Origin of the sequence: Paraburkholderia sp. BCC1885, from assembly GCF_900996235.1 — a bacterium.
Taxonomy (GTDB): domain Bacteria; phylum Pseudomonadota; class Gammaproteobacteria; order Burkholderiales; family Burkholderiaceae; genus Paraburkholderia.
Genome location: NZ_CAAJGM010000208.1, coordinates 229,846 through 344,648 on the forward strand (window position 1 = coordinate 229,846; position 114,803 = coordinate 344,648).

114 protein-coding genes (2 of these 114 only partly in view) are annotated in these 114,803 nt (G+C 61.1%); 41 read left to right on the forward strand and 73 right to left on the reverse strand.

What is annotated here, in order from left to right; genetic code table 11:
• From argA to proP, 3 genes are all read left to right on the forward strand, one after another.
• A protein-coding gene (argA, locus tag FQ755_RS19435) for an amino-acid N-acetyltransferase (RefSeq protein ID WP_144156433.1) crosses the window boundary here: on the forward strand, window positions 1-1,130 show its 3' portion. 259 nt of this gene lie to the left of the window's left edge; only the last 1,130 of its 1,389 coding nucleotides appear in the window; the start codon falls outside the window, past its left edge; the stop codon is at window positions 1,128-1,130.
• Between the two features lie 78 nt (window positions 1,131-1,208).
• On the forward strand, window positions 1,209-1,484 hold the full coding sequence (locus FQ755_RS19440) for an oxidative damage protection protein (protein ID WP_144156434.1): 276 nt from the start codon (window positions 1,209-1,211) through the stop codon (window positions 1,482-1,484).
• Window positions 1,485-2,226: 742 nt separating this feature from the next.
• A complete protein-coding gene (proP, locus tag FQ755_RS19445) occupies window positions 2,227-3,729 on the forward strand; it encodes a glycine betaine/L-proline transporter ProP (RefSeq protein WP_260858708.1) in 1,503 nt (500 codons plus the stop codon).
• A gap of 132 nt (window positions 3,730-3,861) precedes the next feature.
• Here proP and FQ755_RS19450 read toward each other — a convergent pair whose 3' ends face one another.
• The 5 genes from FQ755_RS19450 to FQ755_RS19470 form a co-directional block, all read right to left on the reverse strand.
• Window positions 3,862-4,341, reverse strand: a complete 480-nt coding sequence (locus FQ755_RS19450; protein ID WP_144156435.1) for a metallophosphoesterase family protein — start codon at window positions 4,339-4,341, stop codon at window positions 3,862-3,864.
• Window positions 4,342-4,349: 8 nt separating this feature from the next.
• On the reverse strand, window positions 4,350-5,744 hold the full coding sequence (locus FQ755_RS19455; protein WP_144156436.1) for an FAD-containing oxidoreductase: 1,395 nt from the start codon (window positions 5,742-5,744) through the stop codon (window positions 4,350-4,352).
• 189 nt (window positions 5,745-5,933) lie between these two features.
• Window positions 5,934-6,122: a hypothetical protein gene (locus FQ755_RS19460; RefSeq protein WP_144156437.1), complete on the reverse strand. Its 189-nt coding sequence runs from the start codon at window positions 6,120-6,122 to the stop codon at window positions 5,934-5,936.
• A gap of 311 nt (window positions 6,123-6,433) precedes the next feature.
• On the reverse strand, window positions 6,434-8,740 hold the full coding sequence (locus tag FQ755_RS19465; protein WP_144156438.1) for a putative bifunctional diguanylate cyclase/phosphodiesterase: 2,307 nt from the start codon (window positions 8,738-8,740) through the stop codon (window positions 6,434-6,436).
• A 175-nt stretch (window positions 8,741-8,915) separates the two neighbouring features.
• Window positions 8,916-9,668 carry an SH3 domain-containing protein gene (locus FQ755_RS19470; protein WP_144156439.1) on the reverse strand — a complete coding sequence of 251 codons (753 nt, stop codon included), beginning with the start codon at window positions 9,666-9,668 and terminating at the stop codon, window positions 8,916-8,918.
• A 275-nt stretch (window positions 9,669-9,943) separates the two neighbouring features.
• On the opposite strand from FQ755_RS19470, the gene FQ755_RS19475 reads away from it, so the two are divergent.
• Window positions 9,944-10,579, forward strand: coding sequence for a lysozyme inhibitor LprI family protein (locus tag FQ755_RS19475; RefSeq protein WP_144156440.1), 636 nt, complete (start codon window positions 9,944-9,946; stop codon window positions 10,577-10,579).
• 125 nt (window positions 10,580-10,704) lie between these two features.
• Here FQ755_RS19475 and FQ755_RS19480 read toward each other — a convergent pair whose 3' ends face one another.
• The 10 genes from FQ755_RS19480 to FQ755_RS19525 all read right to left on the reverse strand — a co-directional run bounded on the left by FQ755_RS19480 (window position 10,705) and on the right by FQ755_RS19525 (window position 22,730).
• Window positions 10,705-12,258: a chemotaxis protein CheW gene (locus tag FQ755_RS19480; protein WP_186308594.1), complete on the reverse strand. Its 1,554-nt coding sequence runs from the start codon at window positions 12,256-12,258 to the stop codon at window positions 10,705-10,707.
• A 14-nt stretch (window positions 12,259-12,272) separates the two neighbouring features.
• Window positions 12,273-12,752, reverse strand: a complete 480-nt coding sequence (locus FQ755_RS19485; RefSeq protein WP_260858709.1) for a chemotaxis protein CheD — start codon at window positions 12,750-12,752, stop codon at window positions 12,273-12,275.
• Window positions 12,749-13,576, reverse strand: coding sequence for a CheR family methyltransferase (locus FQ755_RS19490; RefSeq protein WP_144156442.1), 828 nt, complete (start codon window positions 13,574-13,576; stop codon window positions 12,749-12,751). Before FQ755_RS19490 ends, FQ755_RS19485 begins: the two co-directional genes overlap by 4 nt.
• A gap of 13 nt (window positions 13,577-13,589) precedes the next feature.
• Window positions 13,590-15,254, reverse strand: coding sequence for a methyl-accepting chemotaxis protein (locus FQ755_RS19495; RefSeq protein ID WP_222105762.1), 1,665 nt, complete (start codon window positions 15,252-15,254; stop codon window positions 13,590-13,592).
• A gap of 397 nt (window positions 15,255-15,651) precedes the next feature.
• Entirely contained in the window at window positions 15,652-16,752 is a 1,101-nt protein-coding gene (locus FQ755_RS19500; RefSeq protein WP_144156444.1) for an aminotransferase class I/II-fold pyridoxal phosphate-dependent enzyme, read from the reverse strand.
• A 97-nt stretch (window positions 16,753-16,849) separates the two neighbouring features.
• Complete coding sequence (locus FQ755_RS19505) at window positions 16,850-17,614, reverse strand: helix-turn-helix transcriptional regulator (protein WP_144156445.1); 765 nt, start codon at window positions 17,612-17,614, stop codon at window positions 16,850-16,852.
• Window positions 17,615-17,671: 57 nt separating this feature from the next.
• Window positions 17,672-19,204, reverse strand: a complete 1,533-nt coding sequence (locus tag FQ755_RS19510) for a serine hydrolase domain-containing protein (RefSeq protein ID WP_144156446.1) — start codon at window positions 19,202-19,204, stop codon at window positions 17,672-17,674.
• Between the two features lie 144 nt (window positions 19,205-19,348).
• Entirely contained in the window at window positions 19,349-20,449 is a 1,101-nt protein-coding gene (locus FQ755_RS19515; protein ID WP_144156447.1) for an ornithine cyclodeaminase, read from the reverse strand.
• Window positions 20,450-20,482: 33 nt separating this feature from the next.
• Window positions 20,483-21,601 carry a succinylglutamate desuccinylase/aspartoacylase family protein gene (locus FQ755_RS19520; protein WP_144156448.1) on the reverse strand — a complete coding sequence of 373 codons (1,119 nt, stop codon included), beginning with the start codon at window positions 21,599-21,601 and terminating at the stop codon, window positions 20,483-20,485.
• Window positions 21,602-21,806: 205 nt separating this feature from the next.
• Entirely contained in the window at window positions 21,807-22,730 is a 924-nt protein-coding gene (locus tag FQ755_RS19525; RefSeq protein ID WP_144156449.1) for a LysR family transcriptional regulator, read from the reverse strand.
• A gap of 228 nt (window positions 22,731-22,958) precedes the next feature.
• On the opposite strand from FQ755_RS19525, the gene FQ755_RS19530 reads away from it, so the two are divergent.
• Entirely contained in the window at window positions 22,959-24,158 is a 1,200-nt protein-coding gene (locus FQ755_RS19530; RefSeq protein WP_144156450.1) for a porin, read from the forward strand.
• Between the two features lie 160 nt (window positions 24,159-24,318).
• Here FQ755_RS19530 and FQ755_RS19535 read toward each other — a convergent pair whose 3' ends face one another.
• The 7 genes from FQ755_RS19535 to acnA form a co-directional block, all read right to left on the reverse strand.
• Complete coding sequence (locus FQ755_RS19535) at window positions 24,319-26,217, reverse strand: ABC transporter ATP-binding protein (protein ID WP_144157043.1); 1,899 nt, start codon at window positions 26,215-26,217, stop codon at window positions 24,319-24,321.
• Window positions 26,217-27,047: an ABC transporter permease gene (locus FQ755_RS19540; RefSeq protein WP_144156451.1), complete on the reverse strand. Its 831-nt coding sequence runs from the start codon at window positions 27,045-27,047 to the stop codon at window positions 26,217-26,219. Before FQ755_RS19540 ends, FQ755_RS19535 begins: the two co-directional genes overlap by 1 nt.
• Complete coding sequence (locus tag FQ755_RS19545) at window positions 27,048-27,989, reverse strand: ABC transporter permease (RefSeq protein WP_144156452.1); 942 nt, start codon at window positions 27,987-27,989, stop codon at window positions 27,048-27,050.
• 8 nt (window positions 27,990-27,997) lie between these two features.
• Window positions 27,998-29,536, reverse strand: coding sequence for an ABC transporter substrate-binding protein (locus FQ755_RS19550; RefSeq protein WP_186308595.1), 1,539 nt, complete (start codon window positions 29,534-29,536; stop codon window positions 27,998-28,000).
• Between the two features lie 395 nt (window positions 29,537-29,931).
• Window positions 29,932-30,666: an ABC transporter substrate-binding protein gene (locus FQ755_RS19555; protein ID WP_144156454.1), complete on the reverse strand. Its 735-nt coding sequence runs from the start codon at window positions 30,664-30,666 to the stop codon at window positions 29,932-29,934.
• Window positions 30,667-30,718: 52 nt separating this feature from the next.
• Window positions 30,719-31,615, reverse strand: a complete 897-nt coding sequence (locus tag FQ755_RS19560) for a GntR family transcriptional regulator (protein ID WP_144156455.1) — start codon at window positions 31,613-31,615, stop codon at window positions 30,719-30,721.
• Between the two features lie 27 nt (window positions 31,616-31,642).
• Entirely contained in the window at window positions 31,643-34,279 is a 2,637-nt protein-coding gene (gene acnA / locus FQ755_RS19565) for an aconitate hydratase AcnA (protein WP_144156456.1), read from the reverse strand.
• A gap of 311 nt (window positions 34,280-34,590) precedes the next feature.
• Between acnA and FQ755_RS19570 the strand changes: the two genes are divergently transcribed.
• The 6 genes from FQ755_RS19570 (at window position 34,591) to FQ755_RS19595 (ending at window position 45,239) form a co-directional block, all read left to right on the forward strand.
• The gene (locus FQ755_RS19570; protein WP_144156457.1) at window positions 34,591-35,565 is read left to right on the forward strand and encodes a LysR family transcriptional regulator; all 975 of its coding nucleotides are present in this window, start codon (window positions 34,591-34,593) and stop codon (window positions 35,563-35,565) included.
• Between the two features lie 276 nt (window positions 35,566-35,841).
• Window positions 35,842-36,987: a porin gene (locus tag FQ755_RS19575; protein WP_144156458.1), complete on the forward strand. Its 1,146-nt coding sequence runs from the start codon at window positions 35,842-35,844 to the stop codon at window positions 36,985-36,987.
• 428 nt (window positions 36,988-37,415) lie between these two features.
• Window positions 37,416-40,607: an efflux RND transporter permease subunit gene (locus FQ755_RS19580; protein ID WP_144156459.1), complete on the forward strand. Its 3,192-nt coding sequence runs from the start codon at window positions 37,416-37,418 to the stop codon at window positions 40,605-40,607.
• The gene (locus FQ755_RS19585; RefSeq protein WP_144156460.1) at window positions 40,597-41,784 is read left to right on the forward strand and encodes an efflux RND transporter periplasmic adaptor subunit; all 1,188 of its coding nucleotides are present in this window, start codon (window positions 40,597-40,599) and stop codon (window positions 41,782-41,784) included. Before FQ755_RS19580 ends, FQ755_RS19585 begins: the two co-directional genes overlap by 11 nt.
• Window positions 41,777-43,246, forward strand: a complete 1,470-nt coding sequence (locus tag FQ755_RS19590) for an efflux transporter outer membrane subunit (protein ID WP_144156461.1) — start codon at window positions 41,777-41,779, stop codon at window positions 43,244-43,246. Before FQ755_RS19585 ends, FQ755_RS19590 begins: the two co-directional genes overlap by 8 nt.
• Before the next feature lie 196 nt (window positions 43,247-43,442).
• Window positions 43,443-45,239 (forward strand): thiamine pyrophosphate-requiring protein, encoded by a 1,797-nt coding sequence (locus FQ755_RS19595; protein ID WP_144156462.1) that lies wholly within the window; start codon window positions 43,443-43,445, stop codon window positions 45,237-45,239.
• Between the two features lie 28 nt (window positions 45,240-45,267).
• Here FQ755_RS19595 and FQ755_RS19600 read toward each other — a convergent pair whose 3' ends face one another.
• On the reverse strand, window positions 45,268-46,542 hold the full coding sequence (locus FQ755_RS19600; protein WP_144157045.1) for a PQQ-dependent sugar dehydrogenase: 1,275 nt from the start codon (window positions 46,540-46,542) through the stop codon (window positions 45,268-45,270).
• Between the two features lie 37 nt (window positions 46,543-46,579).
• The gene (locus tag FQ755_RS19605) at window positions 46,580-47,023 is read right to left on the reverse strand and encodes a DUF2231 domain-containing protein (RefSeq protein ID WP_144156463.1); all 444 of its coding nucleotides are present in this window, start codon (window positions 47,021-47,023) and stop codon (window positions 46,580-46,582) included.
• A 262-nt stretch (window positions 47,024-47,285) separates the two neighbouring features.
• Here FQ755_RS19605 and FQ755_RS19610 point away from each other — a divergent pair, with 262 nt between their 5' ends.
• Window positions 47,286-49,688, forward strand: a complete 2,403-nt coding sequence (locus tag FQ755_RS19610; protein ID WP_144156464.1) for a glucose/quinate/shikimate family membrane-bound PQQ-dependent dehydrogenase — start codon at window positions 47,286-47,288, stop codon at window positions 49,686-49,688.
• Between the two features lie 5 nt (window positions 49,689-49,693).
• Window positions 49,694-50,713: a porin gene (locus FQ755_RS19615; protein ID WP_409937529.1), complete on the forward strand. Its 1,020-nt coding sequence runs from the start codon at window positions 49,694-49,696 to the stop codon at window positions 50,711-50,713.
• A gap of 101 nt (window positions 50,714-50,814) precedes the next feature.
• Here FQ755_RS19615 and FQ755_RS19620 read toward each other — a convergent pair whose 3' ends face one another.
• Both FQ755_RS19620 and FQ755_RS19625 read right to left on the reverse strand, forming a co-directional pair.
• Window positions 50,815-51,927, reverse strand: a complete 1,113-nt coding sequence (locus tag FQ755_RS19620) for an alpha/beta hydrolase family esterase (protein ID WP_144156466.1) — start codon at window positions 51,925-51,927, stop codon at window positions 50,815-50,817.
• A gap of 76 nt (window positions 51,928-52,003) precedes the next feature.
• A complete protein-coding gene (locus tag FQ755_RS19625) occupies window positions 52,004-52,429 on the reverse strand; it encodes a CopG family transcriptional regulator (RefSeq protein ID WP_144156467.1) in 426 nt (141 codons plus the stop codon).
• A gap of 197 nt (window positions 52,430-52,626) precedes the next feature.
• Here FQ755_RS19625 and FQ755_RS19630 point away from each other — a divergent pair, with 197 nt between their 5' ends.
• The gene (locus tag FQ755_RS19630) at window positions 52,627-53,706 is read left to right on the forward strand and encodes a catalase family protein (protein WP_144156468.1); all 1,080 of its coding nucleotides are present in this window, start codon (window positions 52,627-52,629) and stop codon (window positions 53,704-53,706) included.
• A 50-nt stretch (window positions 53,707-53,756) separates the two neighbouring features.
• Here the strand turns inward: FQ755_RS19630 and FQ755_RS19635 are convergent, their stop codons facing one another.
• Window positions 53,757-54,233 (reverse strand): hypothetical protein, encoded by a 477-nt coding sequence (locus FQ755_RS19635; protein WP_144156469.1) that lies wholly within the window; start codon window positions 54,231-54,233, stop codon window positions 53,757-53,759.
• Window positions 54,234-54,521: 288 nt separating this feature from the next.
• Between FQ755_RS19635 and FQ755_RS19640 the strand changes: the two genes are divergently transcribed.
• Together FQ755_RS19640 and FQ755_RS19645 are read left to right on the forward strand one after the other, a co-directional pair.
• Window positions 54,522-54,953, forward strand: coding sequence for a YybH family protein (locus FQ755_RS19640; RefSeq protein ID WP_144156470.1), 432 nt, complete (start codon window positions 54,522-54,524; stop codon window positions 54,951-54,953).
• A gap of 326 nt (window positions 54,954-55,279) precedes the next feature.
• Entirely contained in the window at window positions 55,280-58,432 is a 3,153-nt protein-coding gene (locus FQ755_RS19645; protein ID WP_186308596.1) for an EAL domain-containing protein, read from the forward strand.
• Between the two features lie 50 nt (window positions 58,433-58,482).
• Here the strand turns inward: FQ755_RS19645 and FQ755_RS19650 are convergent, their stop codons facing one another.
• A complete protein-coding gene (locus FQ755_RS19650) occupies window positions 58,483-60,552 on the reverse strand; it encodes an FUSC family protein (protein WP_144156472.1) in 2,070 nt (689 codons plus the stop codon).
• Between the two features lie 221 nt (window positions 60,553-60,773).
• On the opposite strand from FQ755_RS19650, the gene FQ755_RS19655 reads away from it, so the two are divergent.
• On the forward strand, window positions 60,774-61,505 hold the full coding sequence (locus FQ755_RS19655) for a YoaK family protein (protein ID WP_144156473.1): 732 nt from the start codon (window positions 60,774-60,776) through the stop codon (window positions 61,503-61,505).
• A 74-nt stretch (window positions 61,506-61,579) separates the two neighbouring features.
• Here the strand turns inward: FQ755_RS19655 and FQ755_RS19660 are convergent, their stop codons facing one another.
• On the reverse strand, window positions 61,580-62,218 hold the full coding sequence (locus FQ755_RS19660; protein ID WP_144156474.1) for a 2OG-Fe(II) oxygenase: 639 nt from the start codon (window positions 62,216-62,218) through the stop codon (window positions 61,580-61,582).
• A 944-nt stretch (window positions 62,219-63,162) separates the two neighbouring features.
• On the opposite strand from FQ755_RS19660, the gene FQ755_RS19665 reads away from it, so the two are divergent.
• Window positions 63,163-66,060 (forward strand): autotransporter outer membrane beta-barrel domain-containing protein, encoded by a 2,898-nt coding sequence (locus tag FQ755_RS19665; RefSeq protein WP_260858712.1) that lies wholly within the window; start codon window positions 63,163-63,165, stop codon window positions 66,058-66,060.
• A 684-nt stretch (window positions 66,061-66,744) separates the two neighbouring features.
• On the opposite strand, the gene FQ755_RS19670 is transcribed toward FQ755_RS19665, so the two are convergent.
• The 3 genes from FQ755_RS19670 to FQ755_RS19685 all read right to left on the reverse strand — a co-directional run bounded on the left by FQ755_RS19670 (window position 66,745) and on the right by FQ755_RS19685 (window position 71,659).
• Window positions 66,745-67,989, reverse strand: coding sequence for an outer membrane beta-barrel protein (locus FQ755_RS19670; protein WP_260858713.1), 1,245 nt, complete (start codon window positions 67,987-67,989; stop codon window positions 66,745-66,747).
• Between the two features lie 7 nt (window positions 67,990-67,996).
• Entirely contained in the window at window positions 67,997-69,967 is a 1,971-nt protein-coding gene (locus FQ755_RS19675; protein WP_144156475.1) for an ice-binding family protein, read from the reverse strand.
• A gap of 1,137 nt (window positions 69,968-71,104) precedes the next feature.
• Window positions 71,105-71,659, reverse strand: coding sequence for a peroxidase-related enzyme (locus tag FQ755_RS19685; RefSeq protein ID WP_144157051.1), 555 nt, complete (start codon window positions 71,657-71,659; stop codon window positions 71,105-71,107).
• A gap of 116 nt (window positions 71,660-71,775) precedes the next feature.
• Here FQ755_RS19685 and FQ755_RS19690 point away from each other — a divergent pair, with 116 nt between their 5' ends.
• Entirely contained in the window at window positions 71,776-72,675 is a 900-nt protein-coding gene (locus tag FQ755_RS19690; RefSeq protein WP_222105758.1) for a LysR family transcriptional regulator, read from the forward strand.
• Between the two features lie 251 nt (window positions 72,676-72,926).
• Here the strand turns inward: FQ755_RS19690 and FQ755_RS19695 are convergent, their stop codons facing one another.
• Entirely contained in the window at window positions 72,927-73,541 is a 615-nt protein-coding gene (locus FQ755_RS19695) for a TetR/AcrR family transcriptional regulator (RefSeq protein ID WP_144156476.1), read from the reverse strand.
• 402 nt (window positions 73,542-73,943) lie between these two features.
• Here FQ755_RS19695 and FQ755_RS19705 point away from each other — a divergent pair, with 402 nt between their 5' ends.
• Both FQ755_RS19705 and FQ755_RS19710 read left to right on the forward strand, forming a co-directional pair.
• Window positions 73,944-74,768, forward strand: coding sequence for an MBL fold metallo-hydrolase (locus FQ755_RS19705; protein WP_222105759.1), 825 nt, complete (start codon window positions 73,944-73,946; stop codon window positions 74,766-74,768).
• 54 nt (window positions 74,769-74,822) lie between these two features.
• Complete coding sequence (locus tag FQ755_RS19710) at window positions 74,823-75,353, forward strand: hypothetical protein (protein WP_144156478.1); 531 nt, start codon at window positions 74,823-74,825, stop codon at window positions 75,351-75,353.
• A gap of 67 nt (window positions 75,354-75,420) precedes the next feature.
• Here FQ755_RS19710 and FQ755_RS19715 read toward each other — a convergent pair whose 3' ends face one another.
• From FQ755_RS19715 to FQ755_RS19725, 3 genes are all read right to left on the reverse strand, one after another.
• Window positions 75,421-76,860, reverse strand: coding sequence for a S10 family peptidase (locus tag FQ755_RS19715; RefSeq protein WP_144156479.1), 1,440 nt, complete (start codon window positions 76,858-76,860; stop codon window positions 75,421-75,423).
• A 98-nt stretch (window positions 76,861-76,958) separates the two neighbouring features.
• Window positions 76,959-77,663 carry an SDR family oxidoreductase gene (locus FQ755_RS19720; RefSeq protein WP_144156480.1) on the reverse strand — a complete coding sequence of 235 codons (705 nt, stop codon included), beginning with the start codon at window positions 77,661-77,663 and terminating at the stop codon, window positions 76,959-76,961.
• A gap of 118 nt (window positions 77,664-77,781) precedes the next feature.
• Window positions 77,782-78,366 (reverse strand): TetR/AcrR family transcriptional regulator, encoded by a 585-nt coding sequence (locus FQ755_RS19725; protein WP_144156481.1) that lies wholly within the window; start codon window positions 78,364-78,366, stop codon window positions 77,782-77,784.
• Between the two features lie 323 nt (window positions 78,367-78,689).
• Here FQ755_RS19725 and FQ755_RS19730 point away from each other — a divergent pair, with 323 nt between their 5' ends.
• A complete protein-coding gene (locus tag FQ755_RS19730) occupies window positions 78,690-79,928 on the forward strand; it encodes a phthiocerol/phthiodiolone dimycocerosyl transferase family protein (RefSeq protein ID WP_144156482.1) in 1,239 nt (412 codons plus the stop codon).
• A 104-nt stretch (window positions 79,929-80,032) separates the two neighbouring features.
• Here the strand turns inward: FQ755_RS19730 and FQ755_RS19735 are convergent, their stop codons facing one another.
• The 5 genes from FQ755_RS19735 to FQ755_RS19755 form a co-directional block, all read right to left on the reverse strand.
• Window positions 80,033-81,070, reverse strand: coding sequence for a hypothetical protein (locus FQ755_RS19735; RefSeq protein WP_144156483.1), 1,038 nt, complete (start codon window positions 81,068-81,070; stop codon window positions 80,033-80,035).
• 34 nt (window positions 81,071-81,104) lie between these two features.
• A complete protein-coding gene (locus FQ755_RS19740; protein ID WP_144156484.1) occupies window positions 81,105-81,776 on the reverse strand; it encodes a TetR/AcrR family transcriptional regulator in 672 nt (223 codons plus the stop codon).
• Window positions 81,777-81,872: 96 nt separating this feature from the next.
• Window positions 81,873-82,364: a DUF302 domain-containing protein gene (locus tag FQ755_RS19745; protein WP_144156485.1), complete on the reverse strand. Its 492-nt coding sequence runs from the start codon at window positions 82,362-82,364 to the stop codon at window positions 81,873-81,875.
• A gap of 43 nt (window positions 82,365-82,407) precedes the next feature.
• On the reverse strand, window positions 82,408-83,871 hold the full coding sequence (locus FQ755_RS19750) for an amidase family protein (RefSeq protein WP_144156486.1): 1,464 nt from the start codon (window positions 83,869-83,871) through the stop codon (window positions 82,408-82,410).
• A gap of 116 nt (window positions 83,872-83,987) precedes the next feature.
• Window positions 83,988-84,347: a hypothetical protein gene (locus FQ755_RS19755; RefSeq protein WP_186308623.1), complete on the reverse strand. Its 360-nt coding sequence runs from the start codon at window positions 84,345-84,347 to the stop codon at window positions 83,988-83,990.
• A 27-nt stretch (window positions 84,348-84,374) separates the two neighbouring features.
• On the opposite strand from FQ755_RS19755, the gene FQ755_RS38235 reads away from it, so the two are divergent.
• On the forward strand, window positions 84,375-84,533 hold the full coding sequence (locus FQ755_RS38235) for a helix-turn-helix transcriptional regulator (RefSeq protein ID WP_260858715.1): 159 nt from the start codon (window positions 84,375-84,377) through the stop codon (window positions 84,531-84,533).
• Window positions 84,534-85,423: 890 nt separating this feature from the next.
• Here the strand turns inward: FQ755_RS38235 and FQ755_RS19770 are convergent.
• The 29 genes from FQ755_RS19770 to FQ755_RS19905 form a co-directional block, all read right to left on the reverse strand.
• Window positions 85,424-86,152 (reverse strand): DUF3800 domain-containing protein, encoded by a 729-nt coding sequence (locus tag FQ755_RS19770; RefSeq protein ID WP_222105760.1) that lies wholly within the window; start codon window positions 86,150-86,152, stop codon window positions 85,424-85,426.
• A gap of 32 nt (window positions 86,153-86,184) precedes the next feature.
• Window positions 86,185-87,375: an integrase family protein gene (locus FQ755_RS19775; protein ID WP_260858716.1), complete on the reverse strand. Its 1,191-nt coding sequence runs from the start codon at window positions 87,373-87,375 to the stop codon at window positions 86,185-86,187.
• Window positions 87,376-87,606: 231 nt separating this feature from the next.
• On the reverse strand, window positions 87,607-87,825 hold the full coding sequence (locus tag FQ755_RS19780) for a helix-turn-helix domain-containing protein (RefSeq protein WP_144156489.1): 219 nt from the start codon (window positions 87,823-87,825) through the stop codon (window positions 87,607-87,609).
• On the reverse strand, window positions 87,825-88,292 hold the full coding sequence (locus FQ755_RS19785; RefSeq protein ID WP_144156490.1) for a DUF4224 domain-containing protein: 468 nt from the start codon (window positions 88,290-88,292) through the stop codon (window positions 87,825-87,827). Before FQ755_RS19785 ends, FQ755_RS19780 begins: the two co-directional genes overlap by 1 nt.
• Window positions 88,293-88,364: 72 nt before the next feature.
• A complete protein-coding gene (locus FQ755_RS19790) occupies window positions 88,365-88,610 on the reverse strand; it encodes a hypothetical protein (RefSeq protein ID WP_090685803.1) in 246 nt (81 codons plus the stop codon).
• A gap of 9 nt (window positions 88,611-88,619) precedes the next feature.
• A complete protein-coding gene (locus tag FQ755_RS19795; RefSeq protein ID WP_144156491.1) occupies window positions 88,620-89,804 on the reverse strand; it encodes an RtcB family protein in 1,185 nt (394 codons plus the stop codon).
• A gap of 160 nt (window positions 89,805-89,964) precedes the next feature.
• Window positions 89,965-90,102 carry a hypothetical protein gene (locus FQ755_RS37505; protein ID WP_186308597.1) on the reverse strand — a complete coding sequence of 46 codons (138 nt, stop codon included), beginning with the start codon at window positions 90,100-90,102 and terminating at the stop codon, window positions 89,965-89,967.
• Between the two features lie 100 nt (window positions 90,103-90,202).
• The gene (locus FQ755_RS19800) at window positions 90,203-90,514 is read right to left on the reverse strand and encodes a hypothetical protein (RefSeq protein ID WP_144156492.1); all 312 of its coding nucleotides are present in this window, start codon (window positions 90,512-90,514) and stop codon (window positions 90,203-90,205) included.
• Window positions 90,501-90,716, reverse strand: a complete 216-nt coding sequence (locus FQ755_RS19805) for a helix-turn-helix domain-containing protein (RefSeq protein ID WP_186308598.1) — start codon at window positions 90,714-90,716, stop codon at window positions 90,501-90,503. The genes FQ755_RS19800 and FQ755_RS19805 overlap by 14 nt, the downstream gene beginning before the upstream one ends.
• Before the next feature lies 1 nt (window position 90,717).
• Entirely contained in the window at window positions 90,718-92,178 is a 1,461-nt protein-coding gene (locus tag FQ755_RS19810; RefSeq protein WP_144156494.1) for a hypothetical protein, read from the reverse strand.
• A 29-nt stretch (window positions 92,179-92,207) separates the two neighbouring features.
• Window positions 92,208-92,372 carry a hypothetical protein gene (locus FQ755_RS37510; RefSeq protein ID WP_186308599.1) on the reverse strand — a complete coding sequence of 55 codons (165 nt, stop codon included), beginning with the start codon at window positions 92,370-92,372 and terminating at the stop codon, window positions 92,208-92,210.
• Window positions 92,373-92,488: 116 nt separating this feature from the next.
• Window positions 92,489-93,193 carry a hypothetical protein gene (locus FQ755_RS19815; RefSeq protein WP_186308600.1) on the reverse strand — a complete coding sequence of 235 codons (705 nt, stop codon included), beginning with the start codon at window positions 93,191-93,193 and terminating at the stop codon, window positions 92,489-92,491.
• Between the two features lie 158 nt (window positions 93,194-93,351).
• Window positions 93,352-94,116, reverse strand: coding sequence for a hypothetical protein (locus FQ755_RS19820; protein ID WP_144156496.1), 765 nt, complete (start codon window positions 94,114-94,116; stop codon window positions 93,352-93,354).
• 10 nt (window positions 94,117-94,126) lie between these two features.
• Entirely contained in the window at window positions 94,127-94,795 is a 669-nt protein-coding gene (locus FQ755_RS19825) for a hypothetical protein (RefSeq protein ID WP_144156497.1), read from the reverse strand.
• A gap of 12 nt (window positions 94,796-94,807) precedes the next feature.
• Window positions 94,808-95,470 (reverse strand): AAA family ATPase, encoded by a 663-nt coding sequence (locus FQ755_RS19830; RefSeq protein WP_144156498.1) that lies wholly within the window; start codon window positions 95,468-95,470, stop codon window positions 94,808-94,810.
• A gap of 87 nt (window positions 95,471-95,557) precedes the next feature.
• Window positions 95,558-97,009 carry a hypothetical protein gene (locus tag FQ755_RS19835; protein WP_144156499.1) on the reverse strand — a complete coding sequence of 484 codons (1,452 nt, stop codon included), beginning with the start codon at window positions 97,007-97,009 and terminating at the stop codon, window positions 95,558-95,560.
• Window positions 97,002-97,223 carry a hypothetical protein gene (locus tag FQ755_RS19840; protein ID WP_144156500.1) on the reverse strand — a complete coding sequence of 74 codons (222 nt, stop codon included), beginning with the start codon at window positions 97,221-97,223 and terminating at the stop codon, window positions 97,002-97,004. Before FQ755_RS19840 ends, FQ755_RS19835 begins: the two co-directional genes overlap by 8 nt.
• Window positions 97,220-97,444, reverse strand: coding sequence for a hypothetical protein (locus tag FQ755_RS19845; RefSeq protein ID WP_144156501.1), 225 nt, complete (start codon window positions 97,442-97,444; stop codon window positions 97,220-97,222). Before FQ755_RS19845 ends, FQ755_RS19840 begins: the two co-directional genes overlap by 4 nt.
• Window positions 97,441-97,626: a hypothetical protein gene (locus FQ755_RS19850; protein WP_144156502.1), complete on the reverse strand. Its 186-nt coding sequence runs from the start codon at window positions 97,624-97,626 to the stop codon at window positions 97,441-97,443. The genes FQ755_RS19845 and FQ755_RS19850 overlap by 4 nt, the downstream gene beginning before the upstream one ends.
• A gap of 677 nt (window positions 97,627-98,303) precedes the next feature.
• Window positions 98,304-98,528 carry a hypothetical protein gene (locus FQ755_RS19860; protein ID WP_144156504.1) on the reverse strand — a complete coding sequence of 75 codons (225 nt, stop codon included), beginning with the start codon at window positions 98,526-98,528 and terminating at the stop codon, window positions 98,304-98,306.
• 9 nt (window positions 98,529-98,537) lie between these two features.
• Entirely contained in the window at window positions 98,538-98,852 is a 315-nt protein-coding gene (locus FQ755_RS19865; RefSeq protein ID WP_144156505.1) for a hypothetical protein, read from the reverse strand.
• 528 nt (window positions 98,853-99,380) lie between these two features.
• Window positions 99,381-99,569, reverse strand: coding sequence for a hypothetical protein (locus FQ755_RS19875; protein ID WP_144156507.1), 189 nt, complete (start codon window positions 99,567-99,569; stop codon window positions 99,381-99,383).
• A 674-nt stretch (window positions 99,570-100,243) separates the two neighbouring features.
• Window positions 100,244-100,477: an acyl carrier protein gene (locus FQ755_RS19880; RefSeq protein ID WP_144156508.1), complete on the reverse strand. Its 234-nt coding sequence runs from the start codon at window positions 100,475-100,477 to the stop codon at window positions 100,244-100,246.
• A gap of 118 nt (window positions 100,478-100,595) precedes the next feature.
• The gene (locus FQ755_RS19885; RefSeq protein ID WP_144156509.1) at window positions 100,596-100,820 is read right to left on the reverse strand and encodes a hypothetical protein; all 225 of its coding nucleotides are present in this window, start codon (window positions 100,818-100,820) and stop codon (window positions 100,596-100,598) included.
• A 2-nt stretch (window positions 100,821-100,822) separates the two neighbouring features.
• Window positions 100,823-100,966: a hypothetical protein gene (locus FQ755_RS37515; protein ID WP_186308601.1), complete on the reverse strand. Its 144-nt coding sequence runs from the start codon at window positions 100,964-100,966 to the stop codon at window positions 100,823-100,825.
• Between the two features lie 149 nt (window positions 100,967-101,115).
• Window positions 101,116-101,499 carry a hypothetical protein gene (locus tag FQ755_RS19890; RefSeq protein WP_144156510.1) on the reverse strand — a complete coding sequence of 128 codons (384 nt, stop codon included), beginning with the start codon at window positions 101,497-101,499 and terminating at the stop codon, window positions 101,116-101,118.
• A gap of 398 nt (window positions 101,500-101,897) precedes the next feature.
• A complete protein-coding gene (locus FQ755_RS19895; protein WP_144156511.1) occupies window positions 101,898-102,197 on the reverse strand; it encodes a hypothetical protein in 300 nt (99 codons plus the stop codon).
• 858 nt (window positions 102,198-103,055) lie between these two features.
• Window positions 103,056-103,268, reverse strand: a complete 213-nt coding sequence (locus FQ755_RS19900) for a hypothetical protein (RefSeq protein WP_144156512.1) — start codon at window positions 103,266-103,268, stop codon at window positions 103,056-103,058.
• 12 nt (window positions 103,269-103,280) lie between these two features.
• A complete protein-coding gene (locus FQ755_RS19905; protein ID WP_144156513.1) occupies window positions 103,281-103,586 on the reverse strand; it encodes a hypothetical protein in 306 nt (101 codons plus the stop codon).
• A gap of 159 nt (window positions 103,587-103,745) precedes the next feature.
• On the opposite strand from FQ755_RS19905, the gene FQ755_RS19910 reads away from it, so the two are divergent.
• Entirely contained in the window at window positions 103,746-103,943 is a 198-nt protein-coding gene (locus FQ755_RS19910) for a hypothetical protein (RefSeq protein ID WP_144156514.1), read from the forward strand.
• Between the two features lie 43 nt (window positions 103,944-103,986).
• On the opposite strand, the gene FQ755_RS19915 is transcribed toward FQ755_RS19910, so the two are convergent.
• The 3 genes from FQ755_RS19915 to FQ755_RS19925 all read right to left on the reverse strand — a co-directional run bounded on the left by FQ755_RS19915 (window position 103,987) and on the right by FQ755_RS19925 (window position 105,751).
• A complete protein-coding gene (locus tag FQ755_RS19915) occupies window positions 103,987-104,394 on the reverse strand; it encodes an aspartyl protease family protein (RefSeq protein ID WP_186308602.1) in 408 nt (135 codons plus the stop codon).
• A 26-nt stretch (window positions 104,395-104,420) separates the two neighbouring features.
• The gene (locus tag FQ755_RS19920; protein WP_144156516.1) at window positions 104,421-104,663 is read right to left on the reverse strand and encodes a hypothetical protein; all 243 of its coding nucleotides are present in this window, start codon (window positions 104,661-104,663) and stop codon (window positions 104,421-104,423) included.
• A 269-nt stretch (window positions 104,664-104,932) separates the two neighbouring features.
• The gene (locus FQ755_RS19925; protein ID WP_144156517.1) at window positions 104,933-105,751 is read right to left on the reverse strand and encodes a helix-turn-helix transcriptional regulator; all 819 of its coding nucleotides are present in this window, start codon (window positions 105,749-105,751) and stop codon (window positions 104,933-104,935) included.
• Window positions 105,752-105,843: 92 nt separating this feature from the next.
• On the opposite strand from FQ755_RS19925, the gene FQ755_RS19930 reads away from it, so the two are divergent.
• From FQ755_RS19930 to FQ755_RS20005, 17 genes are all read left to right on the forward strand, one after another.
• A complete protein-coding gene (locus FQ755_RS19930) occupies window positions 105,844-106,170 on the forward strand; it encodes a transcriptional regulator (protein ID WP_186308603.1) in 327 nt (108 codons plus the stop codon).
• On the forward strand, window positions 106,171-106,419 hold the full coding sequence (locus tag FQ755_RS19935; RefSeq protein WP_144156519.1) for a hypothetical protein: 249 nt from the start codon (window positions 106,171-106,173) through the stop codon (window positions 106,417-106,419). It abuts the gene before it with no gap.
• A gap of 123 nt (window positions 106,420-106,542) precedes the next feature.
• A complete protein-coding gene (locus tag FQ755_RS19940; RefSeq protein ID WP_144156520.1) occupies window positions 106,543-106,908 on the forward strand; it encodes a hypothetical protein in 366 nt (121 codons plus the stop codon).
• Entirely contained in the window at window positions 106,905-107,525 is a 621-nt protein-coding gene (locus tag FQ755_RS19945) for a hypothetical protein (protein WP_144156521.1), read from the forward strand. The genes FQ755_RS19940 and FQ755_RS19945 overlap by 4 nt, the downstream gene beginning before the upstream one ends.
• Window positions 107,522-107,704 carry a hypothetical protein gene (locus tag FQ755_RS19950; RefSeq protein ID WP_144156522.1) on the forward strand — a complete coding sequence of 61 codons (183 nt, stop codon included), beginning with the start codon at window positions 107,522-107,524 and terminating at the stop codon, window positions 107,702-107,704. Before FQ755_RS19945 ends, FQ755_RS19950 begins: the two co-directional genes overlap by 4 nt.
• Complete coding sequence (locus FQ755_RS19955; protein ID WP_144156523.1) at window positions 107,701-107,904, forward strand: hypothetical protein; 204 nt, start codon at window positions 107,701-107,703, stop codon at window positions 107,902-107,904. The genes FQ755_RS19950 and FQ755_RS19955 overlap by 4 nt, the downstream gene beginning before the upstream one ends.
• 360 nt (window positions 107,905-108,264) lie before the next feature.
• Window positions 108,265-108,552: a hypothetical protein gene (locus FQ755_RS19960; protein WP_144156524.1), complete on the forward strand. Its 288-nt coding sequence runs from the start codon at window positions 108,265-108,267 to the stop codon at window positions 108,550-108,552.
• Complete coding sequence (locus FQ755_RS37520) at window positions 108,549-108,716, forward strand: hypothetical protein (protein ID WP_186308604.1); 168 nt, start codon at window positions 108,549-108,551, stop codon at window positions 108,714-108,716. The genes FQ755_RS19960 and FQ755_RS37520 overlap by 4 nt, the downstream gene beginning before the upstream one ends.
• Complete coding sequence (locus FQ755_RS19965) at window positions 108,713-108,934, forward strand: hypothetical protein (protein WP_144156525.1); 222 nt, start codon at window positions 108,713-108,715, stop codon at window positions 108,932-108,934. Before FQ755_RS37520 ends, FQ755_RS19965 begins: the two co-directional genes overlap by 4 nt.
• Window positions 108,935-109,369 (forward strand): GIY-YIG nuclease family protein, encoded by a 435-nt coding sequence (locus FQ755_RS19970; protein WP_144156526.1) that lies wholly within the window; start codon window positions 108,935-108,937, stop codon window positions 109,367-109,369.
• 9 nt (window positions 109,370-109,378) lie between these two features.
• Window positions 109,379-110,428: a replication protein gene (locus FQ755_RS19975; RefSeq protein ID WP_144156527.1), complete on the forward strand. Its 1,050-nt coding sequence runs from the start codon at window positions 109,379-109,381 to the stop codon at window positions 110,426-110,428.
• Window positions 110,425-111,822, forward strand: coding sequence for a replicative DNA helicase (gene dnaB, locus FQ755_RS19980; RefSeq protein WP_144156528.1), 1,398 nt, complete (start codon window positions 110,425-110,427; stop codon window positions 111,820-111,822). The genes FQ755_RS19975 and dnaB overlap by 4 nt, the downstream gene beginning before the upstream one ends.
• Before the next feature lie 65 nt (window positions 111,823-111,887).
• Complete coding sequence (locus FQ755_RS19985; protein WP_144156529.1) at window positions 111,888-112,343, forward strand: hypothetical protein; 456 nt, start codon at window positions 111,888-111,890, stop codon at window positions 112,341-112,343.
• 31 nt (window positions 112,344-112,374) lie between these two features.
• Window positions 112,375-113,133, forward strand: a complete 759-nt coding sequence (locus FQ755_RS19990) for a DNA-methyltransferase (RefSeq protein WP_260858717.1) — start codon at window positions 112,375-112,377, stop codon at window positions 113,131-113,133.
• 180 nt (window positions 113,134-113,313) lie between these two features.
• Window positions 113,314-114,252, forward strand: coding sequence for a DNA cytosine methyltransferase (locus tag FQ755_RS19995; protein ID WP_144156530.1), 939 nt, complete (start codon window positions 113,314-113,316; stop codon window positions 114,250-114,252).
• Window positions 114,253-114,261: 9 nt separating this feature from the next.
• Window positions 114,262-114,456 (forward strand): hypothetical protein, encoded by a 195-nt coding sequence (locus tag FQ755_RS20000; protein WP_144156531.1) that lies wholly within the window; start codon window positions 114,262-114,264, stop codon window positions 114,454-114,456.
• Window positions 114,453-114,803, forward strand: partial view of a phosphoadenosine phosphosulfate reductase family protein gene (locus FQ755_RS20005; protein WP_144156532.1) — the 5' portion only. The gene runs 492 nt beyond the window's last position; only the first 351 of its 843 coding nucleotides appear in the window; the start codon lies at window positions 114,453-114,455; the stop codon falls past the right edge of the window. The genes FQ755_RS20000 and FQ755_RS20005 overlap by 4 nt, the downstream gene beginning before the upstream one ends.

Below are 114,803 nucleotides of genomic sequence, written 5' to 3' on the forward strand. Positions count from 1 at the left end.
GGCCGCAGGTCGAAGAGCAGATGAGCCTGCACGGCGTGGAGTCCGAGTTTTCGCACGGCATGCGCATCACCGACGCGCGCGCGTTGGAGTCCGCGAAAGAAGCGGCCGGCGAAGTGCGTCTGGACATCGAGGCGGCCATCAGCCAGGGCTTGCCGAACACGCCCATGGCGCACGCGCACATCAGCGTGGTGTCCGGCAACTTCGTGACGGCGCGGCCGGTCGGCATTCTGGACGGGGTCGACTTCGCCCATACCGGCGTGGTGCGCAAGATCGACGCGGATTCGATCCGCCATTCGCTCGCGAGCCGCAAGCTCGTGCTGCTGTCGCCGCTCGGCTTCTCGCCCACCGGCGAAGCGTTCAATCTGGCCATGGAAGACGTCGCCTCGGCGGCGGCTATCGCGCTGCGCGCCGACAAGATCGTGTTCCTCACCGAAACGCCGGGCCTGATGGAAAACGGCGAAGACGGTCCCGAGCTGATGCGCGAACTGTCGCTCGACGACGCCTACAAGCTGCATGAAAGCGGCGAAGTCACCGGCGACGCCGGTTTCTATCTGAAGCACTCGATTCGTGCCTGCCGCGGCGGCGTGGCGCGGGCGCACATCATCCCCTACGCGCTCGACGGCAGCCTGCTGCTCGAACTGTTCCTGCACGACGGCGTAGGCACGATGATCTCTTACGAGAACCTCGAAAGCCTGCGCGAAGCGACGCCGGACGACGTCGGCGGCATTCTGGCGCTGATCGAGCCGCTGGAATCCGACGGCACGCTAGTCCGGCGCGGCCGCCACCAGATCGAACGCGACATCGACCATTTCTCGGTGATCGAGCACGATGGCGTGCTGTTCGGCTGCGCGGCGCTGTATCCGTACACCCAGGAACGCATCGGCGAAATGGCGTGCCTGACGGTCGCGCCGGAAGCGCAAGGCACCGGCGACGGCGAGCGGCTTCTGAAGCGCATCGAGCAGCGCGCCCGCGCCCGCGGCCTCACGCGCATTTTCGTGCTGACGACGCGCACCGAACACTGGTTCCTCAAACGCGGCTTTGTGAAGGCAACGGTCGACGACCTGCCGGAAGATCGCCGCCGCCTCTATAACTGGCAGCGCAAGTCGCTCGTGCTGATGAAACAGCTCTGAGCGGCCCCATATAAAGCGACTGCCCAATAACGTAACAGCGCGCAATAGCGCCCCCACCGATTAAAGGAGAAGCACAGCATGGCTCGTATGGTTCAATGCGCGAAGCTCGGCAAGGAAGCCGAAGGCCTCGATTTTCCGCCGCTGCCGGGCGAACTCGGCAAGCGGATCTACGAAAGCATTTCGAAGGAAGCCTGGCAGGCATGGCTCAAGCAGCAGACCATGCTGATCAACGAAAACCGCCTGAACATGGCCGATCCGCGCGCACGCCAATATCTGATGAAGCAGACTGAGAAGTTCTTCTTCGGCGAAGGCGCGGACCAGGCAACGGGCTACGTGCCGCCGTCGCAAGGTTGAGGCGACGCCGTGAAGCGATAACGACGTAGCGGCCACGAGGGCCGATACGGCGGATACCGCAACATGCCGACGGCTGCCGTCGGACACCCGCGTCGACGGCGCATCTGCCGAAGAATCCGCGCCGTGTGCGCGGATTTTTTTCGCTCATTCCACGTGATTCAGACTGCTTGGGCAAGCACCTGCCGCCCCATTCCCAGCCCGCTTTTAAACCTTCGTTTCAAATTCTCACATTCTCCCCAATCCCCCGCCCCGCAAGGGATTCCAGCGCCCCGACGGGCCTCCCGCGGGCTGCCCGGTTTGCACGATCCTCTGTCATCGTGCTACTATGTGCCTCGTTCCAACAGCAATCCACCATCATTCGCGTTCAATCCACCGTGCGTAGCCATGCGCGGCGCACACCGGGTTGAGCAGTTTTTATACAAGAAGGCTTGTCGGTCACGTCGCGAGATTGTCGCGCTCATCACCGGCCTTTTTCGTGCCAAGCCTTTCAGTGGCGCACCGGCGGTTTCGAACCGTTGCCGCGTCCTCATGCATCTGCCCCCCTTCCACGGCCACGCAGGTGCAAACAATCAGCAGTACCTAGACCAGTGCAATTCCGCGACATGCGCGTTGAGCATGCGGGCACGGCGTTTCCTGTCTGCTTCGCCCTGCCCGGCCGTCACGGCCTTGCCACCCGCTCGCGCCCGTTTCGCGAAACTGCACTTTCCCCAGCACCCGTGGCGGAACGTTCATGCGCGTTTTCATGAGTTTCGTCGCAGTCATTGGAGTTTTCACCTTGACCGCTTCCAGCAACGGCTTCTGGCGACATAAAGAACAAGAACAACGCCTCACCCTCGACGACATCACGGTTGTCGACAAATCCCTCCTCAAACGCGCGGTCGGCGCGATGGCGCTCGGCAACGCGATGGAATGGTTCGACTTCGGCGTGTACAGCTACATCGCCGTCACGCTCGGCAAGGTGTTTTTCCCGTCGAGCAATCCGTCCGCGCAATTGATCGCCACCTTCGGCACCTTCGCCGCGGCCTTCCTCGTGCGGCCGATCGGCGGCATGGTGTTCGGGCCGCTGGGCGACCGCATCGGCCGGCAGCGCGTGCTCGCCATGACGATGATCATGATGGCGGCCGGCACCTTCGCCATTGGCCTGATTCCGAGCTACGGCTCGATCGGCATTCTGGCGCCGGTATTGCTGCTGGTCGCGCGTCTGGTGCAGGGCTTTTCCACTGGCGGCGAATACGGCGGCGCGGCGACCTTCATCGCCGAATTCTCCACCGACAAGCGGCGCGGCTTCATGGGCAGCTTCCTCGAGTTCGGCACGCTGATCGGCTACGTGCTCGGCGCCGGCACCGTCGCGGTGCTAACGGCCACGCTGTCGCACGACGCGCTGCTGTCGTGGGGCTGGCGTGTGCCGTTTCTGATCGCCGGGCCGCTGGGTCTGGTGGGCCTGTACATCCGGATGAAGCTCGAAGAAACGCCCGCGTTCAAAAAGCAGGCCGAAGCGCGCGAAGCGCAAGACAAGGCATTGCCGAAGCACGCGCTGCGCGAGCTGCTCGTAAAGCAATGGAAGCCGCTGCTGCTGTGCGTCGGCCTCGTGCTGATCTTCAATGTGACCGACTACATGGCGCTGTCGTATCTGCCGAGCTATCTGTCGTCGACGCTGCATTTCGACGAGACTCACGGCCTCTTCCTGGTGCTGCTCGTGATGGTGCTGATGATGCCGATGACGCTCGCCGCCGGCCGCCTGTCCGACACGATCGGCCGCAAGCCGGTGATGCTGGCCGGCTGCGTCGGCCTGTTCGCGCTGTCGATTCCAGCCCTGTTGCTGATCCGCACGGGCGCGATGCTGCCGGTGTTCAGCGGCCTGCTGATTCTCGGCGTGCTGCTGTCGTGCTTCACCGGCGTGATGCCCTCGGCGCTGCCGGCGCTGTTCCCCACACGCATCCGTTATGGCGCGCTGGCGATCGGCTTCAATATTTCGGTGTCGCTATTCGGCGGCACGACGCCGCTCGCCGCCGCGTGGCTGGTCGACCGTACCGGCAATCTGATGATGCCCGCGTACTATCTGATGGCCGCATCGCTGATCGGGATCGTCTCGGTGCTGGCCTTGCGCGAAACCGCGCGCAAGCCGCTGCTCGGCTCGGGGCCGTGCGTCGCCACGCGGGCTGAAGCACACGCCGTGCTGCGCGGCGAACGCGAAGCCGAGGAAATGGACGAACGTTACGCGGCCGGAGCAACGGCGCGGGCGTAAGCAGGCTTTCGGACTGGCGGCCTGCGAGGCGGCATGACGCGCCGCCTGCCAGGCTGCACGAGGCATAAATAACAAGGGCATCCGCAGCGGGCCGCACACATGAAGAACATCTTCATCTGTGCGGCCCGTTTTCTATTCCAGCAAGGAATGCCACGTGGCCGTCGCGCGCGCGCCCTCCACGCTCAGCAGACCCGCCGACACCGGCAGCCTGAAGCGTCGCGGACCGGCACTGCCCGGATTGACGAACAGCACGCCGTCGCGCTCGTCGATCAGCGGCTTGTGCGAATGTCCGGTGACGACGACGTGTATCCCCTGGCCATGCAGGTCGTCGTAGACCTCGGCAATGTCGTGCACCACCAGAATCCTCACCTGCTGCACCGTCAACACCGCGTGCGTGGGCAATGCGCGCGCCCACGCGCCCGTGTCGTTATTGCCGCGCACGGCGGTCACCGGCGCGATCTGCGTCAGCGCATCCAGCACGGCCTGCTCGCAGATATCGCCCGCATGAATGATGGCGTCGCAGCCCTGGAGATGTTGCAGCGCCTCCGGCCGCACCAGATTGTGGGTATCGGAAATCAGGCCGATGCGGGTGACGCCAGAGTGGACGGTCATGGCTTCGATCACTTCAGCGGCGCCAGACGGTCCAGCAGCGTGGGCACCAGCTCGCTGATGGTCGGATGGATATGCATGGCGTACTGCAGTGTCGGATACGGCGCGCCGGCCGTCATGATGTCGATGAAGGTATGAATCGCCTCGTCGCCCTCGATGCCGAGAATCGCCGCGCCGAGGATCTGTTTGGTCTGCGCGTCGGCCAGCACCTTCATGAAGCCGTCGGTTTCGCCGCGCTCGCGCGCGCGGCCGACCCGCGACATCGGCATGGTCGCGATCAGCGCGGCGCGGCCGGAGGCGCGTACCTCGGCCTCCGATAGACCGACCCGCGCCAGCGGCGGATCGACGAACACGGCATACGCCATGATGCGCGTGTCGGCGCTGCGCTGGCCGCCGTCGAAGAGATTCGCCGCGACGATCTGGTAGTCGTCGTAGGACGTATGTGTGAAGGCGCCGCGGCCGTTGACGTCGCCGATCGCCCAGATGCCCGGCACGCGGGTACGCAGCTCGCCGTCGACCGGAATCATGCCGTGCCCGTTCACCGCGAGGCCGGCGTGATCGAGGCCGAGGTCGTCGGTATTCGGTTTGCGGCCGGTGGCGAACAGCAGATGCGACGCATCGACGGCCGGCTCATCACCGCCGAAAGCAATCCGCACGCGCTCGCCGTCGAGCGGCTCGACATGCTGCGGCTGCGCGCCAAAGCGAAACTCGATGCCTTCGCGCGCCAGCACCTTTTGCACCGCCAGCGCGAAGTCAGCGTCCTCGCGGGCGAGCACGCGCTCACCACGCACGATCACCGTCACGCGGCTGCCGAAACGGCGAAAGATCTGCGCGAATTCGAGCGCGATATAGCTGCCGCCGACAATTGCCAGATGCTCCGGCAAGTCGGTCAGTTCAAGCAAGGTGGAATTGGTGTAGTAACGAATCCGTTCGAGGCCGTCGAGCGGCGGCACCACGGCACGTGTGCCGGTATTGATGAAAATTTCGCTGGCTTCGAGCTCATCGACGATCTGGCCATCCGGCCCGCTGATGCTCAGCGCATGCGCTCCGGTAAACCGCGCATGCCCCTGAAAAACCGTCAGATTCTCCGTGCCGCGCAGCCACTTTTCGACACCGCTGCGCGACTCGCCGATGATGCGGTCCTTGCGCGCCTTCACCTGCGCCAGGTCGACGCTCACCTCGCCCGCCACCTGCACGCCGTAAGCGGCCGCGTGACGCGCGACGTGCGCGACACGGGCGCTCGCGACGTAGCTTTTGGTGGGCGTGCAACCGACGTTCACACAGGTGCCGCCGAATGCACCGCGTTCGATCACGGCCGTCTTGCGGCCGCTCGTGGCAAGACGCGCGGCGAGTGGCGATCCGCCTTGTCCGGTACCGATCACGACTGCATCGAAGTGCTGTGGCATGACTTGTCTCCTGCGGGCTGGTGGCAACGTGGTGCCATCTTACGCCAGGGCTCGCGCAGGGATGCCGGTGATGTCTGAGGGGTGCTGATGGACCCGGGGGGTCGCGCTTCGGTCTGTATTACGTCCGATGAATCTGCTGCATTTCAACGATCCGTTGGGTTCCGGCCGCAGCAGCCGTGGCAACCTGGCTCAGACGTGGCAATGCCCGGCGCAGATCAACTCGCGCGAACGTTGCAAGGCCCGCTGGGCGCCTTTGGTCGCCACCATGAAACCCACCTGGCTCAGGTTGAAGTCCTGCGCCACCATCATTTGCATTAAGGCCACCATCGGCAGGACTACCGATGGATGGTAAAGCTGTCTTTCGATCAAGGCTCGCATTTCCGCTCCAACGCATCACGCCGCTTCGGCGAGACGCTACTTTCGTTTCGATGGTGGCATTCTAGGCATCCGTGCAGCGCGGATAAATAGCCCGAAAGCGAAGGGACTTGTCAAAGAAAGCGAACAATCCGCCGCGGCCCGCCGGACGGGGCGTAGCGCGGGAAGCGAGGTCCCGGGAGGGACACAAAGGCAGCGTGCCGGGAGAGCGGGCGCGCTTCGCAGACGCGTGAAATCGGCAAACGCGTGAAATCAATCGACGCGATAGCGTGGTTGCATCGAATCCAGATTCGGGCTCAAGTTCAAGCTCAGGCTCAAGCGCCCGCGCCATCCGCGAGCCGGCCCGGCGCCAGCAGATTGCGCGCATAGGCGCCGGCCGCCACCGGACGGCTGAACAGGTAGCCCTGCTGCTTGTCGCATTCGATCGAGCGCAGGAACGAGGCCTGTTCCGCGGTCTCCACTCCTTCGGCCGTAACGTTCATGCCGAGCGAATGCGCCATCGCCACCACGGCCTGAGTGATCGCAATGGAATCGCGATGGTCCGGCAAACCGGCGACGAACGAGCGGTCGATCTTCAGGTTATGCAACGGAAAACGCTTCAGATACGATAGCGACGAATAGCCGGTGCCGAAGTCGTCGACGGAAATTCGCACGCCCATGTTGCTCAGCGCGCTCAGAATCGGCAGCACGGTGTCGCTGTCGCTCATCAGCAGGCGCTCGGTGATCTCCAGTTCGAGCGCGTCGGGTCCGAGCCCGCAACGCGCGAGACACTGCTCGATCAACTCGACGAGCCCCTCGCTCACCTGGCGCGGCGAGAGATTCACCGCAATCACCAGATCCGGCGCGAGGGTGCGGCGCCATTCGGCCAGTTGCTCGCAGGCGCGCTCCAGCACCCAGGTGCCGATGGCGACGATCAGGCCCGTATCTTCCGCGACCGGAATGAACTCCACCGGCGACACGTCGCCCAGTTCGCTGCTGTACCAGCGCAAGAGCGCCTCCGCACCGACCGTGCGGCCGCGCCGGCTATCGACGATCGGCTGGTACACCAGACTCAGTTCGCCCGCCGTCAGCGCGCGGCGCAGCAACTGCTCGATGGCGAAGCGCCGTTGCAGGTGCTGGTTCAGTTCCGGCGTGAAAAACTGGAAGTTGTTGCGGCCGCGCTGCTTGGCCGAATACATCGCCGAATCGGCATTGCGCATCAAGGTCGGCACATCCTGGCCGTCCTCGGGAAACAGGCTGATGCCGATCGACGCCCCCAGGTAATACTCGTTGCCGGCCACCGCGAACGGCACGCCGACGGTTTCGAGAATCTGCCGCGCCAGCGCAATCAGGTCGCCCGTGTCGTCGTAGCCGCTCACGACGATCACGAATTCGTCGCCGCCCACCCGCGCGAGCGTGTCCTCCATCTGCACGCACGACGCGAGCCGGCGCGCCACGCTACAGAGCAGCGCGTCGCCCGCCTCGTGGCCGGCGGTATCGTTGACCTTCTTGAAGCCGTCCAGATCGACGAACAGCACGGCGACGCGCATCAGTTCGTCGTCAAGACCCGAGGGCTCGAACAGACCGCGCATCCGTTCAGTCAGATAAGCGCGGTTATAGAGGCCGGTGAGCGAATCGCGGGTGGCGAGATATTTGAGTTGCTGCTGGGCCTGGCGCACCGGGCCGATATCGGCGAACGAGACCAGCACCGAACCGGGCTCGCGCTCGCCGGGTTTGTGAATCGGCACTGCGTTGACGGTGATCCAGATGATCTCGCCATCCGTCAGCTCGACGCCGATGGTCACGCCAAGCAGCGGCTTGCCGCTGGCGATCGCGCGCACGGTGGGGCGCTCGGCTGGGGCGATCGGCGTGCCGTCTTCATGAAACGAACGCACGATCGCCGTCATGATGTCCTGGCCGATCAGATCCTCACGCGCATGCAGCATGCGCAGCGCGCTCGGATTGCACGCCAGCACCACGCCGTCGCGCGACTGCACGACGATGCCTTCGTTCAGATGATCGACGACCAGACGGTGGTGTTCCTCGCTCTGGGCGAGGCGTTGCGCAATGGCGTCCTGATGCACCGCGAGACCGACGCTGCGGCCGATGTTGCGCAGCATCGCCTCTTCGTCGAGACCGGGGCGGCGGCACGTGCGATGGTAGACCGCGAACGCGCCGAGCACTCGGCCCTCGTCGTTCTCGAACGGCACCGACCAGCACGCGCGCAGGCCGATCGGCAAGGCGAGCTGACGATAGTCCACCCACAGCGGATCGGTTTCGATGTCTTCGACCACCACCATGCGCCGCAGGTACATGGCCGTGCCGCACGAGCCGACTCGCGGCCCGATGACGGCGCCGTCGAGCGCGTCCGTGTACGACTTCGGCAACGACGGCGCACCGCCCGCGCGCACATGAATGCCATCGGGATCGAGCAGCAGGATCGAGCAACTCGCGCCTTCGCCGAGCAGGGCCTCGGCATAGCGGCACACCTCGTCGAGCAACTCCGGCAGCGGTGTATTGCGCGTGATCAGCCGCAGTACGCTGCGCTCGGAGGCCAGCAATTGCTCGGCCAGCCCCGACGGATAGCGGGCGCTATCAGACGCTGTTCCAACCGGGTCATCTGGTGTCACCTGGCAAGTCATAGCTGAGCCCCCCATCCCGACATCGGCAGGTTTGCACCCGCAGCGCACTGGGGTTTACGCCTGGACGCAGTAATTGATGCATCAGGCATGACATTACCCCAAGCCGGCAGCCTGGTTGTGCGTGCAAATCCGGATTTAGTTGCTCTCGGTTTCCCTCGGTTTCCCTTGGTTTCCCTCAGTTTCCCTTAGGCGGCCGGCCCTGGTTGCCTCCGCCCCCACCGCCTCCGCCGCCTCCGCCGCCACCTCCCGGCCGGCCGCCTCCCGGGGGGCGGCCGCCCGAACCGCCACCCGAGCCGCCGGGCCGCTGCCCGCCCGCACCCGGTCGCTGACCGCCGGGCGGACGTCCACCCGCGCCCGGTCCCGACCCACCGGGCGGCCGGCCACCCGCCCCCGGTCCCGGTCCGCCTGGCGGCCTGCCGCCTCCATTACCCGGAGGACGCCCACCTGGCGGTCTGCCGCCAGGTCCACCCGGACCACCGCCGTGCGGCGGTCCAGGCGGGCGTCCCGCGCCCGGACGATGCGGCGGCCGATGCGCCCAGCGCGACTGATCGCGATACCACGGCCGCCCACGGTAATAGTTGCCCCAGTAAGTGCCAATCGAGAAGGTGACGACAGGCAAGCCGATGGTCGCGCCATAGTTCAGCACCGGCACGGGATTGCCTTGATAAGGGTAGCTGATACGCCCGGCATAAACCCAACCGCGCAGATTCGGCAGCGCGACGTCGCGCCAGCTATAGCCGGCCACACAGCCCATCACCGTGACCGGCGCGCCGCCCGGCAATTGCGACACCACCGGATAGTCTCGTGCAGGACCCGCGCGCAAGTTCACCGGACCATTGGTGACGGCCGCTGTCTGCGCGAAGGCGGCGGGCACAAGCAACAGACTGGTCAACCCTGCATAACAGCACTGCACGAACTGTCTTCGCATTGCGGCCTCCTGGGGCGGGCGTTTTTTATCGCTGCTGGCTGATTTGTTAGTCGATTTGCTGCCTGATTCGTCGGGCTTTCTCGGCGGGCTTTAGCCCGGTGGCCTAGCGTACCGCATCCCGATGAACGCCGCAGGTCAAGCGCCGTCGCGTCGGGAACCTCAAGGCAACATTTGGTAAACAGGTCGCGAACTCGTCCCCTGTTTGAGGTCTGGACGATTGCAACTCCGACGATCATTCATCGCACACCCCGAACCCCTGTTTCGCCGGTACCGCCATGAAGATATCCCGCACCGCCCTGCTCGCGAGTCTGCTGCTCACCCATCTGCCGGCTCACGCCACCAGCTTCGATTGCAGCAAGGGGCGCTCGCGCCCGGAGCAGTTGATCTGCCATCAGCCCGACCTTTCCCGTCTCGACGACCAGCTCGGCAAGCTGTACTGGCAGGCGCGCCGCAGCGTCGCCGACCCGAAAGCCTTCCGTACCGACAGCGACAGCAAATGGGCCTGGCGCGAAGCGAACTGCACCGACGAAGCCTGCCTGAAGACCTGGTATAGCGGGCGAATCGCCGAATTGCAGCGATTGCTGGCCGGTCTGCCGCAGAGCGCGCCAGCCAGGCAAAGCAATCCCGATGACGCGCCGCCGCGCCCGCGCGAAATCACCCGCGATCCACAGCGGCGCGCCCTCGCGCGCGCCGCGCTGCAAAATGCCGACGACGCCGACGCCGCTGCAAACGTCAGCGCCACGGCGACGCTGCAATGCACCGCCGCCGAGCCGGGCATCGTCCTGCACGAGCAATGTGCAACGGTTCTGAAAGAGGACGCGCGCTGGCAATATCCAGCCCGTAACGGCGACTGGTTCTGCGGGCTGGCAAATCTGCCGCAAGCGCCGGCGGAACCCATCGCGCAGCAGTAGCCAAGGCAGGAACAGCCGGCGAGGCAGCGCCGGTACGCGCTACCTGCCCGCCGCCATGCCCGCCGGATAACCCCGCAGCGCCTCTACGACACCGAGTTCTATTCGAGCGCCGCTTGCGTCCCTCCTCAAACCACGGATTCCGCCGCGACCCGCTCGCACAGCGCGGTCAGGTCGATCAGCATGAGGGTGCCGCGTCCCGGCAATTCGACCGCCTCGGTCATGCCGTTGCCCCAGCCGTTGCCGAGCTGGCGCGTCAGCATGGCCGGGACCGGAATCCGGCTGCCGGAATCGATGGTGACGATGTTGTCCACCGCGTCGACCACCAGTCCGTATTTCTCGCCGTGGTGCTCGACAATCAGGATCTTCGCGTGCGTCGCGTCCTCGTAGGGAGGCATGCCGTACATCGCGCGCACGTCGATCACCGTCAGCAATTCGCGGCGCAGATGCAGCACGCCGCGCACAAAGCCGGGCGCGCCGGGCGTCACGACGATCTCGTCCGAGTAGTCGATCACCTCGCGTAACTGGCCGATCCGCACGCCCAGCAGATGGCCGAGCCGGAAGGTCACGTAGGTCTCGCGCGTGCCGCCGCCGCGTTTGTGCGCAACGGCGGTCTCGACCCGGTTGCGGTACAGCTCGCGGTGGCCCTGCGCGACGGCGGTAATCTGCGGATGCGTGCAGAGCGCTTCGGGGCTAAGCAGGATGATGCTGTCGCGCCCGTCGTTGCCGAGACAACCGGCGAACAGCGCGACGTGGCGGCGGCTATACGCGGGCATCACCATCAGTTCGTCGTCGCGATAGGCGACGATGCTGCGCACCTCGTCCACCATCAGGCCGACGTGCACGTCCTGCTGGTTGAGCACGACGATGCGCCGTTCGTCGGCGGTTGTCTCGCGGCCCGTTGTCTTGCGGCCCGTTGTCTCGCGGCCCGCCGTCTGTTGGCCGGATGCCGCCGTGTCCTCCCGTGCGAGTCCCATGAAGCGCGCGAAGTCGATCACCGGAACCGTCGTGCCGCGCAGGTTCAGCATGCCGATGCAGACCTCGTCCGCCAGCGGCGACGGATGCATGGCGGGCACGCGGATGATCTCCTGGATCGCGGCCATCGGCAGGGCGAGATGGGCCGCCGCGACCCGAAACGACACGGTCTGGCGGCGCTGCGCCAGTTGCGCGCGCCGCTCCGTCCCCGCAGCACGATGATGCATCTGCGGCACCTCCGGCAGCCCAAGCAGCGCCGCCGCCGAGAGAATCTGCAGGATCCGCTCGCCGCCATCGAGCTTGAGCGCGCCGCAGATGACAGGCGGCGCGCCGTCGGTGCGCTCGAAGGTGATCTTCTGCGCGGCCGGCACGCGCAGGATTTCGCCGGTGGTGTCGAATTGCAGTCCCACCCGCACGTCGCCCAGTTCGACAATCGCGATCTTGCTGGCGGCGCGCGCGGCGTCTTGCGGCAGATGCAGCAACTGCCGCAGGTCGACAATCGGAATCAGCGTGCCGCGCAGGTTGAAAAGCCCCAGCAGATGCGCGGGCGCGAGCGGCACCGGCGTAACGGCCGCGGGATAGTTGACCACCTCCTGCAAGGCCGCGACCGGCAGCGCGAGTTCCGTCTCACCGAGATGAAACGAGCCGAACAGTTCGACCGCGCGTTCAGCGGCGGCACTGCCGGTGGACGTGGCGTTGTTATCCATGCTTAGGACCCCGATCAAAGAGTGCGGGTAAACTTTCTCACCGCGAAAGCGTGCTCGTGACAATCGATCAGCAATTGCCTGCCGCATTCGCCGCCCACATCCACGTGCACGACCCGCACGCCGAGCGCTTCGAGCAACTGCTGCGCGGTACGGACATTCTGTTCGCCGATCGGCGCATGAGCCGGCCGACGCGCGTAATGGACCATATTCGCGCCGCCCGCCAGCACCGCCTCCAGGGCATCGTGCGAGGCGCGCTGCACCTGCATCAGGCTCAGCAGCGACGGAATCGCCTGCGTGACGTACTTGGCGCCGATGCCCTCGGGCCGGTTGGGCGCGTCGGGCAGCAGACAATGCGCGAGTCCGTAGATGGCGCGCTCGCGCCACAGCAGCCCGATGCCCACGCACGAGCCGAGCGTCGCGCGCAACACGTCATGTCCCTTGCCAATCCCGATCGCACACATATGCACCTGAATCTCGCGGGCGTCGTCGGTCACGGACGGCCCTCGTTGCGGTAGATCAGCGGCTGCTCGAACACGAAACCCATGTCGAAACGGCTCAACGATTCGGACTCCCCAACGATCAGCACGCCGTCCGGCGCCATCGCGCGGCGCACGTTTTCGAGCACGGCCTGCTGCCCTTGCGTGTCGAAATAGATCAGCACGTTGCGTAGCAGCGTGACGTCCATCGGGCCGATATCGCGCGGCAGTTCGTGCAGATTGTGCTTGCGAAAGCTCAGGTTGGCGCGCAGCGCCGGGCCGGCGCTAAAGCCGTCGTCCGCGGCGCTGAAATACTTCGCCAGCCAGTCGGGATGGGTCTGCTTCAGGCCCTCGATGCTGCGGCCCTGGTAGTGCGCGGCCGCCGCCTTGCGCAGGATCGCGTCGCCGATGTCGGTGGCGAGAATCCGGTAGCGAAACGCCGGATGCCGGCTGCGAAACTCCTCGCACAGCATCGCCACCGAATACGCCTCCTCGCCGCTCGACGCCGCCGCCGACCACACCCGCAAAGGCATGTCGCCATGCCGCTCGAACCAGCGCGGCAGAAACTGCAGGGCGAAGTAATCCCAGATGCGCGGCGTGCGAAAGAACGAGGTTTCGTTGGTGGTCACCAGATCGATGAAATCACGCACCTCGTCGGGCTTCGCTTCCAGCACATGCAGATAGTCCCGATAGCCGGACAGCGCCAGTTCGCGCAGCCGGCGTCGCAGACGCCCCTCCAGCAGGGTCCACTTGCGCTCGCTCATGGCAATGCCGGTATGCCGCCGCACCTGGTCGAAAAACGCCCGGCGGGTGGCCTGGTCGACCTCACGCTCCGTATCCACGGCGCCTCCTGGCCTAGACGACAAAACGCGCGACGGTCTGATCGAGCGTTTCCGCGCCCTGCATCAGGGTGGCGCTGGCGCGCGCAATCGTGTCGCAGGCGCCGGCGGATTTTTCGGTTTCCTCAGCAACCTGCTGGATCGCCGCGCTGACCTCGCGCGCCGCGATGAGCTGCTCGTCGGCGCCGCAGGAAATCTCCGAAATCGCATGCGTGGTGCGGCTCACGCCGCTCACGATCTTGTCGAACGCCTCGCCTGCCTGCTTCGAGATTTCACTGCCCTGGGTCACCCGTTTGACCGATTCGTTGATCAGCTTGGAGATTTCCTTGGTCGCCTGCGAGGACCGCTCGGCGAGCTTGCGCACCTCGTCGGCCACCACCGAGAAGCCGAGCCCGTGCTCGCCTGCCCGCGCCGCCTCGATAGCCGCGTTGAAGGCCAGCAGATTGGTCTGGCTGGCAATCTCGCCAATCACCTTGATGATCTCGCTGATGTCCTCGGAGGACTTGTTGATCAGCTCCATCGACTCGATCGAGCGCGCAATCGCCTTGGCGCCGCGTTCGGCTTCCTGCTGGGTGTCTTTGGCGAGGTTGTCGGCGCTGCGCGAATTGTCGGCAATCGAATTGATCGAGGCGGTCAGTTCCTCGATCGACGCGTTCATTTCTTCGACCGTGGCGCCGAGCAGTTGCGCGCCGCTCGCCACCGTGTTGGCGCGCCCGGCGATATCCTGCGACGAAGCGGTAAAACCACCCGCCGATTCGACCACCTTGCCGATCACGCTGCGCAGATCGTCCATCATGCGCTTGATGCCGGCGGCGAGCTGGTCGATGGGCTCGTTGCCGGAAACCTGCACCGAGCCCGTCAGGTCGCCCGCGGCGGCCTTGCTGACCACGGTGAGCAGCGCCGCCACCTTGCGCTGATCGTCGTCCGCGCGGCGCCGCACACGCTCTTCCAGTTCCACCTGGGCGGTGACGTCGGTGGCGAACTTGATGACCTTGTGGAGCTTGCCGCTGCCGTCGAAGATCGGGTTGTAGGTGGCCTGAATCCACACCACGCGGCCGCCTTTGGCAATGCGCTTGTAACGCCCGGCGTCGAACTCGCCGCGGTTGAGCTTGGCCCAGAAGTCGCGGTAATCGGCGCTCGCCGTGTAGGCGTCGTCGCAGAACATGCGGTGATGCTTGCCCTGGATCTCCTCGAGCCGGTAGCCGAGCGTGTCGAGGAAGTTCTGGTTGGCGAACAGCACGACGCCGGCCAGATCGAACTCGATCACGGCCTGGGCGCGGTCGAGCGCGCGCACCTTGCCTTCGTATTCGGCATTCTTCTGGCGCGCCGCGGTGATGTCGGTGGCGAACTTGATGACCTTGTACGGCTTACCCGCGGCATCCAGCACCGGGTTGTACGAGGCGTTGATCCAGACCTCCCGGCCGCCGCGCCCCACCCGCTGGTACTCGCCGTGATCGAATTCGCCGCGTGCGAGCTTTTCCCAGAACTGCCTGTACGCGACGCTCTCGGCGTAAGCGGGCTCGCAAAACATTCTGTGATGCTGGCCGCGCACTTCGTCGAGGGTATAACCGAGGGCCGCCAGAAAATTGTCGTTGGCGTGCAGGATAATGCCGTGCAGATCGAATTCGATGACTGCCTGAACACGATTTAGCGCCGCGCTCACCGCGCTAAGCTCGTTCATTTCCAGGTGCCGCGCGGGCGTTGAATGCTCCACTTCGTTCTCCTCGTTGAACGCACGTGAAAAACCAAAGCAAGCCGGCGCGCCGCTCTCGGCGAGGCGCCCGGTCATGCCTTCTCTCGGTTATGTAGTTGTTTGCCGTGCCCGGGAAGCGCCTCCCCGCAGACGATCTTCGGGTCGTCGGCCTTTGCGCTTCACTGGCACTGCATCCGGTATATCGGCTGCGAAACATGCAATCTTTATATCGGATTAACCCTGAATTTTTGCAGTCGCCATTTTTGCCTGATTCTCAACAATCGCCTGCGAGCGTTCATTCGTGGACGATTAATCTGTTGGCGATTAACTAGCCGAGTATTTATTCGAGCAGGATGGCTTTAAAAGTGGCGATCTGTTAAAGGCTTTAACCCCGCAGCGCCAGAGAGATTCGCTTTAATCCTGCCTCCAGTTCGGCACGCGTCGGCCAGCCATAGCCAAGCCTGAAATAAGCGTCTGACATCTCAAACCAGTGACCTGGGCCGACATACGTGCCCTGCGCATCGATTAGCCGCCGATAAAACGCCTCGGTGCCACCGGCAGGCTCCACGCGCATGCGCGGAAAGCAAACCACACCGCCCGAGGGCGCCACCCATTCGAGGTATTCCTCACGGGCAATCCACTCCGTGACGAGAGCCAGACGTGTGCGCATTTCCGCGAGCGTCGGCTCCAGAATGGCCGCGCGCCGGGCCAATATCTGCTCGCCCACCCATTCGTCGATCACGCTGCCGCAGATGCTGACCTGTTCTTTTGCCGCAAGAAAAAGCTGCTGCAGGCGCGCATCCTTCGTCACGATCCATCCCAGCCGGATGCCCGGGACGCCGTATGCCTTCGACAATGAGGACACGCTGATCACATGCGGGCCAAGCGATGCCGCCAGCGGCAATCTGTGCCCGAATGAAAGATCGCGATACGTTTCGTCCACCAGCAGATAGCAGCCGTGCCGGCGAGCGAGTTCCACCAGCCGCTGCAACTCGGCCTCGGAATACATCACGCCGGTGGGATTATGCGGACAGGTGACGCTAATGACTTTCGTGGACGGCGTGATCGCGGCGGCGAGTTTGTCGAAGTCGATCGCGAAGCCTTCCTCGAACAGCAGATCGACACACGTAACCCGGCAACCGATGGCTTTGGGCGTTTCCAGATTGGTCGCATAGTTCGGGCGCACGACGACCAGATGATCATACGAACCCAGCAGCGACGTCGCGATGATAAAGAGCGCCCCTGCGGCGCCGGTTGTGATCAGCACGTCGTCGACGCCTAGGCCCGTATTGTCGCCGGCAATCAAGGCGCGCAATGACGCCGCGCCGCGGTGTTCGCCGTACAGCAGTTTGAGGTCGGGAATCTGCAGATTCAGGCCTGCAAGCGTCTGGTCGGCAACCGAGCTTTCCGACAGGTTGTAGTGAATGCGCCCATAGCCGTACTCCTCGGGCGATTCTGTTTCGATGGGCATGCGGACGTATTTCATAAGTCTCTCCATAAAGATGAAGGGCTTATCGTGCCTGCACGTGAGGGTTGCCACCATCCCTCTCAAGAGGGGGGATATAAAGACGCGCCCGATCGCGTCAGTCGCGCTCGCGGTACAGCGCAAACAACTCGGCAAGCGTGCCAACGCCGAGCTTGCGGAATATCTGTTTGCGATGATCCTTGACGGTATGGCAACTGATGCCGAGACGCAGCGCGATGGCTTCGGAACCGCAACCGCTCAGAAGCAGTCCGGTTACTTCATGTTCACGGCGTGATAATTGCGGCTTTGGCTCCGCCCTGCTGCGCTGGGGCAAACGACCGAAGAGAGTCCATTGGCGCTCGAAAGCGGCCGCGATTGGCGCGCGCAGGACTTCCAGTTCATGAAGCCGGTTCGCGGACAACCCTCGTGCGCCACGTTCACGGTACACACCCAATTCCACCACACCGTGACAGGCCTCGAAATACAGGCCGATTTCTTCGAGCCTTTGCGGCCATCCGACGGTACGGTAGCCGAGTTCCTCGTCCGGGTTCTCAATCAGATACCGTCGCAAACCCGCGCCAATGCCTTGGCCGCCAATCCGAAAGTCTCGTGCGCGAAACACGCCTGGCCGATTGAAGAACTGCAGAACAGGATTCAGGCAATGAGTGACGCTCACGTAGTTCCGAACGCCCTGCGTTCCACCGGCCGAGTCGAAATTGTCGAACATCAAGGCAGGTTTTGCGTCCCGACGGTGCACGACAACCGTCGCCAGATCGAAGTCCAGCCAATCGAGCACTGAGCGCGCCGTAACCGCGGCAAAATCCGCTTCACCGATTGCACCGATCACGTGCCCGAGGACCGCTCCCTGAGTGTGCCGTGACATATGAATACGGCCTCCTAAGTGCCTTGATCTACGCGCCCGGCACAAGCGGTGCGCACGTTATGCCTGCAGCGTTCCGATTGCGTCGTCGTGGCGCAGCGCCCCGCTGTTGATGTTGACTTCCCGCCTGAAGACAACCTGCCGCTCATTGAACTCGCAAACGACTGTGTCGCGAAAGGCCGTTTCAGCGTATATCCACGTCATCTGCAGTCTTGATGAATCGAGCCAGCACGCTCGTGCGACCACGGGACTGCCGCGCAGATGATAGCCGTGGTGCAGGTCGCGGCCTGGCATCTCGTTTGCACGCTCAATCCAGCGGTCTAAGCCTGCCACGATTGCGTGCTGGCCTTCGGCATCGCTCAGGCGCAGTGCGCATTCATGCCCGGCAAACTCAAACTGCAATTCCTGAATGCCCTGCGCGTTCGGCTGCATGACAAATCGCCGTGTGCCCACGTTATGATGCACGCCACTGTTTTTTTCAGGGCGCTGGGCCGCGCGGAGGTAAGGCTCTTTCCACGCAACCGGCGCAGCTTCTTTTTGCCATTCGGCAATCCGGCCACTGAGTCGCGCGTCGGCAGCATCGGCGGCCGCGCCATCCGTTATCAGCGCATCGAAGGCCGCAGGAAAATACTGATCGATAAACGGCCAAAGTTTCGCACTGCCCTTGATCGCACCGGTCACGGCCAGCGTCGCACCGTGCTCGGGAAACACCACCGCCATCTGCACAAACTTGCCAATCGCGGCATACGTGCCATGAGCACGCGTCCACCAGTGGTATCCGTACCGGCCCGACTCGACATGCGCCCGGGTTGCGTCGGCCACCCACGTCTGCGGCAGCAACCGCTTGCCCTCCCACATGCCGTTCTGCGCGTGCAGAATGCCGAGTTTTAGCATGTCCGCCGTCTTCGCGATCAGTCCGTTGCCGCCAGGATTGATGCCATCGGGACCGATGTCCCACGTCTCGTGCGTAATGCCTAACGGTTCCAGCAGTCGCGGCTTCAGGTACGCGTGCAGCGTCTCGCCCGTGACGCGACTCAGGATCGCCGACAACATATAGCTAGCCGCGCTCGTGTACAGAAACGCGCCCCCTGGCTGATCGACGACAGGAATCCTGAAGAAGGCCTCAGTCCAGCTTGTGCCCAATGCTCGCCATTGTGCCCCCGAGGTCTCGCCCGCGTGGCCGAGGCGCATCGTCAGGAGATCCTCGATCGTCATCGCCGCGAGCGATTCGCTCACCTCTTGCGGCAGCGCCTCGGGGAAGAACGACACGACCTTGTCGTCCAGACGAAACAGCCCTTCTTCCAGTGCGAGACCCATCGCGCACGCAGTAAAGCTTTTCGCCACCGAATGCAGATTGCGCGGGCGGTCGGCGCGGTACGGCCAGCGCCAGGCCTCCGCTATCACATGGCCATTGCGATGGATCATCAGTGCGTGCAAGTCGAGATCCGCGGCTTCGACGGCGTCCAGAAAGCCGACGATGGCTTCGGCGTCCACACCCATGGATGATGGCGTGGCACGCGCCAAGCCATCCAGCTCAGTGCCGCTGAGGTGAGCTATCGGTTTCGCCTGGTGGTCGAGAGAAGAGTCTGACATGGTGTCTGAAGATCGAATGACGTTGGACAGCAGGCTAACATCCTAACCCGCCGTGCTTCACCTGCGCGGCGTTCGACGGGTTACCTCAATGTTCCTGTCAGGAAGCATTGTCGCGCAAGCAGACACACGCAGCGCCGATCAATCTCACCACGCCGACAGCGCAACCGGCCGCCCGGCAGCAGATGTCGACGTGGACGTAACGGCCGGTGTGACAGTCGCAGTGGCCGCAGCCGGCGCCACGAACTGATATAGATCCTTCGGATCCAACGGCGCGGGAATCAGTTCGATATGCTCACCAATATTGCGTGCATCCGTCACATCGCGCAAATAGCGCAGCGCCGAAAAATCCTCCAGGGCAAAGCCGACCGAGTCGAACACCGTCACCTGTGCCGCATCCTGGCGGCCCGCGACCTCGCCCGACAACACACGCCACAACTCCACCACCGGGAAATCCGCCGGAAGCTGCTGGATATCGCCCTCAATACGCGTTTGCGGTTCGAACTCCACAATCACGCGGGCGCCCTTCAATATGTCCGCGTGCAGTTCGGTCTTGCCGGGGCAATCGCCGCCTACTGCATTGATATGCATGCCGGGTTCGATCATCTCGGGAGTCAGGATCGTTGCATTGGTCTTGTCGGCGGTCGCTGTCGTGACGATATCCGCGCCGCGCACGGCCTCGGCCGCACTCGCGGCACGCACGATCTTAAGGTCCTTGAAGCCGGACATGTTGCGGATCAGCTTGTCGGTTGCCGCGGGATCGATATCGAACACGCGCACTTCGTTGATGCCGAGCATCGCCTTGAACGCGAGAATCTGGAATTCGCTTTGCGCGCCGTTGCCGATCAGCGCCATCGAACGTGCATCCGGGCGCGCCAGCACTTTTGCAACCAGCGCCGAAGTCGCCGCGGTACGCAGCGCGGTCATAATGGTGAATTCGCTAAACAGCACAGGAAAACCCGATTCCACTTCCGCCAGTACGCCGAACGCCATCACGGTCAGCATATTCACGTGGGTGTTCTTGGGATGACCGTTCACGTACTTGAAGCCATACAGCGTGCTATCCGAAGTGGGCATGAGTTCGATCACGCCACCGGGCACGTGATTGGCCACCCGCGCCGACTTTTCGAATTCGTTCCAGCGCAGATAGTCCGCGCGGATGTAGTCCGCCATCGTCGTGATGAACGTTTCCGCGCCAATCGACGTCACCAGTTTGCGGACATCGCTTACGTCAATATATCTCGTCATTTTGTGCTCAACCTTGTCAACATTCGAAGAATTTCACGCGCTGAGCAGATTGCCCGAGCGGATAACTTCGTGGCCCGACACCCGCCCAAGCGGATCGCCCTGCCGTACATATCTCACGTCTCTGCGCATATAGAAGAACCCTTCCGTGCGCGAGTGAATGGCGGTGCGCGTGCCGTCCGTCGTATCGACGATCACGAACATCTGTTGCCCGACCGTCACGTGTGCGCCTGGATTCACACCATGCAGCAGGATGCCCGCGCACGGAGCGTAAAACTGCTCGCTGCCGCCCAGCGGCGTGGCCGCACAAGTTAGCGGCGGCAACGGCGTGACCGGTGCGTCGATCGCGCCGCAATAGGTCAGATAATCGATGATCGCCGTTGCATCCTGTTGTGCCAGTTCATCGCTGACGTCGCGTTGTCCACGATGCTCGACCGTGACCGCGGCGCTGCCGTGCGGAATCGGAAAACGTTCGCCAAAGTGCTGCCGCAGTTGCCACCACGTCAGGCTATGCGCTTCGTCGAACGACTGGGCGCCTGAATCGAACGCGAGCAGGGAAGCGCGAGCGCCCAGATAGCGCGCGAGCGGTTCCACCTCCGGCCAGATAGCTTCACCGGTATACAAATGCACCGCCGCTTCGCGCGAGCAATGCAGATCGAGGATGATGTCCGCGTCGAGCGAGAGCAGCATCAAGGTGCGCTGCAGATCGTCGAACGCCTGGCGAGGCGGTTGCGCGAGCAACAAATCACGCCACGCCTCGTGGATGATCGCGCGGTTCGCGTCCGCGTTAGCACCCAGCTTGCCTTCCACCGCCTCGGCGATTTGCGGCGCAAGCAGCGCAAAGCCGCGATTGAAGTTTCGGCCGCTCGCCAGTTCGAAACGTCCGATCGCATAGCCGAGCACGTACTGGCTCAAGCCAATCGGATTCGCCGAATTGACCAGCACCACCTCGCAACGCAAGCGTCCCTGTTGCTCCAACTGTTGCAGCTTGTCCGCCACCGTCAGCGCGACCAGCATGCCGGGGATTTCGTCCGCGTGCAGGCCGGCCTGAATATAGATCTTCTTGCCGTGACCCTCGCCGCCAAAATGATGCGAGATCAACTGATGCGCAGTGCCATCGGAAGAGGCAAGCAGGCGGTGTTTAACGCTGTGCATGAAAAGAATGGGTCCTGTGGTTCGTCGGCTGGCCGCGACGGTTGTGGAACGCCAGAAACGTCGAAGCACAGGTGGGATGCTAAGCGCCCTGATAAACGGGCGGAAGCGTGCTCCGGGTTATCGTGATCGGCAATTTAGATCACCCGCACAGGACCGCGGTTGCGCGCATGCCTGCGCGCCCAATTGCTCAATCAGTCGCGCAGCCTCAGACGCTGCGGGTCACGCCGTGTTTCAGGCGTGCATAGGACACCAGCATGCTCGACAGTTCCTGCGCAATCGATGTCAGCGGTGAATTGGCGCGCCGGATCAGGCAGATATCGCGCGGCTGGAAGGTCTCACGAATCGGCACCCGCACGAGCGAGCCCGAAAACAGTTTGAAGTCGGCGAGCACGCCAGGATCCATCGTCAGGTAGTCGGTTTCGCAGACGAGAAACAGCGACTCCAATAGCGTCTCCGCGGTAATCACGATCTTCGGCATGCCTAACCCATTGGCGGCAAACATGCCCACCAGGCGGTTCGCCGCGATGCCGACCACACCCTCGCGCTTGAACCCCACCCATTCGGAATCCGCCAGTTCGGTAATGGAAGTGGCATGCGCCTTGGGGTGGCCGGCGCGCGCGAGGATGGCGGGAGCGGAGCGATAGAGCCGGTCGATGTGCAGGTCGACGTCGTCCAGTTCCGGCGCGAGCGGGCACAGTGCGAAATCGAGGCGGCCGTCACGAATCCGTTCAATCAGCATTTGCGCCGAGCCGTTCGACAGATGCACCAGCACGCGTGGGAACGCCTCGATAAAGCGCTTCAGCACCGGCACCAGCAATTCGGCCATCGGCTCGGAGGTGAGACCCAGCGCGATGCGTCCGGTCGGCTCCCCTTCCAGTTCACGCATGTCCTGATCGATACGCTCGCAATCCTTGAGGATCGACGAAGCCCGCGCGAGCAGCTTTTCGCCGAATGGCGTGAGGCTGATGCCCAGATGCGAGCGCGTCAGCAACGGCACCGCCAGTTCGGCTTCAAGACTCTGGATAGCGTGCGTCAACGCACTTTGCGCGATGTCGAGCGAGCGCGAGGCCGCACGAAAACTGCCCTGTTCGACAACGGCGCAAAACACTCTCAGCTGGCTCAACGTCATGTGATCACCTTAAGCGATTCCGGTTCCTAACATTTCTTTAACGCGCTGCAAATGCGGGTCTCTATTGTGATCTGCCGATTAGATCGCGATGCCAAGGATCGGTCTTCCGACCAAAAAAGTAGCCACATAGGATTTGACGCAACCCGTGCCTATCGCGCAGGTCCTGCCTCACCGCAGCTCGCTTCACTTCATATCACTTGCATCCGGCACATGCCGAGGATAAATACGATGAAAAAGACCATACCCATGCTCGCCGCGCTCCTCGCATTCTCGAGCGTCGCGCATGCACAGAGCAGCGTGACGCTCTACGGCCTTCTCGATACGGGTTTCGCGTTCAATTCGAACTCCAAAGGTGGCCGGCAGTACTCGATTGCTTCGGGCAACCTGCAGGGTGACCGCTGGGGCTTTCGCGGTATCGAGGACCTGGGCGGCGGCCTCAGCGCAATCTTCCGCCTCGAAGGCGGCTTCGCCATCAACAACGGCACGCTGGGCCAGGGCGGCGACCTGTTCGGACGCAAGGCCTACGTCGGCCTCGCGAGTCCCTATGGTACCGTCACGCTCGGCCGCCAGTACGACCCGCTCGGCGACTACGTCGGCAGCTTCGAATCCGGCAATGCCGAAGAGCTCGTGAAAGCCACGGAATGGGGCAGTATCTACGGCTCTCACCCGGGCGACATGGACAACCTCGACAACTCCGACCGCATCAACAACTCCATCAAATACGCGAGCCAGAACTACGGCGGCTTCACGTTCGGCGGCATGTACAGCCTCGGCGGCAAGGCCGGCGATTTCACCGAAGACCAGTTGTACGGCGTGGGCGCCGGTTATCACAACGGCACGTTGAGCCTCGGACTTGTATACGAAAAGGCCAAGGACCCGAACTACTCCGTGTTCGGCACCAACCCGAACGCCAACAGCTCGACCTCGACCAGCTCGCTCAACATGTCGAGCCCGGTGTACAGCGGTTTCGCTTCCGCCGGTGCATGGCAGGTGATCTCGGCAGGCGCGGCTTACCGGATCGGCAATGCGACGATCGGTGGCGTCTACAGCAATGTGGCGTTCCAGAATCTCGGCACCGAAGCCGGCGCCGGCCTGAACCCGAAACATCTGACCGGTACGGCGTCCTTTAACATCGGCGAACTGAACTTTGCGTATCTGGTCACGCCTGCGCTGCAACTCGGCGTGGCTTATACCTACACGCGTGGCGATTCGGTGGGCAGCATCTCCGGTGCGACGTACAGCCAGGTCAACCTCGCCGCCAATTACTTCCTGTCGAAACGCACCGACCTGTATCTGGTCGGCATCTACGAACACGCGAGCGGCGAGGACTCGACCGGCAAGCCGGCCGTGGCGGCGATTGCCAATCTGTCGAATTCGTCGACCGACGTGCAGACTGCGGTAGTGGTCGGGATCCGGCATCGGTTCTAACGGTTCCTTTATCCGGACGAAGTCGAAAAGGTGCCACGTGGCACCTTTTTTGTTGCTGCTGTTTCTGCTACCTCGGTTCTGCTACCTCGTTTCTGCCGCGTCGCGCAAGTGCCGGGCACAACGGCCCGGCTCGAGCCTTAATAAAGCACCACGTCCACTTTCAGGCGGCCGCCTGCAACGCAACGCGATGCCCTGCCGCACCTTGAGCAATCTCGGTCAGACGCGGCGCAATGGCGTGCCCAATTTGCCCGGTGCCCTGCTGCGCACTCTCTGGATCGAAATACGCGGCGTCGTCCAGACGTTGCGCAGGCACTTCACGCGACAGCACCTTGAAGCCGTCAGCACGATTACCCCGTAACTCCGGAACGGCCTGCAGCAAGCGACGTGTGTAGGGATGGCACGGGTCGTCGAAAACCGCATCACGGCTGCCCTCCTCGACAATGTGTCCGCGCAACATCACCAGCACGCGGTCGGCAATCTGTTCGACCACACCGAGGTCGTGCGAGATCAGCAGGCACGCAAAGCCGTAGCGCGCCTGCAACGACACCAGCATGTCGAGCACCTGTTTCTGCACCGTTACGTCGAGCGCGGAAACCGGTTCGTCGGCGATGATCACGGCCGGGCGGCTCGCCAGCGCGCGGGCAATCGCCACACGCTGGCGCTGACCGCCGGACAGCTCGTGGACGAAGCGCCGTGCGTGATCGGCGAGGCTCACATCGGCCAGCGCGGTGCTCACCCGCTCGCGTCGCTGCGCAGCCGTAAGACGCTTGTCGGCGCGCAGCCCCTCGGCCACTAGCGCACCAACGCGCATGCGCGGGTCGAGCGAGGAATACGGATCCTGAAAGACGATCTGGATTGCACGGCGCGCGGCTTGCAACTGCTTCGCGCCGGTGCCCAGAAAACGCTCGCCGCTCAGCAGCACGTCGCCCTCTGCCGGCTCGACCAGACCGAGCACGACCTTGGTCAAACTCGTCTTGCCGCTGCCCGATTCGCCGACAATCGCCAGCGTCTCACCGGCCCGCAGGCTGAACGACGTGCGATGCACCGCACGCACGCTGCGCTTGCCGCCAAACCAGGCGGCCATGCCGCTGCGTGCGGCCTGATAGTCGATCACCACATCACGCACTTCGAGAACGGGCGGCTGAAGCGGCATAGCGGATTTACCCGACACATCGGGCGATTCGACATCGGCCGAAACCGCGGGCAAACGTCGCGGCAACGCATCGAGCAACGCCAGGGTGTAATCATGCGACGGCTTCGACAGCACTCGCACCGCCGGCCCTGTCTCCACCGCAACGCCCGCGCGCATCACCAGCACCTGCTCGGTATACGCGGCCACCAGCGCAAGGTTATGACTGATGAAAATCAGCGCCGTACCCTCTTCGCGAGTGAGTTCCGTCATCAGATCGAGCACTTCCTTCTGGACGACGCAGTCGAGCGCGGTTGTCGGCTCGTCGGCAATCAGCAATCGCGGACGCAGCAGCATCACCGCGGCGAGCATGATGCGCTGACGCATGCCCCCCGAAAATTCATGTGGAAAACGCTTCATGCAGCCTTGGGGATCACGCACGCGCACCCGTTCGAGCATCGCGACGGCCTGCCCCCAGGCCTGCGCGCGCGGCACCCCACGGCGACGCACCAGCGCTTCGGTCAACTGCTCGCCAATCCGGAACGCCGGATTCAGCGACACCATTGGTTCCTGAAACACCATGCCAATACCGACGCCGCGCGTGGTGCGCCACTGGGCCGGCGTCTGTTCAAGCAAGGGCTGGCCCGCGAAGCTCACGCTGCCGCCCATGATGTGCGCCGCATCCGGCAACAAACCGAGCAGCGTTTTACCAATCAGGGTTTTGCCGCTGCCGGATTCGCCGACTACCGCCAGCGACTGTCCCGCATCCAGATCGAAGCTGACACGTTGCACCACCGGCTTCGTGCTACCGCCGGACGCGCGAAATCCGAGTGTCAGGTCGCGCACGCTCAGGAGCGGTGGTTCAGGTTGACCACGCACATCGGCAAGTACAGATGCAACCGGGGTCACGATCGCAGCGTCACGCGTCATCATTTGGCTCCTCCGTTCATGCGCGGATCGAGCAGATCGCGCACCGCGTCGCCGAGCATATTGATACCGAGCAGCGCGAGTGAGATCGACATACCGGGGAAAAGCGCCAACCAGATGGCGCGGTCGATGGCATTGCGGCTATCGGCGAGCATGCCGCCCCAGGTCGGCGCAGGCGGCGGCACGCCCAGCCCGAGAAAACTCAGCGCACTTTCGGCGAGCAACGCCGAACCGAACAGCGACGTCGCAAAAATCAACAGGGGGGCCACACTATTCGGCAGCACGTGACGGCACAGCGTCCACACGCCACCATTGCCCATCGCCTGCGAAGCGACCACGAAATCGCGGCCGCGTAGCGCCAGCGTGCCGCCGCGCGCGAGCCGCGTCACCGAGGGCGTATACGCCAGCCCCAATGCCAGCACGACGGACCATTTCGACGGCCCGAGCACGGTCATGATGCCAAGCGCGAGCAACAGGCCCGGAAAGGCCATCAGCGCATCGACCAGCACGAGCACCACCCGGTCGAGCCATCCGCCGATATAACCGGACACCGTACCCATCAGCGTACCGAGTGTGAGTGCAAACAGCACCGAACCGATGCTCACGGTCAGGCTGACCGACGCACCCGCCATGATGCGCGACAGCACGTCGCGGCCGAACTCGTCAGTACCGAGCCAATGATGGATGCCCGGCGCCGCATAGCGCGTCACCAGATCGACGCCGGTCGGGTCATAAGGCGTGTACACGAGCCCGACGAGCGCTGTCGCCACGAGCAGCCCGACCAGCACGATCCCGATCTTCAGATTGAGGCGTTTGAAGGAAAGCAGTTTCATTTATAGCTTCATACGGGGATCGAAGACCGGATACAGCAGATCGACGACGAGATTGACGAGGACATAGAGCAGCGCAATCACCAGCAGACAGGCCTGCACCACTGGATAGTCGCGGGCATAGATGCTTTCCACCAGCAGGCGTCCCATGCCGGGCAGCGTAAATACCGTTTCGATGACAGCGCCCCCCGCCAGCAAGTGCCCAAGGATCAGGCCAACCACTGTCAGCGCCGGGCCAAATGCGTTCGGCAATGCGTGGCGCAGCAATACGCGCCGTTCCGAAAGCCCCTTCGCGCGCGCGTGCGAAATGTATTCGAGCCGCAGCACTTCCAGACTGCTCGCGCGCATCATGCGCGTGAGCACCGCAATTTCACCCAGCGCGACCGCGAGCACCGGCAGCACCAGATAGCGCACCGTGCCCCATCCCGCTTCACTGAAGGTTTCGAAGCCGAAGGTGGGCAACCATTGCAGCTTGACGCCAAACAGCCACATCAGCAGGATGCCAACCCAGAAACTCGGCAACGAGACCAGCAGAATGCTGGTGAATACAATCGCCGGATCGGCGCGGCGATTCTGCGCCCACGCCGCAAAAAGGCCCGCGGGAATCGCTATCAGGCTCGCGAACAAGGTCGCGGACAGCACGATTTCGGCGGTCACCGGGAACGTGGTGCGGATCAGTTCCGCCACCGGCTGATGACGCACGATCGACATGCCGAGGTCGCCATGCGCCAGATGCGTCACCCATAGCATGAACTGTTCGGCAACCGAACGATCGAGCCCGAACTGATGGCGCAGTTGCGCCAGCAACGCCGGATCGTTGACGTCGCCGAGCATCAGCGAAGCCGGGTCGCCCGGAATCGCGCGCATCATGCCGAAGACGAGCAGGGTCACGATCAGCACGGTGGGCACCGCCATCGCGATGCGTTTGATCATGTAGGAAAGCATCGCGTTCTCTAGTCCTTGCTCACGTTAAACAGGCGCAGGCGCCGCATCGGCCACGTCGTGAGACCGTGCAGGCGGCTGCTGACCAGAATCAGGTCGGGCGTGTTGTACATGCCGAGCAGCGGCACGTCGGCGATCATCATCTGATGCAGGCGCTCGAAGGTTTGCTTGCGCGTGGTTTCGTCCGTCACGCCTTGCAAGCTGTGCAGCAGGTCGAGGGCAGCCGGGTTTTCCCACTGCGCCATCGGCGTTTTCGATTTGTCGCCAAGCACGTCGCCGAACATCAGCGCAGGGTCGATACGCGCCGAGTAGCCGAACGACATCATCTGGAAATGCCCCGAGCGAAAGTCGCTCACCTGCTTGCCCCATTCGACGATATCCAGTTCGGTGCGAATCCCGGCCGTGGTCAGGAGCGATTGCACATACACCGCCAGTGTGTACATATGCTCGAAGCGGCGGCTGGTTTCCAGCTTCAGCGTCTGACCGTGGTAGCCCGCTTGCGCGAGCAGCGTCTTTACCTCGGCCAGGTTCTTCGTATAGCCGGTGGCGTCGATCGGCGAGAACAGCTTGTTGGCAACGGGCACGAGCGAGGGGTTGTAATGCGCATGGCCGTCCGTCACCGCGTTGACGATGCCGGGCAGATCGAGCGCAAGGGCAATCGCGCGGCGCATCCGCACGTCCGCGAGCAAGGGGTCGCGATTCTGCATCAGCAGCACGGCAGGATCGGCGCTCGGGCCTTCGACGAGATGCCAGCGCGGATCGGGCGGCAGCAGGCTGTTTTCGCTGATCGCCATGGCGTCGATCTGGCCGGCCGCCAGCGCGGATTTCTGCGCGGCTTCGTCGGGAATCACCACGAAACGCACGTCCGCGTAGGCCACCTTGGCGCCGGCGAGACCGCTCGACGCCTCGGCGCGCGGGCGATATTGCGGGAACGGTTTGAGCAGCACGTACTGGCCGCGCTTCCAGTCCGCGAACACATATGGGCCGGTCGCGACCGGCTTCAGCCAGTTGCCGTCACTGTCCACGCTGGACGGATGCAGCACGGCCAGCGGACAGCGCGGGTCGACCATCTGCTTCAGAAACAGCGCGTAAGGCCGGTCGAGTTCGAACACGACCGTGTACGGATCGGGCGTGCGCACGGCCAGCACCTTCACGCCGCGACTGCCGTCGAACACGCTGCGGCACTCGAAGCCCGTACTGCGCTTCATCAGGAACTGGAAGCTCCATTTGACCTCGGCCGAGGTCACCGGCGCGCCGTTGTGAAACAGCACGCCATGGCGCAGATGAAACGTGTAGGTCTTGCCGTCCGGCGCGATGTCCCAGCTATCCGCGAGCATCGGCCCGACGCTCAGATCGGCACGCAGCGCGACCAGCGATTCGACGACATTGCCGAGAATGTTGTCGGTAGCGGTATTGCGCGCTACGTTGCCGGGAATCGAGGTGGGCGTGTCGTCGCCTTCGGCCACGCGGATTTCGTGAGCAGCCGGTTGGGTCAGCGTCGGGTTTGCAAGCTGGCCCGAGGCGGGGCCGGCGGCCGAAGACGTCGCCAAGGCGACTGCAGCCGTGCCATATGCCGCCAACAGGACGGCCGTCTGGAGCAAACCTCGGCAGAAACGCATTCCGCGACCGGTCACAAACGGCACTCCGCGAAGATCATCGGCCCGGCGCTGGCGGGCAGAAAGTCGAGGCTTGGTGGCACATTCAGGGCGCACGCTCGCGGCAAAGGGCTGGGGTTCGGCGGGAACATCGGGTCTCCGTGCTGTGGGTGTCGATCGGGTGGAGTCTGGGAATATCGACCACTCGGAGCGATCCTAAGCACGCCGCGCCCGTCCAGGAAGTCATGCCAAAATATCGTGATCTATCTTTTAGATCGCCCCTGCGGCACCGCGGCCGGCCGCGCGCCGCAAGAGCCGCCCCGGCTCGCCGGACGGAGGCCTGGGTCGGCTCAACCGGCAGGCGCCACCTGAGCCCCCTCGATGCCGTGACGAGCCAGCGCCGCCGCGACGAACCCGGACGCTTTCATTTCCTCGACAAACGCATGCAAGTATTGCGCGGCGGCCTCGCCCCGGCTGCTGGGCGTCCCCATGGCCTGCTGGATGACCATGAAACGCTCATCGAGCAGGCGCAGTCCGGGCTTGTGCGCGGCGTCCGACTCGAGTTGCTGCTTTACACCCGCCGCCACTTCGAGCCCCTCAGCGAGGAAAGTCTGAACCACGGCAGGCGAACTCGGCGCGCGGACGATTTGCGCGTGGCGCAGTTCGCGGGTGAGGAACAGGTCGTAGGCACTGCCCTTGCCCACCGCGACGCGATTGGCCGCGGTGTCCACCTCGGCGTTGCGGCGAATCGCAGATTCGTCGCGCACCAGGTAGAAGCCTTCAATCAGCACATAGGGCGCGGTGAACGCAATGCTCGCGCCGCGGGCAGGGTCGATGGCAAAGAAGCCGATATCGGCCCGCTCGTCCGTGACTGCCTCGACCGACTTGCCTGCGGTGCCGAACACGACCTGTTCGATCTCGACGCCCAGGCGCCGGGCGAATTCATTGGCGAGATCGATGGAGACGCCGAATGGCTGCCCCGTGGCGGCGTCCTTGTTGGCGAGAATCGGATTGCCGAGATTAAGCGATGCCCTGAGCTTGCCGGTGGGCGTAAAGGCGGCGCGGATGGAAGGCGTGAGGGTCATCGTCAGATCTCCTGGCAGCGCGCTGCGACGCGCCGCCTCGATGGTTCAATGGCTAGGGTTTAAGAATGCCGGCGATCCGCGACAGCGCATCCAGCGTATGTTTCAGGTGGGCGCGCAAGGCGTCTGCCGCCTCTTCATTGCGCTCTCTTTCAAGCAGGTTAAGGACCTGCAGATGCTGCTTGCAATGCTTCGCGTAGCGTTGCCGGTCCTGCATCGAGCGGTACGAAAGCAGGCGGCGAACCCGGTTCACGCGCTTGATCGTGTCGATGAAAAAAGGATTGCCCGACGCCTCCACCAGCGACTCGTGAAAACGCACGCCGCGCTCGTGCAGTTGATCGGCGGTATCCGTCTGGATGCCGCCATCGAGCAGATGCTGTTCTGCGGCGCGGCAGCGCGCGAGCACACCGGGCACGAGGCGAAAGCCTGGTTCGAGCAAAGCCGCCGGCTCCAGCGCCAGCCGCAAGCGATACGACTGCAGCAGGCTATCCGGCGTCGTCAGCATGGTGGAGAACGCCCAGCCATAGCCCGGCTTCTTTTCGGCCCACCCTTCCTGGGCGATGCGGCCGAGCACGGCGTTCAGTTGCGCGTTGGTCAGGCCGTAACGCGTGCGGATCATCTGCTCCGAAAAAGTCTGCGGCAGCGTCCCTTTGAGCAGGTCGTCGGCAATGCGGAAGTAGACGCTCGTCACCGCGTCGGCCTCGGCGAGCCCCAGGGCGTCGACGACATCGGAAAGCGGCGCTTCGACAGGCCTCGCCAGAAAGAAGCCGCGGTTGCGCTCGCGCGACAGCACGCCTTTCTCATGCAGCAGCGCAAGCGCCTCGTTGACCGGTGAGCGCGACACGCGCAGCCGGTCGGCCAGCATTTGCGCCGGCAGATGAGTCCCCACCTCCATGCCGTCGGTCTGGATCAGTTCGACGATCTTGCTCGCAATGGATCTATCGTTATTCATGTGTGTCAGGTTGACGATCGACCCGCATCAATGCGCGTGCGCCGCGAGGGTTTTACGCAGGATCGAAGGAATCACGCCGCCGGAGCGCAGCAGTTGCACCTCCAGTTGCGTTTCGACGGCCGCGGTGGCTTCGAATGCTTCAATTCTGCCATTTCCCTTTACCCGGTTGATGCGAACCGGCACCGCGCAGCGCGGCGCGAGCTTATCCGCTGGCGCATCGACTTCAACCGTATCACCCGGCTGGATGTTCAGCGTCGCGGGATTGACGCCCGGCGGCAGACGCAGCGGCAGAATCCCCATGCCGATCAGGTTGGAGCGATGAATGCGTTCGAAGCTCACGGCCAGCACCGCGCGGATGCCCAGCAGCCGCTGCCCTTTGGCCGCCCAATCGCGTGAGGAACCCGTGCCGTAGCGTTCGCCCGCGATCAGCACGACCGGCTCGCCTTGCCGGCGGTAGCGCTCGGCCGCTTCGAAGATCGGCAGCACGTCGCCGCTTGGGATGTGGAGCGTGTGGGCGATCGGCGCGTCGCGCCTGAGCAGGTTGACCAGCGTCTTGCTGTAGAACGCCGCGCGCACCATCACTTCCCAGTTGCCGCGCCGGGACGCAAACACGTTCAGGTCATTGCGGTCGTCGCCACGCTCGACCAGATAATCGGCCACCATGCTGTCGCGCGGAATCGCGCTTGCGGGTGAGATGTGGTCAGTGGTGATGTCGTCACCGAGCACGAGCAGCGGATAAGCCCGATAGCAGCCAAACTGGCTCGCTTCAGTGAGGGCGGCAAACGGCGGCCGACGCAAGGCGGTTGATTTCGGGTCCCATGGAAAGCGCTGGCTAGCCGGCGCGCTCAGGCCACGCCAGACCGGATTTTGACTCGCGATAGCGAACGCACGGGGAAAGTCTTGCGGCGCGGCGGCAATGGCGAGCTGCGCCGCGATTTCTTCGCGCGTCGGCCACAGGTCCTGTAAATAGACCGGCGTGCCATCAGCGGCGACCTGCACGGGTTCGTGGCTCAGATCCACTTCAGCATTGCCGGCGAGCGCGAACGCGATCACCAGAGGCGGCGACATGATGAAGCCAAGATCGAGCTCGGGATGAATGCGGCCCGCGAAATTGCGGTTGCCGGACAACACGGCCACCGGATGAATCGACTGGTCGGCTAGCGCCTTTTGGACAGGAACAGTCAACGGACCCGAGTTGCCAATGCAGGTCGTGCAACCGTAGCCGACAATGTCGAAGCCGACCGCCGACAAATCCTCGATCAGCCCCGCCCGCTTCAGATAATCGGCGGCCGCGGGCGAGCCTGGCGCCAGCGAGGTTTTGACCCATGCAGGCGTTTTCAATCCGATGCGGTGCGCCTTGCGCGCGACGAGCCCTGCAGCGATCAGAAGCGCAGGGTCGGACGTGTTGGTGCAACTCGTAATGGCCGCGATGACGACCGGGTGCTTCGGCATGCCGGTCTCGCCAGGCGCGTGCGCCGGCGTGAACCTCAACGCCGCCAGTGTCTTCGCCGTATCGGCATAGCTCAGCAGGTCCTGCGGACGGCGCGGGCCGGCCACGTGCATGCCGATTACGCCCAGCTCGAGGTCGAGCACGCGTGTGTAACGCGGCTCGGCGTTCGGGTCGAACCATAGGCCGGTGTGTTTCGTGTATGCCTCGACCAGACGGACCGCATTTTCCTCGCGATGGGTCGAGCGAAGATAGGCCAACGTGTGGTCGTCCACCGCAAAGTAGCCGGTCGTCGCGCCGTATTCCGGCGCCATATTGGCCACCACGGCGCGCTCGCCCGCACTTAAGGTGGCGACGCCCGGTCCGAAGAACTCGACGAACTCCCCCGAGACGCCGATCTGACGCAGACGTTGCGTCACCGTCAAAGCCAGATCCGTGGCCCAGGTGCCTGGCGGCAGAGTGCCGGTCAAGCGCACGCCTATGACGTCCGGAATCCGCTGCATGACAGGCAAGCCGAACATCACCGTCTGCGCTTCCAGCCCGCCCACACCCCAGCCAAGCACGCCAATCCCGTTGATCATCGGCGTATGGCTGTCCGTGCCGATCAGCGTATCGGGGACCGCCCAGGTTTCGCCGTCGCGGCTTTCCGTCGACACGACGCTCGCGAGCTGTTCGAGGTTGATCGTATGCATGATGCCCGTGCCGGGCGGATGAATCCGCACGCCCCTCAGCGCCCCGGATGCCCAGCGTAAAAAGCGGTAGCGCTCCTGATTGCGGCGCAGTTCGAGCTGCAGGTTATCCGCTGCCGCGTCCGGGCGCGCGAAGTATTCGACGGCTAGCGAATGGTCGACCGACACGTCCACCGGCAACCCAGGATTTAGCACGGCTGGATCGATGCCCTGTTCCGCCAGCGCGTCACGCATGGCGGCGATATCGACGAGCGCCGGAGTGCTGGTGGTGTCGTGCATCAGCACCCGGCCGGGATGAAACGCGATTTCCGCCTCGCTCGTACCGTGTTCGAGCCACGCAAAAATGGCGCGCACCGCGCTATCCCGTTCGCTCCCGCTGGCATTGCGGATCACGTTCTCCAGCAGCAGGCGCAAGACTACCGGCAGCGATTGCAATTGCGCGCCGAAGAGCGCAGGCAGATCGACGAAACGGTAGGAGGCGTTGCCGACACTCAAGCGGCGTGGAGAAGAAAGCGAGAGATTTTCCATGTTTCGAGTTTTTGCACTTTCAATCGTCAAAATGCAATATACACGAAAACCGCATCATGGCGCCCTGCCTGAACCACGCCGGCACACCCGTATCGGATGTCTACGATACGCAGCGTTCAAACCGAACGCCGCACACGCCGCAATAAGTCATGACGGCCTCGCACTGCGGATTTGCAAAATGTGGCGGCGTTGCCATTTGAACGTCAGAGTGCGGCCAGTGATGCTCTCCTACAATCTGCCGCGTCTCAAGGACTATCGTGCCCGCACGCGGCACAGGTCTCACGCGGAACAGCAGCAGCAGGAGTAGTACCGTGGATCATCTGGATTCAATGCGCGTCTTCGTCAAGGTGGTGGACCTGGGCGGTTTCGCGCGCGCCGCCAGCGCGCTGCGAATCTCCAACGCCGTGGCGACGCGTCACGTCGCCGATCTCGAAGGACATCTGGGTACGCGATTGCTCAATCGCACCACCCGCAGTCTGTCGCCCACGGAATCCGGTCAGGTGTATCTGAAGCACGTGCGGCAGATTCTCGAGGAGCTGGACGACGTCGAGCAGATGGTGACCTCGCGCAACCAGGAGCCGGCCGGCACCTTGCGCATGGTTGCGCCCGTGGTATTTGGCCTGCACAAGCTCGCGCCCGTCCTGCAGCGCTATGCCGCGCGCTATCCGCGGGTCGTGCCCGACATCACGCTGGTGGACCGCCAGGTGGATCTGGTCGAAGAGGGATTCGACGTCGGCATCGTGATCGAGCGGAACACGCGCCACGCCGGTGTCGTGACACGTCCATTGACGACAGCCGCCGTGACCGTGTGCGCGACGCCCGATTATCTGCACCGGCACGGCACGCCGACGCACCCCGAACAACTGGTCGACTATCCGTGTCTGTTCCTCTCTTCGAGCCCTTGGGGCGAGGGGTGGATCTTCACCGGCCGCAGCGGCGAAACACGGGTGAGCCCGACCAACAAGATCGCCGCCAACAATATGGAAATGCTGCGGCAGTTTGCGCTGCTCGGCATGGGCATCGCGGTGCTGCCCAGCTATCTGATCGAACAGGACATCCAGCGCGGCGCGCTTGTGCCGCTGCTCGCCGGCTATCGTCTGCCGCAGATCGAGATCAACATCGTGTACCCGAGCCGCCGTTATTTTCCGGCCAAGCTGCGCACGTTTATCCATCATCTGTTCGGGCATTTCAATCCGACGCCGCAGGGCGCGACAGACGTTCAAGCAGATGCTGAAGTCGCAGCCGCCCAGCCTCGCACATCACGCTTGCGGACCTCGCAAACATGACTTCGCGTTGTATTTGCGCATCATTCGATGCCAAAAATTTGCTGGGGGCAACGGCCCCAGGACCCCATGCGCGCGCCTTCAGGAACGCTGCGCGCACCGCCGAATCGCTTTTGGCATCAGGGTCTTGCGATTTATTCCAGCAGCATCGTTGCAGACAAAAAAATCAGTATTGCTAAAAATCGTGGATTCACCGCGCATGAGCCTCACTAAACTGCACCTGCCCTAAACCAAGGGTCAACAGATAAGCAAACTCAGCAAGACCACGGAGCGAAAGACATGAAAAAGACCGTAATGTTAGCTGCCCTGACGGGCGCTTTTGCGACTGCCGCTCACGCGCAGAGCAGCGTTACGCTGTACGGCATTATCGACACGGGCATCACCTACACCAGCAACCAGTCGGGCCACAGCAACTGGCAAGTCACCGACGGTGCGATCAATACGAGCCGTTGGGGTCTGCGTGGTAACGAAGACCTCGGTGGCGGTCTGAAGGCGATCTTCCAGTTGGAAAACGGCTTTAACGTCGACACCGGCGGCCTGCGCCAGAACAGTCGTCTGTTTGGCCGTCAGGCCTTCGTCGGGCTGGCTGACGATCAGTACGGCGGCGTCACGCTGGGTCGCCAGTACGACAGCGTGGTCGACTACGTCGGCCCGCTCGCGCTGACCGGCACGCAATACGGCGGCACGTACTTCGCCCACCCGTTCGACAACGACAACCTCGACAACGATTTCCGCGTCGACAACTCGATCAAGTTCCAGAGCGCCAACTACAGCGGCTTCAAGTTCGGCGCCTTGTACGGCTTCTCGAACCAGGCGGGCGAGTTCGCGAACAACCGCGCGTACAGCTTCGGCGCGTCGTATAACTACGCCGGCCTGACGGTCGCAGCGGGCTACCTGCAACTGAATAACGACGTCACCTCGGCGGCCATTACGAACACCAATGGCGCACTCGACGGCGACGACACCTTCTTCGCAGGCCGCCAGCGCACCTGGGGTGCGGGCGCCAAATACGCGTTCGGCCCGGCTGTGGCAGGCTTCGTGTTTACGCAGACGCTCCTGAACCAGGCGTTCGGCATTTCGGCGAGCCAATCGGGCGTGACCGGCGGTGTGGCGCTCAATGGCGGCAGCGCGCGCTTTAACAACTATGAAGTGAACGGCCGTTACGCGATCACGCCGGCTATCAGCCTGGCGGGCGCCTATACGTATACCGACGGCAGCCTGAACGGCGCCGATCCGAAGTGGAACCAGGTGAACATTCAGGCCGCTTATCTGCTGTCCAAGCGCACTGAGCTGTACCTGCAAGGCGAATATCAGCACGTGATCGAAGACGGCCTGAACATCGGCGCAATGATCAATGGTCTGTCGAATGCATCGGCCACCAACAACCAGGTTGCCGTGACGGCAGGTATCCGTCATACGTTCTAAGCGGATCGCGGCGCTCTAACGGCCGCTGCAACAGAGTTACCGCTGTAATCGGGGAAATGCCGTCCGGCCACGAGCCGGACGGCATTTTCATGCGTGCCTTGGGCGAGGCGCGCGGCGCTTTGAATATCCACTTTGGACATCCGGATAGTGGGCACGCTGCGCAGGCCGATCCGCTTTCGCGGCGCATCGGGCCGAAGTGCAGTCCTGCTGTTTTTTGCACAACTGTATTGTGCGAAATGTCCCTTTTAAATCGGTTTACCGCCCGGTACGCTGCGTCGCCTTGACGCTGCGGCAACAAACAGGACTTTTTTTCCTGTCAGCAGCAATTCCGGGCTTTGTGTACATTCTGGCTTGGTTCGGGCTACGGAGTCGCTGATTGCCTGCACCGAGCGCAACAACGACGTCTTTTCCCAAGCCCTGGAATCCTCATGCTCGCCCTAGTCCGAATAGCCCTCCGGCGACCCTACACCTTCGTCGTTCTGGCGATCTTCATCCTGATCATCGGCCCCTTGTCGGCGCTTAAAACGCCCACCGACATCTTCCCCGACATCCGGATTCCGGTCATCAGCGTGGTGTGGCAGTACACGGGCCTGCCGCCGGACCAGATGGTCGGCCGCATCACCTCGCCTTTCGAACGCACCCTGACGACCACCGTCAACGACGTCGAGCACATCGAAGCCGAGTCGGTGGCGGGCTTCGGCATCATCAAGATTTTCTTCCAGCCCGGCGTCAACATCAGTACCGCCAACGCGCAGGTGACCGCCGTCGCGCAGACCCAGTTGCGGCAGTTGCCGCCCGGCACCACGCCGCCGCTGATCCTGAACTACAACGCCTCGACGGTGCCGATCATCCAGCTCGCATTGTCGGGTAAAGGGCTGACCGAGCAGAACCTCGGCGACCTGGGCCTGAATGCGGTGCGTCCGGTTCTGACGACCGTCGCCGGCGCGGCGATTCCGTATCCGTTCGGCGGCAAGACCCGTCAGGTGCAGATCGACGTCGACCCGGTCGCCATGCAGGCACGCGGCTTGTCCGCGCAGGACGTGGCCAACGCGCTCGCGACCCAGAACCTGATCACGCCGGTCGGCACGGAAAAGATCGGCGACTACGAATACACGCTGCAACTGAACGACGCGCCCTCGCAGATCAAGGCGCTCGGCGACCTGCCGATCAAGGCGGCCAACGGCACCACGGTGTATATCCGCGACATCGCCAACGTGCGCGACGGCAGCCCGCCGCAGACCAACATCGTGCACGTGAACGGCAAGCGTTCGGTGCTGATGTCGGTGCTGAAGAACGGTTCGGTGTCCACGCTCGGCATCATCTCCGGCATCAAGGCTCAGATCGCCGCCGCGAAGGCCTCGTGGCCCGACAATCTGCAGATCGATCCGATCGGCGACCAGTCGCTGTTCGTGCGCGCGGCCATCACCGGCGTGGCGCGCGAAGGCGTGATCGCCGCCGTGCTCACCAGCCTGATGATTCTGCTGTTCCTCGGCAGCTGGCGCTCCACCATCATCATCGCCACCTCGATTCCGCTGGCGATTCTCGGCTCCATTGCGACGCTGTCCGCGCTCGGCGAGACGCTGAACATCATGACGCTCGGCGGCCTCGCCCTGGCGGTGGGAATTCTGGTCGACGATGCGACGGTGACCATCGAAAACATCAACTGGCACCTCGAACACGGCAAAGAGGTGGAGACGGCGATTCTCGACGGCGCCGCGCAGATCGTGACGCCCGCGTTCGTTTCGCTGCTGTGTATCTGTATCGTGTTCGTGCCGATGTTCTTCCTGAACGGCGTGGCGCGCTTCCTGTTCGTGCCGATGGCCGAGGCGGTGATCTTCGCGATGATCTCCTCGTTCATCCTCTCGCGCACGCTGGTGCCGACCATGGCCAAGTATCTGCTGAAGCAACACGTGCAGCACGAGGAAGGCCACGAACCCAAGCGGCCCGGTCCGCTCGGGCGTTTTCAGCGCGGCTTCGAGGCGCGCTTCGAGAAAGTGCGCGCCGGTTATCACGGCCTGCTCGAACTGGCGCTGACGCATCGCGGCCCGTTCGTGATCGGCTTTCTCAGCTTCGTGCTGATTTCGTTCGCCCTCGTGCCGTTCCTTGGCCGCAACTTCTTCCCGGCCGTCGACGCCGGCCAGATCCTGATGCACGTGCGGGCGCCGGTTGGCGTGCGCGTCGAGAAGACCGCGCAGATCTTCGCCAATGTGGAAGGCGCGATCCGCGAGATCATTCCGCCGGCCGATCTGGGCACCGTGGTCGACAACATGGGCCTGCCGGTGAGCGGCATCAACACCGCGTACAACAACACCGGCACGGTGGGCTCGCAGGACGGCGACATCCAGATTGCGCTGAACGAAGGGCATGCGCCGACCGCCGAATATGTGCGCACCATGCGCGAGAAACTGCCGCGCGAATTCCCCGGCGTCACCTTCTCGTTCCCGCCTGCGGACATCATCAGCCAGATTCTGAACTTCGGCTCGCCCGCGCCGATCGATCTGCAGATTCGCGGCAATAACCTGGCGGCGAACTTCACCTACGCGGATCGCATTCTTGGCCAGATCCGCGACGTGCCGGGCGTGGTGGATGCACGGATCGCGCAGTCGCAAGGCAATCCCACTTTCAACGTGGACGTCGACCGGACCCGCGCGCAACTGGTGGGCATCACCGAACGCGACGTGACCAACAGCATGGTGGTGAACCTCGCGGGTTCGAGCCAGGTGGCGCCGACCTTCTGGCTGAATAATGCCAACGGCGTGTCGTATCCGATCGTGATGCAGACGCCGCAATACAGCCTCGATTCGCTCTCGGCCCTGCAAAATCTGCCGATCACCGCGAGCGGCGGCGGCGCCTCGCAGATTCTCGGCGGCCTCGCCACGGTCCAGCGCACCAGCAGCAACGAAGTGGTGAGCCAGTACAACATCCAGCCGATGGTCGAAATCTTCGCGACCACCCAGGACCGCGACCTTGGCGCAGTGGCCTCCGATATCCAGCGCATCGTGCAGCAAAACGCCCACGCCTTGCCGAAGGGGACCACGGTCGCCCTGCTCGGCCAGGTGCAAACCATGAACAGTGCCTTCTCGGGCATGCTGTTCGGCCTGCTGGGCGCGGTGGTGCTGATCTATCTGCTGATCGTGGTGAACTTCCAGTCGTGGGCGGATCCGTTCGTGATCGTGACCGCGTTGCCGGCCGCACTGGCAGGCATCGTGTGGATGCTGTTCGCCACCCACACCACCCTCTCCGTACCCGCGCTGACCGGCGCCATCATGTGTATGGGGGTGGCCACGGCCAACTCGATTCTGGTGGTCAGCTTCTGCCGCGAGCGGCTCGCCGAACACGGCGATCCCTTCAAGGCCGCGCTCGAAGCAGGCTTCACGCGTTTCCGTCCGGTGCTGATGACCGCGCTGTCGATGATCATCGGCATGGCGCCGATGGCCCTCGCGCTCGGCGAAGGCGGCGAGCAGAACGCGCCGCTTGGCCGCGCCGTGATCGGCGGCCTGCTGTTCGCCACGACCGCATCGCTGTTCCTCGTCCCCGTCATTTTCTGTATCGTCCACGCGCGCCCCGGGCGCGCGGCTACCCCGGCAGCCGCTTCGGGAGGTCCTGCACATGTCGTCTGAATCCGCTTTCCCCGCTAATCCGCCGTCGCGCCGTCCGCTCAAGGTTGCGGCCATTGTCGGCGTGCTGGTCGTGCTCGGCATCGTCGCCGCGGGCCTCGCGCTGCGCGCCGTCGACGCACGCAAGCTCAAGACCTGGACCGACGCCCAGTCCGTGCAGACCGTCAACCTGATCACGCCGATCAAGGACGCCAACGGGCCGTCGCTGCAACTACCCGGCCGGCTCGAAGCCTATACGCGGGCGCCGATCTTCGCCCAGGTCAGCGGTTATCTGAAGTCGTGGAATGCCGATATCGGCACACACGTCAAGGCCGGCCAGGTGCTGGCTGAAATCGACACGCCGGAGCTCGACCAGCAATTGATCCAGGCGCGCGCCGATCTGCAGAGCGCGCAGGCCAATGCGCTGGTGGCCGGCACCACGGCCAAGCGCTGGGAAGCATTGCGCGGCACCGATTCGGTCGCCCAGCAGGACGTCGACCAGCGCACCGCCGACTACACCGCACGCAACGCCATCGCCGCAGCGGCCAAGGCCAACGTCGACCGGCTGGTCGCCACCAAGGCGTTCGCGCGCGTGGTGGCGCCGTTCGACGGCGTGGTGACGGCGCGCGATACCGACGTCGGCGCGCTGGTGAATGCGGGCAGCGGCGGCGTCGGCCAGGCGCTCTTCGATGTGTCCGAGGTCAAGCAGTTGCGCGTCTACGTGCAGGTGCCGCAGAACTTCTCGCCGGCCATCCATGACGGCACCACCGCATCGCTGACCGTGCCCGAGTATCCGGACCAGCAGTTCACCGCGCGCGTCATCGCGGCGGCGGATTCGGTCAATTCGAGTTCCGGCACGACGCTCGTGCAGCTGCTGGTGGACAACACCAACGGCAAGCTGCTGCCAGGCGGTTTCGCCAGCCTCAAGTTCACGCTGCCGGTCGCCGCGGACGCGGTGCGCGTGCCGGCCAGCGCGCTGGTGTTCGACAGCCGCGGCGTGATGGTCGCTACCTTGGGCGCGAACGACCAGGTGCAGTTCAAGCACGTGAAGATCGACCGCGACCTGGGCGACTCGGTGGAGATCGGCGCAGGCCTCGCCGCCAGCGACCGCGTGATCGATACGCCGCCGGACGGCCTCGTCGACGGCGACCACGTGCAGATCGCCACGGCGGCTGACAAGAAGGCGGCGGCACATGGTTAAGTATGGACTTCCGGTGCTGCTCTCAGGCGCCGTCGCCCTCTCCGCCTGTTCGCTCGCGCCGGATTATCACGTCCCGCCCACGCCGGTCGCCGCGCAATACAAAACCATCGGCCCGTGGACTAGCGCGCAGCCGGCCGACCAGATCGACCGCAACGGCTGGTGGAAGATCTACGGCGACAGCCAGCTCGACGATCTCGAAACCCGCCTGCTCGCCCACAACACCGACCTGCGCGCGGCCTACGCGCACTATCAGCAGGCTCAGGCGTTCGTCGCCCAGGTGGAGTCGGGACTCTATCCGACCGTCAGCGTGAACGCCGCGCCGCTGCGCGAGCGTCAATCCGACACCGCGCCGTTGCGCGGCAATGGCCCGGCCGATTACAACTCCGTCACGCTCGGCGCCTCGGTCAAATACGACCTCGACCTGTGGGGCCGCGTGCGCGACTCCGTGCTGGCCGGCAAGGACGAAGCCCAGGCGACCAAGGCCGATCTCGCTTCGGTGCAGCTCAGCCTGCAGGTGGAACTGGCCGACAGCTACATCCAGCTACGCGGACTCGATCAGCAGACCGAACTATTGACGCAGACCGAGGCGGCCTTCGCCAAGGCGCTGCAACTCACGCAAACGCTGCATGGCAGCGGCATCGTGTCCGGCCTCGACGTGTCGCGTGCGCAGACGCAGCTTTCCTCGGCGCAGTCGCAGCTCTCGCAGAATCTCGCCCAGCGCGCGCTGCTTGAACATGCGATTGCGGTGTTGGTAGGCGCGTCGGCGTCGGAGTTCAGTCTGCCGCAGCAAACGGCGGCCATCGCGTTGCCGGTGATTCCCACCGGCCTGCCTTCGACGCTGCTGCAGCGCCGCCCTGATGTCGCCGCGGCGGAGCGCCGCGTGGCGGAGGCCAATGCGCAGATCGGCGTGGCGCGCGCGGCGTATTTCCCGGACATCACGCTCGGCCTGCAAGGCGGCGTGCAGAGCGCGGCCTATGCCGGGCTGGTGAGCGCGCCGAACGCCTTCTGGGCGATCGGACCGCAACTCGTGCAGTACGTCTTCGACGGCGGCTTCCGTCGCGCGAAACTCGACGCGGCCAAGGCGGCCACCGAAGAAGCCGGCGAGCGCTATCGCGGCGTGGTGCTGTCCGCGTTCCAGCAGGTTGAAGATAACCTCTCGCTGCTGTCGTATCTCGGCACCGCGCTGGCTCAACAACGCGATGCGGCCGCTTACGCGCAAACCACCGTCGACCTCGCGACGCGTCAGTACAAGCAAGGCACGGTGGGCTATCTGGATGTGGTGCAGGCGCAGACCGTGGCACTCGATGCAGAGCGCAGCGTGCTCGATATCCAGACGCGGCAATTGAGCGCCAACGTGCAGTTGCTGCACGCGCTGGGCGGCGGCTGGTCCAGCGACGAGCTGGCCCTCGTGGCCGCCACGCCCGCGCTGGTGGCGGCGAACGGCGAGCATGCAACCAATTGACGCCTGGCGGGGCTGAGCGTGTCGCTTCGCTAGCGACATGCTCAGCCCCGCCCGGTCGCCGACGGACAGCCGGCGCACAATCCCACTCGACGAAACCGGTTCAGACCAGGAACAGTCGTTGCTCGAAGCAGCATGAATATGCTGCGGCGCGCGATGTACCCACGCCGTCCTCGTCATCTGTTTCGTGGAGATTGCAATGAGCCAAACCGTCGGTGATTTCATCGTCGAGCGACTGCATGCGTGGGGCGTTCGTCGTATCTACGGCTACCCGGGAGACGGCATCAACGGCGTGTTCGGCGCGCTTAACCGGGCGGATGGAAAAATCGAGTTCGTTCAGGTCCGTCATGAAGAAATGGCGGCTTTCATGGCCTCGGCGCATGCGAAATTCACCGGCGAACTGGGCGTATGCATCGCCACCTCGGGGCCAGGCGCATCGCATCTGATTACCGGCCTCTACGATGCCCGCATGGATCACATGCCGGTGCTGGCGATTGCCGGGCAGCAGGCGCGCGCCGCGCTCGGCGGCCACTATCAGCAGGAACTGGATCTGGTTTCCCTGTTCAAGGACGTGGCCGGCGCGTTCGTCGAACAGGCCAGTGTGCCTTCGCAGGTGCGGCATCTGGTGGATCGCGCCGTGCGCACCGCGTTGGCGGAACGCAAGGTGACCGCCATCGTGCTGCCTAACGATCTGCAGGACCTGGCTTACGAAGCCCCTGGCCGCAAGCACGGCACGCTGCACTCGGGCGTAGGTTACCGTGCGCCTCGCCTCGTACCCTATCCCGACCATCTGCAACAGGCTGCGGACGTCCTTAACGCCGGCAAAAAAGTCGCCATCCTGGTCGGGGCCGGCGCGCTCGATGCCACTGACGAAGTCATCGCCGTCGCCGAAAAACTGGGTGCGGGTGTCGCCAAGGCGCTGCTGGGTAAAGCCGTCCTGCCGGACGATCTGCCGTGGGTGACCGGCTCGATCGGGCTGCTCGGCACCAAGCCCAGCTACGACCTGATGACCGAATGCGACACCTTGCTGATGATCGGCTCCGGCTTCCCCTACGCGGAATTCCTGCCCAAGGAAGGCGCCGCGCGCGGCGTGCAGATCGATCTCAAAGCCGACATGCTGAGCCTGCGCTACCCGATGGAAGTGAATCTGGTCGGCGATAGCGCGGAAACCTTGCGCGCCCTGCTCCCTCTGCTGGAGCAAAAGCCGGATACCGCATGGCGTAAAAAAATCGAACGCTGGACCGCGGACTGGTGGAAAACGCTCGACAAGCGCGCCCACGAGAACGGCAAGGACGGCGTCAATCCGCAACGCACGGTGTACGAACTGTCGCCGCGTGTGCCGGCCAATGCCATCGTCACCAGCGACTCGGGTTCCTGCGCGAACTGGTATGCGCGCGACCTGAAGGTACAGCGCGGCATGATGTGTTCGCTCTCCGGCGGTCTCGCTTCGATGGGCGCGGCCGTCCCTTACGCCATTGCCGCCAAGTTCGCGTTTCCCGAGCGTCCGGTGATCGCGCTGGTCGGTGACGGCGCGATGCAGATGAACAACATGGCAGAACTCATTACCGTGGCGAAGTACTGGAAACAGTGGGCCAATCCGCGCTGGATCTGCATGGTGCTGAACAATAGCGACCTGAATCAGGTCACGTGGGAACAGCGTGCCATGGAAGGCGACCCAAAATTCGCCGCGTCGCAAGACATTCCGTCCGTGCCGTATCACCGCTTTGCGGAATTGATCGGTTTGAAAGGCATTTACGTGGACGATGCCGAACGCATGGGCGCGGCCTGGGACGAAGCGCTCGCCTCGGACCGGCCGGTGGTGCTCGAAGTGAAGGCCGATCCGAATATCGCGCCGTTGCCGCCGCACATCACGCTCGCGCAGGCCAAGGCGTTTGCCTCGACGCTGCTCAAGGGCGATCCGGACGAAGGCAATGTGATCGTCGAAACCGCCAAGCAGGTGCTCGACGCGGTGATTCCGGGACATCGCGACAAATAACACTGCAAGGCGGCTGAAAACGCGTGGTTCAGCCGCCGGCCTTGCTCACGCGCCAAACGGTATTGCCGACGTCGTCCGCGATCACCAGCGCGCCATCCTTGTCCTGCGTGAGTCCAACCGGTGCGCCATACAACTGCTTTTCGTCGTCCGAAGCAAATCCGGTGACGACCGGTTTCGGCGCCCCCACCGGCTTACCGTTTTCAAAAGCCACGTACACGACCGCGTAACCGCTCAGCGGCGAACGGTCCCAACTGCCGTGCTCGCCGATAAAAGCGCCGCCTTGATACTGCGCCGGCAGGTTGCCGCCGCCCGCGAACAGCAGTCCGAGCGGTGCGACGTGCGAGCCAATCGAATAGTCCGGGCTGATCGCCTTCGCCACCAGGTCGGGACGCTGCGGCTGGGCACGCGGGTCCACGTGCTGGCCCCAGTAGCTGTACGGCCAGCCGTAGAACGCCCCTTGCTGCACCGAGGTCAGATAATCGGGGACCAGATCCGCGCCGATCTCGTCGCGTTCGTTGGCGACCGCCCACAGCCGTCCGGTTTTCGGCTCCCATTGCAGCCCGGTGGGATTGCGTATGCCGGCTGCATAGATACGGGTGCCGCCCGTCGCGATGTCCACTTCCAGCACGTTGGCGCGGCGATACTCGACCTCCGGCCCGTTCTCGGTGACGTTGCTGTTCGATCCCACCCCGACGAACAGCTTCTTGCCGTCGGGACTGGCGAGCAGCGCCTTGGTCCAGTGATGGTTGACGGTATCGGGAAGATCGGTCAGTTCGACGCCGGGGGTCGAAATGCTGGTTTCGCCCGCCTGATAGGGAAACGCCAGGATGGCATCCGTATCGGCGACATAGAGCGTGCTGCCGACGAGCTGCATGCCGAACGGCGAATGCAGGTGGTCGATAAAGGTGTATTTGTCCCATTGCCCGCTGCCGTCAGCACGTTTGCGCAGCAGCGTAATGCGATTGGCGCCTTTGGCTTTCTTGCCCGAGCGTCCTGTAACCAGCCCGGCAATCAGTTGCTTCGGCGTGGTCACGGCCTCTTTGTCCGGACTGTTCGATTCGGCCACGAGGATGTCGCCATTGGGGAGTGCATAGACCTGGCGCGGGTGTTTCAGACCCGAGGCGATGGCCTCGATCTGCAAGCCGTCTGCCACCTTAGGCTTGGCGCCGTTTTGCCAACCGACGAACTTCGGCACCTGCATGGGCGGTGTGAAAAAATTGCGCGCGCCTGGTAAAGGAGGGTTAGCGCCGGCCTGATTTTGCGGATCGTACTGTGCGCGCTCATTGCATCCGCTCAGCAGCATGACGATCGTGAGCGCGGTCGCGCTATTCAAAATGGATCTATTCACGAGCGGCTCCTTCGAAATCGAACCTGGCGAATGCAAGCGCGAATTGCCCGATGCTGAGCAACGCCACGGTAATCAGCGACAGGATCACATTCTCGGGGACCATCGCATAGGCGTCCCGGCTGTGGACAAAGGCGTTGAGAATCGCCGCGACGATGCCCAGCAGGTTCAACCAGAAGTCGACCCGTTCTATTCGTGCCGCCCGCCTGCGCGAGAAAAGCCATACGTGGCCGAGATTGATCAGGCGCGGAATAATGGCGAAAAAGAGCCCCGTGGTAACGAGCCACGCTGCGCCTTTGCCCCAGAACACATTGCCGGTGGCGGCGTAGGTGATGTCGAAAATCAGCGTCCCGACAAAGAGGCCATACGGGATCGGGTTGAGCAGATCGAAAATCGCGCGGGCGAATCTCGATCGATAGGTGGCGGTGGTCGGAGTCATCGGCAATCCCTCGTGCACGGCACTTTCATGCCTGTCGCGCAGCTTGCCCCAGGCGAATGCGGGAAAATGGGAGCGCCACGCGGACTCCCGTCCACTATTAGCAGGCTGCATACCTGATACGAAATGACCGGTTAAATGACCTATTGTTAGTACAGGCACTTTTTTTGCGTCTCGATGCGGTTGCCCTTTCGCCGCTGCAGGTTCGCTCTGCGTTCCGCTGCAGGTTCCGCTTCACGCTCTAATAGAAATCCAAGAGGTCATCATGCAGAAGACTGCATCATCAGGCATAGCCCGTCTCCTCAGCGTGCTGTTCGCGGCGCTTGCCGGCCTGTTTCTGCTGATTGGCGGAGCCTGGCTGCTCGCGATTGGCGGCTCGCCCTACTACGTCGTCGCCGGCCTGGTCATGCTGGTCACGGCTGCCCTGCTTTACCGAGGTAAAGCGAGCGCCCTCGGGCTCTACGCGCTATTTCTGCTCTGCACCGTCGTGTGGGCGGTGTGGGAAGTGGGCTTCGACTTCTGGGCGCTGACGCCGCGACTCGACGTGCTGGTGATCTTCGGCATCTGGCTGTTGCTGCCGTTCGTCTACCGTACCCTCGATGCGCCCGGCAAGCACATGGGGCCGGCGCTGGGCGGCATCCTGATACTCAGCGGCCTCGTGCTCGCGTATGCGGCCTTTAACGATCCGCAGGAAATCAACGGGACCGTGAGCGCCAATGCAGCAGCAGCGGCCTCGCCGGCAGAGGCCGAAACGGCAGCCGACTGGCCCGCCTACGGCCGCACGCAGCAAGGCACGCGCTACTCGCCGCTGAAGCAGATCACCGCGGACAACGTGAAAAACCTGCAGGTGGCGTGGACCTTCCGCACCGGCGACATGAAGCGCCCAAGCGACCCGGTCGAAACCACCAACGAAGTCACGCCAATCAAGGTGGGCAACATGCTCTATCTGTGCTCGCCGCACCAGATCCTGTTCGCGCTGGACGCGGCGACCGGCAAGCTGGCGTGGAAATTCGACCCCGGCCTGAAAACCGATCCGAGCTTCCAGCACGTGACCTGCCGTGGTGTCTCCTATCACGACTCGACGGCCGCAAGCACCGGCGACAAAGGGCAAACGCCGGCCGCGAACGCCGCGCCCGCGCTGTGCGCACGCCGCGTGATTCTGCCGGTCAACGACGGCCACCTGTACGCCCTCGACGCGCAGACGGGTCAACGCTGCCCGGGGTTCGGCAACAACGGCGACCTCGATCTGCAACACGGTCAGCCGGTGACCACCGCGGGCCAATATGAACCCACGTCCCCGCCGGTCATCACCGACAAGGTGATCGTGGTCGCGGGCGCGGTGACGGACAACTATTCGACTCGCGAGCCTTCCGGGGTGATCCGCGGCTTCGACGTGGATACCGGCAAGCTGCTGTGGGCCTTCGATCCGGGCGCCAAAGATCCGAACACCGTGCTCGGCGACGGCGAGCATTACTCGCTGAATTCGCCGAACTCGTGGGCGCCCGCCGTCTACGACGCCAAGCTCGACATCGTCTATCTGCCGATGGGCGTGACCACACCCGACATCTGGGGCGGCAACCGGACGCCGGAACAGGAGCGCTATGCAAGCGGCCTGCTCGCGCTGCATGCCTCGACCGGCAAGCTGGCCTGGTTCTACCAGACGGTGCATCACGACCTGTGGGACATGGACCTGCCGGCCCAGCCGACGCTGGCCGACATCACCGACAAATCAGGCAACGTCGTGCCGGTGGTCTACGCGCCCGCCAAGACCGGCAATATCTTCGTACTCGATCGCCGCACCGGCGCACTCGTGGTGCCGGCCCCGGAACAGCCGGTTCCGCAAGGCGCGGCGCCGGGCGATCATCTGTCGCCCACCCAGCCGTTCTCCGAACTGACGTACCGGCCGAGCAAGAAACTGTCCGGCGCCGACATGTGGGGCGCGACGATGTTCGATCAGATGGTCTGCCGCGTGATGTTCCACCGCCTCAACTATGACGGCACCTTCACGCCGCCTTCGGAGCGCGGCACGCTGGTGTTTCCGGGCAACCTCGGCATGTTCGAGTGGGGCGGCATGGCAATCGATACCGACCGGCAGATTGCGATTACCAATCCGATTGCGCTGCCGTTCGTCTCGCGGCTGATTCCGCGCGGCCCGCACAATCCGCTGGAACCGCCTGCCAGCGGTGCGGGCGGCACCGGCACCGAATCCGGCGTGCAACCGCAGTACGGCGTGCCGTTCGGCGTGACGCTCAATGCGTTTCTGTCGCCGCTCGGTTTGCCGTGCAAACAGCCGGCGTGGGGCTATGTCTCGGCGATCGATCTGAAAACCGACCAGATTGTCTGGAAGAAACGTATCGGCACCGTGCGCGACAGCTCACCGCTGCCGCTGCCGTTCAAGATGGGCATGCCGATGCTCGGTGGCCCCATGACCACGGCGGGCGATGTGTTCTTCATTGGCGCCACCGCGGACAACTATATCCGCGCCTTCAGCACCAATACGGGCGAGCAACTGTGGCAGGCCCGCCTGCCGGCGGGCGGTCAGGCCACGCCGATGAGCTACTCGATCAACGGCAGGCAATACGTCGTGATTGCCGCCGGCGGGCATGGCTCGTTCGGCACGAAACTGGGCGATTACGTCATCGCCTACGCGTTGCCTGAAGGAAGTTGAGCCGCGTGCGTAAGCGAGCGGTCTGCCTGCTTGCCGTTCTGGTTGCACTGGGCGCGAGCGCCCAGTGCGCTCACGCGCAAAGTGCGGTGACGCTGTACGGCCTGATCGACACCAGCATCGAGATCACCAACCCGGGATCGGGCTGGACGCCCCGGGTGGATTCGGGCGCGTATCGCGGCTCGCGGATCGGCTTGCGCGGCGAAGAGCCGATCGGATCGGACACGCGCATCCTGTTCGATCTCGAGAACGGCTTCAATTCGGGCAATGGCGCACTGGCGACGGCCGGCACCCTGTTCAACCGCCAGGCGTGGATCGGCGTCGGCGCGCCGTGGGGTGAACTGCGGCTCGGCCGGCAGTATTCGCCCATCTACATTCCCTTCAAGGGAGGACTCGACGCATTCGGCGCGGGCACGATTGCATCCGGCCTGAACAACCTGTCGAAGATCACGCCGTACACGAACAATGGTCTCGCTTATCTTTCGCCCGATCTGCATGGCTTCACCACGACCCTGATGGTGGCATTGCCGCAAAGCGGCAACGGCAACGGCCTGTCCGGCAGTTACGAGACCTTCGCTTATCGCAACGGGCCGTTCCACATTTCCTACGCACACCAGCAGACCACCGGCGCCACCGGCTTGCGCGCCAATCTCGGCGGCGTGTCGTATGAGATCGGCAAGACCACCGCGTTCGTGTCGTTTTTCAACGGCGACGGCGGCTCGCCGCGCTATCACGACGACGGCATGTCGGTATCGGCACGCTATGCGGTGTCGGCGCGCTTTCGTGCCTCGCTGGGCTACACCTATATGCGCGACCGGTCGGGCGGCGACAACAATGTCGACCAGTTCAGCGCCCAATGCGAATACGATATGTCGCCCACGCTCATGCTGTACGCGAGCGCCGGCATCCTGCGCAATCACGGCGACGCCGAGTTCACGCTGCGCGGTGTCGACGTGACGGGCCTGCCGGCGGCTTATCCGGGTGCGCCGGTTCGCGGCGTCCAGTTCGGAATGATCGACCGGTTTTAAAGCGGCGCAGTGGTTGCGTGAAAGGCCGAATTGCCTTGACGGCAATGGGCGTGGCTGGCCGCAACGGACCAGTGCTTGCCCGCGCCACGCGAGGCGAATCGTCAGTCACGGCGCGGATGATCGAGAAAGAAGCGCAGCATCTCGGCGCTCGCGTCCGGACCGCTCGGGTCCGTATAGCTGCCTTGAGGATTGCCGCCCGACCACGCATGCGCCGCGCCATGCAGGGTCCACACTTCCGCGTCGACGCCGCCGCCGGAGACCAGCCGCGCAATCGTGCAGGTTCGTTGACCCGCCTGGCTCGCGCGCGCTTCGCGAGACACATTCGTTGGTACACCGAAATTTTTTACCAGACGCGTGGCGTTGGTAATGTGCACCGTCGTATCGGCGTCGCCGTGAAAGACGATCATGGGTCGCCGCGGCGCGCCCGCGCTCGCATGGCCGCCTGCACTGCGACGCGCGCCGCCGCCCTTGCCGCCTTTCATGGCGGCAAGGGCAGACGGCAAATCATGCGCGCAGCGCGCAGGAAGACCCGAATGCACCCCGGCAGCCGCATACAGATCCGGATACGCGTCGAGCATGATCGCAGCCATGGCGCCACCCGCCGACATGCCGGCGACGTAGACGCGCGCGGGGTCGACCGGATGGGCCGCGATGATTTCGCGCGTGATGCCGGCGATCAGCGACGGCTCGCCACGCTCGCGCTGCTGATCAGCAGGCTTGAACCAGTTCCAGCACTTCGACTGATTCGCTTCGCGCGGCTGCACCGGATACGCGATCAGGCAGCGGTGACGCTCGGCCAGCGCGTTCATCTGCGTGCCGCGCGCGAAGTCGTTGGCGTCCTGCGTGCAACCGTGCAGCATCACGATCAACGGGAGCGGCTCGCCGGTCGCGCCGGCCGGCACATATAACCGGTATTGACGCCGGCCGGCCGCATTCGAATAAGACAGGGTGCTGAAATGGCCGCGCTCTTCGACATCGACGTCGACCTTCGCGTGCGGCCTCACGCGAGCGTCTGCCGGTTTCCCGTTTGCACGCGCAGACGGGAAATCCGCAGCGCCCGGTGTGATGTCGCGGATCGCGGATTCACGCGCCGCGCCGCCGGCTTCTCCCCGCAGTGCGCGCTGTATCACCTCGGTTGCTTCTGTCGCGCCACCGTTGCGCAGCAGCGCCATCGCCTCATGCATCGAGTTTAGGAATCCTTCATTTTGTTTCATGATCTTGTCCGGTTATGGGGTTAAAGCGGAGCGGCGGGCTAGTGAGCCAAGTTTTAGTGAGCCGGTCGGCGCGTGCCTAGCGGATTCTGCCGGCGAGCGCGGCCTTCACGGCGGGCGAAGCGTGGAAAGCGCCCAGTACCACGACGCTTTCGATGGTCTCGCGTGCGAGTTCCGCGGGGACGTCCGCGGCAATGCTCGCCAAACCGAGCACCTGAATGTTCAGACGCTCGTTTGCAGCTTGCACCGCCTCGAGATCCTGCCGCGAAAAATGCTGAAGTCCGAGCACCAGCGCACGACGCGTGATGGTTTCGTGGACAGCCTGCGCATGCAGCGCGAGCTGGTTACGAATAGCCGTGCGAATCAGATCGGTACGGTTCGAATAAAAGCCCTCTTCTACCAGCAGATCGATCTGTCCGAGATCGACCGGGCCGAGATTGATCGTGATCTTTTCCGAGTCGCCGCCTTTGGGTCGCGGTAGCTCGGTCATCGTCTGATTTTTCATCTTTCCATCCTCTCGCCATCCATAGGGATGGTTATAGGCTGGTTCTGGTTGCAGCGCAACATCATCATTCAGGGCCGGGACAGATTCTATGCTGACGACTTTAGCCCTCGCCAAGGCGCGTCGAAGGGCGCTTCCGGGAACGATGGTTGCGCGTGCCACTAAAGCACGCCGACCCCACCCCATCGCAGAGGCCCAGCATGAGCGACGCATTCGTTACCCACCCGCTACCATTCGATCCGAGCTTCGAGCAGATCCCCGACGACGAAGCCGAAACCACACGGCAACTCGTCGAAGCGCTGCACGACATTCTTGAGATCACGTCGAAAGATTATGGACACGCCGTGCGCAGCGTCCATGCCAAAAGCCACGGTCTGCTCGACGGCGAGATCACCATTCTCGACAATCTGCCGACCGAACTGGCTCAAGGTGTCTTCGCCCGCCCCGGCACGCACAAGGTAGTGATGCGGCTCTCCACCAACCCCGGCGATATTCTCGACGACAGCGTCTCGACACCTCGTGGTCTCGCCATCAAGATCAAGGACGTCGAGGGCGCACGACTGCCGGGCAGCGAAGCGCTCAGCACTCAGGACTTTGTCCTGATCAACGCACCGGCCTTCACGGCGGCTACACCGAAGGCGTTCCTCACGAGTCTGAAACTGCTCGCCAAGACCACCAACCGTGCGCCGACCGGCAAGAAAGTGCTGTCGGCCGTATTGCGCGGCGCGGAAAAAGTGGTGGAAGCAGTGGGCGGCGAAAGCGGCACGCTCAAGAGTCTCGGCGGCCATCCGGAAACGCACATTCTTGGCGAGACTTTTTATACCTGCGTGCCGGTCCTGTACGGAAGGTACTTCGCCAAGCTCAGCGTAGTGCCGGTCTCACCTGCACTCACGGCGTTGACCGACGCGCCGCTCGACGTCAATGGTCACCCGGATGCCCTGCGCGACGCGGTCAACGCATTCTTTGCGGCCCAGGATGCCGAATGGGAAGTGCGAGTCCAGCTCGCAACCGACATCGAGAAAATGCCGATAGAGGATGCGTCGGTGAAGTGGGACGAGGCGATGAGCCCGTACCTGCCGGTCGCGCGCATTCGCGTGGCGCGCCAGCCTGCGTGGACCGAGGCGCGCTCGATTGCCATCGACGACGGCATGATGTTCAGTCCGTGGCACGGACTGGCGGCACATCGACCGCTCGGCGGCGTGATGCGTTCGCGCAAGCCCGCGTATGAAATGTCGGCGGAATTTCGCGGGCGGGTCAACGGCTGCCCGGTGCATGGGTAACGCCGTCGCCGCCTGAATCGATCACGCGCGGCCGATTCCGAAGACCGCGCTCATTTCGCCGCGCCGACGAGCGCGAACGCGTCGTACTTGCGATCGATCGGCGTGTGCGGCATATGCGTGAGCGCCTCCTCGACCAGCGGCTCGCACGCGCCGTAATCGGAGCCAATGCTGTCGCTATGCGCCTGCGGGAAATTCACGGCCAGCACCTTGCCGCCCCAGCGATCCACCGTGGCCGTCATGGTGCATTTGCCGGCGCCGCCCACCTTCACATCGAGAAGGATCAGCGTCATATCCAACGCGGCATCTGAATTCGAAAAATTCCATTGCGCGGTCATGCGGTCAGTAGGACCGCCGGTATTGACGATCTTCATGGTTTTGTCGGGAATGCCGACGGATTGCACCAGATCCTGAATATTGGCGCCAACGAGTTTGTCTCCCTGCGTATCGCGCGCCTCGTGGGTCTTGTAAGCGGCGCATCCCGTAAGCAGGGTGAAAAGAAAGGCAAAGGCGACTGTCAAAATTCGCACGGAAATTCCTCCAGATAGGCGTGTTAAAGACAACACGCGATGGGTGACGGGAATTGCGGGCAAGCGCGACTTGCGACTACTCTGGACTGGTATGGACCTCGTGGGGCGCGTGTCTCGAAGAGAGATCCGCTTACGGCTTCCGAGGGTGATGCTCTAATTGACAGACGCCGCGATGCGGGGAAAAGTTCACGGATATGATTAGAGTGAGCCTTGAGTTCTGACGCCGCCGCTCACCCGCCCCTTACCGTCCTGTTACGCGCTAACGCAATCTGATCGAGGAGAAGCACAGTGGACACGACCGGCAATCCCATTCTCCAGGTTCTAAAGGACTATCAGGCGGCGGTATTCGCCAAAGACGTCGACGCCTTCGTCGCGCTATATGACGAGGACCTCACCGTCTTCGACATGTGGGGAACGTGGGCCTATCGCGGCCTGGCATCCTGGCGGGAGATGGCGGCCGGCTGGTTTAGCTCGTTAGGTACCGAGCGTGTCGTGGTGGAATTCAACCAGCCGGAATCGGTCGTCGCGCAGGAACTCGCCGTGGTTCACGTCTTCGTCACGTACAAGGGCGTGACTGCGAATGGCGTCGTGTTGCGCTCGCTGGACAATCGCATGACCCTCACGCTCAGGCTAAAGGCCGACGGCTGGAAAGTCTTTCACGAGCACACCTCGGCGCCCATCGACTTCGAGACCACGAAGGCCATCTTCAAGCACGAATAGCGCGCGAGATATCGGCTTGAACATCGAGGCTTTGAACATCAACGCTTTGAACATCGCATAGCAAACGTTTTCGATGCGACGTTCGGCCCGTATGACCGCGTTATCTCCAGTAGAACAGCGGAGCAACCGGCACGCTGTCACAAAAACTTCACTAAACAATCGGGTCCGATTGCCGTAATCAAGTCGCCTTGCCGCGTTCTGCACAAATGAAACGTATTCCGCGAGAGAATGCGTCAGCATGGCCAACGGGCAGTGATTCGGGACGACCTATGTTCAAGATGAAGTTCAAGCGAGTTCGCCGCCCTCTCCCGGAAAAGAATTCGAACATGGAGGAGCGGGAATTTCCCAAAGACGTGCGACGGCGCGCGCTTTCCATACTGGCCGTCGTGCTCATCCTGGCGGCCATTGCCACCAATACGATCATTGCACTACGCCAGACCGAGGAGCAGAACAGCGCACTCAGAACGCTGCAGTCATCCAGCCGTCTCAAGCGCGACCTCGATCAGGTCCAGCAGATGATGCTCGATGAGCACGGCGAACTCTATACGCTCATCAGCACCAAGCCGTTCTATCGACGCCCTGCCTACGTCTTTCCGCGCATCGGCCTGCTCGCACTGACCAGCGACGCGCGCGACGCCTGCAAACGCAGCGCCACCTGTCTGTCGCAACTCGACGATCTGGACGGGATGATCCGTCTGCTCGGCGAACGCAGCAGCGCCCTCGCGGCACGCGCGACCCAGCATCCCGGCAGCGTCGGCCTGGGTGACGCTGCGCTCAGCGAAATCGACGCGTATTTCTATAGCGCGCTCGAACACGCCGTCGAAGTCCGGATGCAGGCGGATGCGACCGTCGATACGGCCATCAGCAAATCGTCGACGGACGCGAAGTCGTTCTCTACAGCGTTGCTTCTCTGCGGCTTGACCGCAGCGGCCGTGCTGCTCGCGCTGATCTATCGCAACTCGCGCATTGCGCAAAGACTGCGCGTCGCGCTGCGGCAAGCCGACCGGGCGCGCGCGAAGTATCAACGATTCTTCGACGAACATCCGCTGCCGCTCTGGGTATTCGATGACGCAACGTCGGCCATCATCGTGTCGAACCGGGCGGCGCAACGCAAATTCGGCTACTCGGAAACCGAATTGCATCACATGTCGTTAGGCGAAGTGCGTCCTGAAGCCGATCGGCTTCGTTTCGACGCCGTTATGGCGAAGCACACCGAAAGCGGCGACGAGGTCACCCGTTCACTTGGCGTCTGGATGTATTTGACCAAAGACGGCGAACGTCTGTGGATGGACGTTCACCACCTGAGTCTGGAAGACGAAGGGCATCGTGTGACGCTTTCGGTGATGGTCGACGTGACGCTCGTCACGCTGGCGCAAGCCGAACTGTTCAAATCGAAGCAGACACTGGAGTACGTACTCGACCACATTCCACAGGGCATCGCGTGGAAAGATGCGAACCACCGCTATGTGGGCGGCAACGAAATCTACGCGCGCGACGCGGGACTCTCGTCACGGCATGAACTGATTGGCCTGAGCGACAGCGACCTCAAATGGGGCGACGACCCGCGCGCGGTACGGGCCGAAGATATTCGCGTGATGGCCGGCGAACTCACATGGAAGCATCTGGAACGCGAAGCCATCGCCGCTGACGGCTCGAAGGTGTGGATTTCGGAAACCAAGCTGCCACTGGAAGACCAGAGCGGCGCCGTGACCGGCGTACTGCGTGCGTATGAAAACATCACCCAGCGCCGTCAGGCCGAAGTGGCGCTGCGTTTGCAGGGCCGCGCGCTGGAAGCGAGCAGCAACGGCATCATCATCGCGGAAGTGCGCGCCGGCGGCCACGTCATCATGTTCGCCAACGCGGCATTCGAACGGATCACCGGATACGGGCAGGCCGATGTCCTGAACGCCGACTGCGAGACACTCTTTCGCCTGAACGGCGAGCCCGAGAAATGGGAACCGGTGCGGCGCGCCCTGGCCGACGACACGGACGCCAACGCGACCCTGCTATGCACCAGCAAGGACGGCCGGCGCTTCTGGAACAACATCCTGGTCGCTCCGGTGCGCAATGACGATGGCAGCGTTACGCATCACATCGGCGTGATGACCGACGTTTCCCCGCTGGTGGAATATCAACAGCGGCTCGAGCATCAGGCGAAATACGACGCGTTGACGGAACTCCCTAACCGCACGCTGCTGGACGAACGGCTTCTGGAAGCGATCTCGCGAGCTTCCAGCACCAAAAGTCATGTGTCCGTCCTGTTCCTCGACCTCGACCGCTTCAAGGAAGTCAACGATTCGCTCGGGCATCGGATTGGCGACGCCCTGCTCGCCAAGGTTGCCAGGCGCCTGCAGCGTCTCGTGCGCGCCACGGATCTGGTGGCCCGCTACGGCGGCGACGAATTCATTATCGTGGCCGAACGCTCCAATGCCCAACAACTGGTGCCGATGCTCGACCGCCTCATCGCCGCCATGTCCGAGCCCTTCTATATGGGTGCGTCCGAGCTTTACGTCGAAGCGAGTATCGGCGTCAGCACCTATCCGCAGGATGGCGCGGACGTGGACACCTTGCTGCGCAACGCCGACGCCGCCATGTACCTGGCCAAGGCGCACGGACGCAATGGCTACAAGTTTTACCGCGCCGAACTGAATGCCGCCGCTGCCGCCCGCCTGCAACTTTCGACGCAATTGCGGCGCGCGGTCAAAGCCCAGGCACTGCAACTCGCTTATCAGCCGCAGATCGATATGCTGACCGGCCGCGTATTCGGCGCCGAGGCTTTGCTGCGCTGGAACGATCCGGAGTTGGGCGCCGTCTCCCCCGCCACCTTCATTCCGATTGCCGAGGAAAGCGGAATGATCCAGATCATCGGCGAATGGGTGTTGCGCACGGCCTGTCATCAGGCTCGCTCGTGGCTTGACCAGGGATTGCCGCCCGTCCGGGTCTCGGTGAATGTGTCGCCGCTACAGCTCGAACGCTCGGACCTCGTGAAAATCGTCAAGAGCGCCTTGCTCGAAGCGCGGCTGTCCGCGGATAGCCTTGAACTCGAAGTCACCGAAGGCGCGCTCATGCGCAATGCGGACCACGTGGCGCGCACCCTGCGTGAGCTACGCAGCCTGGGCGTCAAAATCGCCATCGACGATTTCGGCACGGGCTATTCGAGTCTTAGCTATCTGAAGCGCTTTAGCGTCGACCGCATCAAGATCGACCGGGCCTTCGTGCGCGAGATCGGCACCGACGAGGATTATGAAGCGTTGACGCTGGCCGTCATCGGCATCGCCAAGGCGCTGAAATTCGACGTGCTGGCGGAAGGCGTCGAACTCGATGTTCACAGGCACTTCCTGATCGAGCATGGCTGTACCGAAGCGCAGGGATTCCTGTACAGCCCCGCTATCACCGGCGAGCGGCTTTCGGAAATGCTTCGGATGCCAAACGAGACCGCGCCGTTTCAGCCTGCGGTTTTGAATGCGCCTGCCGGTTGAATGCGGGTTTTCACGTTGGCTTTTCACGTTGGCTTTTCAGTCCACAACGGTTAGCCGGCCTCGCCAGGCAATACGCCAGGTGAATCAGCAGGAGAGGCGCCAGGGAATAGCGACAGCCGAAGTCCGACCAGTGCATGCAGCGCGCCTTTGTGCCGCCGGTAGCCGGGCGCACCGGGCGCGATAGCGAAGTCGGTCATGATCCGCGCCATGGCTGCATCGATGTTTGCCGCAAGCGTCGGCGGTACGTTTTGGCGCGAGCCCGATTCAAGGCATCGTTCGTAGTGCAGCCGCACTTCGTCGAGCAGATGATTCAGGACCGTCGACAGTTCTCCAGAAAACTTGCCGGCGAGTCTGCGCAGGTCGAGCGTGTTGAGCGCAATGCGCATATCACGCAGGCTCGCGGTGGACGGATGCCGGTCATCGTCGCTTGGCGCCACGCGCGGGATGAGCTGCACGAGCCGGTCGAGCATGCGCGCGTTCAGATTGCGCTGCTGATCCATGGATAGAGGCGTGCCGCTTAACACGACATCCCTCCAGCTCGAGCGGGTCAGCCGCGCCGCCGCTGCATCCGCGCCGAATGGACGAAGAACGCCCGTCATTACCGAAGCGAAAATCACGCCGGCCAGGCCCGCGAGATTGGCGTTCAGGAAGTTCAGGATGTTGGCGTCGTAGGCGTTGTCGATGCCGAGAAAGGTGGCGGTGGTCAGCGCGACGAGCGTGGATATCAGGGCCCATTTCGGACGCGGCATCAGGAGCCCAAGCGGAACGAACAGGACCGCGAAGAAGATCACCAGCAGAGGAAAGTCCTGGCCGCTCGGCAACACCACGAACAGATAGAACGCCGAAATGACCACGCCCATCGTCGCGCACTTCAGGAACGTGAGCATCATCGGGACCGGTTCATCCAACGCGGCGAAAAAGCACACGCCAATCGCGCCCAACGATACCGCCGCCGCGCCGTCCTGCCATCCGGACGCAATCCATATGCACGACGAAACAAAAATAACCGCGGCTGCAGAGGCGGCGGAGAACAAGGCCAGGCCCTGATCGAGAAATGCGTGCTGCGCGCCAAGCCGCCAATGCCGAAAGCGCGGCCGCCAGGTTCCGGTCCGCTGCACGATGTTAAGGCGTAAAGTCCGGCAATCCACCCAAAGATCGACCAGTTGCCGCATGCGCCAAAGCGCGCCGGATAGCAACGCCGCTTGCCATGTCGTCAGGTCATCGGGACCCGGGTCGAGTTGCGCAATGCGCTTGCGCAGCAGCGGCGCTTCGCGCTCGGGGTCTTCGCCAAGCGGCGCGTCCATCCAGCGTCCGATATCGCGCAGCAGTTCATCGAAGCCCGCGGGCATTCCCCAGGCCGACTTCCGCGCGGCCGCGAGTACATCGGCGAGCGCCCCGGCGATGGGCAGTATCAGTTGCATCCGGCCCTGCAGTTCATCGCTGCGGGCGAGAATTGCCGGGCTGACATGGTCGTAGGCCAACTGGCTTAGTAGGAATTCGAAGCCGCGCACACTCGACGCCATCCTCTGCCGGCTACCCGATACGAGCGCGCCCGCTACCTGCCCCGCCAGCGATTCCTTGGCGTAGAGCGCGGCGTCGCGGAACCATGAATCCGTGCGCTCGATCAGCGTCGGTGCAAGCCGGCTCGGAAACAACACGCTGCCGACAATGCTTGCGCAAACGATCCCCAGCGTGATTTCCTCGGTTCGCGCCACCGCCACATCGAAAATGCTCAGGGGATTCGACAAGGCCGGCAACGCAATCACGGAGAGCGAGTAACTGGCGAGCAGGAAAACATAATTGCGCGCAGCTCGCGTCGAGATGGAAATGTAGACGAATACGCCGGTCCACAGCGCGATCAGTGCGCTCAGCAGATAGGGCGTTTCCGCGAAAGGCGGCACGAGGGCGACCGAGGCAACCGCGCCCAGCGCGGTGCCAAGCACGCGATACAGCGCCTTCGAACGGGTCGCGCCGACAAACGGGTTCGACACGATGTACACCGATGCCAGCGCCCAATATGGCCTGGGAAGATCGAAGTAGAACGCGATGTAAAGCGCGAGCATGCCTGCGAGAAAGGTCTTTAGCGAAAAAATCCAGTCGCGCAGAGAAGGGAAATTCATTGGAGAAATGGCTGGGGAGATCAGTTTCGCGTCCGGCTGCGACGCCTGGATTGCGGCGGCACGGGCCATAGTGTGCGGTGTTTTACCGAAATGCGCCGGGTTGCGGCAACAGATTAGCCGCTCGCCGCCGCGTCGCCAACGGAGAACCGCAATATTTCAGTAATATAGGGGGGCTCGTCAGGCCACATCTTTGGGCAGAGAACCTTACGCGGATACAAGCCATGCTGATTCATCACGGAACAGATCGACCCGCCACACTGGATCACCGTCTCGCCTATAGCCTCGCGTTCATAGCAGGCGCACTCAACACCGCCGGATTCTATTCGCTGGGATTTTTCTCCGCCAACATGACCGGCAACGTGTCGACCGGCGCAGACCGGATCGCGCTGGGCGACCTGTTCAGCGGCACGGTTTATCTGCTGCTCCCCGTTGCCTTCATCCTCGGTGCGACGCTCGCGACCATCACCGTGGAACTGGGGCTGCGCCGCGGCATCGCGCGGATTTTCGCCCTCAGTATCCTGTCGGAAGCGATGCTATTGCTGGTGCTCGCCGTCGTCGATCTGCTCGATCACAGCCGGGGAATCGTGCTGGTCATCGGACTGAGCGCGTTGATGGGTTTTCAGAACGCCGTGGTGACGCGCATCTCCAATTGGCGGGTTCGCACCACGCACATCTCGGGGATGTCCACCGATATCGGCATCGGCATTGGCCTTCTGATCACGATGCTGACGCGCGGAGAGCGGCCAGCGGGCCGTGCAGGACACGTCGAAAGGCTCAGGCTGCATGGCGTGACCGTGCTGGCGTTCTGCGTAGGCGGCATTCTGGGCGTGATCGCGTACAAGGTGCTGGGCGCTCTTCTGTTATTCGTCGCGGCCGGACTGTTGGCGCTGGTCGCTCTGCCGAGTGTGTTTCGACGTCAAATCCCTGCGGTTCCGCCAGCCGGCCATTTGTGATTTCCGCCGTTAGACCGCTGGGCCCGGTGGCGGCACTGAAGCTCGCGCCACGTGCGAGCGCATGAACAGCGACGTTATTGCGCGCGGCGTCTAAACCAGCCAGCGAGCGACAGGCGGTCGCGTGTCGCGGGCAAAACCTCATGCAGCATATCCGCGGATAAAAATACCGCGATCCGGCTGCCGACCGGCGAGATGTCCCGTATGTCCAGCCCCTCGGGATGCAGGCGCAATTCGCCGCCATGCTCGGGCAGCCAGTCCGCATTCAGATAGATGACGACCGACACAGTGCGGCTGTCGTCGTGGCGAAACTGATCGCGGTGTTGCAGATACGAATCGCCCGGCGCGTAGAACGCGAAATGGCTTTCGTATTCCTCGAGTCCGAGAAATAGACCGCGATTCAACGCGATGCGCAGCGTTTCCATGATCGCGAGATACCGGTCGCAGGCTTCGGACTGCCCCGCTTCCAGCCAGGAAATCCGGTCGCCACGTATCTCAGGCTGCCGCGACCGCGCCGCGCCCTGGCTGATGCGCGCCCATGCGAGCGTGCCGGCCGCCGCCAGCGTCGCGCATTCCAGCGCGAGCGATAGCGTCAAATCCGGCGCAAGAAAATTGTCCTGTTCCGACCAGCCGTGGTCATGAAGGGCATCCAGGATGCGTCGATAGGCTTCGTCTGCGGGCGCACTGGAATGCGTCGACGAGGGGGCGAGGTTCACTGCTGTTCCTTCGAACGAACGTGGTGGTGGGGACTAGAACTGTGTCGCCCCGAAGGAGATGAGCGAGGCAGGCTTTTACCCTGATGAAGGTGGGAATGCGAACTGCGACGAAGTTGGACTATTTGAGCCGGAGTTAGGACAGTGGCGCTTCGTTACCCCTCCCGAGTGTTGAGTTCAAGGGGGCCGTTATCGGTGATGAACCATCGGAGGGTACAGCAAACAAAAGCCCTGCTCAGCTTTATCTTGCGCAGTTGCATTGTGAACGGTTGAGGTCGCTTGAAATGTATTTGGTGGGGCGACCGGATTCGGATGCATCCACAACCCCTATATTGCTGAACTCCTGGTCTGTTCTATCAAAATACCAACAACAAACTCGACTACTTTGGACTCCTCCTCAACTGGGGAGCATGCGTGCGCCTGCTGTCACTCTGGCACCTGCTGACGGTGTCATGTTTCTGGTCGTCCGAATGGGATAATTCGCGCACCACGTCCAGCGCTTCGACGACGTCCCGACCTCCTCCGCATCCCGGGAAAGGCTACCCCTGTCACCCACATGGCGCTGGTATCCCGTCCCGCCTCCGGTCCGTTATCGATGAGTGCGCCTCGTCACTGCCTCATGCAATTGGCATGAAAACGCCGGACCACCTCAGACATCGACCGACAGCACGCGACCCATCACTGTCTTTCACTGATACCGATGTCGGTTGATCGTCCGTTCTATATTCCGATCCAGAGCGCCACCGTCGCATCCGGCTGATTCTCGCGGCCAGTGGGGCCGCGGCCGCGATGGCAGATCTGTCATCTCAGCAACAACGGGGCGGTCTCGGTTTTAGGTCCGCGGAAGCCGCACAAATAAAATTATTACTAGATGTTGCATAAAGCGCAGTCATCGACAAAACTGAAATCAGGATGCTTTGTCGGGGCACATGATGCGACCAGGCAATGTGATTATCAGGACGTCCGCAAAAGGCAATCGTCATCTCGCGCAGCATGACGTCGGATGGATTTTGCACAACCTGCTCGCCTCGTTAGTGATCGCAGGCAACGTGTCCGCGGCGCAGGCGGCGTGCGCTCCCGACGGACAGGGCGGCGTCGTCAATACCGCCGGAAACTGTACCGTCGTCCCTCCCGCCAACCGCATTACTGCGTCGGGCAGCAGCACGACTACGGCGGCAGGCGTTACGTTATCCGTGCCGTATGGCGTGGCGGTGACCGCCTCGGGTGGCGCGTCGGTCAGCCTCGGCCGGGATGATGTTGCCGGACCGCCCGCCATTACCGCGCCGAACGGCGGCGGCCTGGTCGGCCTGTTCGCGACCGGCGTGTCCAGCCAGATCACGGCAGACAGCCTCAATATGACCCTTCCTTCCGGAGGCGGGAACAGCGCCGCGAGAGCAACGGCTGGAGGCCACATCACCTTCCTGAATAGCGCCAATATTGCATTCGCGCCTGGCGGCGGTGGCGGAACGGGCCTGCTGGCCGACGGCGCCGGCAGCCAGATTACCGGCGCCAACGTCACCGTGACCGGGGCGGGCGGAGGCGGAGATAACGTCGCGCACAGCAATAACGGCGGAAACATCGCGTTGACGGGCGGCGCACTGAACCTGTCATCCGCTGGCGGCGGTAACATCGCGGTGCTGTCGGAGAACGGCAGTACGTTTACGGGCAACGGTGTCGCTATCAGCGTGTCGGGCTCAGGCGGCAACGTTGCGGTGAAGTCTGCCGGCAACAGCAACGTCGCATTGAGCGGCGGCTCTGTCACGCTAAACGGGACGAGTGGCGAAACCGCGTTGATGGCGCAGGGCGCGACCATCACGGCGGTAAACGTACCCATCAGCGTAACGGCAAACCAGTCATCAGCCGGCACCGTGCAAGGCGGCGGCACGCTCGCGATCAGCGGCGCTACAGTGACCGCGTCGGGTAGCGGAACCTTCGGAGTGCTGGTCAACGGCGCGTCCGGTCCCGTCAATACGCTTCAACTCAATGGCACGACCGTCAGTTCCGCCGCCGACTCGCTGCACGTGAATGGCGCTGACGCAAACATTATGGTGTCCGGATCAACGATCACGGACAACAATGGTGTGCTGCTCAGCGCTACCGGGTCGCCATCGACAACGACCTTCGACGCGGGCGCCTCGACGCTGAGCGGCGCGATCACTACGGGGTCTGGCGTCACGAACGCCGTGACGCTGCACGACGCTACCGAGTGGACAGTCACCGGCAACTCCAACATGACCAGCCTGACCAGCAACGCCAGCACCATCCAGTTCGCCGCGCCGACCGGCGACCCGACCCTTGCTGCCAGCTACAAGACCGTCACTACAGGCAGCTATACCGGCTCGGGCAGCGCAATTACGCTAAACACGTATCTCGGCGCCGATGGCTCTGCGTCAGACAGGCTGATCGTGAATGGCGGCGCTGCAACGGGTACGACGGGCCTCACGATCCGCAACACCACCGGCCCGGGTGCCGAGACGCTGGCCAACGGTATCCAGGTGGTGCAGACGCTCAACGGCGCCACGACGACGCCGGATGCGTTCACTCTGGTCAACCGCTTACGCGCTGGCGCCTTCGACTACTTTTTATTCCACGGCGGCGTTGCAGGCAACAGCCCCAACGACTGGTTTCTCCGCTCGAGCTTCATCGCTCCGGAACCGGAAGTGCCAGGCGGGTCAGCGCCACCGCCACCGACAACGCCGCCCACAACGCCACCGACGACGCCACCGGGACAACCGGAGCCGCCGACAACACCCGGGCCACCGAAAGTACCCGAGCAGCTGGTACCGGCCGTCCCGCCGTTTCCGGTCGATCCCCCGCACAGTCAGCTCGAGCCAGGCAACACCTATCCGATCATCGGACCGGAGCTTGCGACCTACGGGGTCGTACAACCGACTGCCCGGCAGATGGGACTCACCATGCTTGGCACGCTGCATGAACGCATCGGCGACACGTTGACGACCCAAAACGCCGGCCCTGACGCCGAGGGTTGGGGACATTCCGTCTGGGGCCGCTTCTTCGGCCAACAGATCGACAACCATTACGCGGCGTTCGCCGATCCTCGCACGAGCGGCCAGCTGTTCGGCGTGCAAGCTGGGGTCGACGTGTGGCGCGGCAGCTTCATTCCAGGCCATCGCGACGTCGCCGGCGTCTACTTCGCCTACGGCAACAGCAATCTCGACGTAGATGGGCTCGTGACCAACGCAACCGCCACTGCCTACCTGCTGACCCGCACCGGCAAGCTGGATCTCGATGCCTACTCCGGCGGCGCCTACTGGACACACTACGGTCCCAGTGGCTGGTATCTCGACGCGGTGTTCCAGGGGACGTCATATCAAGGCACGGCCACAACCCAGTCCGCGAGGCTATCGACCAACGGCAATGGTTTCCTGACTTCGCTGGAGGCCGGCTACCCGGTATCGCTGCCGCTGGGCCCCCAATTCGTGCTCGAACCGCAGATTCAGGTGATCTGGCAACGTGTCAGCTTCAGCGAGGCGAACGATGGTCTGGGCGCGATCGGTCTCGGAACGACCACGGGCACAACGGGACGGCTCGGCCTGCGCGGTCAATGGACGATCGATCAGGACAACGGCAAGGTATGGCAGCCCTATGGACGCGTCAATCTCTGGCACGACTGGGGTGGAAGCGCGACGTCCCTCTTCGGCACCGATCAGGTGCCACTAGAGGAAGAAGCTACCAGGCTGGAGTTTGCCGCCGGCATTACCGCAAGGATCAATCTTCGCCTGAGCCTCTATGCTCAGGGCGGATATCAGTTCGCCGTCGGGGGAACCGATGGCGGGCGGCGTCAGGGAGTCCAGGGCGACATTGGATTCCGCTACACCTGGTGACCGCGTTCCAGGCAGTCATATCCTGCAACCACGTCGACGGGAGCTTGCGGTATTGCGATATGGGCCGCCTACGATTCGGATTTAAATGGTTGGGCGCGAGCAGCGGATCAGCACACAGTAGCGGTCATTCGGTGCGGGGCGGCATCGGGCCGTTTGCAGGAAAGCGGGCTGGTTGAGAAGTTACGGGACGATATCAGTGAACGCGCGTTACATAGCTTCGACGCGTGCATGACCGGGCAGTCCGCTTACGCGAAGAAGGCATTGCTTACGTCGATCGCGCTTGAAAACAGTTCGGTATCGAGCTTCTATTCCCACAATGCCGTTCGCCGTATTGATCCTCAGACAGAGATAAGAAAGCGACGAGGCTCAAGGCTATCTCATAGCCAGACCGCTCACAGCGGCGATGTTTGAGGTCTGGTACTCCAGTTATAAGCAAGAGCTTGTCTCGGCTCGATGAAGGCAATCAGTTCTTGCCGAGACATCACGTGCGTGATCTCGTCGGCAAGCTCGCGCCTACCGATGCGTTCGGTCGACCAGAGTCAAGCCGGGATCCGTTCACGTCATCACGTCACCGTTTGAATTCCCCTGCTGCCCGCTGCGGATCGACCGCTTGCGCGCCCACGTGTAGGCGCCTCACGGGCGCGAACTGGATTCGTCATGACATCCACTTCGCACCCCGTTTTGTCACGGCCGTGTAGCGACAACCTCGACTTCGACACGACGATCAGGCTGCAGGCAGGCAATCAATTTCGGAGTGGCCCGATTGCCCGGGCATGCGCCGGGTGTGGTCACGGGATCGGCACCGTCGACGCCGCGAGCCTCGATCTTGCTCGCGGGAATGCCCGACGATTCGACCAGTTCGGCCTTGACGGCTTCGGCCCGGCGCTGCGACAGGTCGAGGTTGTAAGCATGTGAGCCGATCCGGTCGGTATGCCCGGTCACCCTGACGGTGTCGAAGCTGTTGCCGCGCAGCTGCGCCGCGAACCGGTCGAGCGCTTCGCGACCGGCGGGCTTGATGGTCGCCTGGCCAAAGTCGAACAGCGAGTCCGCTGAGAACGTCAGCTGTTGCGGGGGCGGGGGCGGCGTCTCGACGACGGACTCGGGCGCTTCGGCCACTGGGCCGACAGGTTCGGGCGCGGGAGCGGCAATCGTCTGCGCTTTTTGACCAAAGCGGTAAAGCAGGCCAACCGAAACGAGATCGATATCGCCTTTGTTGCCGACTGCATCGTCGATGCGATAGCGTTCCACTTCGGCACGCAACGCCAACGACGGCGTGATCTGGTACTGGGCGCCGAGCCCCAGTTTGTAGTTGAATTCACGTTTGCTGGGACTCGGGTCAAGCGGGTGGACAGCTCCCGTGCCGTTGAACGAGTCCGTGGCGTCGGCGTAGGTCAGTCCCACCCGGCCGAACAGCGAGAACTGCTTGGTAATCGGCAACAGGCCGATCGCATCGACGTCGCCGCCCTGAAGTTTCAGACTGCCGTCCAGCGTCCCGGCCGGTACCGTATTGGCCTTGAAGCTGAATTTCCCCATATTGAAATAGCCGCCTTCGAGCGCGAAATACCTGTTGAACTGGTAACCGCCGAAAACCTTGAAGCCGAATTCGTTCCGATCGTCGCTTATCGAGGTCGTGCCGAATCCCGCGCCCTGCAAGCCTCCGGTGATTCGCGCATCGTCGATCCTGGCGTGCGACTCGCCGACATTGCCGCCGACATACCAGCCTGAATCCTGCGCCATGGCACAGGGGCTGGCAATGACGGCGAACCCGAGCAGGGCATTTTTCCCCGCGTTGGTGAGTGATTTCAAGATTTTCTCCAGGAGCATTGAGGCGCTATCCCTAACCGCCAGCAGGCGGTATCGAACAGGCGATAAACCTGCAGGCCCGCTCGATCCGAGCGAGCCTGCAGGCTGGTGGAAGTGAAGCGGCAACTAGTTTTTATTGCGCGGGTACGTTGATCACCGTATTCACCAGCGTCACCGACGCCCCCAGTGAAATCAGCCGGCCGTTTACCGTAACGACCGAATTGTTGCCGGCGGTCGAGACCACCACGCCGCTGCGGCTGATGATCGTACCGGCCACCGTACCGCCCCCGGCTGCGTTGAGCGTGGCAGCCGTGCCCACCTGCCAGAAGACGTTCTTGGCCTGCGCCCCGTTGACCAGGATGACGCTTTGCGGACTGCCTGGGCCGCCCACGGTGAGCGTGGTGGCCATCTGGAAGACCCAGACGGCATTCGCGTTGCCCTGCGCATCGAGCGTCAGGGGACCACCCGTCAACCCGAACGAGCCACCCGCAGCGGTATAGACACCGGGCGCCAGCACCAGATTCGCGAGGTTGCCCGCACCCGGGTCAGGGCCACCCGGCAACGCGACCAGTGCGTTATAGGCAGCCGTCGCGTCGATTGAGGCCTGGGCGGCGATCGCAGACGTGGCCGCGTTACCCTCCGAAGGACAGGCAGAGGTAGGCGGCGGCGCGGCGGTATCGATCAGGCCGTTGACTGTACCGATATTGAGCGGCGTTTCGGTATAGATGCAACCGGGTCCTGCATCGTTGAAACCGGTCACGGCGGTGGAAACAGCCGTGGTGCCGATGTCCCCGTTGATTACCGTCAGCGTGCCCTGGTTGGTCATGCCTGCCGATCCGCCATAGGTTCCGAACGGCGCGGCGCTTCCCAGCGAGACCGGCGCGAGACAGGCGCCCGTCGCAGGACCGGCGGTAAAGGTCCAGGTGAAATTGCCAGTGAGCGTATTGGCCGGCACTGCCAGACTCGCTACCCCAGTGGCGCCGCCCTTGATGGTGGCGGTATAGGTCACACCGTCAACCAGCGGTGTCAACGGCGTAAAGGACGCAATCTGGCCGGTTGCCGTGTCGAGCGTGATCGAGGCCGCTACAACCGGCGTCGTGCCGGGACCCGTCACGGTAAAGTTGGACGCATTGACCGTGGTGGGGTCAAGCCGCAAGCCGGCTGGCAGGCCGAAGGTTGCGTTGATGGCCGCATCCGGACACACCCCCGCGGCGCCTGTGAGCGGACTGACCGAAAGCACCGAGATATTGCCCGGCGGAGCAGCCGTGGCACCGGTGGTAAAGGTCCAGATATAGTTGCTGGCCGCAGGCAGCGCAGCCTGGTTGCCCGCCAGGGCATTACCCGACGTGTCCGTGACGGCGGTGGTGAGGGTCGCCGTATAGGTGGTGTTGGCTGCCAGCGCCGCCGCCGGCGTGAAGGTCGCGGTAAGCGGACCGACTGCGTAGCTCACTACCCCTGCCGGAGAAGTACAGGGTGCCGCGCAGGTCAGCGTAAAGCTGGAGGCATTGATGCTAGCGGGCGCTATATCTTTGGTAAAGACCGCGCTGATCCCCGTGTTGGTCGGTACGCCCCCGGTGGGACCAGGGATGCTCGTCGCCGGAGAGGTCAAGCTCACGCGGGGCCGCGTCGTATCCTGCGTCGCCCCGGTGGTGAAACTCCACACGAAGGGACTGGCCAGGGCGACGCCGCCTGTCTGGCTTTTGGCGCCGGTGATGGTAACGGTGTAAAGGGTGGAGACTGCGAGCAGCTTTCCCGGCGCAAGAGAGAACGTGGCGTTCCTGCCGCTCGCGTCCAGCGATACCGTGCCGGTTGGGTTGGCGCAAGGCGCAGCGCAGGTCACCGCAAAGGTGGCAGCTCCGCCAAACGGAGCCATCGGCTCGCTGAAGGCGGCGGTGATCTGCTGCAGGCTGATCGCAATGCCCGTTGCGTTATTGGCCGGCGATACCGCCGTTACGGTGGGCGGGGCAGCCGCCGGCGCCACGCCGCCACTTCCCAGGATCTGGTCCTGTCCCCCGTTGCCCCCGCCGCAGGCCGCCAGCAAAATGCTGAACACTGACACGAGCAACCATGTCATAAGCCTGGAATAACGATTGAATTGAGTCATATTCCCTTTTCTATTTATCCAAACCTTAATCGGAATTAATGACCGATTCGATCATTTAAAGTAATTTTGGTCCGTAATAATTTTACAAATTACAGCCGGAGTATCGTCTTAAGAAAAGGTTATGTATAGCTTTATTTTCTAATTTCAAAAAAATCAGCAACCTGTATTTTGGTCTAACCGTGTAATTCCGCAACGCCGCACCGGTGGCTCGTGACTTGAACCGCACGAGTTCTTTGTCAGCGAGGATGTAGTCGGTGCAGTCATGCGAGCGAGGTGAGGCTACATCCGGAAATACGCGTACTGGTACCGCTTCGGCGACACAGTAGGTATCCTAATGATTTGGCCCCGATCTGGCAGCTACAGATGGTGGCTTATAAGTGGGCTTGGCGCTGCGAACAGCGAAATCGGTTAGCGACATAAAAGTGCCAACCGAAATCTATGAGATATCAACAAATGAACCGTCAAATCCTTCGGATTTAGTCGGACGGCATCGGATAACGATGGGTGAGAAAAAAACAAAAACCCCGTAGAGCCGAAGATTAAAACGGTTTTTTGGGCAACTTCGGAGGTCATCGGAGAGGTTGATGGTGCCGGGACCGGACTCGAATAATGTCCGGTACGCACTCTTTAATCAGAGAACGGGCTGCATTCTTAATGCTGCTGTCTTGCCGTCAGCAACCTTGCTGCCTTTGCATTGGACGCAAAACCAAATGGTCAAGCAGCGGATCCACGGCATCAGTGATCTCCCGCGCCGTGAAACGCGGCGTGATGTGCTGCGCGGGCAGCTCCAGTCAGACGTCTCCAGCCGCAGTCGAAAGACACGCTCGGGGCCGCCTTATAACCGGGCACGACGACGCGCCCGGTCAGCGCCGGATCGGCGTCCAGCAACACGGTTTCGACATGCATATAGATCTGTAGACGGAGCGACGCGCGTAGTCCATCGGGAACAGGCGGCACGATCCTAACACCCAGGCTAACGACCTGAAAAAAGCCCCGCCGGCCACCCCGATGCTGGACGAAGGATCATCCAGTCTCGGACAACGGGCGTCACCGCGATGTCGAGAAAACCATAGGGCATGGCGGGCCTCCGACAAGAGGCGAAAACAGGCCGGAGCGCGAGCCCCAGCCTGGCAAACTTCAGGCTGCCTCGGAAGTACGTACAACCGGAAAGTCGATCTCGGTACCGGCGATGACGTTGATGTAGTTTGTCCAGACGTTAAGTGCAACGTTCTGAACAATTTCAATTACTTCGGCATCGCTGTAACCTGCCGCCTTGACGGCGCTGAAATCTGCGTCCGTCACGTGACCGCGAGCCTCCGCCACCTTCTTCGCAAAAAGGACAGCCGGAGCCGCCTTGGGGTCGTTTGAGCCGCCGTTGCGATTGGCGGCAATCTCCGCGTCGTCGAGCTTCGCGAGGTTCTTCGCGAGGTACGCATGCGCCGACAGGCAGTAGTCGCAGCCGTTCACCTGGGCAACGGCGATCGCGATACGTTCACGTGTCTTGGCCGATAGAGAACCTTTGCCGAGCGCGCCGGAAAGACTGAGATAACCTTCGAGCGCAGCAGGACTGGTGCCGACCATGCGGAACAGGTTGGGAACGACGCCCAGTTGCTTGTTGACCGCGTCGAGCAGCGGTCGCGATGCCGCAGGGGCGTCCGCGACGCTAGCCGGCGTGGAAATACGGGAAGACATGGCACTCTCCTTTCCAGAAATGTTTGGGGTGAACAGCTGGAGACATGCTATCTGTTCCACTGATACGCGGGAATCCGATAAGATCGGGAATCTTTCTTCCAGAGACTGAGAGGATCGTGGACCGGTTCGAAGCAATGTCCATCCTGATTGCCGTGGTCGACGGGGGTAGCCTGTCGGCTGCCTCGCGCCGGCTTGACATGCCACTGGCAACGGTCAGCCGCAAGGTCCGCGAACTGGAATCGCACCTGAAAACCCGTCTTCTGCATCGCACGACCCGGCAGCTTTCACCCACCGAGGCGGGTGAATCATATGTCGCATCGTGCCGCCGAATTCTCGAAGAGCTTGGCGAGGTGGAGCGCGCCGCGACGGGCGAATACGCCGCCCCCAGGGGGAGCCTTGTGGTCACTGCTCCGGTGGTCTTCGGGCGCCTGCACGTCGTTCCCGTCCTGGCGGATTTTCTGGGGCGTTACCCGGAAATCGACGTTCGTCTGTTTCTGACGGATCGCAATATCAATCTCCCGGAAGAACATATCGACGTCGCGGTCCGCATTGGCCAGCTACCGGACAGCACGCAGGTCGCGAGGCGCGTGGGCGAGATACGTCTCGTCGTATGCGGTAGTCCTGCTTATCTGGCATCGTCTGGCACGCCAGCGGTACCAGAAGACCTGGCGCTTCATTCATGTGTCAATTTCGACGGGCTCACTTCGCCGCGCACGTGGCGCTTCTCCGCGGGAAAATCGGAGCACCAGGTGCCAATTCATGCCCGACTGACAACGAACACGGCAGAGGCCGCAATTGATGCAGCGGCGCTGAATGTCGGACTGACCCGAGTTCTCTCCTACCAGGTCGCAAGTGCCGTGCGCGACGGCAGATTACACATTGTGCTGGATCGATTCGAGCCGCCCGCCATGCCCATCCATCTCGTGCATGCAGGACAAGCGCCCTTGCCGCTCAAACTACGTGCCTTCCTCGACTTCATGTCACCACGCATCGAAGCCCGTATCGCTTCGATCTGAACGCTCGGCGCCCGCTCGCATCGGAACTTCTGGATCAGCGTGCGGATATCACAGCGGCGCTTGAGGCCGGTGCATTTGGATCATCAAGCTGTTTGACGATCTTGGCGCCTAAGGCGCCGTTCGCGCCGAGGCTTATGTGCAGGTTGATGTGCAGTGACACGACGGGGGTAAGCGATGCGCGCGAGCATCGCCGCAATTTGCTCGCGGTGTTGCGTCAAGGGCCAGTTGCCATGTTCCGTAAAGCCATACGGTCATGGTGTCAAAACTCTGCCGAACACAATCTCCTTGAACTCGACCAAGGGGGTTTTACTTTTTTCGGCTCGCATCCGTAGCAAGGCACCTTCCCAACTGTTCAGTACGAAATCGGCCAGCGTCCTGGCGGGAATCCTGTCCGCGATCTCTCCCCGCGCCTGCCCCTCAGCGATGCACGTTTGGAATAGCGCGCTCCATGATCTAAAGTGCGCCGCAAGATGCTGCCGTATCAGTGCGCTGTGATCCGCAGCTTCCGCACTGAAGTTGCCGAGCAGGCACCCGCGCGAAAAACCAGCCGCCCTGAACACCTCGATCCGGTCGTCGAAATAGCCTTCGAGCCGCGCCAGCGGCGACATCGCGGCATTCTCCAGCGCAGAGCGCAACTTTGCCTGCCCCTGCGCCGAATACGCATCGAGCACCTCGTTGCCGAACGCCTCCTTGCTTTCAAAATACGTATAGAACGAACCCTTGGGCACGCCCGCCGCTTCGACGACGCCCTGGATTCCCGAGGCCGAATAGCCCTCGGCATGCATCAACCGCAGTCCCGCGTGGATCAGGTTATTGCGCGTGTCGGGCTTCGGTTTCGGGCCCCGCCGGGCTTTGGAATTTTCCATGCATATACCCCTTGACTAATTGCAGACGACCGGTCATTCTTTAATTGTCGTCGCGATGATCTGGCCTGTCAAGCATGAGCGCTCACCGCTTGATCCGGGTTGCCAGGCTTCAATAAGCGACCGTAGCCAACCACGAAGAGGCAGAACGTGATTGAAAAGCTAAATGTAAGGATTCCTACCGAATTTAGGGTCGAGCTCACAACGTCGCTTTCGTTCCCGAAGCCGACGGCCCGCACCTGGCTATCACGGTGGCGCATGGCTTCGCCGGCACGCGTGAACATGGCCTCGAGCAGTTCGCGTTTGCTAACCCGGCTTTACGGCCCTCTGCATGCACACCGCCACTAACGAAGGAGCACAGCAATGACCCCAACCCACACCTCACCGCCTCCACTTAAATGGGACGTGCTCGCGATCAAACGGCCCGGCCTCACGCGCGACCTTCCCCCAGGCAAGGAAGCACTCACCTGGGTCGCGAATTCCACGACCCTGATCTACGGCGAAACGGACGCCGTGCTAGTCGACACTTTGCTCACCGTCGAGCAATCCCAGCTGCTCGTGGACTGGGTCAAGGCAAGCGGCAAAAATCTGAAAGCGATCTACATCACGCACGGACACGGCGACCATTTCTTCGGCCTCGCACCCTTGCTCGAGCGGTTCCCGCAGGCCAGAGCATTCGCGACGCAAGAGATCGTCGAAGCGATGCAACGCCAGCTAGCACCCGCCATGCTCGACGGTTTCTGGCGCCGGCTCTTCCCCGGCGAGATTCCCGATCGCCTGCTGGTCGCCGAGCGGCTCGAAGATAGCGAACTCGAACTCGAGGGGCATAGGCTCGTCGCCGTCAACACCGGGCACACCGATACAGAGCAGTCCACCTGCCTGCACGTACCTTCGATAGGACTGCTTGTCGGCGGCGATGTCGTCTACAACGGTATTCACCCGTACCTGGGCGAGACCGATGCCCACAGCCGGCGCGAGTGGATCGCCACGCTCGACAGGCTCGAAGCTCTGAAGCCCGAGGCAGTGATTGCGGGACACAAGAGGCCCGAGAACGACGACCACCCGCGCATCATCGACGAAACCCGGCGCTATCTGCGCGATTTCGATGCGCTGGCCGCGACGACATCAACCGCACGCGAACTTTACGACGCGATGCTCGAACGCCATCCGGATCGAGCCAACCCCGGCTCGCTGTGGGGTGCCGCCAACGCGGCCAAAAAAAGCCTCTGACGAACACCGCTCTTGCCCGGCACCATCCCGACACACCATCATGAGGACCCTGCCATGAAAAACGCCTTGCTCGCGGCGGCCTTTTTTTTTGCCGCTACCCTAAACACATCCGCTGCGCTGGCTGATCCTGCGCCACCCGGCCCCGTCGACGCTCAGACACTCGAAACGGTCAAGACGCGCTTCCATCACCTGATGGATCTCGCCAACCGCCACGACATTGCCGCTATTAACGACATGTTCTGGCAGTCGCCGTCAGCATTACTGGTTGCGAAGAGCGCAGTGCCATCCGAAGGCAACTGGGCCGGATTCTGGGGAAACGAAGCGATCGACAGGAAGCTACATGACATCGCGGCCTCTGGGCCGGTGGTGCTCAAGCCGGACTACGAGAAACTGAAGGTGGTCGAGCTGACGCATGAGGTCGCGGAATCTTATGCACCCCTGAACATCACCGTTTCTTATGCCGGACAGGACGGCACACCAAAACCTTTTCTGTTGATCATCGACTGGCTGAAGATCGGTCAGGATTGGCAAATCGCGTCGGAAATCATCCTGCCGGTTCCGCCGGTGCCCAAGCAAACGGGTTGAGCCGCGCAGAGGGGGCGCCGCGATGTCGAGCGTGTTTTCGCCCCATTCTGTAAGGCTTTTTATGCGCTCAATCGTCCGGGCACACGAATTGCCGCAAATCCGCGGCGACGGCACGCCGACTCTCTATACCCAGATACGGCATGTGTCCGGATTCGTAATAGCGGAACTGCACACGGTCCATGTCGATCCCCGCATGCGATATGGTGTATTCCGCATTCCCCATTGGCGTGGCAAGGTCGTAGTACCCACATCCGACGAATAGCTTCATCGACGGGTTTCTGCGCATGGCTTTAGCGAGCTGGAGGGCGAAGTTCGTGCTCGCAGGCGCACCTGGTCCGTTGCCGTAGTCCCACTGCCTATACGCGTCCCGGAAGTTGACAGCCTCGTACTGCAGCGGAATGTCCACGCCGAGTTCCCGGTAGAAATAGTCATTTGCTGCTGCAACGAACGCCGGCGCGTACTGGCCCATGGCGGGGTCGTCGGCTACCAGGTCATCTCCTGCCGCGAGTCTCGGGAGGCGATAACGTCCGTCGTAGAGACCGACATGCAGTCCGCGATCCCGCAGCAGTTCGCGGATGAAATCCCTCGGATCGATACGCAGGTTTTTCTCAAGTACGAGAGCGGACGGCAAGCCGGTCAGTTCGGAGAGACGCGTCGCAATGCGGTGACGTTCAGCGACGTCAAGTGTGGCGCCTGCATAGAGCGCGAGAATATAGTCTTCAGCAACGAAGCGCCGTACTTGCGCCACATATTGCTCAAGGCTACCGGCGGCGCCTGTAACAGCACCATGGTATCTGGCGACGCTTGCCATTGCTGTCAGGCTTGTCAGTGAGCCCAGGTCTGCGCCGCCTTGCGACTGATCCATTGCCTGTCCCAACAGGATAACGCCGTTCAGCGAAATCGCCTCGAGCCTTCCAGTGGTTGTCAGGCCGCCGGCAAGGAGGTTTGCAACAGCGGCGGCACGTATGGAGCCGTAACTTTCACCCAGTAGATACCTCGGTGCGTTCCAACGACGGTGCCGGGTGATCCAGTCTCGAATGAATTCAACAGTCGCTTTCGCGTCCGCGTCCACGCTGTGAAACGCATGTGCGCCATCACCCAGTGTCCGGCTATAGCCTGTATCGGGAGGGTCGTAGACCACAATGTCCGCGACATCAAGCAAACTTTCCGCGTTATCGACGATCTGAAAAGGCGGCACCGTCGCGGGATGCACCCCTTGGCCATCGTCTCCATCGAGATTCAGGCGTCGTGGGCCGACGAGACCAAGGTGTAACCACAATGACGCTGAGGCGGGACCGCCATTGAAGACGAAAACAACAGGGCGCGCCGAATCGCCGGCAAGAAAATAACTGGTAGAGACGACACTGGCCCGGATGTCCTCACTGGGCCCGAAAACGATGGTTCGTTCTACGACGCAGACGTATCTCACGGCGCGGCCACCAATGACGCTCACATGCTCGCTTTCAACCCGGTAGGGTTCATCACACCGAGATTCGACAAGGCTCAAAGCAGTCTCCCATCATCGTGAGGTCGTTCGATAGATTCTTTCATGGAAGGCTTCTTTGAGCCGTAATGATCCGGTGAGCGCGATTAACGTTTCGGAGTTTAACCTGCTATGACATCCTTGAGGTAGACAGAGGACGACAGGTTTTGATGAACCTGACGCGAAGGCTCATCGACGAAGACCTCCTCGGCGTTAGCCTCGATCGCGTCAAGCGCTTGCCGGATAACATCCGCTGGCGTGGCCTTCGGGACATCGATGCCGCGCGTCAAATCGGTGTCGATAAAACCGGCGTGGAGCCCGACGACTTGCGTGTTTTGAGCGCGCAGCTCGTGACGCAAGCCGTTAGTAAGTCCCCAGGCGGCGGCTTTCGACACGCCATACGCGGCGATCATCGGTGTGTTCACCCAGCTCAAAAGCGACAGCACATTGAGGATCGCGCCTCCGCCGTTGCGTGCAAGAACGGGAGCGAACGCCTGGCTCAGGTTCAGGATGCCAAATACGTTGGTTTCCAGTTGTTCGCGCAAGTTCTCCTGCGCGTTTGCCGCCACAAATGCGCCGGGACGCGCAATGCCCGCGTTATTGATCAGGATCGTGACATCCGGGTAGTTCAGGGCCGCCGCCGCCGCATCTTCTGGCTTGGTCACGTCCAGCTTCACAGGAACAACACCCGCGAGTTTGATAGAAGAGATATCCCGCGCGGCCGCGTAAACGCGTTTTGCACCCCGCTCGAGCGCCTGCTTTGCAAATTCAAGACCCAAACCGCGGTTGGCACCCGTGATAAGCACTACAGAATTATTGAGTTTCATGCTGTTTTCCTTGTGCGCTGGCATAGCGCATAAAATATGATGATCATAATATTTTAAAGCGAACAAACTGGCGTGACTTCTAAGTCCCTATGGCATATTCCGTCCCCTCTCCGAGCTATTACGGGTTGTCGTAGCGAGCGATGAGATCTGCTCTCGCGGCGGCCAGCACCGCCCGCCCTTGCTTGTTGTCGCCTAGCGCACGGGCTAGCTGCATTGCGCCGATCAGCGTGCCGGCCACCGTCCAGGCCGTTTCGACGCTCGTACCCGCTGGCAACGCCTGTTGCACGAGCCTGTGCAGGTTAGCGACGATCCGTCGAGACGAAGCGAGAACCTCGCCATCTTGACTGGCTATTTCGCCACACAGCGCGGCAACGGGGCAACCGTTCTCACAGTCGCTGATCTGGCTGTCCGAGAGATAGCTCTCGACAAAGGCGCTGAAGACGCTTTGGCCGCGTTTGGCGAGCGCCTCGACATTCGCCGTGATGCTTGCGCCGATCTCCCTGCTCGCATGGACGACCGCCTCCGCAAGCAACGCCTCCCTTGAAGCGAAGTGGGAATAGAAACCGCCGTGAGTCAGGCCGGCCTCCTTCATCACCTCGGCGACGCCAACGCCGTGAAAGCCGGAACGACGCACCGCTCTGGAGGCTGCGTCCAGAATGCGCTGACGGGATTGAGCTTTCTTGCCGGGAAATTTGGAGTTCATGGCTACACAATAACACAAAATATTATGATCGTCATATTATGCGCCTGCGCAGACGAGGAACATCTGAAGCTCTGGGTGAGCCGCGCGAGTGGCGCACACGCAGCATAAGCATTTGAGCGGAGCGGATGGTTGGGAAAGTTTCCAGAACGATGTACGACGCCGCGCCATGCCGAACATGTGAAAGCGTCAAATTCTTTGGAATACCCGCGTCGGTTCAGGTGTTCTACTCCGGTAGCTCGTCAGCTTCGTTGGGGTAGAAACACCTCACTTGCAGTTGGCAATCATTTTGCCTCTCCGACGTGTCTTTATAAAAGGAATCCTAAATGTCTATACGTTCCGCCGATATCGTCCGCCCACTTGGCGTCATCGAAGAATTCCTCTGGCTCTTCGATCACAGCTCGCCCAAACAGTTTTGCCTCGTTGCCGAAGTTGACGGCCACACCACCGTCCCGGAGTGGCGAAGCGCGCTCGATGCGCTGCAAGAGCGTCATCCGATGCTCTCTGTCTGCATCGACTCCACATACAACCGTGTTCCTCACTTCCGTCGGGTCACCGGCCAACCCATACCGCTGCGCATCATCAACGCAGACACACCATGGGAGCGTGAAGCAGAACGCGAGATACGCACGCTCTTCGAACCGGCCAAGGCACCGCTAGCTCGCGCCGTTCTCATTCATCAGCCAGAGAAAAGCGTCATTATTCTTGTCTTGCATCACTCCATCGGCGACGGCATATCTTCCGTCTTCCTGCTGCGCGATCTCCTTTCAGCCCTGGCCGGTCAGTCGCTTGAGCGGCTTGAATTCCCGCCCTCGGTGGATGACCTGCTTGATGTCAAACCACGTATCACCTCCAAGCCGGGAGTAAACTTTTCATACGCCCTCGCAGAACACTGTATCGAGAAGCCGGTGCACGTAAAAAGTGCCATGTTATCCCCGCAGCTTACGCAGAAAATTCAGGAGCGCGCTCGCAAGGAGAGCACAACAGTCCACGCTGCACTGTGCGCTGCGATCACTGTCGCAGGCAGAGAGATCGATCAGTCGTGGTGCACAAAGCCGGTGAGCATTTTTTCTCCGGTGAATATCCGAGGACTGCTTCGGCTCCAGGATCAATGCATGGATGCATTTTCCAAAGCCTCGACCCTCGTTGAAACACAATCAGCCCCAAACCTCTGGGAGCTGGCACGCTTCATTTCCACCTCCCTGGCACCGTTCAAGAAGCTGGAAGGCAATCAGCCAGGCTTCGAAGCGATTTACGAGGCGATGTCCTCCGACATGAGCGTGGAAGAGGGAGCTCAGTTCAACCGTGCTGCTTTCTCTGAAGACGTCATGGTCTCTAACCTCGGTCTCGTTCCGTACGACTCGGCCTTCGGCAAGCTGGATATCAAGTCCGTGTGGGCACCCGTGTTCTTGCGCGGTCACGACCCGGAGCAGACCATCGGTGTCGCCACAATCAACGGTTCGCTGCACCTCGTCCATACGAGCTGGACCCCTATGCCTGGTCTGCTAGAGCGCATCGAACGCAAACTGGCAGAAAGTCTGCTCCCCTCCCTGGTAGAGACTTGACTGACAAGCTGTCTTCGAATCCGGCCTGCGGGACAGAACATCGTCGATTGGACATCATGGGAGGCGACGCATGGCCGGACCACATCGGGTCACGCGTCTCACCTTCAAACCTCGATGCTTGTTGGCGTAAGCGACATTGCGCCTGTGCTGCCATCGGGTCGTTTGAACAGTATCGTGCCGTGGCCGTTCAGATTGTTCTTTGCGATAGACAGTGGTTGCGTAAAGCCTATTGTCACCACAGCAGATTGAAGCGCTCCCTCGAGCGGAGCCTGCGCACCGAGACTCGGTACCTCGGCGTGCGTTTGATGAGCGTTGGCCATGCGGCCTAGCAGATCCAGCGCATTCTGCGTACCAAACAGCGTCGGATACGACCCCTCTCCGATCAGCGCATTCAGTTCGCTGCTTGCGTCAGTGGGCGCTGCTGCACTATTGATCGGCTCCACAGGTCCCTGATTTTTCACTGCCTCGTTTCCACTCCCGTTGCTATCATCGCCTTGGCTGGAACTCACGCCCACAATGGCGACCGGGGGCAGGGAAAGCGACACGAGCGACCCGCCCTCCCCGCTCTGTGTGACCGAACTGGTTGCCGAAACCCGCTGATCCAGGAGCGAAATTGATAATTTCCCGGTAGTGGGATCGAACTCGATTGAGACCGAGCCGGAGCGCTCATTGACTGAAACCCCCGACACCGACGTCGTCTGCGAGCCGTAACCGGCAGACACCGAGAACGCGTTAGTACCGGTTCCGGCAAAAGTCGCGCTCAGACTGATGGGCTCGCCTTCGGCCAGTTCCTGGTCGAAGCCTTTGCTGGCTGCGTCGGCTTGTTCCTGGGTGAACCCGCTTCCCACCAGGAAGGTGTTAAGCGCCGCGCTCAACTGGCTGTCCGCCGTTGCCGACATCTCGCGTTGCCCGGTCGATGGATCGACGGAGGTTGCGCTTTGCAGTATCTGCCCAAAGGTAAGCTCAAGCTGGCTGACATTGGCCGCCGCCACACCCGCGGCAAGCCTCGGCAGTATCATCCCGGCGGCTTCGGCCCCATTCAATTGACTGGAGCCGGTCTGGACTGTGCTGCCAGACGTGGCTTGGGGAATCGGCACGCTCACCAGGGCGGCGCCGTTACTGCTGGAAATGGAAGTCGACATGTGCGTTCCTTAAAAGGGTAAGTGACGATCTAAATCATTTCGGCCTTGTTGCGGGCTTTCGGATGCGCGAGCGCGGCGACCGGGGCGAAGAAGCATTCGCTTCGTCGACTGCAGGGTGTGTGACTGTGGGGTCTAAATCTTTGGCAAGGATCAACGCGGCTTCCATACCGCTTTTCAGGATGTCCTCGGCTATCGAAAAATCCCGAACGGCGCGCGCCATTTGCAGTGTTCCGACCATCAAACCGAAGATCGCGAGGACGCGGCGGTTCGACGCTTCCGATTCCGGATCAGGAAGTTGCTGTGCGAGCGTCGAGATAAAAGGCAGGAGTCCGTTCTTGTACGCTTCCCGTGTCAGCTTCGGTTGCCGGCCGATCTCCGGGAGTAGCGCGGCCGAGGGACAGCCATCCTCCCAGTTCTCCAGATGTTCTTTAGTCAAATACCGCCGAATCGCTCCCTCCAGACTCGAGCAGGCATCCTTATCTTGCTGGAATCTGACGTGCTGATCGGCTAGAGCGTCGGCTAGCACCTCGCGAAACAGAGCTTCCTTGGATTCGAAATGCGGATAGAAGGCGCCGTTCGTCAGCCCTGCCTCGGCCATGATCCCGGCCAAGCCCGTCGCTGACGCCCCTTCCCTTCTAAACCGCCGCGAGGCAACGTCAATAATGCGCTTGCGTGTAGTCTCTTTGCGCCCTTTCTCAAATCGCATTGTGATCACTCATCCTTCAGCGTAGTTACGCACCATTCGCCTTGCGCTGATGGGGTCAGCTCTCGTAAGCGAACGCCCTGTGCAGGTTGCGAATTATTAAGAGGCGGCGGCTTCCAGCGAAGATTGCAGGTCTTGATCGAGTTGCCGCGCCACCACGTCGACCTCTTCGTCGCCGAATTGACCGAAAGCGGAAACTGGCCGGTCATATTCAAAGGCGACCATGCCTTCGCTATCCTCACGCAGAAGCACGCGAATGGGGGCGTAGAGAGCGGCGGATATCTGATGCCGGGTCATTTTCGATGCGGTAAGCGGATTCCCAATGTCATACTGAATCGCCCGGCGCGGAAGACCCGCGATCGTCAGCAGAGCGCCGTGATCCCGAAAGCCGAAGATTGAAAGTGGTGGTGCAGCCTCCAGCTCCCGCAAGGCGCGCTCGCCTTCACCGTACCGTAACAGCGTGAAGATTCCCTCGTCGAGCCGGGGAAGAAGCTGCTCCAGCTTGACTCTAACAATGTCGAACGAGTTACTGGATTGAATCGTGACGTGCTCGACCGCAAGGGTTCGTTTAGATAAGGATAAACCTGGCATTTGCATACTCTTCCGATGGATGGTTTGGTAGGGCTTCGGCTTTTCAAAGCGATGCCGGCAGCACGCCGATTGTTGCCTGCACGCGTCGCGCCAGATCCAGCAACGCTCTGTCATGACCTCGCGCACCGTCAATTTCGAGTCCGATCGGCAGGCGCTCGCTAGTCAAACCCATGGGAATACTGATGCCCGGCAGCCCCGCTGCACTTGTGGGAACAGTATTTTTCGCAAGAGCGAGCTGATTGACATCCTTACCCGCGATTGTGAACGCCGACTGTTGTTCGATCGACGGAGCGGTACAAGGGGTCGTTGGAAAAATAAATGCTTCAGCTCCGCTCTGGACGAATACGCCGTCGAATCGGCGCCGAAGCTCCACGAGATCGACTGATAGCGCCGTCGTATAGGCTGCAGAGGAAAGAAAACCCGAACTGCCTGGCAATACGAATTGATCCCACACGTCTTTGATGTCAGATCGCAGCTCTGCATAAATTTCATCGAACGAAACCGGGAAATTGTTTTCGCGAACGAACCCTGAAATCTCTTGCATGGTCTCGTGGAAAAAGATGTTCCACGTCGTCTGTTCTGCGAGCGAAAAGAAATCGTCGCCGAGGTCGACTTCTATCATTTGGGCGCCGGCATCGCGTAAACGCCGAAGTGCATTGTTGAAAGACGCTTCGACGACGGGGTCGATCAGTTCCAGGTATTGCCGCGGCGCATAAGCGAATTTCGCTCCCTTCAAGTCAGATCGGTCAGAGCGCGCCGAGCTTGTGTCCTTGGCGACGATCCGATCTATGAGCTCGCAGTCTTCGACACTGCGAGCAAGGATGCCCGTCGTATCGAGCGTATGGGAAATCGGTGCGACACCCTTGCGCGGCCACCGTCCCGTCGTCGGCTTGAAGCCCACCACCCCGCAGAGCGATGCAGGCACCCGGATCGAGCCGACGGAATCGCCCCCGAATGCTGCGGGCACGATTCGAGCCGCAACCGATGCACCCGACCCGCTCGACGATCCTCCCGATATGTGGCCGTGGTTATAAGGGTTCTTCACCTGTCCGTAATTGCCATTGTTCCCCGTCAGTCCATAGGACATTTCAACGAGGTTGTTTTTGCCGAAGACAATGCCGCCGGCAACCCGGATCGCGCCGACAATCTCCGCGTCTTCAACCGGCACGAAGTTTCTGAGGGCCGCCGTTCCGATCGTTGTGCGGAGTCCACGCGTTGCGTAGCTATCCTTAATGCCGAAGGGGACCCCGAGAAGGGGCGCGGTGGAACCCGCGGCACGCGCCTTATCCGCATCTCTCGCTGCAGCCAGCACGGCGGACTCGTCGATGGTAATAAAGGAATTCAGTTCAGAAAACGCACGAGCACGCTTCAAAAGCGCAGCTGAATATGACTCAGAGGTGATGTCGCCGTCGCGAATGGCTGCAACTGCTGCGGCAACGCCAAGCTCTGCCAGATCGTGCGCTTCCGAACTCAACTTTTCACCGGCGGATACTTTCTCATCTTGCATGATGGCCTCTCCTCGATCTGACGCAGGCAGTGCCGGGGGAAGCAGCACATCGATGCTCCGATGCAGGTAGCACCTCGCCTTGAATTACGACCATAATATATGATTATGATCATAATTCAACAAGAAAATTTGCTTACCTTGTCAAGGCATTCATGCCGGGGTGTCCAGACCGGTGCCATCTCACGGACGATGGCAGTCTTCGCCTTGTCGCGAACGGCGACCTCGTTCCACGGATCGATGATCAGGCCGCGAATGCCGAGCCGCCGGACCAACGAACGCCCAATGTCGATCAAACCGTCGACGGTCGGGTTCTCGGGAAGCACGAACGTGAAATGTTCCTCGAGCCAGTTCATGCCGGCTTCATGGTCTGCTTCCGTCATGCGTTCTGTCGACCCAGGTTCGACAGGCTTGCCGATGAACTTCTTTATCAGCTTGTCTGCGTGATACTCCAGCGGCTGGTTTTCAGGCGAGAACAACCGAAGCTATATCGCATAGACGAAGTCATGAAACAACTGAGTGTTTCCCGCGCGACGATCTATCGACTGGTGCACGCCGATAGGTTGAGAATGATAAAGCTCGACCGCAAATGCAGCAGGATCACCGCTGAAAGCGTCGACGCGCTCCTCGCGCAAAACGGTGAGAGCGATCACCATGGCGACTAAGCAAACAACGAAAGTCGTCGTCACGATGAAACCGCTATACCTCGATATTGACGGAGCCGCGGAGGCGCTGTCGCTCTCCAGGACCACCGTCCAAGATGGTCCACACAATTCCACACCCACGGGAATTGTCTGGTCGTCGCATTGCTGGCTGGTAAGAGAGGTAGAAGAATGGGCCGAGGCGAGGCCGCTCTCAGATATGTTGCCGCCGCCGAGTGGTGACGGAAAGAGCTAACGGGCCGCAATCCAGATCATCGCGGCTTGATCGGGGGACGTGGCATGACGGAGTCGATGGCAGCATGAATGTCCGCCCCGACCTGCTGCCAGTCGGAGCGCATGGCCTCGGTTGGATCGTCGATTCGACGATGGAGCTTTCTCATTTCGACTTTGTACGTTCGGTGTACTCAACGTCGCCGAACAGGGAAATGGATGATAGGACGCTGAAGAAGCCTCGGAAGAACGCGCCAAGGCCTTGTCGTGCAGTTGTCATTTCAGGCCTCGGCCTTCGATCACACCGTTAATCTTGTCGAGTACCGCTTGTTCTGCGTCGTGCCTCAGCGAGCCAAACGTCCCCGCACTCTCCCCGCAGCTGGGGCAAACGACCTCGTCAGAATCAGCAATGTCGTCGGGCCACTCAAGACGCGTGCGACATCTCCCGCAGTACGCTGACGCATCCATATTACCTCCGTAGTGTTCAGGCTATACCACCAGCGTCACCGGCAAAAGCCGCTTGAGCCTCTCGCATGCTAGGCGCGGCAGGCTCGCGGATGACCTCGTCGTTAAGCCTGCTTGACCTTAGGTCATCCTACAAGCTATAGTTGTAGGCACCAAATGGGTTGCGACTACGCGGCCGGCGCTAGGCTCCAGGGACTACCTTGGGGCCTTTCGCTTTTCTAGGGGAAGACTTTCAGCCCATTCCCGTGAACGACCGATTCAGGAGAAAAAAATTTCTCCGACAAGACGTCGTAGGCACGATTTTTCTGTTCAGGTCTCAGTATGTGCAAACCGATGGGCCGCGCCATCAAATCGGAAATTTGAAGCCCCTCTGAGTTTGCCTTCTTGTTGCAGATGACGATATCGAAGTTATACGGTCGCTTCGACCTATTGTCGCCATCGCACACGCGTCGAAACGCCAACTCGAGATCGTCATCCTCTTTCGGACCACGCGCCTCGCAAACGACGTGCGTCTTCGACTCGTGCTGCGACTTCAGCTTGAGGAAGTGACGAACTCGCTCCAGCCCATACTGGATGCCAATGTGATACGGGTTGTACGGGTTGCTGTACTTCTGCGTCAACTTCCGTTTGTCGATCACCACCGCGACGACGGTCATCGGGGTGTCAATAATGATCTGCGTGAGAGACTCCATGAAGCGCTCGCGCGGCTCTTTGCTGAGCAACGAAAACTCCCCGCGCTTGCGGCGAATGTCTATCTCGTGAAGCACCACGCAATCATGCCCAAACGTTTCAAATTTCAGTTTCTTGACGCGCGGAACCAGGATGTCCGCATAGTCGTTCTTTGCGACGATGCAAAAACACAGCACGAACAAAGGATATTCGGCGTCGATCGATGCCAGACTGTGATCGCCGCTTTCATCCACGAAAACAATGTAGTCGCTATTCACCGTTCGCGCATCTCCCGTTGTGTGACACACGATCATAACCGAGCCGCGATCTGCTCCGACGTCTCGCGGTAGTAGTGCTCCTGCAGAATGCGCAAATCCTTGTGACCACTTATCTTGGCTAACGTCATAACATCGACTTTCCTTGAAAGCCTTGTGAGTGCCTCCGCCCGGCTGTCGTGAAAAGGCTGCCCTTCGATCCCCAGCCAATCCTTGGCCTTCCTGAACAACGCATCCAGCGAGGCGGACGTGACGGTGAAGCAGTGTTCCCGATCGGCTATGGGTTGCAGCAGTCGAGCCGCCGCGCGTGAAAGCGGTATCTCCCGCGGACGGCCGGTCAGATACTGCACCTTGTGCCTGATCGTGGCCACGCGCTTCTTCATATCCACGTTACCCTTCCCCAGCGCGATTACATCACCGGCACGCATGGCGGTGCGCAGAGCCAGGAGGAAAGCCAGCGCAACCTCCTGGTTCTTTGTCTCGGGAGCGTGTCCGGTCCGGTAACCCAGCCATCGCACAATCGGCCGCACCTCCTTCCAGGGATCAACCCGGCGAGTCCGCGCCGCGCCCTCAGGCGGCAAACGCAAGCCCTTGAACGGGTTGTGCTCCATCCAGTGCCATTCCTCACGGGCGACGGTGAACACGTTGCGGATCAGGTTGATTTCACGATTCACAGAAGCCGATGTGACGACCCGCGCTTCAGAGCCATCTGCTCTCGTGTAACCGGACAGGCGCCTGTCGCGCCATTCCGCCAGATGTGGCGTCCTGAATTCGCCAAGCGGCACGGCCGCCAGATCCGGAAAATCATCCACGAACCGGGCCAGACGAAGCTGTTCAGCGCGGGCCCCCTCTTTCTTGGGCGATACCTTCTTGCTGTATTCCGCGAATGCATCCGCGACAGTACGCGCAGCGGCGGCCTTTTTCTCGAGTTCGACAGCCCGTTCGCCGGCCGCACGCTTCTTCTCGACCGCCGGATCCAGTCCCGCGCGCAGTTTCTCCTTTGCAGCATCACGAGCCTTTCGCGCCTCATGTATAGACACTGCCGGGTAGACGCCGAGCGCCAGGCGTTTTTCCTTTGATTTGCCGTCGACGTCAACCCGGTACTTCAGACGCCAGTACTTTGCGCCGGTCGGCATGACCTCGAGGTACATGCCCTGATCATCGGCAATCCTGTAGGACTTTTCGCGGGGTTTTGCCGCGCGAACGGCGACGTCGGTAAGGGGCATGGGCGAGGGGGCTCTGGATAATGCCGGGGAGTCAAAACTGCCCCCGAAGACGCCCCCTTTTTTTGTAACTGTCAACGTTCCCAAGGTTTCCCAAGATTGCCCAATTCACGCACAAGGCCCTGAATTGGCTGAATTATTGGTATATCCCGGGAGGGGTTGGGAGAACCTCTGGTGCCGGGGACCGGACTCGTGCTCCAAGCCCAGTAAGGACCCGATCATCATGAGCGTAGTTCATGCGTAGTCAGCGGTCAGCAACGCGTCTACTTGCTCGATGGGGATAAGCCCGCATCCATTCATGCGCAGCTTGCCCGTATTCACCAGTTTTCGAACCGTGGCGCGACTCAGATCGAGCATCTGGGCCGCCTGTGTCATTGTGACATGCGGGGGTCGTGGGTGGCGCTCTGCGTAGATTTGGACCGCCCGCACCGCTGTTTTTAATTCTGCGTCCATCAAGCCGTCTCCTCGGCCGCCACAAGGCGTCTTCCCATCACGTTGTAGACCGGATTGAACCGGGCTATCATTTCACCCTCCATGCCGAGAACGTCCTTCTCTGCGACCGGAATGAATGCGACGCTATCGAACTCCTTCTCGCCGGTTAAGTGCGCGGCGATTCTGGCAAAGAATGTCTTTGTCATGCCGATGTAGACGATCTCCCTATTGCGGATGAGAAAATAAACTCCGCATGGGTTGCGAGGAAGCGACTTCAATTTCAGAACCGATACCGTCGTGGGAAGCGGATCGTACATGGTTCTTCTCTTCATCGCTGACTCCATTTCTTTCCTCAATACGACCACCGAGCCACCCTCTCGAACTGCGTGAGGGACTTTGTTTGCCTTGAGCCATTTGGCCCTCCCCCAATGCGTATGGCATTTAGTCAGCTCGGCAAGTTCATTTTCGGTCAGAAACATCGAATCCATTTCCCCTCCCCTTCCAATACCACACACCCAGAACCGCCTCTCTTGCACTAATGCGCTTGCCGGTGGCGATGGTCATGATTTTTCTCCATTGCATTTCGGGCATGGAATGCCGCGTTTCGCAGTCGTCGCCATCACGAACATCCAGTCCGTTACCTCGCTGCATTGGCGGCAGGCGAATCGCACAGCAGCCGGTACGCCGACCGGATAGTAGCCACAGTCATCGCCCGTTTCGACTACATGCATGCGGACTAGCTTGGGCTGGCGTTGCTGATGCTTCGGCACTTCGCCGAACAGGTCGATTACTTCGCGGCGTTCCATGACTGCTTCCTATGCGCCTTTGACACAGAGCACCTGTTTCAGGATGTGCACGACTTCAACCAGGTCACGCTGGTTCTCCATCACGACGTCGATGTCCTTATACGAGCCTGGGATCTCATCAAGTACTGCGTCATCCTTCCGGCACTCGACGCCAGCCGTCTGAGCCTCAAGATCGGCGACAGTGAAAGTCCGGCGCGCGGTTGCGCGGCTCATCTTCCGGCCGGCGCCATGCGAGCATGAGCAATACGACTCCAGATTCCCTTTGCCGCGGACGATGTAGCTGCGCTGACCCATTGAGCCGGGGATGATTCCGAGGTCGCCAGCACGCGCCCGGATTGCACCCTTACGCGTCACCCAGAGGTTGCGACCGAAATGGTTCTCGCGCTCGACGTAGTTGTGATGACAGTTCACCGCTTCATGCGTGATCGTGAATTCGACCGCGATGTGTCGGCGCAGCGCAGCAATGACAGCCGTCATCATCACTCGGCGGTTCTCTAGCGCGTAGTCTTGCGCCCAGTTGACCGCCTCGACGTAATCGTTAAAGTTGTCCGTGTCTTCCGGGAAATAGGCCAGATCACCATCGGGCAGCTTCACGTAGTACTGCTCCATGAGTTTCTTGGCCTTCTCGATGAAGTAACGGCCAATCAGGTTGCCAACGCCACGCGAACCGCTGTGGAGCATGATCCACACGTCCTGCGATTCGTCCAGGCACAGCTCAATGAAATGGTTGCCCGAGCCAAGGGAACCCAACTGACGTTCCATGTTCTTGTTGTGGACGCCCGGATGCTTCTCGCAGACTGCGGCGTATCGCGTCACCAGACCCATCTGGATTCCCGGCAGACGGTCGGGATTGTGTGCGCCACCCGTACCTAGCGGCACGTCACGCTCAATCTGGTGGCGAATCGCCAGCAACGAATCCGGTAGATCGGATGCCTTCAGCGAGAGGCGCACGGCATTCATGCCGCAACCGATGTCAACTCCAACGGCCGCCGGCACAATGGCCTTGTCCGTCGCGATCACCGTTCCGACCGTCGCGCCAATACCGGCATGCACGTCCGGCATGCATGCAACGCCATTGCCCGCGATAAACGGCAGGCGAGCGATGTTCTTCAGTTGCTGAAGCGCCGAATCCTCAACCTCATCGGTCCAGATTTTGATCGGGCGTGCACCTTCTTCTTGTATGACCTTTTTCACGTCTGCTCCTCAGTTGTCCGTTCCATCTCTTCGATCAGCCGGCGACTTTCGTCGACCAGCGGTCCCCAGTGCCGAACGGCCTCGCGCGCAGATATGAGGGCGCACTGCGGACAGTCTTCGGACCACGGTATTCCGTGGCTGCAGGTTTGGCCGGGTTCGGTCACAATTGCCCCTTTGCGCACCATTGCGCCGGCAGATCACTGCCGTAATAAACACGGAAATTCCCTATACCGATGGCGCCCAGCAAATAGAGCGCGACGACGCATATGCCGATGACGGCAAAACCATTTCGGATCATCGCACCTCCCTGTTGCACAAAATCCTCACCATCAACGCACATCGAACCGGCTGATTCGGGAATCGCGCGAATAGCCAGTCGATCATTTTTTGGGTGTCGGTCACAACTTCTCCTTATCTATCTGCGACCGGGCGGCGTCGATAGCGGCGTCCAAGTTGGCTTCCGAATCACTTGCAGCGACGATGCGATCATCCCAACCTTCGTCGTCGGCAACGAAATAAGCACGCATCCAACGCCAGCGTTCCGCATCCATCCGTGACCGCTGGTTTTCTAGCTTGAGGGTTTCGACTTGCGACAGGAGGACGGTAAGTGCATTCGCAGATTTCGTAACGACATCCGCATCCTTCAGGCTCACTCGATACCAAATCGGTTGCAGCCGCTCGACCAGAGCCTTGACTTCATCTGCTGTCACGGTCATCTCCCAAAATCAACTTGCGCGCGTTGGGTTGTGGCAGAGCCTCGAGCAAGCGCACCAACGTGTCGAAACTCGGTCGGCGATGGTTGTGAATCAAGTGAGACAGGAATGGAAGATCGAAACCGGTCTTCTCTGAGAACTCCGTGAGAGTCATCTGTCGTTCAATCGCCACGCGCAGGCGGTTGCCAAAAGTGCTCATATCAGGCCCCGGCAAGCCGCAAAATCTCGCGCACGAATTTGGCATCCGATTCCTTACGAGTCGGCTCGATCAATTGCCGCTCAGACCAATCATCGGTAATGGTCGCAGCCTCTTCCCGGATTAGCGCCAGTTCGTCATCGCTGAGATCCGCCCGCTCCAGCACTTCCGCCCTTGATGGTTGCGCTGCTGCGGGATGGGTGTAGAGCGGTATATCCCCTGATTCCTGTTGCTTAAAGATCACGCCTGTTTCTCCACGCGCGACATTCGCCAGATCAAACTGAGTCGTCCAACCCACAGGCACATTCTCCTCGGCTGACGCTATTGGAGCGGGAGGTTTGATTCCGGCGCTGGTGGCGATTTGCTCTATCTCGGCGAACTGGTCTTCGTCCAGAATACCTGCTAGGCGCGCCATAATCCGCTGTATGGCTTGCGGCGCTCCAATCGCAGCATCTGTTTGCGCAGCATCCAAAAGCTCTACAGCTTTGACGAAAGCCATATTCATTTTGAAGTCGTGGCCATGGTCGTCAACAGGACTTGATTTCCTGATCTGATTGACCAGATCGATCAAGACGTCCTCTGTGCGACAGGCTCGCTCCTCCAAAGCGATAGCGCGCGCAATAAAATCTGTTGGCTCTGCCGCTACTGGTACAGCCTTCTGTGCGAGAGCGGCTTGCCAGATCGTGAATCGGTCTTTGCACGCATCTACATCGTCACCGTACCAACCGAACTTGTTTTTGTGCCATGCGACAAACCGCGTCCGCTCATCGCCATCTTGCGGAACGGTGGTGGCTTGAGTGCCTGCGTACAACGGCGTATCCCGAAACAGCGTTTCCTTTCGCTGAATGCCGGGGGTGCGGTCAGGCCCAGCAGTTTCATCGTCTGGAAGCATGTTACGCAGTTCATGACCATTCACATAGGCCACCGCTGCGGCCTTGTTGGATGCGAGAGCGGCTTGCCATACATGGAAGCCGAATTCCTCTGCCCACTGATCAAAGTGTTGAAAATAGATTGGACCTTTGAAGGCACTTTTCCACTTTCTGTAAGCAGTCCATTGCACTTGTAGCTCGTCACCATCTTTCGGAATGGGGGCGGCTTGGGTGCCTGCGCGCCAGTTGGCACATCCCTCGCGAACGCGCGGAAGATCGCCGCCGCATACGCATCGGTCGCCTTCCGAGCAGTGGCCCGCGCCCCCATCACCAGAATGGTCAGATTGGGCGACTCGAGGCGCTGGCACGCCAGAACTCTCGTCTATGTGAACCAGAATGCGCTCTGCGGTATCTCGGCTGATTCCATAGCCGTTGCACTCACACTCAACTGCGTGAATAACTGCATCCACTCGGTGCTTAGCCCCGGCATGAGACGTGCGGCGCAATTCGAACAAATCGCCAGCCATCGCTGGATAGCCGTTTTTCTTAAGCAATCCGATTGCAACGGAAAGCGCGATCTCTTGATCTTCAGTCATGGTTACTCCAATGAGGCGGGGCTAGGCGGTCAGACGCGCGCAGCAGTGCGGATGTTTTCGTACACGTCCGCCGCACGCTCACGCTCTTTGCCGACCGGGCAGGCGCAGAAGTACGCATATGCGGCTTTCTCGGCACCGCGAAGCTTGTCGATTGCGGCGTTGCGCAACTCAATCAGCTTTTGATCCTCGTCCATCTCTCATCTCCAATAATCCAGCATCGCCGATACCACGAGCAGCATGGCGATACGGTTGTTTGATGCTCTCAAAAGCGGGGCCGCAGCCCCTTGCCGCGCCGAGGCGCTGTTGGTCGTTACTCCGGTTCACTAACCGGCTGCGTGAGTTCGTACGGAACCGGTCTCGGAAACCATGTCGGCAACTGTTCGAACGAATCGCGCATCTTCATGATTCCGCCGAACACTTCCAGATCGCCCAGGCCACCAACCACGAACATGAGCGGACTGTCGGCGTCTTTCGTAAAGAACCGGATGCTGCCGAAGTGCTGGCCGATGGTCAGGGCGTCTTTCAGATAAGCCGGATTGATCGCGCCGGAGATGCCCTCGTTATAGCCGCGCGCCGCTGCGACATTCTCGATACGAGGAAAATTGCCCTCGACCAGCGCATTGCCTGGCTGGATGAACTGGGCCTGCCCATTTTCATCGTTGACCATCGCGGAACCGTTCGACATCACATCAAGCGTGCTCTTCGCGTTGCACGTCTTGAGCCCGTCCTTCTTGATGGACACGATCACCTCTTTCTCTGCGTAACCGTGTTGATCGCGGATCACGACATACCGATGGCCGTCCGTAGCGACGATCATTACGGTGTTGTCTTCGAGTGGGCGGACATTGACGCCATTGAGGTAATAGCGGATATCGTTCTGCGCCATGAACGGAAAGGCCACCTTGACCGCCATTGCATTGATGCGCGCGATCATGTGTGGCGCTTCCTTCGATTCAGGCTCGGCAGGCGCCACGCCGTCGATTGAAAGCTGCTCTTGTTCTGTCGTTGCGTTCATAGTCATCCTCAATTAGGTGCCGCCACCCTTTAAACTCTGGACCCGCTTTCGCCTAGCAGAGGGATGGCGGCGGTAAAACTTCACGCCGCCTGTTGCCGAAGCACGGTTTCGCCCGACGCGGTTTCGATGTGGCGGATCAGGGCGGCGCAGATTTGGGGTTATGCAGCTTCAGCGAACGTAAGCCGTTTGTACGCAGCGCGAGCCATGCGCACATCATTGGCGCAGTACTCGGCCACTTCGGCGATACGGCCGGCAGCGACCATATCCCATACCTTGGAGCCGTCCACACCGTCAGTCTTGCCGGGAATGCCCAGCGCGCCGCAGAGCCGGTCAAGCCCCACTGATCCCTTGAACCCGGCCCATCGCGTCATGGTGTCGAAAACGTAATCGTCCCAGGGGCGTGCGTGAAACGGGATGATTGACGGCGGTTTGATGCCCAACACGACCGCACGCTGGAAGATGAAGCGCAGATCAAATTCGGTCACATAATGGCCGATAAACACCGGGCGACGGTCGGAACTTGGCGTGTACACATCCTTGATCGCGTCGAATGCGGATCGCAGCACCTTGGCTTCGTCATGCGCCCAGTCTTCGGAATAGAATGTGACCGGCTCGGCGTCGTCCAGTGCAATGCCGATCACGGCGATTTGACCGGATCCGCCATCGAATGAGGTCTTGCGCCACTGTTCTTGCGCGGCTTCCTCGAGCTTTTCATCGCGGAAGCGTTCTACCCACAATTCGAGCGCCTTATCCTTCGATGTGTACTTGATCTCGCTCGCGTCGGTCATGCCCAGATCGGCGCAGGCCTTTTCCTTCGTCAGCGTGGAGGGGGCCTTGAAGTTCTCGCGCAGATCGGCGCGAATCGCTTCGAGCACGGCGGGGTTTGTCGAGGGTATGGTCTCGATGTCCAGAGTCACATTCATTATTGCCTCCTTAAATGATTGACCAGGCTGCGCGGGCGTATGCCGGAGCAAAAGGCACATCGTCGTCGTAAGCCCCGCCGTCGTGCGGACCGGTGTCGTAATCCTGGTGCGATGCCGTGGCGGGGCGCTTCTTCATCGGGCGGTCAGCGAGTTGCGCAACCCGTAACGCCAGCGCTTCGGGCTTTGTCTTGCCATTCAGAATTTCAGCCGCCACCAGCTCCGTGCCAGCTTCGAACACGCCGACGAGCTTTGCGGTCCATGCCGTCTGACCTTGATTCTTGCGGCTTTCCTCTTCGGTCTTCTGAAGCAGGAAGCCGATTGGCTTGTTGGCCAGCTCAGGAAACACCTGGCCCTGCTCGGTGTATTCCTGCTTCGTATCCTTGTTCCAGCGCTTCACCGGCCCCGGAACAGGCTTGATGCCGCGCAGCTTCAGGCACGTCATGAGAGCCATCAGCAGGTCATAGCCAGACAGCTTTTCGCCGTCCTTCTTCATCGTATAGACGTACTGGCGAGTCTCCCGGCCATCGTTGGCTTGCAGGTTAAGGACAACGCCGCGCGTCCCCGTCTGTGCCTCGATATCCTCTGCATAGAGAATCTTGCCGATGTACTTGCCAGTTTCGTTGAGCCACTTGCCGGTGAAGTCGGCATTCATCGCGGCTTGCTTGTCGAGTTGATACATGTCTGATTTCCTTTAGGCTGCTTGCTTGAGGTCGTAATAAGCCGTGATGGCTGCATCCACCATCGCGAGGTCATTCTCGATATGGTCGGATTCGAAAAGGCCCAGCGGACTCTTTACTGTGTCCTGGCCGTTGTTCCTAGTGCTGAACGTGTACTCGCCGTTCGTCACGCCAGTGCGTAGAACGATAGTGACAAGTCCCTCCATGACGATCTTCTCGTCCAGAAGCTTGCCAATCGTCTTGATCTTGGTCTTTCCGAAGTCGTCGGTGCTGGTATGACTGAGGATGTATACGCGCTTGTGATCCGGCAACGAGCTCGCCGCCATGAGGATGTCCCAGGCATGGCGGGCGATTTCGTTGTACTTGGCGAACGCACCATTACCCGTCTCAACGTCCGTCACACGCCGCATAAATTCGTTGGCGAGGCAGTATTGAAAATCATCAAGCACAATGATTTCCTTTTCGGTGCGCTGCATGGCGGCCACGATGTTTGCGCTGTTATCCGTCACGTAGACAGAACCACCCTTACCCTTGACGATTGGCTTCCATGCGCCAGATCGGAATGGCAGCGGCTTTTTCACCGCCTGAATCAAAAGGGTCTGGCTCGGGTCCAGATTGCGCAAGCTGGTCGTCTTGCCGGTTCCGCTCTCGCCGATGATTAAGGTTGCTATGCTCATTTTCAGATTCCTTGTTTGATTGGGATTCCTGCTGCTCGCGCTCTTCGCATTCCTGCTGTTGACGCCAACCTGGGCCATCGTCGGAGGTCACGCTGCCTTCTCCTCGGGCGCCTTAAACGCCGCCGCATTGAATTTTTCGAGCCAGCCGACAACGACAAGCGGCCTCACATCGAAGATATCCGCCAGCCTCGCAACGATTGCTTCGTCGCCCGGCCCGTTCTTTTCAAACTGAACACGAACCCGGCGAGCCTGTTCGCGCTCGGCGGCTTCTTTCTCGGCCTGCAAACGAGCAGCCTCGGCGGCTTCTGCCTCGGCGACACGTCGGGCCTCGGCTTCCGCAGCGGCTTCCGCTTCCTCGCGCTGGCGACGAGCCTCAGCGTCTTCCCGCTCCTTCGCCTCAGCCTCACCCAGCAACCGCCGGATCTCCGCAACCGCCGTCGTCTTGGCGCTTTCCGCTGCACCGGCCAGGATGCCGAAGCGTTCCGGGTCGAGTTCCCATGCCTCGGTCTCGGCGAGCGTCTCCCGGATGCAATCGATAGTGCCGCCCTTGCGCACGCCCAAGCGCCCTTGAGTGGCGATGATTACCTGCTGCTGGATGCCCTGAATCTCGGACATGGCGGCGTTCATCTTGTCGGCGGCAGCTTGCTGTTCGCGCATTCGGGCTTCGTGTTGAGCCTGTTCTGCCCGCATTGCCGCCGCTGCCCGCTCATTGGCTGCACGCTGCTCCGCTTCCGCCGCCTCGCGCTTCTCACGCGCCTGCTTGTCGGCCAGCGCCTGCCGGTCTCGCGCCAGTTGCGCCTCAACTTCCATCGCAGCGGCAAGGTCTGCGAGTCGCTTGGCTTCCAGCCTGTTTTCTTCGGCCACTCGCTCGCGTTCGATGCGATCCAGTTCGGCCTGGCGGGCAGCTTCGGCTGCAGCCAGCTCGACCGCCGCTTGCGCCACCCACATTTCCCTGAGCTTGTCGATCGTGGCAATCTTCGCCATCTCACCTTCGCCCGCGAACTCCTGGTGTGTGTCAAGCGTGATTTCAGTCGCTTCCAGACTCTCGATTGCTATCGCGATGGTCTCCGACGACTTACCGACCATCATGGTAGGAATCGCAGCCATATCCGCGATACGCGATCGGATGTCGCCAACGCGCTTTTGCTCCGCTTCGAGCTTGGCTTGACGTTCTGCCTCTTCGGCTTCGTCCCACTTGTCACGCAGGCCAAGCAATCGCTTTTCTGGTGGCTCGATAATTCCAATCAGGAACTTCTGCCGCTCGATTACCGCCTTCTGAAGCGCATTCGCATCCTCGCGCGCCGTCTCGCCGGTCTTCTTGGTGGCGATACGCTCGTTCGCCAACTCCATTGCGGCGGCATGTACTTGCTGGCGAGCGGCCTTGTTTTTCACTTCAGTGATATCGGCGTATTTTTTTGCCAGCGCCTTCAATGCCTCTTCGCGCTCGACACCGCCTAGGGCAATTACCGCGCGATCCTGAACGGTCAGTGCTACTTGTTGCGGCTGCTCGGTGGCAACCAGTTGGGTTGAGTCAGTCACTTAGGGCCTCTCTCCAAGATTGGGTTGTGCTGCAAAATGGGCCGATCGTCATGCCCGGTTCGGGCTCCAGGCGGATCGTGCTACCAGCCGGAAGGTCATCGACAGCATCGAGGCAGAAGCCTCGGGCCTCGTCGCCGGCCATGTCAGGGCAGCAGTACTGCGCATTCGATTGGCGGGTGATGTGGATCGCGTCGAAGAACTCGAAGTCGGTCACGGTTTCGACTCCTCGCGCGCCTTTATCCATTCCTGAACCAGTCGTGCAGTCACGATGTATTCAGGTGATGGCGTTTTGGTTATTTCCTGACCGGGAACATAAACGCGCCAGATTGCATCGCGCAGTTCTTTTGGCAATGCAAACCAGTGATTTCTACATCCCCACATGGCAGGCGGGACTTCCTTGGTGCAACCGGGCCAGTGGCATGTATGCTTGCTCATAGCTCGTCTCCGCACGTCGCGCAGCAATCCCGCATATCGACGTGAATCTCTTTGCTGCCGTGGTATTCAAAACGGCCGATGCCTTGATCGCGCCGAACGAAGACGCACTCGCACTCGCAACGCCGGCAATAGCCGTAGGCGGCCTCTTCAACCGGGTCGGGTTCGGTATCGAGCAGGATCATGGCTGGCCCTCCCGCTGCGCTTCCCACTGCTTCGACCGATGGCCGTGACCGCCGAAGCCAAAGAAACCGTAGCCCGCACCCGGCGTCTCGAATCCATCGCATCCATCGCAGAGCGGAGCACCGCAGACCAACTGGCCAGTGCGGTCGCAATCGTGCGTCGCCTGCGCTTTGCATGAGCAGCACTTCATGCCGTAGTGAACCGCGCAATACTCGGACTCACCGAGTGTTGGCTTCTTGCATCGGCCTACCCATGAGACATCGAATTTGCAGGCGCTCACGTCGCACCCCCAACAGGCAAGCAATGCGACACAGCCACACAGCCCGATTTCCCCTCTAGCCAAACGACCGCGGTATGCCCGCTCAAGACTTCAGCGGGCGTGCGCGTGGCGTACTCGGTGACTGGCCCGTCAGGCTTATAGGACTGGTAACGCACGCGGTCGCCTACCTTGACTGCCTTGTTGAACATGGCGACTTCATGGTTTGGATCGGGTCGTTTCATGCGATGCCCCTGACATTCATATGCGTGTACGTCCGCGCAATGCTGGGCACAACGTAGCCGGTTGAAATCGGCACGCGTGGCGAGCGCTCCAGCCGCATTTGCATCCACCGCTTACGCTGGGCGCGGTTAAGATGTGATGCATACAACCGAAGCGGCTTGCGCAATGAAAATATGCTCATCACAGGCTCCTGAAAATGGCCCACACAATCGCCACCACGATCAGACCGCAAATCGTGCCGGCCAGGACTTCGTGTTTGCGCGCGGTCGTCGTGAGCAGTTGGTTATCGTTGGCGGCTCGGCGGAGACCTTCGTCTGAGAGGCGTTTTCTTGCCTCGGCGGAAATCGATACGGTGTAGTCTCGGTCGGACTCATCAACCACATGCCACTCAGCAGTCTTCAGCATGACGGTCCCCTAGTTGTATTGCGTGAACATCATCACGGGCAGCCCGTAACGCTCGCTTCCCTGCCATGCGTAGTGGTCATGCATTGAGCCGGTGAGCGTTCCGAGGCGCCGCTCGTCCTCGTCGCAATCGCGAACGGTCAGACGGTCGCTACCATCGATCTCGCCCCAGTCAATCGGATCACCCCAGTCGTCAACCGGTACGCCATCAACGAATTTCTCGAGGCCGGTTCCCGACTCGCCCGCATCGGCAAGAATCTGTTCCCATGACTCGGCGGCGAATATTTCGGATGGCTCACCAATCCAGAAGAATCGAACGTTGCTCATCTCACTCCCCAGCAAACCAGATTTAGCAGCGGCGCACCAAGCACCAGGATCAATGCGACTGAACCTGCGCCAACGCAGCAGAGAAGAATCAGTGCACCAGCAAATACGTCGCTGCGAGCACCGCTTGCCGGCTCCCGTTCTTCGCCGCTTATCTGGCGGGCGATGCGGGAGGAGAGGCGACGGAGAAAGAAGGGTCGTGGGCTCATCGCTGGCCTCCGGTGGCCGCACGCATCAACGCCGCAGGTGCTTGCCAGTTGTCCGCTTTGCCTTGCGTGGCGATCTCAGCGACGCCGACAGTCGCAACATCGGCAGGACGCCAGATCGTTCCGCATTCGTGGCACAGGTGCGAACGGTGCGGCGGGTTCTCCCACGAATGTGCTTCAGCCATGCACATAGGGCCGTCTTCGTCCGCGCCACATCCGCCACCGCAATCTGGCCAGCGACAGTCGAGAATCTCAGGCGCATCAATATGCTGCGTGTTGCACTTCGGGCAAAACAGCAGCATCGGAATTGGCTCCAGTTCATCACTCATCGCCACTCCCCTATCCCCACTCCAGCAGCCTCGGATAGCAGGCGTTTCTGATGGGTATCAGCCTCGTTCCGGTTTCCCCATGCGTCGTCGTCCCACAGTGCGACGCCGGGGTTCTCCTCGTCCTGCTCGGGCTGTGCCTGGCGGGCGAGCTTGTCGTACAGGGTAAAATTTGCGTGCTTTCCCATCGCTATCTCCAATAGGACAACTTAATTCAGTGTTTTGCAGGGTTACTTCGCTACGTCAGTCCGACACCCGAGTTGTACCGTCTACGGCTAGCTACGCAATAACGGCTCGGGATTGGACTGCATCCGCTTTTGGCCCTGGCGGACGATGACTGCCGGGGCGGCGTTCCCGGTACGTCCTATGGATTGCTGGATCAGTCATCGTTCGTCAGGGCGCCGGTCTTTCCCGGCTGTCAGCGTATTAAGAGGCTCGCAACTCTCGGTCTATCCCGGCTGTCTCTCAGCGCCAGGAACGCTTATCCGCTCCTAGCGTATTCGCCTATACCACTTAGGCCGACGACCAGCGATCACATGTATTTGCTCATGAAGGATCGGCGACTTCGCATATCGATCTCCTTAGGTTAGTTGCCCAGATATTCGGCCCGACTGGGATTCGCCGTTCTATGCCGGATCACGCCGGTACGTACTGCAAAACCCGCATTAGGGAGCGACCTATCTGCGCCCGTCGCCGTCGCCTGGATTCGACCCCCGCTCTCCGACCGTCTGCGTCACGCGCATCGTAACCAGCACTTAACGGGATAAGTCGCTCCGCAATGCGTACTTGAACGCCGTCTCTCCGGCTGTCGCACCACTCATTGCGCCCACTACAGGCCCGGTAGGTGTCACGTCGAGTTCGGCTAAGCCGCCACCTCAACCGCCTCAATCAGCGCGGCAATCGTGTCGAAGCGAAACATCACGTCGTCATCCAGTTCGACCTTCAGGACATGCTCCACTGTCAGGCCGATCTCGACGCGATCCAGGCTGTCCATCTTGTGTTTCTGCGACAGGGAATCGTGGTCGGCTATTTCGGCGGGAGACATGCAGAGTTGTTCGGCGACGATGGAGCGGGGCTGCTCGGCGGTAGTGGTCATTTCAGCCCCATGCGCCGATCGGCATCACCAGCAGCCCTGCAAATTGCCACCGCGAATATCACAACGATGACATACGCGGCCAGACCGGCCGTCAGATACGTTGCAAACATGGATCCTCCTAAGGCAAACAGAATTGCGATCCACCGCAGCGGCCTTCATAGTCGCCATCGGCTTCCACCTCTTCCCATACGTACCAACCGGTATCGCCGTTCTCGTAGGCTTTAATCTCTACGGTCTGCGTCTTGCCGCAGCCGGTGCATCTGAGCCGTGCCGTAGCGTCGGTATCAACCTCAGCGGCCTTCTCGCCGCCCCGCTCGCTGAACCATGATCCGAAGTCGCGCATGGCTAACACCACACCACATCGCCGTACGATGCCGACTGAACAAGCTTGCTGTTCGCATACCAATCAAAGTGATCAGCAAAGAACAACAGGCAGTAGACGAGTGCGCGAGGTGCATAAGCCCTGACGCCGTAGTCGCTGTAGAACATGATCTACTCCGCTTCAACAATTTCGCCGCTAGCATTCAGCGCGTAAAAAACCATCGGTCAGGCCGCGTCCTGCTTTTCTTCGGATTCTGCCTCGACCCAATATCCCGTCATCAGGTTCGCGGGTTTGATCTTCGCGGTAACACGGCCGCTCAAAGCCCAATTGGAAGTTCGCAAGCGCAGCGCCGCGAAGATTCCGAAATCTTGGCCTGCCTCGATGCCCCAGCCTGCCTCGATGCCCCAGCCTTGATGCCCGAGCCTGCCCGCAACGAAAATTCGATCTTGATCGAGCCTTTAACGACTATCGAGCCAGCGAACACGAACGATTTACGCTCCAGTGCGTCGACTTCGAGCACATCGCTCGTCTTGCCAAAGGCATTGAGCAGCCAGCAAGCATCATCAAACCGGTCGTCATCGCACAGCGTATCCAGGATTTCCTGATACTCGCCGCCGTCAGGGAATTTCCGCAGATACCATTCGTAGCCATCGGAACAGGGATGCTTTTCCTTAAGCAGTTCTTTGGTGATTTTCATCATTTCTCCGTTTGTAGTCCTAAGCGCCTACATCAAAGTGACGCCCAAGTTATTCAATAAGCCGCCTGGCGGGCGGCATCCCCTATCGCTATGGCCAGATGGCCGGTCGTATGCCCCTTATCTTGGGACGGGAGTTCAGCATTCAGCGAAGGCGACTTACTGGACCAGTCTGTTCACCACCGTTTATCGACAATGGAAGTCGCCTTCGCTCAAAGCAGTCCGTGACGTGGACCACTCGGCCTGCTTTGGTAGGCTTCACCCAGGTTGTCAGGCCCGGCAGTGTGCTGCGACCCATGTCGTCTTTGGCGCCGTCCACTGGTTAGCGAGGGTGGGTACTCCTCAACCATCGGGCAAGTGATTAACCCATGCGGGCTTTCGTGCCGCTCTCAACGGGCTAGGCTTCAGCCTCGGGTGACGGTGTTGGTCACTTCATGGCAATCTCCATTGGAGAGAACGTAATCGCGAATCAGGCGCATCGAGTGAGCATCCGCATCCGCGGTAGTTCCAGAGAGGACGGACGCATCCAAAGGCGTACACATGCGGTCAAGTGCGGCCATCACGTTCGCCGGAATTTCAGTGCGCCGTTGTGACAACGCAGCTTGCCAAGCAGCCCAGCAATGGTAGAAGTGAAAGTTGTTGATCCCTTCTTCTGAGGCCCATTCCTCGAATTCCGGGCTAGGCTTCGCGTCTTCGTCAATCATCTTCCCCTCCCGTATCGCTGCAGATGAATTCAGTGCCGGTCTATTCCCGGCTGCCACTATCGGTGTTTCGCACTATTGCTTGCCGGCTTTCCGTCTAGGCCTGCGCAGGTAACAGATCGCCAACTCATGCTGGGTTTCGATAGATTCCCTCTGCTCGGTGGTACTGCAATTCTCACGAAGGCGCGCGTTAGTTTGCGGGGAGCCGTCAGCTAACCATACTGGCCTGCCATCGCGGGAGCTTTGGACTAACGGCGATCGGTTCCGCGAATACTTGGCTATGCAGGGACCTCGCGCGCCTTCGTGAAAACTGCATCGCATACGCACCCGGCTACACCTGGCCGAGCCAGTTCCGGGTTGCGTATGTCTGTTATCAATCTCACCGTGGATCACTAGCCGAACCACCACGGTTTGATAGCCTCGGGTCTTTCATCTGGAGTCGAGGGTTGCGTCCAGTGCCTACTGTCTCGCTTTAACTTGCGAGCTATCAGCATGTACGGCCTTGCGGCCGGTTTATCGCTTCATTGCAGTGTTCGAATGTCGTCAGGGCTGGCGACTTGGCCGGTCGCAACTCCAGCGCACAGGTCGGCTGCGTTCAACTCCGGCGCTTAGATGGGAGGGGATTGCCCGACTCGGCAACATCACCATCAATCCGCGCCATCTGTTGGCGTGTCCAGGCTTCCACGCCGCAAGTCGCCAGCACTGACTAACACTCGAATCTGCGTTGTTAATGAACGTTTGCCAAACCAGGACGACGCCATGCGCCTGTGTTCCTCTACTGCGGCGATTTGTTCTGCGCGGCCATGCGCATTTAAAGCGGTATCCGTACTGCTTTGGCTGGAACCAAAGCGCTGCGGACAGCTAGAGTGAAAATACTTCGTCTGCGTGGCGCCGCGCGCTTGCAAGTTTTGCGCCGTCAAGCGGTTCGTCTGTGTTGGCCGACGCCTCGCCATCTTTGCCCAGCAATATTTCTCCAACTGCGACGTCCACGGCATCCTCTGCGGTCTCGTCATCTTCGACTTCGACAAGCACGCGCTTCCAGATTGAGACGTTCACTTCGAACCACTTGCTCATCTCTATCTCCAGTCAAACCACTTCGAACTGAGCTACCTTTGAGCGGACCCACGCGATGCGGGCAATATTCAAATGCAGGACGCCGCCATCTTGCTCGTTGTCGTACATATGGCATCCGCCAAATGGGTATGCCTTGTCGAGGCCGTCATCAGCAAATGCTTTCTTGAGTTCTTTAAGGGCTTCCACGCCGGGATAGCCATCCCAGAAAACGAAGTTCGTGCAGAGACCGACGTAGCGATCAAACGGCTCTTCGTTAAGAGCGCCACAGTCGACCCACTCGAGATATTCTGAGAGAAACGCCTTGAGGTGATCTGACATGCTCGCTCTCCTGTCCTGGTTGGGTGGTGTGTTGTGCTGCCTTGAGATGAATCTTATACAAGCGTTTTTGTAGCGTCAAGCACTGGTTACAATTATTTTTGTAGATATGCCCGAAACAAACTCCATCGCCTAAACTGGACTTGTTACCAGGAGGCCACCATGACGCGAGAAGAGGTATTGCTACGGATGACCGAGGTCGAACCCGAGGGAAAGTGGGCGCCGATCGAGAGGTATGCAGATGTGCTGGCCGAGCTGGAGCGGATGCTCAGTGACCGGGAAATGCGGGTATTGGTAGAGGCCGGCGCGCGGCTGGTGAGGCTGAGTTATCCGGAGGTATTTGGGATGCGGCGGATATGAAAAAGCCCCGGCAGGCGGGGCTTATGGAAGTTCTTTGACCTGCTTAATAGGATAGCGAATAGTCGCCAGTCACTCCGTTGTACACGAGCAGGCATTTTTGTAAAATATCGCGCCCTATCAATCCCATGATGCCCTGTGGCGCGAGACTTGATTCGATCACAGGAATAGCTGGCAGCACAAACGCCGGGGCTTGCAAAACACCACACGGAATGATCATCTGGACGTCATACATATTGCATTGGTGAAGGACGCCATTTGTCGATGGTGTTTGCACGCCAGTGGTGCCGGTCGGCTGAAGCCCCAAGGGGGCAACCAAACCTTGGTCAACAACGGTATGGCTAGCCCCGGTATCAACCAGGAAAAGGCCGCTTACTGGCGCGGGGAGTGGCACCTTGGCTGCCAACATTGCCTGCATGCGAGGTGCGCTCGGCAAAATAAACACGGTCAGCACAGGGCCTTGCGTAGTTATTTTTAAATTTATGCCGGGCATGTAGCAAGATATGTTCGGGTGAAGTTAGCAACGCTTTCCGTCCTGGTGATAAGCTTAACCAAGAAGGGGTCGAGTCCAAAGCGCTCATATCCCAATTTCAATGCATCTTCGTATGTCTCGAAGATTTCGATTGGTTGATCACCCTTGATCAGGGCATATTTACCTTCATCCTTCCAGAGAGCAGGCAGTTCTGCTTTGAATCTTGCGAGCTCTGTTTCGAGAGCGGCCATGATTTTACCTCAAAATGAACAGGTTCTTGACAACACTAGAAGTTTAGCATCCGTATCCGACCAGTCGATCCGCGAACAGAAATATTTTTGCCGCCCTAAAGACCCACGTGTTTGGTGCCGTAATTCTCAGGGGTGCTCGGTGCGCTAGGTCGCACACGTCGGAACCAACTGCCATTGCAATTGATTGCAAAGTACACAACTGGACAGATCCGCTCAAACTGTCCAGATTGCACCCTCACCGCCTCCGGTACTTCCGGTGCTCTCCCGCGCTATTCTTGCCTGTTTCGAGATTCAACGGCCGATCCCCGCGGCATGATCGCAGCGACGCGATGAATGTGTACGATCTCGGTCATCGGTCTGGTGATCGGCGGAACACCGTTATTGATCGATCCCAGGCAGACGTCACCGTCGCGGATCCACAGCAACTCCTTCACAACGCAGCTGCCATCCATAAATTTCACGACCACGTCATCGCCTGGCTGGGCCTCTACGTTTGGCTCGACCGCAATATATTCACCGCTTTTTATACGGGGTCGCATGCTGTCGCCCCGCACCTTCAGCCCATAGGCACCCGCATCACGCGATCTTACTTCGGGCAAATGGCTATGCCCGTGTCCTGCTGGGTAGTCATCAATGCTGATGTATCCGTCAGGCCCTCCCTGCACTTCCCCAACAATGGCCACGGAGCGTCCCTCTCTCAGTTCTAGTCTGTCGCCGACATTCGATTCTATCGGCTCACTGGAAATGCTAGACCGTCCCGCCAGAGGCAAATTGACAATCATGCCCCTTTCTTGTGCGCTGATTGAGGTATCGGGGATATTGGAATTGTGCTGGGCAAATGTCGCCTCTCGTGGAACTGGCGCAACGCCCTTTCCATAGGCCAGCCACCCTGCGTCGCACTCGAGAACTTCGGCGAAATGCTGTGTGTATTTGCTGGACTTGGCATTGTTGTTGTGGTTCAGCAAGTACTGAATGTTCTGCGGCTTGCAGCCATCCCCGACCCGTCTAGCCAACTCGCTCTGGTCAGACTGGGGATTGAGTCCAGCGCATTTCATGGCCCATTCAAGGCGATCGGCGTAAGTAATCATACAAAGGATTTTGTATAAAACCGCAGCAAAAGTGCTTGTAGGTTTTTGTCCCCTGTGCTACAAATATGCTTGTAGACATTCACAGGCGCACCATGAAGAAATCTCCTCCTGACACCGGCATCGCCAAAGCGATCGCAATCGCTGGCAGCCAAGTCAAGCTCGCAGCCCTGATCGGCGCAAACCAGCAAATGGTTTCGTACTGGAACAAGGCTGGCATCGTTAGCGATACCGGAATGTGCGCCGCCATCGAACGCGAAACAGGGGTTCGGTGCGAGGAGCTTAATCGCAATGAAGACTGGGCAACCTTGCGGCTTGTTCTGTGCGCGCCGGATCGTGACAACTTCGCGGCATCGGACGACACGCAACCACCAGTTGGCGGCTCGGTTGATGACTCGCCCTTGGCAAAGATGGTGGCCTAAATGACCCCGATTGAATCGTTGCTGAGCAGTCTCGACTGGCGGGAAGTCGAAAACGTCATTGCTGGCGATTTGCCCTATGCGACGCACGAAGGTTTCATGGAGTTGTTGGGCGTGCGTCTGCGCTGCTACAGGCTCAGTACGGGTCAGGCAATCATTCATCAGGACGACATGGTCGCCCTGCTCGGGTTGCTTGATGTGAATCTTCCTACTTCTGGCGACGAAAAGATGGCCCCAATGGTTTCGGTTTGACACGTTAGTAGTCCTTTTTTTCTTGGCGTCTTTGTTGACGCCTTTATTTGGCCCTCTTTGCATCTGGGTAATCAAGTTGGGAAGCATCTGGGGTCTGATTGCATTTACCTAAGGGAGGTCGTGATGGAGCAGTTTGAAATGCGGATGTTTGCGATGTACCAGGAGCCTGTGCGGCTTCCGGACGCGCAAATTGAAGCGATGACGTTTGAGAGCGCGCTTTCGAAGGCGCTAGAGCACGGTCTCAAGCGGTTCGATCGCAAGACGTTGGCGAAGTTGTGCGGCATTCACTATCCGCACTTCGGCGATCTGATCGCCGGGCGTCGGCCCTTTCCTGCCGTCAAGTTGTCGCGTTTCTGCATGCTGACGGCTTGCGACTATCCGCGGCAATGGATCGAAACGCAGGATCGGCGCGAGCTGGAGCAATACAAGGCTCAGAGCGCACAAGTTGTTGGCGAGTACATTCAGAAGGCCATGGGGAGAGCGGCATGAGCGAATTGATCATCCAGGCGCGCCGGGCAACGACGCTTATCTCCGGAGCATGGGCAGCCCACGTTGAAGTCAGCAAGGCCGTCGCACGCGGCGATCTTGCACCCGTTGCCAGCCTACGCTGCGTCGATTGCGGCAACCCGGCGCACGCGTACGATCACCGCGATTACGGCCGACCTCTTGATGTCGAGCCTGTCTGCACTCCCTGTAATGCCATTCGGGGCGCCGCTAAACCCAGCGAAGAATCACTGTTGGCTCATGCGGGCGCCACGCTCGAAAGCGAAGATGGATGGAAGGCACGCGCGGTAGTCCCAGTCCTTCTCGGCGCGGCGTTGATTGCAAGCGCTAAGACCTACCGCCAAGCAGTTCGGCTGGCTTGGGCATACCGCACGAGCCAATATATGACTCGAGCCTCCTTGGCCGAGCGTATCGGCGCCTACGCATCGCATGTCACCGATTACTTCCACACAGACGATGCTTCGGGCCGGCGCAGTCTGCCGCCTGAACTCATTGACGACTTCGAGTGTGCAGTCGGGAATCGTGCCGTCACCCAATATCTGATGCGCAAGACCGGCCTTTCCATCATGGAAGAAGTAATTGCTATGCGGGCGGCAGCATGACCGTCTCCGATCTCATCGAAGAATTGCAGAAGTTTCCAGGCCATCACCGCGTGTTCATTGAACACGAAGTACCGACCATGGATCATTGCGGTATCGCAACCGACTGGGCGGCTATCCAGACGCTGCGCGCGGATCGCGACTGCACTGTCGTAATTGATGGCGTTAGGAGCATCGCGTGACCAACACCCCCACCAACGGCGCGGTCACTACCGCCATGCAGCGCGACCACTGGTACCGCAGCCTGCGCTACGTGCCCCGCGACCGCTCCATCGTCGACCGGATTCTTGAGTCGCCCGCGACCTTTTTCGTCTCGCTTGGGCTGCTCTGTGCGCTGTCTATTGCTGGTGTTGTGGAGTGTTTGATGGGAGGTGTGCTGTGAACGTGAAAGTTGGTGATCTGGCTTACCAGACTTACGAGGGAACTTCCTGCGGGCGAGTCTACGAAGTGCTCAGCATCAATTGCGACCATCTTCGGTGGGGGCGAGTTTGGAATGTCCGTTGCGCCAATCCTTTGCAGACATTCGATCCCCACACTGACGCACCCGTTGCGTTTTCAACCGATTTTCAGTGCCCGGACGACTGGCTGCGTCCGATCTCCGGCGTTCCTGTCGACGACGAGGTAATTGAAGACCTCCGGGAGCCAGCATGAAGCCTCTGCTGATTCTCACCTCCCTCGTCCTCGGCGGATTCCTCGCGCTCTGGGCAGTTTGTGCGCTGGTTATGCGGGTTCAGGGGGCGCTATGACGAAAAAGGCACTTGCCAATACGTCTTCCTTGGCATCGATTGGATTGCAGGCGATCGAGACACAGAAAGCTCGCCGCGCTTGGCTTGACGCGGTGCGTGCGAACGGTCTCGCCTTAAAGGAATTCGTCACCGAAGTGGGTGAATCGTATGTCTTCGGCACTGACGATCCTGATCCAGTCATCGAAGAAACATATGCGGCTCGACGCGCGGCAGCCAAGGAAAGTCTCAAGCAGGCCCGCAAGCTTCGCGCGGCAATCACTCGGTATCTGGAGGAGCGGGCATGAAACGCGACCTCTTCAACGCCCCGTCGCCTACGTGGCTCGAACAATCCGAACTCGCCCGCAAGATCGCACAGGCAAAGAAGGTTGAAAAGAGCCAGCTGGTGACCCTTCTGTGCGCCTCACTCGCGCGGATGACCGAAAAGCCGAAGCACCGGAGGCCGCTGTGAGCGCTCGATTATCCAAGGCAGAAATGCGCATTTCTAGGGCGATGGATTCGCTTGTCAAGAAGCTGCCGGCCGATGCTTTCCCGATCGCCGATCCCGACCTTGCAGCACTGTCGGAACTGCTGCATCGCATGTCGGTGTGCAACGAGGATACGCCGGCAACGCGGATGGCTGGTGAGGCTATCAGAAGGCTGCGGGCTTATTTGATGAAGGGGAAGTGAATGGCTTGGGGATTTGTTTACGTGCTGTCGAATGATTGCATGCCAGGGATCTACAAGATTGGTTTTACGGAGCGAGCCCCTGCTGAGCGTCTTGAACAGTTGTCTTCTGCAACATCTGTTCCCGTGGAATTCGACCTGGTTTTGTTTGCGCAGGTGAAAAACCCGCGCGCCCTAGAAAAGAAACTTCACGATCATTTCGATATGGATCGCGTGAACCCCGGACGAGAGTTCTTCAATTGCTCAATCAGAGAGATCATGCGCGTCCTGGAGGATTCCGTTGACCGCGAGCAGATATTCACCGGACTAAATTTCCCGACAATCGAATGGGACGAAGAGTGCGCAGATATAGATCGACGGCGCCAGAGCGTTCTAGATCATTTCTTTGAGCAATCCCACGACCCCATTCACTGGTCGCAGTTTCGTGGTTTTGATTAAGGCGGCCGAGTGTCAGATGCATCACCGCAACTCGAGAACGGTTATACGAGGCTCGCTAATGAGCTTCTGGACGCGCTCATTAGCGCGGGTCTAACAGCTAGGCAATGGGCGGTCGTGATGGCGATCATTCGTAAAACGTACGGCTTCAACAAGGCTTCCGATGAAATCGGTCTGTCGCAGTTGTCTGCCATGACGGGTCTCGACAAGTCGAACCTGAGCAGAACCGTGCGTGAACTCGAAGGCACCAAGGTGATTCATCGTGGCGACGGAACCCATGGTCATACGCTTGGCATCAACAAAAATCACAAGCAATGGGAGTTGTCGAATCAACAACCCCAGTTGTCAAAACAACAACCGTTGTCAGAACAACAACCGTTGTCAGAACAACAACCGTTGTCAGAACAACAACCGGGGGGTTGTCAGAACAACAACGAAGGGGTTGTTGAAACGACAACTAAGGGGTTGTCAGAACAACAACCACAATATACGTCTTTAAAAACACCTCAAAAGACAACTCCAAAAGACATGAGCGCTGGCGCGCTCGCCGCTCGCTTCGATACGTTCTATTCGGCCTATCCGAAAAAGCGCAACCGAGGCAGAGCAAAGAAGGCTTTCCTGAAACTAAAGCCTGACGATTCGTTCCTGCAAATCATGCTTGAAGCCGTAGAGGTCGCGAAGCGTTGTCGCGATGACTGGCGCAAGGATGGCGGCCAATTCATTCCTTACGCCGAAGCTTGGCTCAACGCCGAGGGATGGGCCGACGGGGTAGATCAAACCGAATATTCGGATGCCGAACTTGCTGTGATCGATTCTTACAACGCTGTCATGACAGGCGATTGGCCGCGGGCTGTAATCGACCCGTTCAGTCCGGCGCGCGCCAGCGATATCCGGATGTTTCTTGAGTTCGCTCCTGAAAAGCCGGATATGCCGACGAAGTATTTCGAGCATTGCGAGGCGAATTTGAAGCCTGTCGAGAACCTAGGGTTCGAATGGCTAATCGACCGCGAAACGTACATCCGCGTGAAAGAGGACGCAGTAAAGCACAAGGAATCGAAATGAACGCACCGGACCGCATCCCCCAAGACCACGGCCTGACCGTCCCGCCACAGGCTATTGAGGCCGAACAGTCCGTGCTTGGAGCCCTGTTTCTCGACAACGACGCCATCGATCGTATCCCCGACCTGCGCGCCGAGCATTTCTATCGCTACGACCACCGGATCATTTTCGAGCACATCACGCGAATGATTATGGCCGGCCGGCGCGCTGATGTAATCACGGTCTACGAGTCGCTTGGCGCTGCCGGCAAGGATCAACAGGTAGGCGGCCTGCCCTACCTCAACGACCTCGCGCAGAACGTCCCCGGCAGCGCCGGCATCCGCCGTTATGCCGAGATCGTGATCGAGCGCGCCCAGTTGCGCGGCATTTTGTCTGCGGTCGATGAGATCGGCGCAATGGTGCATAACCGTTCCGGCAAGACGGCATCCGAAATCATTGCCGTGGCGCAGGAACGTCTTGAACCGCTGGCCGAGGCGCGTAGTTTCGAGCCGAAGGAAGTCGGCCCGGTCCTGACGCACATCGTCGAGGAAATTGACGCCCGGTATCACGGCGCCGAACTCGCCGTGACTTCGACGGGCTTTGTCGACCTGGATGCAAAGCTGGGCGGTGGCATGCGCGGCTCGGAACTGATCATCGTGGCCGGCAGGCCCTCCCAGGGCAAGACGGCGTTCTCAATGAACATCGGCGTCAAAGTGGCCCGCTCCGGCGGCGTGGTTCTCGTCTTCTCGCTCGAGATGTCGGCGGAAGCCCTGCATCAGCGCAATCTCGCCAACGTTGGCGGCATTCATCTCGGGCACATCCTGGACGGGAAGAAGATCACCCTGGAAGACTGGCCGCGCCTCACCTACGCCGTTCAGGTTATGTCCGAGATGCAGATGCTGGTTGACGACGCTTCCGGACTTTCGCTGGCCGAGATCGTCAGCCGCAGTCGTGCCGCGAAGCGCCGCGCCGGCCGTCTGGATCTGGTCATCGTCGATTACCTGGGCCTGATGACCGGAGGATCCGAGGAAAGCCAGAACCTGCGCATTGCCAGCTATTCGGCGGGCCTCAAGGGCCTCGCCAAGCAACTCAATATTCCCGTTCTTGTGCTGGCCCAGCTTAACCGCGGTGTCGAGCAACGCCCGAACAAGCGTCCGAACATGTCCGATCTGCGCGACTCAGGCGCAATTGAGCAGGATGCGGATGTGATCCTGATGCTCTACCGCGATGAGGTCTACAACCTCGATAGCCCGGACAAAGGCACCGCCGAACTCATCATCGGCAAGCAACGCAACGGCGAGACCGGCATCGTGCGACTTGCGTTCATGGGCGAGCACCAGAAGTTTGCGGACATGGCGCCGGGTTATGTGCCGGTTCCTCGCAAAGCGCCTGAAAAAGCACGGCGCGGATTCGAATAAAGCATTTGGCGCTGAGGCAGAGCAGCAGTTGAAGGATGGGCTTAAACACATGTGGGAGAAGAGAAATGCTAAACCGTGAAAAACCATCACTGAAAATCGTGATCGATACGATCGCACAACATGGCCCCTCCGATATTGAGCAGCTAATCGGCATGCTTCCGATGTCGCACACACCAATCTACAAGCTGTGCAAGCTTGCGACGGAGCAAGGCTACCTGTCGTCAGAGCGGATCAAGAAAGAGGGCGTCTGCGGTCGCCGTCATCTGACCTATACGCGGACTGAGAAGCCGTATGCGCCCCCCAAGGTGTCCGAGAAGACCCTGAGAAATCGCAGGGGCAAAGAACGCGCGCGCATGAAGGCAGAAAGGATGAATGGCATTGCGCAACCCTTCCGCCACTGGCAAGACGCATTGTTGTTTGGTTCCTACCCAAAGTCGTTCGAGCCGACTCTTGTCGCTGGTCGCATATTCAAACAGTCGATGGAAGTCACTGAAGACGAGTTAGAGGAGCAAGCCGCATGACCACAAAAGTACTCGACTGGCTGGCGGGGGAATGATGGACTGGACCGACAAATGTCATTTCGGCGATTGCCGGGACCTAATGGCCGAAATGCCAGAGGGGATCGCTGACGCCTGCATCACCGATCCTCCTTATGGTGACACCAGCCTCGTTTGGGATCGTCAGTGCCTGTTCTGGATTGACCGAGTCGCACGGGTTCTCAAGCCGACCGCCAGCATCTGGGTATTCGGCAGCATGCGGTTTCTCGCTCCGATGTTCGATGACATGTCGGCTGCGGGGTTCAAGTACGCCCAGGATATCGTATGGGAGAAGCAGAACGGTTCCGGGCTCCACAACGATCGTTTCCGTCGAGTGCACGAATATGCCGTGCAGTTCTACCGCGGTGTCTGGGCAGACGTCTACAAGGAGCCTCAGTTCACGCAGGATGCAACGGCGCGGACGCTACGCCGCAAGACGCGCCCTACCCATTTCGGAGAGGTCGCCGGTTCGGATGCCACCTACTCAAGCGAGGACGGCGGCCCGCGCCTTCAACGATCCGTCATTTACCAGGCCAACGAACACGGCAAAGCATTCCACCCCACCCAGAAGCCGCTAGGCATTCTCGCACCGCTGATTGCCTACTCCGTTCCTCCCGGCGGCGTCGTGCTCGATCCGTTCCTGGGTAGTGGGTCGACGGCAATCGCTGCGCGGCAACTCGGCCGCCACTGGATTGGGTGTGAGAACGACCCGGCCAGTATGGCGGCGCAAGACGAACGGTTTCGTCAATCCGACATGTTTGCGGAACCCGCATGAAACCCCTACTCCTCCTCATAACCCTCGGCCTGTTACCTGGTGAGCGGAAAGCCCCGTCCTTCAGGTCGGGGAGGATGTCAATCCGCGCGATTCTCCAAAGTCGTCGGATCACGGAGCGACAGTTCGCGTATTGGGCAGTGTTTGGGATTGCGGTGGCTATGTTTTTGATTGGGAGGTGTTGTGCATGAGCTTCATCTATTCGCGGGCGCTGGTGGAGGCATTCTTGCCGGCCAGCTTCGAGGAAACCGATGTGTCTGCGCCGTCGAGCGTGAGCCATACGCTCAAGCCGTGCTTGTGGCACGACAAAACGACGGGACGTTTCCCCCTTTCCCGGTTTGGGATGACGTGCGCACCTTTGACGGACGACCGTGGCGCGGCATTGTTGACATCGTTGCTGGCGGATTTCCGTGTCAAGACGTCAGCGTTGCAGGAACTGGCGACGGCCTCGACGGCGAGCGAAGCGGGCTATGGACTGAAATGGCGCGGATCATTCGCGAAGTACGACCCAAGCGAGTCGAAGTGGAAAACAGCCCAGTGCTCACTTCTCGGGGACTCGGACGAGTTCTTGGAGACTTGGCCGAGATGGGGTTCGATGTTGAATGGGGAGTGCTATCTGCGGCCGATTGTGGCGCCCACCATCTCCGCGAGCGCATCTGGATTCTGGCCCACGCCGACAGCGAGTCTAGCGGACAAGGGTGGTCGGGTGACGCCGATGAAGGGGCGCGAGGGTGGAACTTTGATCGAAGCGCTGTCCGCGCGCATGTTCCCGACACCATGCGCGATCGACTCGGGCGGCGGCCGGATGAACAAGAGCGCGAGCTCGGGAGCCAAGGAGCGGCCGACGCTGGGGCTGATGGCGAGAAAGGGTTTATGGCCAACGCCATGTGCAAGCGCATCCAAGGGATCGTCGCCGGCAGCGCTGACCCGCAAGGACGGAAAGGATCGATCGAACGATCGGATCGACCACGCGGTTATGGCTTTGGACGGTGGCCAGTTGAACCCGGAATGGGTCGAGTGGTTGATGGGATGGCCCATCGGGCACACCGCATTAGAGCCCTTGGCAACGGCCAGGTACCGCGAGTGGCTTGTGCAGCATTCACCATTCTCTCAAGCAAGTGAGGAAGCAGCATGAACATCCGCGATGTCCACGGCATAGATTCGGCCAAAGACCTTTACGAGCTCGCAGCCAGCTACCAGGTGCACGTATCCAGCATGGATGCACTGGTGAGATTTGCGATTGATCTCCAAAAGCGGGCGCTTGCGCAGTTTGTGGCGGCGGATGGGCCGGCGGTGGAGATTCGGGTTTTGGGAGAGACGGAGTGAGGTCTCCATACCTGATCGACGGTCCGACCTGCATCAGTCTGAGCGGTGGCCGCACGTCTGCGCATCTGCTGTTCATGATCATCCGGGCGAATGGTGGCATCCCAGCCGGAACTGTGATTCTGTTCTGCAACACCGGCAAGGAAGAAGAGGCGACTCTCCGATTCATCAGGGATATCGCCAATCATTGGAATGTCACGGTCGTCTGGCTTGAGTACCGCAGCGACAGCGAGTTTGAGGTCGTTACGTTCGAGACTGCCAGCCGGAATGGCGAGCCATTTGAGGCAATCATCCGTCAGCGCGGCGGAATCCTGCCCAATCCGCGCTCCCGCTACTGCTCAAGCGAAATG

Excerpts from the sequence above, each read along its gene's own strand:
- FQ755_RS19440 (WP_144156434.1), top strand. The coding sequence starts at position 1,209 with ATGGCTCGTATGGTTCAATGCGCGAAGCTCGGCAAGGAAGCCGAAGGC.
- proP (WP_260858708.1), top strand. The coding sequence starts at position 2,227 with ATGAGTTTCGTCGCAGTCATTGGAGTTTTCACCTTGACCGCTTCCAGC.
- FQ755_RS19450 (WP_144156435.1), bottom strand. The coding sequence starts at position 4,341 with ATGACCGTCCACTCTGGCGTCACCCGCATCGGCCTGATTTCCGATACC.
- FQ755_RS19455 (WP_144156436.1), bottom strand. The coding sequence starts at position 5,744 with ATGCCACAGCACTTCGATGCAGTCGTGATCGGTACCGGACAAGGCGGA.
- FQ755_RS19460 (WP_144156437.1), bottom strand. The coding sequence starts at position 6,122 with ATGCGAGCCTTGATCGAAAGACAGCTTTACCATCCATCGGTAGTCCTG.
- FQ755_RS19465 (WP_144156438.1), bottom strand. The coding sequence starts at position 8,740 with ATGACTTGCCAGGTGACACCAGATGACCCGGTTGGAACAGCGTCTGAT.
- FQ755_RS19470 (WP_144156439.1), bottom strand. The coding sequence starts at position 9,668 with ATGCGAAGACAGTTCGTGCAGTGCTGTTATGCAGGGTTGACCAGTCTG.
- FQ755_RS19475 (WP_144156440.1), top strand. The coding sequence starts at position 9,944 with ATGAAGATATCCCGCACCGCCCTGCTCGCGAGTCTGCTGCTCACCCAT.
- FQ755_RS19480 (WP_186308594.1), bottom strand. The coding sequence starts at position 12,258 with ATGGATAACAACGCCACGTCCACCGGCAGTGCCGCCGCTGAACGCGCG.
- FQ755_RS19495 (WP_222105762.1), bottom strand. The coding sequence starts at position 15,254 with ATGAACGAGCTTAGCGCGGTGAGCGCGGCGCTAAATCGTGTTCAGGCA.
- FQ755_RS19500 (WP_144156444.1), bottom strand. The coding sequence starts at position 16,752 with ATGAAATACGTCCGCATGCCCATCGAAACAGAATCGCCCGAGGAGTAC.
- FQ755_RS19505 (WP_144156445.1), bottom strand. The coding sequence starts at position 17,614 with ATGTCACGGCACACTCAGGGAGCGGTCCTCGGGCACGTGATCGGTGCA.
- FQ755_RS19510 (WP_144156446.1), bottom strand. The coding sequence starts at position 19,204 with ATGTCAGACTCTTCTCTCGACCACCAGGCGAAACCGATAGCTCACCTC.
- FQ755_RS19515 (WP_144156447.1), bottom strand. The coding sequence starts at position 20,449 with ATGACGAGATATATTGACGTAAGCGATGTCCGCAAACTGGTGACGTCG.
- FQ755_RS19520 (WP_144156448.1), bottom strand. The coding sequence starts at position 21,601 with ATGCACAGCGTTAAACACCGCCTGCTTGCCTCTTCCGATGGCACTGCG.
- FQ755_RS19525 (WP_144156449.1), bottom strand. The coding sequence starts at position 22,730 with ATGACGTTGAGCCAGCTGAGAGTGTTTTGCGCCGTTGTCGAACAGGGC.
- FQ755_RS19530 (WP_144156450.1), top strand. The coding sequence starts at position 22,959 with ATGAAAAAGACCATACCCATGCTCGCCGCGCTCCTCGCATTCTCGAGC.
- FQ755_RS19535 (WP_144157043.1), bottom strand. The coding sequence starts at position 26,217 with ATGACGCGTGACGCTGCGATCGTGACCCCGGTTGCATCTGTACTTGCC.
- FQ755_RS19540 (WP_144156451.1), bottom strand. The coding sequence starts at position 27,047 with ATGAAACTGCTTTCCTTCAAACGCCTCAATCTGAAGATCGGGATCGTG.
- FQ755_RS19545 (WP_144156452.1), bottom strand. The coding sequence starts at position 27,989 with ATGCTTTCCTACATGATCAAACGCATCGCGATGGCGGTGCCCACCGTG.
- FQ755_RS19555 (WP_144156454.1), bottom strand. The coding sequence starts at position 30,666 with ATGACCCTCACGCCTTCCATCCGCGCCGCCTTTACGCCCACCGGCAAG.
- FQ755_RS19560 (WP_144156455.1), bottom strand. The coding sequence starts at position 31,615 with ATGAATAACGATAGATCCATTGCGAGCAAGATCGTCGAACTGATCCAG.
- acnA (WP_144156456.1), bottom strand. The coding sequence starts at position 34,279 with ATGGAAAATCTCTCGCTTTCTTCTCCACGCCGCTTGAGTGTCGGCAAC.
- FQ755_RS19575 (WP_144156458.1), top strand. The coding sequence starts at position 35,842 with ATGAAAAAGACCGTAATGTTAGCTGCCCTGACGGGCGCTTTTGCGACT.
- FQ755_RS19580 (WP_144156459.1), top strand. The coding sequence starts at position 37,416 with ATGCTCGCCCTAGTCCGAATAGCCCTCCGGCGACCCTACACCTTCGTC.
- FQ755_RS19585 (WP_144156460.1), top strand. The coding sequence starts at position 40,597 with ATGTCGTCTGAATCCGCTTTCCCCGCTAATCCGCCGTCGCGCCGTCCG.
- FQ755_RS19590 (WP_144156461.1), top strand. The coding sequence starts at position 41,777 with ATGGTTAAGTATGGACTTCCGGTGCTGCTCTCAGGCGCCGTCGCCCTC.
- FQ755_RS19595 (WP_144156462.1), top strand. The coding sequence starts at position 43,443 with ATGAGCCAAACCGTCGGTGATTTCATCGTCGAGCGACTGCATGCGTGG.
- FQ755_RS19600 (WP_144157045.1), bottom strand. The coding sequence starts at position 46,542 with ATGCTGCTGAGCGGATGCAATGAGCGCGCACAGTACGATCCGCAAAAT.
- FQ755_RS19605 (WP_144156463.1), bottom strand. The coding sequence starts at position 47,023 with ATGACTCCGACCACCGCCACCTATCGATCGAGATTCGCCCGCGCGATT.
- FQ755_RS19610 (WP_144156464.1), top strand. The coding sequence starts at position 47,286 with ATGCAGAAGACTGCATCATCAGGCATAGCCCGTCTCCTCAGCGTGCTG.
- FQ755_RS19620 (WP_144156466.1), bottom strand. The coding sequence starts at position 51,927 with ATGAAACAAAATGAAGGATTCCTAAACTCGATGCATGAGGCGATGGCG.
- FQ755_RS19625 (WP_144156467.1), bottom strand. The coding sequence starts at position 52,429 with ATGAAAAATCAGACGATGACCGAGCTACCGCGACCCAAAGGCGGCGAC.
- FQ755_RS19630 (WP_144156468.1), top strand. The coding sequence starts at position 52,627 with ATGAGCGACGCATTCGTTACCCACCCGCTACCATTCGATCCGAGCTTC.
- FQ755_RS19645 (WP_186308596.1), top strand. The coding sequence starts at position 55,280 with ATGGAGGAGCGGGAATTTCCCAAAGACGTGCGACGGCGCGCGCTTTCC.
- FQ755_RS19650 (WP_144156472.1), bottom strand. The coding sequence starts at position 60,552 with ATGAATTTCCCTTCTCTGCGCGACTGGATTTTTTCGCTAAAGACCTTT.
- FQ755_RS19655 (WP_144156473.1), top strand. The coding sequence starts at position 60,774 with ATGCTGATTCATCACGGAACAGATCGACCCGCCACACTGGATCACCGT.
- FQ755_RS19675 (WP_144156475.1), bottom strand. The coding sequence starts at position 69,967 with ATGACTCAATTCAATCGTTATTCCAGGCTTATGACATGGTTGCTCGTG.
- FQ755_RS19685 (WP_144157051.1), bottom strand. The coding sequence starts at position 71,659 with ATGTCTTCCCGTATTTCCACGCCGGCTAGCGTCGCGGACGCCCCTGCG.
- FQ755_RS19695 (WP_144156476.1), bottom strand. The coding sequence starts at position 73,541 with ATGGAAAATTCCAAAGCCCGGCGGGGCCCGAAACCGAAGCCCGACACG.
- FQ755_RS19710 (WP_144156478.1), top strand. The coding sequence starts at position 74,823 with ATGAAAAACGCCTTGCTCGCGGCGGCCTTTTTTTTTGCCGCTACCCTA.
- FQ755_RS19720 (WP_144156480.1), bottom strand. The coding sequence starts at position 77,663 with ATGAAACTCAATAATTCTGTAGTGCTTATCACGGGTGCCAACCGCGGT.
- FQ755_RS19725 (WP_144156481.1), bottom strand. The coding sequence starts at position 78,366 with ATGAACTCCAAATTTCCCGGCAAGAAAGCTCAATCCCGTCAGCGCATT.
- FQ755_RS19730 (WP_144156482.1), top strand. The coding sequence starts at position 78,690 with ATGTCTATACGTTCCGCCGATATCGTCCGCCCACTTGGCGTCATCGAA.
- FQ755_RS19735 (WP_144156483.1), bottom strand. The coding sequence starts at position 81,070 with ATGTCGACTTCCATTTCCAGCAGTAACGGCGCCGCCCTGGTGAGCGTG.
- FQ755_RS19740 (WP_144156484.1), bottom strand. The coding sequence starts at position 81,776 with ATGCGATTTGAGAAAGGGCGCAAAGAGACTACACGCAAGCGCATTATT.
- FQ755_RS19745 (WP_144156485.1), bottom strand. The coding sequence starts at position 82,364 with ATGCCAGGTTTATCCTTATCTAAACGAACCCTTGCGGTCGAGCACGTC.
- FQ755_RS19750 (WP_144156486.1), bottom strand. The coding sequence starts at position 83,871 with ATGCAAGATGAGAAAGTATCCGCCGGTGAAAAGTTGAGTTCGGAAGCG.
- FQ755_RS38235 (WP_260858715.1), top strand. The coding sequence starts at position 84,375 with ATGAAACAACTGAGTGTTTCCCGCGCGACGATCTATCGACTGGTGCAC.
- FQ755_RS19775 (WP_260858716.1), bottom strand. The coding sequence starts at position 87,375 with ATGCCCCTTACCGACGTCGCCGTTCGCGCGGCAAAACCCCGCGAAAAG.
- FQ755_RS19780 (WP_144156489.1), bottom strand. The coding sequence starts at position 87,825 with ATGGACGCAGAATTAAAAACAGCGGTGCGGGCGGTCCAAATCTACGCA.
- FQ755_RS19785 (WP_144156490.1), bottom strand. The coding sequence starts at position 88,292 with ATGGATTCGATGTTTCTGACCGAAAATGAACTTGCCGAGCTGACTAAA.
- FQ755_RS19790 (WP_090685803.1), bottom strand. The coding sequence starts at position 88,610 with ATGGAACGCCGCGAAGTAATCGACCTGTTCGGCGAAGTGCCGAAGCAT.
- FQ755_RS37505 (WP_186308597.1), bottom strand. The coding sequence starts at position 90,102 with ATGATCCGAAATGGTTTTGCCGTCATCGGCATATGCGTCGTCGCGCTC.
- FQ755_RS19805 (WP_186308598.1), bottom strand. The coding sequence starts at position 90,716 with ATGAGCACTTTTGGCAACCGCCTGCGCGTGGCGATTGAACGACAGATG.
- FQ755_RS19810 (WP_144156494.1), bottom strand. The coding sequence starts at position 92,178 with ATGACTGAAGATCAAGAGATCGCGCTTTCCGTTGCAATCGGATTGCTT.
- FQ755_RS37510 (WP_186308599.1), bottom strand. The coding sequence starts at position 92,372 with ATGGACGAGGATCAAAAGCTGATTGAGTTGCGCAACGCCGCAATCGAC.
- FQ755_RS19815 (WP_186308600.1), bottom strand. The coding sequence starts at position 93,193 with ATGAACGCAACGACAGAACAAGAGCAGCTTTCAATCGACGGCGTGGCG.
- FQ755_RS19820 (WP_144156496.1), bottom strand. The coding sequence starts at position 94,116 with ATGAATGTGACTCTGGACATCGAGACCATACCCTCGACAAACCCCGCC.
- FQ755_RS19825 (WP_144156497.1), bottom strand. The coding sequence starts at position 94,795 with ATGTATCAACTCGACAAGCAAGCCGCGATGAATGCCGACTTCACCGGC.
- FQ755_RS19830 (WP_144156498.1), bottom strand. The coding sequence starts at position 95,470 with ATGAGCATAGCAACCTTAATCATCGGCGAGAGCGGAACCGGCAAGACG.
- FQ755_RS19845 (WP_144156501.1), bottom strand. The coding sequence starts at position 97,444 with ATGAGCAAGCATACATGCCACTGGCCCGGTTGCACCAAGGAAGTCCCG.
- FQ755_RS19850 (WP_144156502.1), bottom strand. The coding sequence starts at position 97,626 with ATGATCCTGCTCGATACCGAACCCGACCCGGTTGAAGAGGCCGCCTAC.
- FQ755_RS19860 (WP_144156504.1), bottom strand. The coding sequence starts at position 98,528 with ATGCTGAAGACTGCTGAGTGGCATGTGGTTGATGAGTCCGACCGAGAC.
- FQ755_RS19865 (WP_144156505.1), bottom strand. The coding sequence starts at position 98,852 with ATGAGCAACGTTCGATTCTTCTGGATTGGTGAGCCATCCGAAATATTC.
- FQ755_RS19875 (WP_144156507.1), bottom strand. The coding sequence starts at position 99,569 with ATGGGAAAGCACGCAAATTTTACCCTGTACGACAAGCTCGCCCGCCAG.
- FQ755_RS19880 (WP_144156508.1), bottom strand. The coding sequence starts at position 100,477 with ATGACCACTACCGCCGAGCAGCCCCGCTCCATCGTCGCCGAACAACTC.
- FQ755_RS19885 (WP_144156509.1), bottom strand. The coding sequence starts at position 100,820 with ATGCGCGACTTCGGATCATGGTTCAGCGAGCGGGGCGGCGAGAAGGCC.
- FQ755_RS37515 (WP_186308601.1), bottom strand. The coding sequence starts at position 100,966 with ATGTTCTACAGCGACTACGGCGTCAGGGCTTATGCACCTCGCGCACTC.
- FQ755_RS19890 (WP_144156510.1), bottom strand. The coding sequence starts at position 101,499 with ATGATGAAAATCACCAAAGAACTGCTTAAGGAAAAGCATCCCTGTTCC.
- FQ755_RS19895 (WP_144156511.1), bottom strand. The coding sequence starts at position 102,197 with ATGATTGACGAAGACGCGAAGCCTAGCCCGGAATTCGAGGAATGGGCC.
- FQ755_RS19900 (WP_144156512.1), bottom strand. The coding sequence starts at position 103,268 with ATGAGCAAGTGGTTCGAAGTGAACGTCTCAATCTGGAAGCGCGTGCTT.
- FQ755_RS19905 (WP_144156513.1), bottom strand. The coding sequence starts at position 103,586 with ATGTCAGATCACCTCAAGGCGTTTCTCTCAGAATATCTCGAGTGGGTC.
- FQ755_RS19910 (WP_144156514.1), top strand. The coding sequence starts at position 103,746 with ATGACGCGAGAAGAGGTATTGCTACGGATGACCGAGGTCGAACCCGAG.
- FQ755_RS19920 (WP_144156516.1), bottom strand. The coding sequence starts at position 104,663 with ATGGCCGCTCTCGAAACAGAGCTCGCAAGATTCAAAGCAGAACTGCCT.
- FQ755_RS19925 (WP_144156517.1), bottom strand. The coding sequence starts at position 105,751 with ATGATTACTTACGCCGATCGCCTTGAATGGGCCATGAAATGCGCTGGA.
- FQ755_RS19930 (WP_186308603.1), top strand. The coding sequence starts at position 105,844 with ATGAAGAAATCTCCTCCTGACACCGGCATCGCCAAAGCGATCGCAATC.
- FQ755_RS19935 (WP_144156519.1), top strand. The coding sequence starts at position 106,171 with ATGACCCCGATTGAATCGTTGCTGAGCAGTCTCGACTGGCGGGAAGTC.
- FQ755_RS19940 (WP_144156520.1), top strand. The coding sequence starts at position 106,543 with ATGGAGCAGTTTGAAATGCGGATGTTTGCGATGTACCAGGAGCCTGTG.
- FQ755_RS19945 (WP_144156521.1), top strand. The coding sequence starts at position 106,905 with ATGAGCGAATTGATCATCCAGGCGCGCCGGGCAACGACGCTTATCTCC.
- FQ755_RS19950 (WP_144156522.1), top strand. The coding sequence starts at position 107,522 with ATGACCGTCTCCGATCTCATCGAAGAATTGCAGAAGTTTCCAGGCCAT.
- FQ755_RS19960 (WP_144156524.1), top strand. The coding sequence starts at position 108,265 with ATGACGAAAAAGGCACTTGCCAATACGTCTTCCTTGGCATCGATTGGA.
- FQ755_RS37520 (WP_186308604.1), top strand. The coding sequence starts at position 108,549 with ATGAAACGCGACCTCTTCAACGCCCCGTCGCCTACGTGGCTCGAACAA.
- FQ755_RS19970 (WP_144156526.1), top strand. The coding sequence starts at position 108,935 with ATGGCTTGGGGATTTGTTTACGTGCTGTCGAATGATTGCATGCCAGGG.
- dnaB (WP_144156528.1), top strand. The coding sequence starts at position 110,425 with ATGAACGCACCGGACCGCATCCCCCAAGACCACGGCCTGACCGTCCCG.
- FQ755_RS19985 (WP_144156529.1), top strand. The coding sequence starts at position 111,888 with ATGCTAAACCGTGAAAAACCATCACTGAAAATCGTGATCGATACGATC.
- FQ755_RS19990 (WP_260858717.1), top strand. The coding sequence starts at position 112,375 with ATGATGGACTGGACCGACAAATGTCATTTCGGCGATTGCCGGGACCTA.
- FQ755_RS20000 (WP_144156531.1), top strand. The coding sequence starts at position 114,262 with ATGAACATCCGCGATGTCCACGGCATAGATTCGGCCAAAGACCTTTAC.